The sequence below is a fragment of the Kribbella sp. NPDC056951 genome (assembly GCF_042674205.1).
GTDB classification, from domain to species: Bacteria; Actinomycetota; Actinomycetes; order Propionibacteriales; family Kribbellaceae; genus Kribbella; species Kribbella yunnanensis.
Genome location: NZ_JBHUQZ010000005.1, coordinates 230,302 through 345,129 on the forward strand (window position 1 = coordinate 230,302; position 114,828 = coordinate 345,129).

Here is a 114,828-nt window from a genome sequence, read left to right on the forward strand (position 1 = left end):
CGGTACTACCTGTGGTCCGGCTACACCGGGAACGACGGCACCGGCGGCGGCCCGGTTCTCGGCAATGACGAGCTCGGCTACGGCTGGACGACGTACCCGGAGCGGCTCGAGCAGGCCGGTGTGTCGTGGAAGGTCTACCAGGACATCGGCGACGGCCTGGACGCGGCGGGCAGCTGGGGCTGGATCGAGGACGCTTACCGCGGCAACTACGGCGACAACTCGTTGCTGTACTTCAACAACTACCGCAACGCGAAGCCCGGCGACGTTCTCTACGAGAAGGCCCGGACCGGTACGAACGCCAAGGCCGGCGAGGATTACTTCGGCCAGCTGCGTGCGGACGTGCAGGCCAACCGGCTCCCGAAGATCTCCTGGATCGCGGCCCCCGAAGCGTTCAGCGAGCACTCCAACTGGCCGACCAACTACGGCGCCTGGTACATCTCCCGCGTCCTCGACGCCCTCACCTCGAACCCGAAGGTGTGGAGCAAGACCGCGCTCTTCATCACGTACGACGAGAACGACGGCTTCTTCGACCACATCGTCCCGCCGTTCCCCCCGAAGGACGCGAACCAAGGCCTGTCCACAGTCGACGTTGCCCCGGACAACTTCCCCGGCGACAAGAAGTACACCGCCGGCCCGTACGGCCTCGGACCGCGCGTCCCGATGTTCGTCGTGTCCCCGTGGAGCACCGGCGGCTACACGTGTTCCGAGGTCTTCGACCACACCTCCGTGATCCGCTTCATGGAGAAGCGATTCGGCGTCGAAGAGCCGAACATCTCGCCGTGGCGGCGCGCGATCTGCGGTGACCTCACTTCCGCCTTCGACTTCGGTACGGCGGACAGCCGGCCGGTCCCGCTCCCCGACACCTCGGACTACGAGCCGCCGGACAACGAGCGGCACCCGTCGTACGTCCCCGCGCCACCCGCGGTCGGCGCCGTCCCCGCGCAGGAACGCGGCTCCCGCCGTACCAGGCCGTTGCCCTACGCATCGACCATCGACGGCGCTTCGGCCAACGGTCGTTACACCTTGACGTTCGCGTCCGGAGCTCACGCCGGCGCGCAGTTCCTGGTGACCGCGGCCAACCGCGCCGACGGCCCCTGGACGTACACGACCTCGGCCGGGAAATCGCTCTCTGACAGCTGGAACGCGACCGCGTACGGCGGCATCTACGACCTGACCGTGCACAGCGCGAACGGCTTCCTCCGCGGTTTCAAGGGCAAGCCGGCCACCACCCTCGAGGTCACCGGCCGCGACACCCGCACCGGCGACTTCAAGCTCACCCTCACCACCGACGTCGCCCGCAAGGTCACCATCACCAACGCCTACGGCGGCACCCCGAAGACCCTCAACCTCCAACCCGGCACGACCACTCACACCGTCACCACCACCCGCCGCTGGTACGACGTCACCGTCACCACTCCGACCGATACGTCGTACCAACGCCGCTTCGCCGGCCACGTCGAAACCGGCACCCCTGGTCTCAGCGATCCGGCCATCCGCACGGTCTGACTCGTCGCGGTTAGAGGATGGGAGCTTCCGGCGCCGGGGCAGCCTTGGCGTCGGAACGTTCCTGGTCCTCGAGTTCGTCGACCGTGATGCGGTTCGTCCAGCGGTTGTCGGGGTCGGGTTGCGGGATGGAGTCGAGCAGGAGTTTGGTGTACGGGTGGCTCGGCTCGTGCATGACTGTGGAGACCGGGCCGCGTTCGACGATCTCGCCCTTGGTGATCACCATGACTTCGCCGCCGAGGTAGTAGACGGTGGACAGGTCGTGGGTGATGAAGAGCGTGGTCATGCCGTGCTCACGCTGGAAGTCGAGCAGGATGTCCAGGAAGTGCTTGCGGACTTGGGCATCCAGCATCGACACGGGTTCGTCCGCGATGATGAACGACGGCCGGAGCATGTGTACGCGGGCCAGCATGATGCGCTGGCGCTGACCGCCGGAGAGCTGATGCGGGTAACGCCCGAGAACGTTCTCCGGCTCGAGACGCACTGCTCTCAAGGACTCCTCGATCAGCTGGAGGCCCTTGGAACGGCTCTTGGTCAGGCCGAACTTCTTCACCGCCTTCCAGAGCACGCGATCGACCCGGTAGAACGGGTTGAAGATCGCGTACGGGTCCTGGAACACCGGCTGCACGTCGCGGCGATAGGCGTCGTACTCGGCACGGCTGAGTTTGAAGATGTCCTTGCCGCCGTAGAGAACGCTTCCTGAAGTCGGTTTCTGCAGACCCAGCACGTTCCGGGCGATCGTGCTCTTCCCGCTGCCGCTCTGGCCCACCAGGCTGACGACCTGCGGAGGCTGGGCGGCGAGGGTGAAGCTCACGTCGTCGACCGCGGTGATGTATCCGGCGGCGACCCCGCGGGCGTGGAATCGTTGCTGGACATTGCGGAGCTCGAGCTCGGACTTCATTGTGCTCTCCTTCCGACCCGCGGAATCGAGTCGATGAGCTGGCGGGTGTAGGTGTCCTGCGGATCCTTGAACACCTGCCGTACGTCGCCGACCTCGACCAGCCGGCCTTCGTACATCACCGCGACCCGGTCGGCCAGTTGCGCGTGCACGCCCATGTCGTGCGAGATCACCATCAGCGTCACTCCGAAGTCGGTGCGCAGATCGGCGAGCGACTGCAGGATCACCCGCTGGATCGTCACGTCCAGAGCGGTGGTCGGTTCGTCCGCGATCACGAGATCAGGTTCCAGGGCTACCGCGATCGCCATCAGCACTCGCTGCTTCATCCCGCCGGACAACTCGTGCGGATACATCCGGGCGACACGCGGCTCCAGACCCACCTGACTCAGCAGCCGCGGGATCAGCTCACCGAGTGAATCCTTGCGCGCCGGCGCGTGTTCCAGGATCACGTCCTTGAACTGGTCCTGAACGCGCATCACCGGATTCAGCGAACTCATGGATCCCTGTGGGAGATACGAGAGAGCGCTCCATCGCAGGACCCGGAGTTCCTCGCCGTTCACCTTCAGCAGGTCGACCGGCGACCGCCCGGCCGGGTGGAACATCACCGAACCGGCCGTCACCTTGCCTGGTGGTTTGAGCAGCCGCAGCAGCGCCACGGCGAGCGTGCTCTTCCCGCTGCCCGACTCCCCCGCGATCCCGAGGATCTCGCCTCGGCGGACGGCGAGATCCAGCCCGCGAACAGCCTGCACGTCGCCGCGGTTGGTCGAGTAGGTGACGTCGAGACCCTTGATCTCCAGCACCGACCCGGAGTCGGTCGAGGTCCCCTTGTGCTTGGCGGATTCCTTCACCGATTCACTCACCGGCCACTCCCCTCAGGCGTGGGTTGTAGACCTCTTCGAGCCCGATGTTCACCATGTTCAGCGCGGCGAACAGCAAGGTCAGCAAGACGATCGGTACGACGAACATCGGCCAGGCGCCGAGGGTCAGCGCGCCGGTGTTGATCGCGTTGAAGATGATCTGGCCGAGGTCGATCACGCCACCCGGCCCGAGCCCGATGATCTCCAGACCGACCAGCCCGAAGATCGCGCCCAGCGCCGACGACGCGAACCCGACCCCGATGAACGGCAGCAGGTTCGGCAGCAGTTCGGTGGTGATGATCTCCAGGTCGCGGGCCTTGCTCACGCGGGCCAGATCGACGTACGGCCGCGACCGCAGACTGAGCACCTGGGCGCGGATCGTCTTGGCCGCGAACGGCCAGGCGAAGATCGAGATCATCACGCCGACCTGGAACAAACTCACGTTCTTCGCGTACGCAGAGAGTGCGATCAGCAACGGGAACGTCGGGATCACCAGCAGGATCCCGGTGAACGTCGAGAGGATCCCGTCGATCCAGCCGCCCTTGTACCCGGCCACGAACGCCACGATCACCCCGACCACCGTCGAGATCACGCCGGCGATCGCGCCGATCTGGAGAGACACCGAGAGAGCGCTCACCACCATCGCCAGCACGTCCCGCCCGAACTGGTCGGTGCCGAGCAGATGATCGGGCCCGGGCACCAGCCACCGCTCGTACGCCGCGAGTTCCAGCGGGTCCGTCGATCCGCCGATCCCCTTGACGATCAGCGGGCTGAGCAGCGCGATCAGCACCATCACGAACAGGATCGCCAGCCCGATCGCCAACCGCCGGCTGTTCCGGATCGTCCGCAGTACAGCTGTCAGGATTCTCATGAGCATCACTTCCAGTACTTGACGCGCGGGTCAAGCAACGGGAGGAGGAGATCGAGCAGGAGGACGGCGGTCAGGACGGAGAAGATCGCGATATCCGTGACGCCGAGAATGGTGTTGAAGTCGAGCTGCTGGATCGCGGTGACGAGGGTCGTCCCGAGACCCGGATAGTTGAACAGCTGCTCGACCAGGACGTTGCCGTTGAAGATGAAGCCGAGCGAGATGCCGAACGCGGTGACCTGCGGCAGGTAGCAGTTGCGCAGCGCGTACCGGGTCAGGATCCGCCACGGCTTCAGGCCCTTGGCCTCGGCGTACACGAGGTAGTCCTCACCGAGCACGGGCACCATCAGCATCCGCGTCGACAGGATCCAGCCGAAGGTCCCGATCAGCACGATCGACAACCCCGGCAGCAACCCGTACTTCAGCAAACTGCCGATGAAGGCCGGACTGAAGCCCGGATTGATATTGGAGTCGTACGCCGAGCGCGCCGGTAGCCAGCCCAGTGAGTACGCGAAGATGTAAACCAGGATCAGCGCCACGAAGAAGAACGGAACGTGAGAGAGCGCGATCGACAGGTTCGTCATGATCCGCGACCCGAGCTTGCCGCGCCGCCAGCCCGCGACCGCGCCGAGCGCCAGCCCGAGGACCCACGCCAGTACGGCGGAGATCCCGAGCAGGCCGATTGTCCAGGGCAACGATCGCAGGATCACGTCCTGCGCAGGCGTCGGGTAGCTGATCAGCGACGGCCCGAGATCGCCGTGCAGGATCAGCTTCTTCATGTAGACCAGGTACTGCGACAGCAGGTTCCCGTCGAGTCCGAACTCGGCGCGGTACCGGGCGATGATCTCGGCCGAGGCCTGCTGGTTGTAGATGTAGTTCTGCTGCAGGCTCTGGATCAGCGTCTGGATCGGATCACCGGGCATCAACCGGAAGAAGAAGAACGCGATGGTGAGCGCTCCCCACAGCTCCACCAGGTACAGCCCGAACCGGCGCACGGCGTACGCCGCCAGCGGGTGCCGCGACATCCAGGCCCGCACCCCCGACGCCGGGGATGCGGAGTCCTGGCTGTTGCCTGTAGCAACCGCCGGCGGGGCCTCCGCCGTCACGCCGGGCCCTTCGTACCGGTGGGCTTGATCTTGGCGAGGATGAACATGAAGTGCTGCCACCAGTTCAGCGGCACCTGGTACAGATCCTCGTCGGTCGGCCAGCCGGTCCAGAAGACGGTGTTGAAGTACGACGGGTAGCCGGTCTGGATCACCGGCAGCAACGGCAGGTCCTGGAAGTAGATCTCCAGAGCCTGGTCGAGCAGCGGCTTCGCCTCCGGAGCCGCCGGGTCCATCGCGGCGAGCTGGCGCGACAGGGTGTCGAACTTCGGGTTCCGGTAGCGCATCTTGTTCTTGCCGGCCGCGTTCTTGCCGATCGGCTGCGCCCGGGTGCTCTCCCAGTCGGCGTACAGCTGCGCGGGGTCGAACGAGATGCCGGCCCAGTTGGAGTCGATGTCGTACTCACCGCGCTCGAACTTCTCACCGTGCACGCTGCCGGACAGGCTGCGCAGCGTCGCCGGTACGCCGACCTTCGCCAGCTCGGTCTTGAGCACGTTGGCGATCGCGTACTCGCCACCGTCGACCGGTGAGGCTGTGATGATCTCGAGGTTGACCTCCTTACCCTTGTACGCGCGCTTCCCGGCGGCGTTCTTCGGGCAGATCTGGTCGAGCAGCTCGGTCGCCTTCTGCGGGTTGAACTCGAACTTGTACTTGTTCGCGATCTCGTCGTTCTTCCACTTCTCATTGGTCGGGTAGTCCGCCCACGGGTAGATCGCCGGTGGCACCTCGACCGGCCAGATCGACTTGCCGATCTTCTCCCGGTCCAGGCAGTAGTTGATCGCCCAGCGCATCTTCGGCTCCGAGATGACCCCGCGCGACGGGTCGCAGTTCAGCCACAGCACCCGCGGGTTCGGGTCGTTGAACTGGGTGGTGACCAGGTTCGGGTACCCGGTGTTGCGCAGCTGCTTGGCGTGCTGCTCGTCGATCGAGCCGACGTCGAACTCGGCCCGCTCGAACGCGAGCGCGGCCTGGTCGGCCTGTTTCGACGTGCTCTGGTAGACGACGAACTGGGGTCCGACGTCGAGCTTGCCCTTGTTCCAGTAGTTCGGATCCTTCTCCCAGACGAACATCTTCTGGTTCCGGATCGCCTGCTTGAGCTTGTACGGCCCGCTCTTGACCGGCGGGTTGTTCTTGAACTTCGTCGGGTCCTGCGACTTCCAGATGTGCTCCGGCATGATGTCGAACCCGGCGTAGATCGCGGAGATGAAGTTGTAGTGGAACCGCGGCGTCGCCTTGGTCAGCTTGATCACCGCGGTCTGCGGATCCGGGACCGCGATCTCCTTGACGAACTCCTTCAGCTCGCCGCCGCCACCGAACAGCTCCGGGCGGTCGCGCAGCAGCATCACGGTGAACTTGAAGTCGTTCGCAGTGAGCGGTTTCCCGTCGCTCCACTTCGCCGCCGGATCGAAGTTGATCGTCAGCTCGGTGTGGTCGGCGTTGTACTTGTATCCGGTGGCCAGCCAGGGAGTCAGCTCACCGGTGGCGAAACTGAGGTAGAACATGGCTTCGCGGCACATCTCGTAGCCGCCGCTGCCCGGCGCGCCGTTCGGGATCAGGTTGTTGAAGCTGTCGAAGACGGTGAACTCGACCTGGCCGACGATCAACGTCTGATCCCGCGGGACCGGGATGTTGGCCTTGCCGATCTGGACCGACTTCGTCGCCACGGGCTTGTTGTTCGCGGGCTTGTCCGAGTACGAGCCACCACCGGAGCACGCGGCCAGCAGACCGGTCAGCGCGGCCGCGGCACCTCCGCCGACCAGGCTGCGCCGGCTGAGTTGGTAGCGGACAACCTCGGCGACGTCTTCGAACTGCGGGCGCGGCCCTTCGTTGCTGGCGGGCGCGGTGTTCCTGTCAGGGACTGTGCTCATGACGAAAGTCACCTCAGTTTCCGTTGCGTTGACCGGACCATCACCGACCGAGAGGTGCCACGGACTATAAGTAGCGTTGACAACGTTGGCAAGAGTTCATTGCCACGTTGCAAAACTGAGCCCAAACCCGCAGATCAGTCGATATACCAACCTCTGACAACGATGTTTCGCTGTCCGTGACCACGTGAACGAGTGGTCACACCGTGGTTGTCACACGCCGCGTCACACGGTGACCGGTTTCTCTTGGTGCAACGGCCGCATCCCGTGGCCGGTATCGGCAACTTTGGGGGAACGACAAGTGAGCAGTACGACGATCGACTACGAGGCGATCAAGAAGAACCAGCGAGCGGGCTGGGAGACCGGTGACTACCCGCGGGTGGGCAACACATTGCAGCTGATCGCGGAGCTGCTGGCCGAGGCCGCCGATGTGCACGCCGGAGAGCGCGTTCTCGACGTCGCCTGCGGCCAAGGCAACGCGGCGCTCGCGGCAGCCCGGCGGTTCGCGGAGGCGACCGGTGTCGACTACGCGGTCAACCTGCTCGATCAGGGCCGCGAACGAGCCGTCGCCGAACACCTTCCGGTGACCTTCGTCGAGGGCGATGCCGAAGACCTTCCGCTGCCGGACGCGTCGTACGACGTAGTGCTGAGCACAGTCGGCGTGATGTTCGCGCCGAATCATCAGCAGGCTGCGGACGAACTGGTCCGGGTCACCAAACCAGGCGGCCGGATCGCGCTCTCCAGCTGGACTCCGGCCGGGATGATCGGCCAGCTCTTCAAAGCCGTGTCGAAGTGGGCCCCGCCGCCGGCCGGCGTCCGGTCCCCCACCCTGTGGGGCACCGAACAGCACCTGCACGAGCTGTTCGGCGACCGGGTCGAGTTCACCGCGATCACCAAGCGGGAGCACGTGTTCCGCTACCACTCGCCGGAGCACTTCGCGCAGTGGTTCATCGACAACTACGGTCCGATCACGCGGCTGGCCGGGACGCTCGACGATGCGGACCGATACCGGTTCGCCGCCGAACTCGCCGACGTACCGCGAGCGTTCGACTACGCAACCGACGGCACGGTCGCTGCCCGGGCCGAATATCTCGAGGTGGTGGGAATCCGCCGCTGATCCAGTACGCCGAGCCCTCGGCGGATCGGGATCTCCAGGTGACACTGGAGATCTCAGGCGAGGGGGCGAGATCTCTGGTGCGGGATGTTCCGGTCGTCGAGATCCGGTTGCTCGGTCCGCCGAGGGTGGAGCGGAACGGCGCCGCGGTCCGGCAACCGCGAGGACGGAAGGCCTGGGGGCTGCTCGGCTATCTGTTACTGGCCGAGCGGCCACCCAGCCGCCGACGACTGTCCGACCTGTTCTTCGCCGACGCCGACGATCCACTCGGCGCACTGCGCTGGTCGTTGGCCGAGCTCCGGCGCGCGATCGGCGTACCGGGCCTGCTCACCGGCGATCCGGTCCTGACCGGCGCCATGACTGCCGACGTACTGCGACTGGCCGCCGCGAGCGACGACGACCTGCTCGCGACCGGTGAATTGCTCGAGGGAATCGAGCTCGAGTCCTGCCCGGAGTTCGAGTCCTGGTTGCTCCTCGAACGTCGTCGGATCGCGAGTGAGATCGAGGCTCAGCTACGCCAGAGAGCGATCTCCCGGCTCGCGTCCGGCCAGGCCGAGGCGGCCATTCCCTTTGCTGCCAAGGCCGTTGACATCGATCCGCACAAACAGGGAAATCACGAGCTCCTCATCCGCAGCCTGGCCGCCTCCGGCGATCGGATCGCAGCCCTGCAACGGATCTCGCAGTGTGCGGAACTGTTCCGCCGCGAGCTCGGCATCGAGGTCACCTCGTCACTACACGAAGCTGCGACACTCGTCCCAGATCCCACCCCACCGCTCAGCGGCCGAGCCGCCGCCGTGAGCCAGCTCCAGGCGGGCCGGGCCGCAATCGTCGCGGGAGCCGTCGATGCCGGTCTCCAATGTCTGCGCCAAGCCGCCACCCTCGCTGTGCAGTGTCGCGACAAGACGCTCGAAGCCCGCGCACTCGCAGCACTCGGCGGTGCGCTCGTCCACGCGATCCGCGGTCATGACGAAGAAGGCGCCATCGTCCTGCACCAAGCACTTCTCGTGGCAGAAGAGGCCGGAGAGCGCTCTACGGCCGTTCTCGCCCTCCGCGAACTCGGCTTCATCGAAGTCCAGGCCGGCCGCCGCCAGACCGCCGACAACTGGCTCACGCGCGCCCAACAACTGGCCGACACCGCCGGCGAACGCGCCGCCATCCTCGGCGTCCGCGGCATGAATGCCTCCGACCGAGGCGACTACCCCACAGCCTTCGAGCAACTAGGCGAATCCGTCGAACTCGCCGCGAGCTGCGGTGATCCCCGCCAGCAAGCCTGGTCCTGGTCCCTCGTCGGGCGCGCACACCTGCTGCGCGCCGAGTACGCCTCGGCGGCTACCGCCATCCAGGGCACACTCGACCTAGTCCGGCGCGAACGCTGGATCGCCTTCCTCCCTTGGCCCCAAGCCCTGGCAGCCGAACTCGACCTGTACGCCGGAAACCTCAACGACTCCACCACCGGCTTCGAGGAAGCCTGGGCCCTCGGCTGCCAACTCAACGACCCTTGCTGGGAAGCCATGGCCGGCCGCGGCCTCGCCCTCCTACACACCGCCCGCGGCGATCACTCAACAGCCACCGAATGGCTGGATCGCGCTCTCTCACGCGCCGGCCAGGAACCCGACCGCTACCAATGGGTCCACGCCCACGTCCTAGACGCAGCCATCACCGCAGCCCTGACCCGCAACGACACCAACCGCGCCCACCCACTAGCCGCGGCCCTGTCCACCCTCGCGGCCCGCTGCGACCTCCGCGAACTCCAAGCCCGCGCCTACCTCCACCTGGCCGCCCTAGGCGACCCGCAAGCAACCACCAGAGCACGCTCTCTCGCCCCGGGCATCGACAACCCGCACCTGCACGCTCTGCTTCAGCCGGACTCCAACAGGTCGTAGCGCTCCCGGTTCGCCCGGACCTCCTCGTGATTCTCGACGGACCAGGCCGCCATCGCGAGGACGGCGCCGAGCAGGCTCCGGCCCAGCGGGGTGAGCGCGTACTCGACGCGCGGCGGGACTTCCGGGTACGACGTCCGCGTGATCAGGCCGTCTCTGGTCAGCTGGCGCAGGGTCAGGGTCAGCATCCGCTGGGAAATGCCGGGAACCGAATGCTGCAGCTCGGTGTAGCGCAGTGGGCCGTCCGAGAGCGTGGCGACGACCAGCATCGTCCACTTGTCCCCGGTCCGCTCCATGAGCTCGCGAATGAAGTCCGGGTCTCCCGGCCAGTTGGCACACGGTCCGGCAGTGGCTCGCATCGGGTCCTCCCAGGTAAGTCACGCACATGGATGTGCCTTTTGTAAGTTTCTGATTCTAACCAATCATGGTGTTACGAACAGAAGGTAAGAATCGATCTCTGCAAGGAGTTCCCATGTCACCGACCATTGCCGTCTTCGGCGCAGGCTCCGGCCTGGGCGCCGCTGTCGCCCGTCGTTTCGGGACGGCGGGCTACGCCGTCGCACTCGTTGCCCGACGCAAGGAACCGCTCGATGCCCTGGCCGCCGAACTGGCCCAGGACGGCGTCGAGGCCGCGGCCTTCGCTGCCGATCTGTCCGACTCCGCCCAGCTACCGGACCTGATCGCCGCGATCACCGGCCGCTTCGGCCGGATCGACGTGATCGAGTACGCACCGGTCGGCGAAACCCTGCCCTTCTCCCCGGCCACCGATCTCACCGCAGCCGGCTTGCGGCCGTTCGCCGAGCTCTACCTGTACACCCCGATCGAGCTGGTCAAGGCGGTTCTGCCGCAGTGGCGCGCGACCGGTTCCGGCGCCATCCTGCTCGGCCAGGGCGCGACCGCCATTCAGAGCCCGCCAGGCATGAGCGGCGTCGGCCCGGTGATGTCAGCGGCACGGCACTGGATCCACACCTTGAACGCCGAGCTTGCGGGAACCGGCATCTACGCCGGCACCCTCACGATCGCGACCGGCATCCGGAACAGCCGCACCTACGAGGACATGGTCGCCGCGAGCCCTGACTTCGCCAGTGCCCCATCCGTCGACCCGGCTGACCTCGCTGAGCTGTACTGGGAGATGCTCAGCACCCGCGACCACCCCGAGCGCATCCACCCGCCGCAGGACGAGTGGCCCGACCTGCTCACCGGCGGCAGCGAGTCAGCCGGCTAGTCGTAAGAGGCATCGACGAGGAGTTCTGAGGTTCGGTCGGGTTCGTTGAGGACGGCTCGGATGACGTGGCGGCGGTCCCAGCGGGTGCTGGCCCAGGCTAGGGCTTTGGCTAGGCCGTCGAAGGTGGCAGCGTGTGGGGCGCCGTCGGCGTCTACCCACCAGGAGACCTCGACGCCGTCGACGGTGAGTTCCTCGTGCTCCCACCACACGTGCGGGACCTCGGGGACTAGTTCGCGCACGAGCTCCGGTACGTCGGCAGGCGTCCCGGCACCGTCGATCTTGCCTTCGGCAACTTCTTGGGCGAGCGGTACGTCGAGCAGGTCGCTCAACCCGTCGGCCGCAGCGCCGGAGGCGACCACGAAACCGCCGAGATCGGCGCGCTGCAACCACATCGGGCTGTCCGCGACGACGGCAGCATCGGCCTCGACCACTTCGGTCCAGCCGTCCTCCCCCAGCACTCGGACATGCTCTGGAGCGTCACCGGGAAACAACGGCAGCGTCCCCAACTGCCGCCAGAAACGGAGGAGAGCGCTCTCTGAGATCTCCTGATCCGGATCGGCGAGGCGCTCCAGCACCAGGCTGATCCCGTCCGCGTCGAGATCGCCGACCTCACGTACCAGGCCCACCGCCGACCGGACCTCGGGATCGAGATCGCGAGTCCACTCGGGGGCCTCGTCCAGGAACGCCGCGAGAACATGGTCCGCGTCGGGATCGGCCCGGCCGGCCAAGGGCTCGCCGTCCTCGAGGAGAACGCGCTCTCTGATCCACCACGCGGAGTACGACGGCACGCCGAGCGGGCGGTCGTCGGGGCCAACCACGCGCACCTGAGTCACCAGAGCGCGGCGTAGTTCGGGAGCAGTCCCGAGGATTCCGAGAACCCGCGGCCAGGCGTCGTCCTTGATCCAGTCGAGGTCGCGGATCGCGGTGAGTTCGCCGACGGTTGCGCCGTACCGGGAACCGTCGGGCGCGACGTCGTATGCCCAGTCCTCGATCGCATCCAGGTCCTTGAGGGCTTCCGGCAACCGGTCCAGCGCGACATCCGAGGATGTGACGATCCCGAGAGTCGCGAGTACGCCGACGGCCGCCAGCGCGGGCAGTCCGTACCGCTCGACGACCGCGGGATCGATCGGTGCAACCTCCTCGTCGTCCAGCACCGCCTCGGCGTCGGACCCAGGAACCACGAGAGCGTTTGCCGGCACCAGCTCGCCGTCCACGTCACGCAGTACGAGATCGGACAGCCACCAGAGGCCTTCGGCCTGCGCCGGGTCAGTCGCAACCAGGCTCAGTACGGCGTGTGCGATCGCGTCTGGGTCGTCTGCCTCGGCGGAATGCTCGACGACGGTTCGTACGGCGCTGTCTTCGAGCAACGAGCGTGGTGATGCGGGGATCGCGCCGAGTCGCTCGAGCGCTGGGTCCACGGCGGCCGGGTGGACGACGCGAACGCCGTACTCGCCGAACTCAGCGAGGACGTCGATCGGGAGCTCCGGACCGGGAAGAAGCAATGCGCGTGCACCGCGGACGAGGCGGCCGTCGGCTAGCGGAACCGGCAACGTACCAAGGGATTCGCGCAGCAGCGCGTCCGTCACCATGCCGGAGAGAGATCCGTAGAGAGCGCTCCACCACTCCGGCGACTCGTCGGCCGCGGCGGTCCCGAGCTGGTCCACGACCTCGGCCAACTCCAACCGCCGAACCCCGAGTGCATCCAGCGCAAGCCGGTCCTGCCGGGCCGAACCGATCAGCCCCGGAACGATCGGCGCCAGCACCCGGTTGAACGCATCATCAGCACCTTCGACGACCACCGCGTCCCGTGGACGCAGCAAGCTGCCGTCCTCGACTGCACGCACGATCGCCGTCCCCGGCAGTACACCGAGAATCGCCTCCCGCAGCGCCTGATCCAGCACACCAGCCGCCAACCCCGTGGGTACCAGCGGCAACACATTCTGCTCGGGGCGCTCCGCGCGTCGGTGGAGGAGGTCGGCGTAGGCCGTGGCTGCTTCGTGGACCAGGCGGTCGGTGAGTGGGCCCTTGGCTACATGGCGGCGGGTTGGGTCGAGGGGGAAGCTCGCCAGCAGGAGCGCCGGCAGAGAGAGCGCTTCCTCGGTCGGGGTCGGCGCTTGGACGACGTTCGGCAGAGTCGTGCCGGGATCGCGTGGGAGGGCCCAGAGCACGGAGTAGTACGGGCGAGAGCGCTCTTCGATGGGGCGGTCGGCGAGCAACTGTTCGCGTTCGCCGGCGTCGAACGTTCCTGCGGTGCGGTGGATCCACCAGCGCGATTCCGCGTTCTCGAGAACGCGAGTGCCATCGTCGGTCTCGAGGACGATGCTTGAGAGGCCGGGGAGCGCTAGCAGGAGCGGATCACCAGCTTCGGCGAGCAGGCGGGCGACAAGAGCAGCCGCGGCCTCGTCGCGTAGCGGCAGGATGACCGCGGTGTCGTAGCCGGCCGGCGGTTCGCCTTCGGCGGCGAACGGCAGGCGCAAGACCGGCACCTTGCCGTCGCGCCGGCGTACCTCGGTGTCGAGGCCGGTCTCGCCGAGTGCTGCGATCGCTGCCGCGGTGTCAGCCTTGGAGAACCTGACACCGCCGGTGCGCGACAGGATCACCGGCTCGTCGGTCACCGACAGAACCGCGGAGAACCCGACCCCGAACCGTCCGACGGCCGACTCGTCCGCGTCGCGCTTGGCCGAGGCTCGCAGCGTTGCCAGGGACTCGACGCCTTCCGCGGACAACGGCGTACCGGTGTTGGCGACCACGAGCGTGTTCCCGCGGAACTCGAAGAGCACCCGGCCAGGTACTCCCGCGCGGACGGCGGCGTCCGCGGCGTTCTGGGCGAGCTCGATCACCAGGCGGTCGACGTACCCGCCGAGTGCGAGATCTTCCTCCGCGTTCGCGTCCTCCCGGAACCGCACCGGCGCGGCGGACCAGCCTGCCAGGACGCGTTCGCGGATCCCGGCCGTTCCGAACACATCGTCACTCACGCGGTGCAGTATGCCGGGGCGTGGGCCGACCGGTACGGCGAGGGTGCCCGCCGGGACATCGTGATCTGCCCCGGCGAGCGCTCTCTCACTGGAACGAACAGCCCGGGTTCGCCGCGTCCTCGGACAGCGGGGCGCCCTTCGGGTTGAAGTAGTAGACCAGCAGCACGATCGGCTTGTCGGTCAGGTTGCGCCCGATGTGGGTCTGGTGGTCGGGTTCGTGGAAGACCGAACCCTTCTTGTAGTGACCGTCGGACTTGCAGTCGCTGCCGAAGTGGTCGAGGGTGCCTTCGGCCACCCGGGCGATCAGGTTACCGTCGTGGAAGTGCCAGCCGGTCGTCCCGCCCGGCTGGATGGTGATCTTGCGGTAGACGATGTCCGTGTCGCCGACCGTCTTCTGCCACAGGATCTCGCCGGTGACGCCGGACGGCGGGGTCGCGTTCGCGGTGGCCGGTACGCCGACCAGTGTCGCGGCCGCCAGACCGGTGATCGAGAACGCGGAGAGCGCTCCCCGAGTAACTGCGCGCATGAGTGGTTCCCTTCAGGGTGTTTGGTTTCGCAGGTGAAGACCGGCGAGGTGTCTGCCTTGTGACATCGCCATCCACATTCTGGTCAGTCACAGCGCGAGAGCCATGCTGCCAGGTCGCGGTTATGGTTGGGCGGTGATCCCACCCGGCAGCCGGTACGTCGCCCTCGGAAGTTCGTTCGCAGCGGGTCCCGGAATCGACCCGATCGTGCACAAACCGGCAGGCCGTTCGGGCCACAACTACGCGCACCTCGTCGCGGCGGAGCTCGGTCTCGACCTCATCGATGTGACGTACTCCGGCGCGACCACCGCACATCTGCTCGACACCCGCCAGGACGATGCGCCGCCCCAGGTCGAGGCGGTCGGGCCGGATACCGCTCTCGTCACGATCACTGCCGGGGGCAACGATCTCGAGTACGTCGGGACGTTCCTGCGCGGGAGCGCGCTGAACACTCTGGCCAAGCCGGCGACTCTGCTCGGCCGCCGGGTCGCGAACCGGATCCGTGCGCGGGTCAGCTATCTCAAGGACGATGCCGCCTACCAAGCGGCCGCGGACTCGCTGGCGACCGTGGTCGAGAACGTCAGAGAGCGCTCCCCGAAAGCGCGCATCCTGCTCGTCGACTACCTGACGCTGGTTGGCCCGAGCACTCGCCCGCGGCTCGACGTGCCGCTGAATGAAGAGCAGTTGCCGAGCGTCGCGATAATGGCTGACGGATTGGCCACCGCATTCGCCAAGGCCGCAGCGGCCACCGGCGCGGACCTGATCGCCGCCTCCGCGGCCAGTCGCGAGCACGCCATCGGCTCCGCTGAGCCGTGGACGACCGGCTTCACCCTGCGTCCGCCCGGCATCCTCGGCGGCTTCGTGCCGTACCACCCGAACGCCGCCGGCATGCGCGCCGTCGCCGACCTCATCATCAACCACCTCCGCGGCTGAACGGCCAGCACCGCAACCTGTCGGCGCCGCAGAACTGGCGGCACCTAGAACTGCCGGCGCCTCAAACCGCCTGCGCCTGAAACTGCTGGCGGCTGAAACTGTCGGTGGCCGTTGTTACGTTGCGGGTGCAGGATCGGCGAGAGGACGAATCATGGCTGTGGTGGCACTGCGGGACGTCGAGGACGGCGATCTCGACGCCTTATTCGAGCAGATGCGGGATCCGGAGTCGGTCCGGATGGCGGCCTTCACCGCCCGGGATCCCAACGACCGCGAGGCGTTCGACGCACACATCGCGCGACTGAGATCCGATCCCGAGCTGACCTTCCTCGCCGTCACCCGCGACGGCCAGTTGGTCGGGACCGTCGGCCGCTTCGAGCTTGAGGGCAACACCGAGGTCACCTACTGGATCAACCGGTCTGTATGGGGACAAGGTATCGCCGGACAGGCACTCGCCCTGCTCCTTGAGCGCACCACCGTCCGGCCGATCCACGCCCGCGCGGCCAGTGACAACGCCGGCTCGCTCAGGGTGCTGCAGAGAGCCGGGTTCGTCATCACCGGCACCGACATCGGCTACGCCAACGCGCGCCAGGCCGAGATCGAAGAAACCATTCTCCGTCTCGACTGACGCCCGTTCTCAGTCACGCACCGGGACCCCGAGAGACCGCCGCAGGAAGTCGAGTTCGCGATACAGCAGGTTGGCGATCGTGTCCTCGTCGGCGATGCTGTGCCCTTCACCGGGGAGGACGATCAGTTCGTGCTGATTGCCTGCCGCGGACAGCGCTCCACTCAGGCGCAGGGCATGCGAACTCCAGACGTTGGTGTCCGCGAGACCTTGGATGATCAGCAACGGCCGCGTGAGCTCCGTTGCGTACGGCAACAAGGATCCGCGGCGGTAGGCCGCGGGCTCCTCGTCCGGGTGCCCGAGAAAGCGCTCTTTCCAGTAGCTGTCGTACTGGCGTTGATCAGTGACCGGCGCACCCGCGATCCCGGCATGGAACACGTCCGGCCGATGGATCACCGCAGCGGCCGCCAAGAAGCCGCTGTAGCTCCATCCGCGCATCGCGACTCGCTCCAGATCCAGATCGCCGTACCGCTCGGCGACCCCGTGCAGGGCCGCGATCTGGTCGTCCAAAGCGGGGTTCTTCACGTCGCCGTGGACAGCGCGCTCGTACGCCGGTCCGCGGCCCGGCGTACCTCGGCCGTCAGCGCTGATCACGACGAACCCTTGTTCGGCGAACCACCGCGAGACCGCATAGTACGGCGCTGGGTGCGCCATCACGAGCTGGAATCCGGGGCCGGCGTACGGGTTCAGGAGGACCGGGAGGTTCGGCATACCGGGGCGATGCCAGGAGGGCCGGAAGACGGCGGTGCGCAGCTCGTCGGGGCCGGCCTTGATCAGCTCGACGTCGAGCTCGAGGTGCGGTCGCTCCGGGCGGGACTGGATGGGGCGGCCGTTGATCGTGATCCGGCGTTCGTTCATGGTGCAGCAGTCGAGCAGCAAGGTGCCTTCGGCAACGAACCCGTCGTTGACGCCCGACTCCGTGGTGAGGGCGCGCAGGTCACCGTCATAGCAGTAGAGCTGCGTCTCAGTTGGCTCGGTCTGCGCCAAGAGAGCGATTCCCGCCGTAGAAACAGACCGGATCTCGGCAACCTGGAGGCCCGGCGGCGTGACGAAATCCGTGCCGACGACAAGCCGGTTGGTGTCACAACTGAGGTCGCGCTCGATCCACACCAGCTGACCGTCGGCGGTCCGCGTCGGCGTACCGGGCTGGACGTCGACCCACTGCTCATCGGTGACCTCGCGGACGACGGCCGTCTCCCCCGTCGCCGGATCGGCCTCGAGCAGCAGGACCCGGCGCTGATCGCGACTCTGCACCGCGAACAGCGGCTTCTCCGTCGTCCAAGCGGCCTGAACCAGGTACTCGAACTCGACGTTGTCCCACTCGACCTCCACGCGGCCGCCGTCCAAAGCGATCAGGCTGAGCGTCACCTGCGCATTGGTCGTGCCGGCCCGGGGATAGCGGATTCTCTTCGGCTGAGCATCCGGCCGGGTCGGATCGGCGAGGTGGCGCAGCTCGACCCGGCTCTCGTCGACGCGGGCGACCAGCAGCTGATCTCCGCTCGGAGACCACCAGATAGCGCTCTCTCGGCCCATCGACAGCGATGCGGCGAACTCGGGAACACCCCAGGTCACCGCCTCACCGTCCGGCTTCGCGAGGGTACGGCGCTCGCTGCCGTCGACACCGACGATTTCGAGTGCTCCACCCTGCGCGAAGGCGATCATCGTGGCGGTCGGATCGATCCGGGCCGCGTCGACGGCACCGATCGGAAGGTCGGTCCGATCGCCGGTGTCCAGGTTGGTGACCGAGACTCCTTCCGCGGTCCGCAGGCAGACGCGGGCGAGCGCCGTACTGTAGCTGTCGGCTGGGCCGAGGCGTTGTTCGCGACCGCGAGCACCATCGACCGCCCAGAGCGAGCCGCTGCGGTTGAACATCGCGTACCGGCCGGTGCTGTCGATCGCGAGACCCGTAACGGCTCCGGCGGTGAAACGTCGCGTCCGCGCGAACTGACGAGGCAGGTCCTCTGACGACCGGATCACTGCGGCGTGTGAACGTAGGGAGTCGTGGTCGTCACCGGGAGAAAGCCCAGCCGTTGCAGGATCGGCGAGCTGTCGTCCGATGCGTCGACGTGGAGATATTTGTAGCCCTGGGCAACAGCCCGGGCGGCCCGAACGGCGACGAGCGCCTTGTAGATGCCCTTGCCTCGCCACTCGGCCAGCGTCGAGCCACCCCACAGACCGGTGAACTCGGTGTCCTTCTTGTACACAGCCCACGCGGCCGAAACGACCTGACCGTCGGCCTCGGCAACGTAGATGTCGGTCAGGCCGGTGGCGTGCCGGCGCTCGAGATCGTCAGCGAGCCAGGACCAGTCGTCGTTCCAGACTGTCGACTCCATCGCCGCGATCCGCTCGAAGTCGGCGCGCTCACCGGCCAACCGAATCGACACTCCATCGACGACGTCGCGCCTGCGCAACCGGTCCACGATCTCCGCGCTCTCGGCGATCAGCACGGTCTCCTGTTCCTCCGGCTCGAAGCCGGCGGCGCGCAGACGGTCCGGCAGATCCGCCGGCAGATCGTGCCCGCGCAACTTCCACTCGACCGGCCATCCCTTGGCCGCGAAGTACTCGCGCTGCCGTGCGATCAACGCGTCCAGCTCAGCACCGTCGAGACCCTCGAGAGAGCGGTAACTCACGAACCCACGGTTCGGGTACTCGACCCGGATCACGGGCCCGTCCGTACTCGTCGGAACGTCGGCGCTCTCGCTGGTACCGCGCAGTTGATCGTCGTACGCCGACAGCAGCCGCGCGACCTGGTCGGTCTTCTGATCGTCAGTCACAGGAGGACTCTTTCACGCTTCGGTGGCCTGGAGGAGAGCACGAAGTAGGGCTTCCAGATGATCCTGGTCTGCTGACGGGAGAGCGCGCACCAGGGATTGCTCGACGTCCTGGATGTCGCCGATACCGCGCTGCCAGATATCGAGGCCGGCGGGCGTGAGGCGAGCGAGAACCTTGCGGCGGTCGTCGCGGTCGTGGTGCCGCTCGACGTACCCGCGGCGCTCCAGAGCATCAAGCCGGTTGGTCAGCGCGGCGGGTGACATCGCGAGGTGTTTGGCGAGCTCACCGGGGGTTGCCTGGTACGGCGAACCGTTGCGGCGCAGCAGATGCAGTGTCTTGAACTCCCACCACTGCATCTCGTACTTCGCCAGTACGGCGTCGCGACTGCGGTCGAGGTATTGGCCGAGTGACTGCAGCCGGACCGCGATCCCCTCGACGCGGCGATCGAAGCCGGGGATCTCGCGTTCCCACTGGTCGACGTGCCAGTCCACGAAGTCTTCCTTCACCGGTCTGATTTTTCACCGACTGAAGCTTAGTTGTCAAACATTTCGACGTCGAAGTACTTTCGGTGGACCAGTTCGGGATCGTGAGGAGACGTCACATGGTGCAGGTCGAGGTATCGGCGGTCACGGCCGCGGCGGGGCAGCTGGTGCTGGCGGGTCAGTGGGGAGTCGCGCGCACTCTCCTGGAAGCGACACAGCCGGTGGAACCAGCGGAGGTCCGGGCGGTCGCACTGGCGCTGGCCGGGGTGTCGGTGGACGAGGACTTCGCCCGGCAGACACAGACCGGGGAGCGCTCTCTGGCGGCGCTCGGCCGCGCTCTCGAAGCGTTGCCGGATGCAACGATCCGTTGGGATGCCGCGTTGCTGCAACTGCGGTCGGACTACGCGCCGGCGTTGTTCGCCGGCGCGACAGAACGCGGCGACGCGCTGGTCGCCGAGGCACTTGCGCTGCGAGACACCGCTCCCGACGACGGCCGGGCCGGGATGGCCGCGTTCTATGCCGGGGTGATCGCGGACAACCTGTTGAGCGACTCAGCTGCCGCGTTCATGCACTACACCGAGGCCCTGAAACGAGGAGAGAGCGCTCTCGATGATCTCGTGATCTCTCTGGCGCTCCGGCATCTCGGGGATCACGCGCACACGGCCGGCGATCTGAAGCTCGCGCGAGCGCTCTGGGAGCGGTCAACCGAGTTGCGGCAGAAGATCGGGCACTTGCTGGGAGCGCTCGCTCAGCAGACGTTGCTTTCCGTCCTGCTGAAGGACGAGGGCGACAGCGCCGGATCACGAGCACTGGCCACCGAAGTGAACCGGTGGGCGCAGCAAGCCGGCATCCCGTTCATCGAGCAGCAGACCGCCGAAATGATGGTTTGACTGGCAGCCCGAACTCAGCCGGTACGCCGGGGCTGTACAGCACGTGGTCGGGAGGCCCCGCGGGTTCGGGCAGGCCGACCGACGGGAACAGACCCGGCATGTGCAGCTTGGTGACCGTTGCGGCGTGAAGCTCCCAGACCGGGTGATGGTTCGGGAGATACCAGGTCCGGCCGGCCCGATGGGTGTGCAAACCCCACCGGGCCGTGAGGAAATCGGCCAACGGATCAGTGGGTACTGCCGGTCCGGTGTCGACCGTGATCAGGGCGGCCACGGCGACACCGGGCCGGCGCAACCTCGACCTGTAGGTATGCGTACTCCCCGAACCCGAACCCGAAGCCGAGCCCGAAGCCGAAGCCGTGTGGGTCATCCGAGCCCAGCGGTACGGGAGCGCGAAGACCGCGCGAGCGATCGACACCACCGCGAGCCGGTTCGCATCGAGGCTGAGGAACACGACACCCCGCCGGCCGGATTCGTCGATCGAGTAAAGCCGGATGTTGGTCTCCAGGAACGTACCGAAGTAAGGAACAGCGGGCCCATACGGGAGACCGGTGCCGACCATCCGGAACGGGACCAGCCCGACATAGGTCCGCCCCTCGAAGACATCCGGTCGCGTACCGGTCGGGAAGAACCGCGCGACCTCATCAGGATCCACCGCCCAGTGCAGGAACGTGAGATCGAGCCACTGCTGCCGCAGGATCCGCGGCCGCTGTAACTCAGGCGCCACCGGCCAGCCGACAGGATCACTCATGGCGCCGAGCGTATCCGGTAGCGGCCATCAACTGGCCGCTACCGCAATTAGCGTCGAGAACATGACAGAGAGCGCGTTCCGAGTCGAGATCCCGCAGGCCGAACTGGACGAATTGCGGCGGAGGCTCGACTCAGCCCGCTGGCCGAACCAACTCGCCGGCGCCGAGTGGTCGTACGGCGTCGAACTCACGAGGCTGCGCGAGCTCACGTCGTACTGGCATGACGAATACGACTGGCGACAGTTCGAGGACCACCTCAACGCCGTGCCGCAATACACGACCGAGATCGACGGCCAGCGCGTGCACTTCCTGCATCACCCCAACCCGGGCAAGCCGGTGCTGCTCCTGCTGCATGGCTGGCCAGGTTCCGGCGCCGACTTCCTGAACGTTATCCAAAAGCTTGCCGCCGACTTCGCCTTCGTGGTGCCGACCCTCCCCGGCTTCGGGCTCTCCGGACCGACCACAACCACCGGCTGGAATGTCGAGCGGATCGCGCAAGCCTGCCTGACGTTGATGGAAAACCTCGGCTACGACCGGTACGGCGTCCACGGCTACGACTGGGGCGCGCGAATCGGCCCCGCCATCGCCCGCGATGCGCCAGACCGCATACTCGGCCTACACCTCGACGGGTACCTCGCCTTCCCGCAGGACGAGGAACTGACCGACGCCGAGCAGGAACGCCTCAGCGGACTCGACCGCTGGGAGTCCGAACGCTCCGGCTACGCCGCGATCCAAGGCAGCCGCCCGCAGACCCTCGCCTACGCCCTCGACGACTCCCCCATCGGCCAACTGGCCTGGTTCCTCGAGTGGTACGACGACTACGGCCACCGAGTAGGTGCCATCAGCAACGACCTGATCCTGAACGCGGTCACCCTGAGCTGGTTCACCGGTACGGCGGGCTCGTCCGGCCGCATCTACCGCGAAGCCGCCGCGAACTGGGGCGCCGAGATCAAGTACTGCCCGGTGCCGACCGGCCTCGCGGTCTTCCCCGGCGACTGCACAGTGCGCCGCCTCGCGGAGCGCGAGTTCGACGTCGTCCACTACCAAGAGTTCGACCGCGGCGGCCACTTCGCCGCCCTGGAGGTCCCCGACCTGGTCGCCGGTGACCTCCAGGACTTCTTCACGAACCAGCGAGCGAACTAGGAGGAGAAGGCCGCGTCGAAGGAGGCGGTGGGCGGGTCGAAGGCGAGGGTGCGGACGAACTGCAGGGCCTCGGCGGCGCCGACCAGGCGGTCCATGCCGGCGTCTTCCCATTCGACCGAGATCGGGCCGGTGTAGCCGATCGTGTTGAGCATCCGGAAGCAGGCTTCCCACGGTACGTCGCCGTGGCCGGTCGAGACGAAGTCCCAGCCGCGGCGGGGGTCTCCCCAGGCGAGGTGAGAGCCCATGCGGCCGTTGCGGCCGTTGCCTACCTGGCGCTTCGCGTCCTTGCAGTCGACGTGGTAGATGCGGTCCTTGAAGTCCCAGAGGAAGCCGACCGGGTCGAGGTCCTGCCAGACGAAGTGTGACGGGTCCCAGTTCAGGCCGAAGGCGGGGCGGTGGCCGACCGCCTCCAAAGCCAAGGACGTAGTCCAGTAGTCGTAGGCGATCTCCGACGGGTGCACCTCGTGGGCGAAGCGGACACCTTCGGCGTCGAAGACGTCGAGGATCGGGTTCCAGCGGTCCGCGAAGTCGCGGTAGCCGGCCTCGATCATCGCCGGCGGGACCGGCGGGAACATCGCGACGGTCTTCCAGATCGACGATCCGGTGAAGCCGACCACGACGTCGACACCCAGTGCGCGAGCGGCGCGGGCGGTCGTCTCCATCTCAGCGGCGGCCCGCTGCCGAACGCCCTCCGGCGAGCCGTCGCCCCAGATGTGGGCCGGGAGGATCGCCTGGTGCCGCTGGTCGATCGGGTCGTCGCAGATCGCCTGGCCGAGCAGGTGGTTCGAGATCGTCCAGACCTTGAGGTTGTGCTTCTCCAGGATGTCCAGCCGGTCCCGCACGTACGCCGGGTCCTCGGCCGCACGCCGCACGTCGAGGTGGTCGCCCCAGCAGGCGATCTCGAGGCCCTCGTAACCCCACGACGAGGCCAGCCGGGCCACCTCCTCGAACGGCAGGTCGGCCCACTGGCCGGTGAACAGGGTGATCGGTCGCGCCATGTCCTCTCCTCGTTTCTGTGCCGGAATTCTGCGCCGAAATTCTGTGCAGGGATGGTGTCCCCGGCGACACCGGAGCGCGAGGTGGCGCCGGGGACGAGGACCGGATGGTCCCCCGCCGACCGCCGGAGAGCGCTCTACCCCGTTCCCGGGTGGGGCCGAACCACCCGGGGACGGAAACGCTCTCCGACGGAAGACGTCTTGGAGTCCCGCTGTTGCGGGACAGTTAGCGGATCTTGCTCCTCAGGTCCTGGCCGACCGCGGTCAGCAACGTGCGCGTCGGCACGTCCTTGACCGTCGCGGCCTGCTTGAGGAACAAGTCGATGGCGATCCGGGCGACCAGCGGCTGCTTGCGCTCGACGGCGCGTTCCGCCAGCCCGAGCTGCACCTTCATCACCGTGGCCGAACCGGCCGGGATCTTCCCAGCGGCGCGGAAGCGCTCTACGAGCTTCACCGCCTCCGAGTACGACGAGACAACGGTGAACGGCACCGTGGTCACCGACTTGTTGCCTGCAGCATCGAGTGCGGTAGCGGTCAGCTTGTGAGCGCCGAGGCCGAGCACAGCCCCGTCAAGCTTCCCGCCAGCTGGTACCGGCTTCCCGTCGATCTCCAGCGTGACTCCGGCCGGGCCGGAACCCGCATCGGCGGCCTTGGCACTGACCGTCGCCGTCGAAGCGACCCCGAGCGAGGCACCGGACGCGAGACCGCTCACAGTCGCGGTCGGCGCCGTACGGTCGATCTTCACCGTCACACTCGACGGTTCAGATACGTTCCCAGCCGTGTCGGACGCCCGCACCTGCAAGGTGTGGGTGCCGTCGGCGGTGAACTTCACCGGAGCCGTGTACTCGGACCAGTTGCCGTCGCCAACCTTCTGCTCCAGATACGTCTGACCACCTTGGTCGTCCGTCCCGAGAGCGGTTGCCGTGACCTCGTCGATCCACCAACCAGCCTGACCGCTCGGCGTGGATGGGTTCAGCGACAGCGCCACGGTCGGCGCGGTCGTGTCCCGAACCAGCTTGAAGTACTCGAACCGAGCCGTCTTCGAAGCCGCCTGGTCGACCCCGAACGCGTAGACCCCGAACTTCGCCCCCGTCGCCAATGCGGTGTTCGGCACCGAAGGCAACGCCGTCCAGGTCAGCCCGTCCGAGCTGTAGGAGCCAGTGAAGTTCGAGCCCTTCTTGGCCAGCCGGAACCACCAGACACCCTGGGTCGCCCCGGCCCCAGGCTGCGGCTGCTGCAGTACGTCGCCGACCTCGCTCCGCAACTCCAAACCCCGAGCGACCGGTGAACCCGCCGGGTTCGTGGTCAGGTAGTCCAGCTTCACGTAGTTCGCGTCGTCCTTGTAGACCATCAGACCGGCCTGCTGGAACGCCTCGTTGAAGGAGGAGCCGTCGACCTTCGTCTCGATCGTCCAGTCGCCGTCCGGCGCAGGCTGCAGCATCAGGTTGCGCGGGTTCGTCGCCGTCCCCTGGTAGATGTCGCCCTTGCTGGTGTCGATCTCGAGGCCGTCACCGGTGACCCGGTACGCCGCGGGATCCGGCCGGACGATTCCCGACCAGCGGCACGCGTCGAGCGTCGTACCGGTGAACTCGTCATCCGGTGCCGGCTGCTCGGCGGTGTCGTCCGGCGTCAGCTGGAAGTAGTCGAACGCGGCCGTGATCGGCAATGCCTCGGCCCGATTCGCCAGCCCGAATATTCCGATCCGCGGGTTCGAGATCCCGGCCAGCTGCTTGGTCTCCGGCATCTCGGTGAACGTCGCGCCATCGGCGGAGTACGACGCCTTCAGGTTCGCGCCGTCGGAGGTGAACCGCACCCACACGGTGTCCGGGTACGCCGCACCCAGGTTGGCCGTGTTCGATCCGGAGACCTCGTTCGGTACGCCGTTCTCCTCGCGGATGAACTGGAAGATCCGGTCGTTGGCCGACGGCGCACCGGTCGAACGGCCCTGGATCACCATCTTCGCGTAGTTGTCGTCATCGCCGTACAGGAGCAACCCGGCCTGCTGATAGGCCAGTCGCGCCGGCATGGTCAGCTTTGTGGTCGCCTGCCAGCCACCGGTCGGCAACGGCTGCAGCACGAGGTTGGGAGTGCCCGTGTTCCCCGTGCCGTAGATGTCGGTCGCGGTCAGCGGCAACTTCAAGGTGCCATCGGCAACCGACATCTCCTGGTTGCCACGGACAACCGATGACCAGCGACTCGTGTTCAGCGCGGTCCCGTCGAACCCGTCGGAACGTCCGGTCAGACAGGTCGGCAGCGCCGGCGAATCCACCGTCACGACGACCTTCGCCGTACCGACTCCACCGCGGGAGTCCGTCACGGTCGCGACCGCAGTGTGCGTCCCGGCCGTTGTGTAGGTGTGGCTGACCGAGGCTCCGGTCCCCGTCCCACCGTCGCCGAAGCTCCACGCGTACGTGAGCGGCAGATCGCCTTCCGGATCGGTCGCGGCCGCCGTGAAGTCGACCTTCAGTGGCGCCTTGCCCTGTGTGGTCGAGGCCTGGATCGTCACCGCCGGGCGCTCGTTCTCCGTGACGCCCTTGCCGATGAACTTCACCCAGTTGACGTTGAGCTGCCCGGTCGTCTTCACGAAGTACAACGGACCGCTCGTCAGCGAAGCACCACTCACCGGCGCTGTGAAGTTGCTGTACGTCTGCCAGCCACCGGTCGGCGTCACCTGGATGGTGGCGACGATCGGGCCGTCGGTCGGCGAACCCTGCCGGACCTGCACGGTCGCACCGGCATCGGGTGAGGCCGCCCGGAGCTGAATCTGACCGATGTTGGTCAGGTTCATGGTCTTCCAGCCCCACCAGTCGCCGTCCTCGATGAAGCCGATGTTCTTCCCGCCACCGGCAGTGTCACCGGTGTCCTCGGCCTGTACGCCGCCACTCGCGCCCGGACCGCCGGTTTCGTTGTAGTACTCGGCTTCACGGGTCTTCGGGTGCAGCTGAATGATCTTCTCGGTGGTGATCCGGCCGGTCCCGGGAGCGCCCTTGTCGGTGTACTTCACCTTGATCAGGCCGAAGATGTTCGCCCCGACGTGGCCTTGGTCGCCGTTGACCGGGATGACCGCCCCACAACCGCGGTATTCCTCGTAGTCGTGCGCGTGCTCGTCGTGCCCGAGCGCCGGCTTGGTGATGACGTCGTTGCAGTCGACCGTCCCGTCCTCGGGATCGGTGACAGTCACCTTGTACCGAACAGTGTCACCGAAGTCGAAGAAGCCGCCGTCCGGCGGAGCCTCGACGGTGATCGTCGGTGCGGTGTTGCCGGCCGTGATGCTCTGGTTCGAGACCGCCGTCCGGCCGTCCGAATCCGTCACGGTCAACCGCGCCGTGAACACGCCCGGAGCCGTATAGGTGTGAGACGGCTTCGGCTCGGTGCTGTCCGTCGTACCGTTGCCGTCGAAGTCCCAGGCCAGCGTGATCGGCTGACCGTCGGGATCCCGCGACCCGGTCGAGTCGAAGGCGACGACGAGCGGTGTCGGTCCGGACGTCTTGTCGGTCGAGAACTGGGCGATCGGCGCCCGATTCCCTTGGACATAGTCGATCCGGTAGAGACCGGAGTCGGCGTTGTTACCGCCGAAGCCACTTCCCCACTCGATCACGTAGAGAGCGCCATCCGGCCCGAACTGCAGCGCGTGCGGACGGATGAAGCTCTGCTTCTGCAGCATCCGGGACACGTCGCTGACACCGGTCCGCTCGTCGTTCAGCTGGACCGAGAACAGCCGGCTGTCGTTCCAGTCGGCGAACACGGCCTTGCCGTCGAAGTACGCCGGCCACTTGCGATCCGACGTACTGGCAGCGTCGAACTTGTATGCCCCCGAAGTCATCGGCGCGCCGCTGCCGCCGATCTCCGGAACACCCGTGGTCGACTTACCCATCCACAGCGCGGCCGGGATTGCCGCCGGCAACTGGGTGACGCCGGTGTTGTTCGGTGAGTTGTTGACCGGGGCGTTGCAGTTGAAGGTCGCTCCCGACGTACCGGTCGCGAAGTCGTGATCGTTGTACGGCGTATTGGCGCCGACGCAGTACGGCCAGCCGTAGAACCCGGGCTTGTCGAGGACATCCCATTCGACGCGACCGTCCGGGCCACGAGTCGGCGACACCTGGCCGGCGTCCGGACCGTAGTCGGCGACGAAGAGGTGGTTGGTGGTGGGGTCGATGCCGATCCGGAACGGGTTCCGGAAGCCCATCGCGTAGATCTCCGGCCGCGTCTTCGCCGTACCCGGCGCGAACATGTTGCCGTCCGGAATCGTGTACGACCCATCGGCCTCGGGGTGGATCCGCAGGATCTTGCCGTTCAGCACGTTGCTGTTCGCGGAGCTGCCCTGAGAGTCCCAGGCCCCGCGACCGGCGCGCTCGTCGATCGGCGAGTAGCCGTCGGAGTCGAAGGGATTGCGGTTGTCGCCGGTGGCAACGAAAAGGTTGCCGTTGCCATCGAACTCCAGCGCACCACCAGCGTGACAACACTGATCGCGCTGCGTGTCGACGCGAAGTACCTGCTTCTCGCTCGCCAGGTCAAGAGTGTCACCAGTCACCTTGAACCGGGAGACGCGGTCATGCGGATCGGCCGCGGCCGGCGAGTAGTACAGATAGAGGAAGCCGTTGGTGTCGAAGGCCGGGTCGAGCGCGATCCCGAGCAGTCCGAACTCCTGGCCTGTATAGACACTGAGCGTCCCCGCGGTCACCACGGTGCCGTCGGTCTTGACGATCTTCACCGCGCCGTTGCGGTCGATGTAGAAGACCCGGCCGTCCTTCGCGATGGTCAGTTCCATCGGGTTCGACGTGTTGTCGTCGAGCGTGACCTTCTGGTAGCCGTCGCTCAGCGAGGCACCACAGTCGGCCGGCTGCACACCGGCAGCGGTCTTGATGCCGCCCAGCAGGACCTTGCGGAACGTCGCGTCGGCGAACGACTCGATCGTGTGACCCATGCCCGTGTACCAGGCGCGACCGCCGTCGTAGTCCTGACACCACGTGATCGGGTGCTCGACGCCCATGTTGCCGCCGGTGTACGTCGATTCGTCCAGCGACTCGAGTACGTGCACGGTTCCACGCGGGTTGGTCTTGTAGTTGTACCACTCGTCCGTACGCTGCCACCTGGTCGGCGCCTCGGCGGTCGACGGGTGCGCGTGGTCCTCGGTCTTCACGGTCGCGGTCGGCGTACCGGGCGGGTGGCTGTCGAAGTAGCTACCGACGAGCTTCCCGTACCACGGCCAGTCGTACTCCGTGTCCGACGCCGCGTGAATACCGGCGTACCCACCGCCACCGCGGATGTAGCGCTCGAACGACGCCTGCTGCTCGGCGTTCAGTACGTCGCCGGTCGTGGACAGCCAGATCACGACCTCGTACTTGGCCAGCTCGGTGTCGTTGAACATCGAGGCGTCCTCGGTCGCGATGACCGTGAAGTTGTTGCCGGCGGCCAGGTCCTTGACCGCCTGGATCCCGGCCGGAATCGAATCGTGCCGGAATCCCGTTGTTTTACTGAAGATCAGGGCGTTGAAGGTCTCGTCGCCGTGCCCGGGGTGCGCCCGGGCAGGTAACGGGACCAGCAAGGCCGCGACCAGGGCGAGCACGAGGGCACAGACATACGTGCCGTGCCTGCGTAGCTGGATCATGCGGAGCTCCTCATGGGTCGGATAAGGTGCGCGCTCCTGCTATTCCCGTGCTCTGCCCGGCGCGGGACGTGGTATTGCCTTGCTACGAAGGGACTAGCGAACGCCGAGCAGGTGCTCCATCGCCAGCTGGTCCAGCTTCTCGAATCCGAGTCCGCGCTCGGCCAGCGCGTTCGGGTCGTAGGTCTGGGAACGGAGGTCGGCCAGTGACTCACCCTCGGCCAGGGTGGGTTCGGACAACTCCGCGACGCGGGCCGCGGCCAGCGCCTCGGTCACCTCCGGGTCGGCCCGGAACGCAGCGACCTTCTCCCGCAGGATCAGGTAGTTGCGCATACAGCCCCGCGCGGTCTCCCAGACTCCTTCCTCGTCCTCGGTGCGCGGCGGCTTGTAGTCGAAGTGCACGTACCCGTCGTAGCCGGGCCGGCCCTCCGAACCATTCAGTACGTCGACGGTCCAGAACGCCTCGCGGAGATTCCCGGCCCCGAACCGCAGGTCCTGGTCGAACCGCGGACCGTGCTGTCCGTTGAGGTCGATGTGGTACAGCTTCCCGTGCCACAGCGCCTGGGCGATCCCGTGCGCGTAGTTCAGGCCGGCCATCTGCTCGTGCCCGACCTCGGGGTTGATCCCGACCAGCTCCGGGTCCGCGAGATCGTTGATGAAGGCAATCGCGTGACCGATCGACGGCAGCAGGATGTCACCGCGCGGCTCGTTCGGCTTCGGCTCGAGGGCGAACCGGATGTTGTAGCCCTGCTCGCGGACGTACGCGGTCAGGATGTCCATCGACTCCTTGTACCGGTCGAGCGCGGCCCGGACGTCCTTCGAGCCGCCGGACTCGGCGCCCTCGCGACCGCCCCACAGCACGTACGTCGACGCGCCCAGCTCGGCGGCCAGGTCGACGTTGCGCAGTACCTTGGCGAGCGCGTACCGCCGTACCTGACGGTCGTTGGCGGTCAGGCCGCCGTCCTTGAAGACCGGGTGGCTGAACAGGTTCGTGGTCGCCATCTCGACCACGATGCCGGTGTCGGCCAAGGCCTTGGTGAAGCGTTCCAGCGTCTGCGTCCGGGTGCTGTCGTCGGGCACCAGGTCGTCGTCGTGGAACGATATAGCAGCGGCTCCGAGCTCGGCCAGCTTCTCCACCGCGTGGACCGGGTCCATCGCGGGACGGACCGCCGTACCGAAGACGTCGACTCCTTCCCAGCCGACGGTCCACAGACCGAACGAGAACTTGTCAGCTCGGGAGGGCGTATATGCGTTCATGAGGGAATCTCCTGCCATTGTCGGGACGCCGAACTGGCCTCGACCGCGGCCAGCACGCGCTGGACCTGCAGCCCGTCCGCGAACGACGGCGCCGGATCGGTGCCCTCGGCAATCGCGGTGACGAGATCGACGACTTGATGGGTGAATCCGTGCTCGTAGCCGAGCAGGTGGCCGGGCGGCCACCATGCTTCGACGTACGGGTGGGCGGCCTCGGTGGCGAGGATGCGACGGAAGCCGGCCGTCCGCGCATCCTCGGTCGCGTCGTAGTAGTGCAGGAGGTTCATGTCCTCGAAGTCGAAGGCAAGACTGCCCGCGCTACCGTTGATCTCGATCCGGATCGCGTTCTTCCGGCCGGTCGCGAACCTCGTAGCCTCGAAGACGCCGAGTGCTCCGGAGGCGAACTTCGCCAGGAACACGGCCGCGTCGTCGACGGTGACCGGGCCGCGCTCGGTCCCCGCCGTGCCGGACAAGCCGGTGTGTTCTGAGGCGGCGACCGGGCGCTCCTTGACGAAGGTCTCGAGCTGACCGCTCACCTCGGCGATCGCGTCGCCGGTGATGAACTGCGTCAGGTCGATGATGTGCGCGCCGATGTCACCGAGCGCGCCGGAGCCGGCCTTCTCCTTGTCGAGCCGCCACGACAGCGGCGCCTCGGGGTCGGCGATCCAGTCCTGCAGGTACTGCGCGCGGACGTGCCGGATGGTGCCGAGCTTGCCCTCAGCAACGAACTGCCGGGCGAGCGCGATCGCCGGGACCCGGCGATAGGTGAACCCGACCATCGACCGGACACCCTGCGCGGCGGCCTTCGCAGCCGCCGCGGCCATCGCCTCGGCCTCGGCGACCGTGTTGGCCAGCGGCTTCTCGCACAGCACGTGCTTCCCGGCCTCCAGCGCCGCGATCGCGATCTCGGCGTGGCTGTCCCCCGGCGTACAGACATCAATGACCTGTACGTCGTCGCGGGTGAGCAGCTTGCGCCAGTCGGTCTCGGTCTGCTGCCAGCCGAGTTTGGTCGCAGCAGCCTGTACGGCGGCTGCGTTGCGGCCGCACAGGACGTTCATCGCGGGGTTGATCGGCAGGTCGAAGAACCGTGGTGCACTTCGCCAGGCCTGCGAGTGGGCGGCGCCCATGAACGCATAGCCGATCAACCCGATACCCAAGTTAGACATCTGTCAGCTCTCGAAGGCGGTGGGCAGGTACTGGTCGACGTTGTCCTTGGTGACGACCGGTGCGTACAGCTGGACCTTGCGCGGGACCTCGACCTCCACCAGGTCGCCGAGGGCCTTCTTCTGGACCAGCAGCCGGGCCAGCCGGATGCCATCGGCACCCTGCGTCGACGGGTAGATGACGGTGGCCTTCACCAGCGACGTACCGGACTTGATGTCGCGCATCACGTTCGCCGAACCGGCGCCGCCGACCAGGAAGAAGTCCTTGCGGTTGGAGTTCTTGATCGCGGCCATCACACCGACACCCTGGTCGTCGTCGTGGTTCCAGATCGCATCGATCTTCGGGGCCGCCTGCAACAGGTTGGCGGCTGCCTTCTCACCGGACTCGACGGTGAACTCGGCCGCGACCCGGTTGTTCACCTTCAGGCCACAGTCGGCCAGCGCGTCCTTGAAGCCCTTGCTGCGGTCCTGCGTCAGCGGCAGCGCGTCGATCCCGGCGATCTCGGCGACGATCGAGTCCTTCTTGTCCTTCAGCTGGGAGCAGACATAGGCGCCGGCCGACACCCCCATGCCGTAGTTGTCACCCAGAATCGTGGTCCGGGCCGCCGCCGGGCTGTTGAACTCACGGTCGACGTTCACCACCGTGATCCCGGCCTCCATCGCCTTGGTCGCGACCGCGGTCAGCGCAGCGCCGTCGAAGGGCAGCAGCACGATCGCGTCGACCTTCTGGTTGATGAAGGTCTCCACCTGACTGATCTGCTGGCTCGGGTCGTTGGTGCCCTCGGCAACGAGCAGCTCGACGTCGGAGTACTTCTTCGCCTCGGCCTGGGTGGCCTTGGTGATCGCACCCATCCAGCCGTGGTCGGCGGCGGGCGCGGAGAAGCCGATCTTGACCTTCTTGCCGGGCTCGTCGTTCTTGCCGGCCGACACGCCCTGCGGCGCGGCCTTGTTGTCGGTCTCGGCCTTCGGGGTGTTGCTGGTACAGGCCGCCAAGGCGAGGACGCCGAGTCCGGCAATGGCGATTGTTCGGGCGGAACGGGACATCTTTGTCTCCTTGGCTATGAACTGGTGGTGCGTCTGGCGAGCCGCTGCTGGAGAAGAACCGCGATCACGATGATCACGCCCTTCGCCACCGACTGGGCGGAGATGCTCAGGTTGTTGAGGGTGAAGACGTTGTTGAGAGTGGTGAAGATCAGTACGCCGATCACAGTGCCGACGATCGTGCCCCGGCCACCGGACAGCAGCGTGCCGCCGATCACCACCGCCGCGATCGCGTCGAGTTCGTACAACTGACCGTGGGTCGAGCTCCCCGTGTTCGTGCGTGCCATCAGCATCACCGCGGCGATCCCGCAGCACAGGCCGGCCAGGACATAGAGCGCCACGGTGTGCCGCTGGACCTTGATACCGGCAAGCCGGGCGGCCTCCGCGTTACCGCCGACGGCGAAGGTACGGCGGCCGAACGTGGTGCGGTTGAGCACCACCCAGCCGGCCGCGGCGACCAGCAGGAAGATCCAGACCAGCACCGGTACGCCGATCAGCGAACCACCGAAGAAGTCCACGAACGAGTTGTCGCTGATGATCTGCGTCCGGCGGTCGGAGATGATCTCGGCCAGACCCCGCGCCGCCGCCAGCATCGCCAGCGTCGCGATGAACGGGACGATCTTGCCGTAGGCGATCAGCAGTCCGTTCACGAGTCCACAGGCGGCACCTACCAGGAGTGCCGTGGAGACCATGAAGATCCAGTGATAGTCCGTCGCCAGCTGCTGGGTCGCCAGCGTGGTCGCCCACACCGAGGACAGCGCGACCATCGCACCGACCGACAAGTCGATACCGCCACCGGTGATGACGAACGTCATGCCGATGCTGACCACCCCGATCACCGCGGCCAGCCGCAGGATCGTCAGCACGTTGGGTCCGGTCGCGAAGGTGTCGCCCGACGTCACCACTCCGACGATGCAGAGCACGACCAGGGCTACCACCAGACCGAGGTTCCGGCCGATTCCAGTGCTCAGCAGACTGCTCGATCGTTGGGCTGTCGGCGGGGCGACCGTCGCTTGCGTCGAAGCTGTTGTGTCCGAAGGTGCCTCACTCACACTGAACTTCCCTCCATCACAAGGTCGAGGACCTGGTGTTCGTCAATCTCTTGCGCGGGCCCCGTGTGGACGGCTCGCCCCTCCCGCAGTACGACGACCCGGTCGGACAGACCGAGGACTTCTTCGACCTCGCTGGAGACCAGCACGATCGCTACGCCACTGGCGGCCAACTTACGGACCAGGGCGTAAATCTCGGACCGAGCGCCGACGTCGACGCCCCGGGTGGGCTCGTCGAGCAGGAGCACTCGGCACTCTCGCAGTAGCCAGCGAGCCAGCACAACCTTTTGCTGATTGCCGCCGGACAGGTTGCGCACCGGCTGATCGACGCCGGACGGGCGGACGTCGAGCGACTCGGCGAGCTGAGTTGCGGCGGCGCGCTCGGCGTGGTTGTTCAGGAACCCGCCGCTGGCGAAGCGCTGCATGGTCGACACGGTGATGTTCTTGTAGACGGCCTCATCCAGGAGCAGCGCCTGACTCTTGCGCTCCTCCGGTGCCAGGCCGACACCCGCCTTCACGGCGGACTGCACCCAGCCGCCGCGCAACTCCGTGCCGTCGACGCGGACTGATCCGGTCGCGGGCCGGCGCGCGCCGTACACGGTCTCGAGGACTTCGGAGCGGCCGGAGCCGACGAGACCTGCGAAGCCGAGGATCTCACCGGCGCGGACGCTGAAGTTGATCCCGGCGAACTCACCCGGGCGGGACAGGTCGGTGACCTCGAGAACGACCGGGGCGGTCGTCGGGATCTCGGCGCGGGGCGGGAAGACGTATTCGATCGAGCGTCCGGTCATCAACCGGATCAGCTCCTTGGTCGGTGTCTCTCGCGCGTCGAGGCCGGTGGCGACGGTGGCGCCGTCCTTGAGAACGGTGACCCGGTCGCCGATCTCGCGGATCTCCTCCAGCCGGTGCGAGATGTAGACGACAGCCACTCCGCGAGCGGTCAGGCCGCGGATCACGCGGAACAGGTTCGAGACCTCTTCGGGATCCAGTACGGCGGAAGGCTCGTCCATCACGATCAGGCGGGCATCCCTGGAGAGCGCTCTCGCCATGCTCACGACCTGCTGACCGGCCGCCGGGAGCGCGCCGACCTCACGCCGTACCGGGATCTCGCCGTGGCCGAGACCCTGGAGGATCTCGCGAGCGCGGGCGGAGGCTTCGTGGCGGCGGCTGAAGCCGAAGCGGGCCGGCTCGTGGCCGAGGAAGATGTTCTCGGCCACGGAGAGTCCGGGGACCAGGTCGAGTTCCTGGTAGATCGCGGCGATCCCGCGCTGGATCGAGGCTGTCGGGCTGTTCAGCTGCACCTCGTCGCCGTTGATCCGGATCGTGCCGGCGTCGGGCTGGTGCGCCCCGGTCAGCACGCGGATCAGGGTGGACTTGCCGGCGCCGTTCTGACCGAGTAGGCAGTGCACCTCCCCGGCGCGCACATCCAGGTCGACCCCGTCCAGGGCCCGGACGCCCGGGAACTCCTTGACGATCCCGGTCATGGTGAGGAGAGCGCTCTCGGTGATCACGCCTCCGTTCTCTGAACTCATGGTGCGACTCCCTGTTCCGTGCGGCCGATCGTGGTGGGGTCGACGAAGACTTGGTCGAGCGCGATCTGCGCGCCGCCGCGAACGGCAGCAGCGAAACCGAGCTCGGAGCGGACCACGCGGCAACCGCCGCCGTCCGGCGCGATCACCCGATCGCGGATGGCTTGTTCGAGTGGCTCCCGCAGCCAGGGGCCGAGAGCCGCGAAGTAGCCGCCGAGCACGAGGACGTCCGGGTTCAGGATGTTCACCAGGACCGCTCCCCCGATCCCCAGCCAGGCGCCGACGTCCTTCAGCGCGGCCAGCGTGCGCTTGTCGCCCTCTTCGGCGCGCTGGGTGATCGCGGCCAGCCGCTGCTCGACATCCAGCGTCGGGTTCCGGACCGGGTCGTCGGCATCGGTTGCCTTGTGCAACAACGCGCTGAGCCCGACCACGGTCTCCCAGCAACCGGTCCGGCCGCAGCCGCAGGTCCGGCCGTCCGGCGCGACCGGCATGTGCCCGACCTCACCGCTGTAACCGCGACCGCCGCGCAGGAGGTGCCCGTTCGACACGACGCCGCCACCGACACCGACCGCGCCAGTCAGCAGAACGAGGTCCTGCACCGGCGACTCCTTGCGCAACTCCGAGTACGCCGCGAGTGCCGCGAGGTTCGCCTCGTTGTCGATCAGCAGCGAGTACGACGGTTCGCCGAGCCGGGACCGCATTTCCGCGGCGACCTCGAGCTCGCCCCAGCCCAGGTTCGGCGCGAGGCTGAGGGTGCCGGTGTCGCCGCGGACCAGACCGGGGACTGCGAGGGTGACGCCGGCGAGTTGGCCGGAGCGCGCTTCCACGGCGGCCAGCACCTCGCGAATCAGGTCGGCCAGGCGATCGAGCGTCGTACCGGGGTCGAGGTGGGCGACGTCCACGGGAACGCGACGCTCGAGAACGCTCTCTCCGGCGAGATCGAGGGCGGTGACGGCGAGGTAGTCGACGTTGATCTCGGCGCCGACGCCGCAGACGCCGCTGCCGTCGAGCTCGACCAGTTGGCCGGGGCGACCGAGGGCGCGGGTGGAGTCGGCGGAGCCTTCGCGGAGCAGGCCGCGCTCGACGAGCTCGGCGACCAAGCTGCTCACGGTCGCCTTGTTCAGGCCGGTGTCGGCGGCGATCCGGGCGCGCGACTTCGGGCCCGATTCGCGGACGTGGCGCAGGACGACCGACAGGTTGTTGCGGCGCAGGGCGACGTGGTCGGCGGCGACCGCGCGATCTCCGGGACGGCGCCCGTGCGTCAGTGTCATGCCACCACCCCCTACCCTGTGAGCCCCATCACAGACTTTGTCTGTTGAGCCAACAAACTAAGTTTCCGCCAGTTTCGCGTCAAGGGGTTGTCACGATCGATTTCTTGCAACACCCTGTTCACAATTTTCACGCACGCCCTCCGACCCCCCGCTCCCGCCCCCAGGAGACCGCCCAATGAAGCTTTCCCGTCGTACCGTGCTCGCTTCCGCCGCCGCCACTGCGGCGGCCGGATCCCTTCCACAGTTGAGTTATGCGGCCAGCCCACCCGGTGACGTCGTCGGCAAGGTGACCGTCGGATACCAGGGCTGGTTCGCTTGCCCCGGTGACGGTGCGCCGATCAACGGCTGGTGGCACTGGAGCCGCAACTGGGGCCAGCCGCCCTCCCCCAGCAACACCGCGATCGTGAGCTGGCCGGACATGCGCGACTACAGCGCGACGTACCAGACGGCGTACGCGAATCTCGGCAACGGACAGCCCGCGCGGCTGTTCTCGTCGTACGACCAGCAGACCGTGAACACGCACTTCCAGTGGATGCAGCAGAACGGCTGCGACACGGCCGCGCTGCAGCGGTTCAACCCGACCGGTGGTGAAGGACCGACCCGGGACGCGATGGCGGCGAAGGTGCGCCAGGCCGCGGAACAGTACGGGCGCAAGTTCTACATCATGTACGACGCGACCGACTGGACGAACATGCAGTCGGAGATGAAGACCGACTGGATCAACAAGATGCGTGCGTACACGTCGTCGTCGGCGTACGCCTTCCAGAACGGCAAACCGGTCGTGTGCATCTGGGGTTTCGGGTTCAACGAGGCCAACAAGGCCTGGCCGGCGTCGGTCTGCCTGGATGTCGTGAACTGGTTCAAAGGCCAGGGCTGCTATGTGATCGGCGGCGTACCGACGCACTGGCGGCCGGGTAACGAGGATTCGCGACCGGGCTACCTCGAGGTGTACCACGCGTTCAACATGCTCTCGCCCTGGATGGTCGGGCGGATCAGCGACGTCGCGGGCGCGGATCACTACTACAACAACGTGAACCAGCAGGATCAGGCCGACTGCAACGCGCACGGCATCGACTATCAGCCGTGCGTGATCCCGGGCGATCTGTCGTCGGGTCATCGGCGGCACGGCGACCTGATGTGGCGGCAGTTCTACAACCTCAAGCGGGTCGGCGTTCAGGGTCTCTACATCTCGATGTTCGACGAGTACAACGAGGGCAACCAGATCGCCAAGACCGCAGAGAGCGCTTCCTGGGTTCCTTCCGGATCTCAGATCCGGGCGCTCGACGAGGACGGTACGGCGTGCACGTCGGACTACTACCTGCGGTTGACCAACGACGGCGGGCGGATGTTCAAAGGCCAGTCCCCGTTGACGCCAACCCGTCCGACCGTGCCGTGGCCGGCCCAGGGCGGCAGCGGCGTGATCTTCTACGAACACGTGGACTATCTCGGCGTCGCCGGCGCAGTCCTTGCCAAGGGCAACTACACCCGGGCGCAACTGGTGGCCGCCGGGGTGCAGGACAACTGGGCGTCGTCGGTGAAGGTTCCGGCGGGCTGGACCGTGACGATCTACGCCGAGGACAACTTCGGCGGCCAGACCTGGGTCCGGACCGCCGATACACCGAACTTCACCACACTGTCACCGAACGCCAACGACCAGTTGACGTCGGTGCGGATCACTTAGAACAGTTCGAGGCTGTCGCCGGCCGCGGTGATGACGGGGTTCTCCAGGTAGAGGCGGCAGGCGATCGCGTGCCCGGCGCAGGTGTGCAGCGCCGGGCCCGCGGCATCGACCACGCGGTAGGCGACCGGATGCTCACAGCGCTCGACAGCGCCTTCGTTCGGCTGGTTGCAGCCGAGGATGTGGCAGCTGACGGTCTCGCCGACGTTCATCAGGGTGAGGCCGTGATCGGGACAGACACCCCAGCCCACACCACAGCTCTCGCCGTCGTTGGCAGCCAGCCTGACCAGGCTTCCGGCGGTCGCCTGAAGCTTGCCGGCCAGGGTGCGGAACGTGCTCGCAGCTTGGTCGAGCTCGCGGCGAAACTCACGCAGGGCAACGGATTCCGGCATTCCGCGGGTCGCGGCGTCGAGGTTCTCCGACAGCGCCATCGCGGCAACCGCGATCTCGTCGACACGGACCGGCGTACTGAACTCGCCCAGCGGTGGAACGTCGACCCGCCCGATCGGCCGCTCCGACCAGTGCGCTTCGGTGACCGGTACGTCGGTCTTCGCCGCGCTCGCCTTGCCGTTCGCCGCCGCGTGACCGTTGGCGTCCTTGCCGTTCTTCCCGGCGGCGTGCTCCTTCTTGCCGTTGGCCTGGTCCTTCATACCGTTGGCCTCGTCCGCCGGAACCCGGCTGTCCTGTGCTGCCCGCCCGTTCATACAGCCTCACTCGTCAAGTGCCTGGCTCGCGCCATGCCCGCCCCCTGGTAGTGCCCCGAACAGTGACCCGTGATGGGCACCGGGGCCGATCGTCCCACGTCATCGTCGCTTCAACCAGAGGAAATCGGCGGGCGTCACCCACCGCTCTTCCTCCTTTGCACACCGCAACGAAAACGGTGGCCCCAGGCCCCTGCTGGTTCCCCGTCCGCGGCGCACACAATCACAACCAGGGGATTCCTCAACGCTGCTTTAACATTTCCGCACGGAGCGTTAGTGAGACCTGTCAGTCCGGTGACTGCGCGTGTGAGATCAATCGCTCGCGGAAGAACTCGACCGTGCGGGCGCGGGCATGGAAGGCCGAGTTCGGCGGGTTCTCCTTGATCTCGCGGGTGAGCACAGAGTGCGCAGACTTGCCGTAGCCCTCCGAGTTGCCGGGGCCGGAGTCGAGCTCGATGACCTCGAAGGCATCGCCCAGCTCGGCGCCCAGCGTGGTGAACCGGTCGGCTGGCGCCATCGGGTCCTTGCTGAACCGCAGGCCGAGCACACACAACCCGTCCGTACGGGTGCGCTCCTTGACCACGTCGAGCTCACGCCGGGACAGCCCCGGGTCGCGGCGCAGTTTGGCCGTCAGCGGCAACGGGACCGACGGCTGGCTCAGCACCGGGGCCCGCACGACATCGTCGACCGCGGTGGCGAGGCCGAAGCCACCGGTGAAGCACATCCCGATGACGCCGACTCCCCGGCCGGGGGTCCGGGCCGCGAGATCGGCGGCAACCGCTCTCAGGAACTGCGTGATCGGTCGTTCCGCGTCGGCCGCGAAAGCCCGGAACTCCTTCGACACACACAGCCGGGAGAGCGTTCCGAGAACATAGAGAGCGCTCTCCGACTTTCCCGGCGTACCGAAGGGTGAGGCGATCACCACGGTGAAACCCTCGCTGACGAGATGTTCGGCGTACCCGAGGACCTCCGGAGTCAGGCCGGGGATCTCCGGGATCACCACGATTCCCGGGCCCTCACCCTTCTCGAAGCAGTCGTAGGTCTGCCCAGCTCCGGTGAACGGCGCACGCCGCCAACCGGCCGCCTCGGGACTCGTTGCCATATCCGCTCCCCTGCATCGATGTAACACCTAGGTCGAAAGGCTTGAGCTCGACACCGGAGAAGCAGTCCACTGGGATACCGACTCTGCCTCCGCCCCCGAGGAAGTGCTCATGTACCGTCCTCTCACCCTACTCACCGGTGCCGCGCTGCTACTCACCGCAGCCACCGCCGTCGGACCGGCTCAGGCCGCACCGGACGAACGGACCATCAGCTATCACGGGTACCAGGTCGCCGTACCGAAGTCGTGGCAGGTCGTCGACCTGTCCAAGGACCCGTCGGCCTGTGTCCGCTTCGACCGCCCGGCGGTCTATCTCGGCCGGCCCGCCGAACAGCAGAACTGCCCGGCCCACCTGGCCGGCCGCACCGCCGGCCTGATCCTGGAACCGCTCTCCGGCGCCGCTCCCCGCGCCGCCGCCGTGGCAACCTCAGCCAGTACGGCGGCCGCTGCGGCGCCGTCGGCCGACAACCAGATCCAGGTCGGTGTCGAGGACGCCGGTGTCCTGGTCACCGCGATCCACGGCGCTGGTGAGGAGTCCTCCGTCCGGCAGATTCTCGGCCGGGGACGGGTCACCTCCAAGGCCGACGCGACAGCCATGGTCCGCCCTCAAAAGACCGCGATGGCACCCGCCGCGTCGATTGTTGCCCCAGGCACCATGATCAACCAGCAGGCGTTCGACCAGTGCACGGCACCGTCGCTGGGCGCCATGAATGCCTGGAAGTCCTCGCCGTTCAAGGCCGTCGGCATCTACATCAGCGGCTCGTCACGCTCCTGCACCCAGGCCAACCTGACCGCCTCGTGGGTCGCGTCGAACGCCGCCAACGGCTGGTCGTTCATCCCGATCGACGTCGGTTATCAGGCCGCCTGCGGGAGCCGGAACCCGAAGATGTCCTTCGACCTGGCCACCGCCCGCTCCCAGGGCTCGAGCTCGGCGAACGTCTCGGCCGACGCGGCGAGCGCGCTCGGGATCGGCCCGGGGAGCGCTCTCTACTCGGACATCGAGGCGTACCCGACCGGCAACGTCGCCTGCCGCGACGCGATCATGTCCTACGTCACCGGCTGGACCGAGACCCTGCACGCCCGCGGCTACCTCAGCGGTGTCTACAGCAGCGCCGGTTCCGGCGGGCGTGACCTGGCCAACTCCGCCGGTGACAGCCGCTGGCTGATGCCCGACCACCTCTGGTTCGCGTGGTGGAACGGCGCCGCCGACACCAACGGCGGTCAGTACATCCCGGCCGGTCTCTGGGTGAACCACCAGCGCCTCCACCAGTACAAGGGCGACCACAACGAGACCTGGGGTGGCGTCACGATCAACATCGACAGCAACTTCCTCGATGTCGCCGGCAACCCGCCGCCCCCGATGGAGGACGGCGTCTACCGGATCAAGGCCGAGGTCGGCGGCTTCGACCTCGACGTCCAGGACTGCCAGTCCCAGAACGGCGCGAACATCCGGATGTGGGACCGCATCCTGACCAGCCCCTGCCAGCAATGGCACATCGTCCGCACCACCGGCAACACCTTCAAGATCCTCGACGGCAACACCGGTAAGGCCCTCAACGTCACCGGCTGCTCCACCGCCGACGTGACGCCGGTCGAGCTCTTCGACGACACCGGTGCCGACTGCCAGACCTGGACCATCGAACCGATCATCGGCGGCGCCTACAAGATCATCGGCACCGGCTCCGGCAAGTCCCTCGACGTGGCAGGCTGCTCCGCCGCCCGAGGCGCCGACGTCATCATCTGGCCCTTCCACGGCGGCTCCTGCCAGCGCTGGTACTTCACCGCCGTCTAGCGAGGAATGAGTTCGACACATCCACCGGCGCGGAGGCTCCGGTACCGGACGGATCAATGCGTTAGGCAATCAATCGCATTGATCCGCCCGGGCAATTCATCACCCCGAATAAATAGCAATACCGGGCCGGAATTCGAACCGCGTCACAGGCCCCAGCCGTAGCGGATCCGATCGCGTCCGGACGCATTGCGGACGGTCAGGTCGAGGTTGGTCCCGCTGCCGCTGAGGGCGAACATCGAGTACCAGTCGAACGCTCCGCCGTCGGTGCGCTTCCCGCCGAGCGCGGGCCAGTAGGTCCCGCCCATCTGGTTGTCCCGCATGACCTGCGTGATCGCACGCACGTAGCGCACGAAGTTGTCGGTGCTGCCCGCGTCGGCGTAGTTGAGTCCGTTCGACATCGGAGCGCCGTACTCGGTCAGGACGGCCCGGGAGCCGCAGTTCCCGAGCCGGGTCTGCGCGTGGTTGCGGAAGCCGTCGTACGTCATCGGGCCGTAGAAGAAGGCGTAGTAGTGGAACGACAGCAGCGTGCCGTTGAAGCGGCTGTCGTTGCAGATGTCGCGGAGGTCCTGGCTGTAGCCGGTGCCGCCGATGAGCACCCGGCTGGGCACTGCCGAGTAGTGATAGCTGAGCCAGTTGGCCGCGACGTTGCGCCAGTCCGCCGAACTGTAGCCATGCGGTTCGTTCATCGGCTCGAAGTAGACGTTGGGGTTGGCGCCATAGGTGTTGGTGACGCGGGACCACATCGTGTTCCAGGCAGCGAGGTTCGTGATCTTGCCACCGGAGGCGGCACCGTCCTCCCAGTACGCGAGGATGACCTTGAACCCGCGGGCGGTCGCGGCGTCGATGGCACCCCGGTAGTTCTCCCACCATGCGGTCCCGACTGTGTGGGTGTTGATCGGCAGCCGCACGGTGTTCACGCCGACGGCCGCCATGTCGTCGTACAGGGCGTTGGCCTTTGCGCGCACGTTCGCGTTGCTGTCGGTCTGACTCAGGCCCGCGATGACCAGCGGGTTCTTGCTGAAGTTGTCGCCCAGTACGGCCCAGTTCATGCCGCGGAACTGATTGGTGGCGGCCTGGGCGGGTGCTGAGGTGGCGGTGATGCCGGCCAAGCTGCACAGCGCCATCACTACCAGCAGGATCGGTCTTGGGAACATGTTCTCGCCTCTCTGAGCCTGGTCGAGCGCATTGTTTCCCGAAATATGATGCGCGGCGGTAAATCCTGTCCACCCGGCGATCAAAGGTGGGCACCAACGTTCAGAACCGAACATCTGCGGGACCGATGGGACCGAAACATTTTTCGAATCTCGCCTTGATAAGACCGAAGCATTGCGCACCGCGCAGCGGGAGGCGTACGGTCTGCGACTAATCGAACCGCTTCGACACCCCTCCGCCCCCGGGAGTCCTCATGGTTCATCGCACCCTGGTGCCGGCCTTCCTGCTGCGGAGCAATCCCATGCCTTCAGCACGAAGGAGAACGCATGTCCCCGCAGCCCCTATCCGTCCGGAAACTACTTCGCAGTGCGCTGGTCCTGCTCACAACCACCAGCGCACTGACCATTCCGCCCGCGATCGCCGCCGACGCTGCCGCCACTACCCTCGGCGCTGCAGCGGCGCAGTCCGGCCGCTACTTCGGCGCCGCCGTCTCCGCGGGCAAGCTCGGTGATACGCAGTACACGACGATCCTCAATCGCGAGTTCGGCTCGATCACCGCCGAGAACGAGATGAAGTGGGACGCCACCGAACCCACCCGGAACAACTTCACCTTCTCCTCGGCCGACCGGATCGCCAACCACGCGCGCTCGCAGAACAAACTGCTCCGCGGCCACACCCTGGTCTGGCACTCGCAACTGCCCGGCTGGGTCAGCGGGATCCGGGACGCGAACACCCTGCGCAGCGTGATGAACAACCACATCACCACCCTGGCAAGCCGGTACCGCGGCCAGATCCACTCCTGGGACGTCGTGAACGAGGCGTTCGCCGACGGCAACAGCGGTGAGCTCCGGTCGTCGGTGTTCCGCGACGTCCTCGGCACCGGCTTCATCGAGGAGGCGTTCCGCACCGCCCGGGCCGCGGATCCGACCGCCAAGCTCTGCTACAACGACTACAACATCGAGGACTGGAACGCGGCCAAGACCCAGGGCGTCTACCGGCTGGTCCGCGATTTCAAGTCCCGTGGCGTGCCGATCGACTGTGTCGGCCTCCAAGCGCACTTCGGAAGTGGTGGCGCGCCAGCCAACTTCCAGACCACGCTCTCCAGCCTTGCTGCGCTCGGGGTCGACGTACAACTGACCGAACTCGACATCGCCCAAGCATCGCCGAACGCGTACGCCGGCACCGTCCGGGCCTGCATGAACGTACCGCGGTGCACCGGCATCACCACCTGGGGTGTGCGTGACAGCGACTCCTGGCGAGGTAGCGAGAACCCGTTGCTGTTCGACCGAAACGGCAACAAGAAGCCGGCGTACGACGCCGTGCTGAACACTCTGAACGCCGTTCCCGGCGGTGGTCCGATCCAGGTCGGAGTCAACTACCGGCTGGTGGCGCAGCACAGCGGCAAGGCGGTAGACATCGCCAACTCGTCCAGCGCGGCCGGAGCCTTGGCGCAGCAGTGGTCGGTCTCCGGTGGGACCAATCAGCAGTTCGACTTTCTGGACGCCGGCGGTGGCTACTTCCGGATCAGGGCACGCCACAGCGGTCTCGTCCTGCAGGTCGCGGGTTCGAACACCGGCGCAGACGTTACGCAACAGGCGGACACGAACGCTACGAGTCAGCAATGGCAGCCGACCGACCACGGCAACGGGGTGGTCAGCCTGATCAACCGGCAGAGCGGCCTCGCGCTGGACGTGTGGTCGGCATCCACCGCAGACGGCGCACGTGTCTCGCAGTGGAACCCGACCGGCAACTCGAACCAGCGCTTCCAGCTCCAGCGCCTCTAGCGGAAGGAGAAACAGATGCACAGCAAGAGACGAAGTACGGCGCTCGCCCTCGCGACAGCACTGATTGCGGGCCTGCTGGCTGTGGTCGGCACGAGTCCGGCGCAAGCGGCCACTGTGGATCCGAACGCGTGGTACGTCCTGGTGAATCGCGCGAGCGGCAAGGCATTGGACATCTCCGGAGCGAGCACCGCGGACGGCGCCGGCGTTCAGCAGTGGGCGCGGCACGACGGGACCAATCAGCAGTTCCAGTTCGTGGACTCCGGTGGCGGGTACTACCGCTTGAAGGCTCGCCACTCCGGCAAGGCGCTCGACGTGTCCAACGCGTCGACCGCGGATGGCGCCGCCGTCGTCCAATGGAGTGATCACAACGGGACGAACCAGCAGTTCCGGTTGGCCGACTCCCCGGACGGCCGGGTCCGGCTGATCAACCGCAACAGCAGCAAAGCACTCGAGGTCCCGAGTGGTTCCAGCGCGGACGGGGCGCAGGTCGTGCAGCGCTCCGACGGTGGCGGGACCAATCAGCAGTGGCAGCTGGTCGCGATCGGCAGCAATCCCGGTGGATCGTTGCCGTCCACTTTCCAATGGTCGTCCAGTGGCGTGCTCGCCGGTCCGAAGGCCGACGCACAACATCCCGACCGTTACTCCGTCAAGGATTTCTCGGTGGTTCGGCACAACAACCAGTGGCTCATCTATGCCACGACTGCAGGATCGTCCGGTTGGGGTCTGGTGAACTTCAACTTCGGCGATTGGTCGCAGGCAGCCGCCGCGCCACACACCTATCTGGACACGGCCTCCGCGATCGGACCCGGTTACCGGGCCGCACCGCAGCTGTTCCACTTCGCTCCGAAGAACCTGTGGTACCTGGTCTATCAGACCGCGCCGCCGACGTACTCGACCAGCACCAACCCCGCCGATCCGCGGTCCTGGTCGGCCCCGCGCACCTTCATCGCGCAGGAGCCGGACATCGTCAAGCAGAACAAGGGCGACGGAACCTGGATCGACTTCTGGGTCATCTGCGACGCCGCGAACTGCTTCTTGTTCTTCAGTGACGACAACGGCCACATCTACCGGGCGCAGACCACATTGGCCAACTTCCCCAACGGGTTCGGCAACACCCAGATCGTGTTGTCGGACTCCAAGTTCAACTTGTTCGAGGCAACCAATGTGTACAAGGTTGCCGGGGCCAACCAATACCTGCTGATCCAGGAAGCGATCGGCAGCTCCGGCCGGCGGTACTTCCGGTCCTACGTCTCCGGCAGCCTCACCGGCAACTGGACTCCACTGGCGGCCACGGAGAACCAACCCTTTGCCGGCCGCAACAATGTCTCGTTCCCGAACGGCGCCTGGACCCAGGACATCAGCCACGGCGAGTTGGTCCGCGCGAACAACGACCAGACGCTGACCATCGATCCCTGCCGGCTGCAGTACGTCTACCAGGGCCAGGATCCGGGTGCCGGTGGCGACTATCTGAAGCTGCCTTGGCGGATGGGCCTGCTCACCCAAACGAATTCGTCCTGCTGACAGGAGGAGAACATCATGAAGAAGAACCACCTTGTACGCCGGTGGCTGGCGCCCGTCGCTGCCGCCTTGATCTTCACCGGTGCCGGTCTGTCAGCCGGCCCGGCCGAGGCCCGACCGGCGGTCCCGTCCTCGGACGCGGCGCCGCTCGCGGCGTCCCCCGGCTGCGGCAAGACGCCGACGCTGCGGAGTGGGACGTACACGATCCAGAGCAGTGGGAAGAACCGCAGTTTCATCCTGAGCGTGCCTGACAACTACACCAACACCACGCAGTACCGGCTGGTCTTCGGGTTCCACTGGCTGGGCGGCACCATGGAGCAGGTCGCCGGAGGCGGCAGCGACGGCGACGTCTATGCCCATTACGGGCTGCGCCGGCTGGCGAACAACACGGCGATCTTCGTCGCGCCGCAGGGCCTCAACAACGGCTGGGGCAACTCGGGTGGTGAGGACGTGACCTTCACCGACGACATGATCAGGCGGATCGAGAACGACCTCTGCGTCGACACGGCACAGCGCTTCGCCCTGGGCTTCAGCTACGGCGGCGCCATGAGCTACTCGCTGGCCTGTTCGCGCGCGACGACCTTCCGCGCGGTCGCGGCGATCGCCGCACCTGGCGGGATCAGCGGCTGCAGCGGTGGCACCCAACCCTTTGCCTACATGGGCATCCACGGCATCTCGGACAACATCGGCGCCGGGCGCGGACTCCGGGACAGGTTCGTCCGGAACAACGGCTGCACCGCGCAGTCCCCGCCCGAGCCCGCGGCGGGCAGCCGCACCCACATCACAACCACCTACTCGGGCTGTCGCGCCGGGTATCCGGTGGTGTGGGCCGCCTTCGACGGAGGTCACCAGCAGGGCCCCGTCGACGGCTGCGCCGGCTGCGAAAGCGGCGCCCGGAGCTGGGTGAAGAACGAGGTGTGGAAGTTCTTCACGGGAGACACGACGCCCACCCCCACGACGTACCGGCTGCGCAGTGAGGCCGCCGGTCGTTGTCTGGACGTCAACGCCGCCAACTCGGCCAACGGCACCCCGATGCTCGTCTGGGACTGCCACACCAATGCCAACCAGCAGTTCACCCGTACCGGCCAGACACTGCAGGTCCTCGGCAAATGTCTGGAGGCCCCCGGCAACGCCGTACCCGGCACTCGAACTCGCATCTGGGACTGCAACGGCGGCGCCAACCAGCAGTGGAACGTGAACGACAACGGCACTGTCAGCAACCTGCAGACCGGGCTGTGCCTCGAGGCCGCCGGCACCGCCAACGGAGGCCCGGCCAACGTCGCCACCTGCACCATCAACCCCAACCAGCGCTGGGCCAAAGACTGATGTCGCCACGACTCAGCGTGTTCGTCGTCGCGATGATCGCGGTACCCGCGCAGATGCTCACCGCGCAGGCCGCCGACACTGCCGTCGTACGGATTGTTGTTGCACCCAACGGGAACGATCGCAATGCCGGGTCTGCGGATCGTCCGGTCGCCACGCTCGCGAAAGCACAGGAGCTGGCTCGCGCTCGGGCCGGCACGAGCGATGTGGTCGTGGAGCTCGCGAGCGGCGTACACCGGCTGTCCGAACCGCTGAAACTCACCAGCGCCGACTCAGGGCGCAACGGCCACACGGTGACCTGGCAGGCCGCACCGGGCGCGTCCCTGTCGGGCGGCCAACCCGTCACCGGCTGGGCGCAGTACGACGCAGGTGCCAACATCTGGGTCGCTTCGGTTCCGCAGGGCGTCGACTCGCGGCAGCTGTACGTCGACGGGACGCTGGCGCCGCGTGCGACCATCCCTATCTCCCGCAACGACGTACGGATCACAGCGAGCGGTCTGACGATCACGAACTCCGCACTGAACTACCTTGCCACGCTGCCGCGGCAGAACCGGATCGAGGTGGAGAGCCTGAACTCGTTCACCGATCGGTACTCGCCCGTGCAGAGCATCAGCGGAACCAGCATCACCATGCAGCAGCCTGCGTGGAACAACAACAACTGGGGGTACGACACCCTCGCGCGTCCGTTCGCGGGTGGCGGTCTGACCCTGCACAACTCTTATTCGTTCCTCAAGAATGCCGGCCAGTGGTACCTGGACCCGCAGGCCGGAAAGCTCTACTACAAGACGGCCCCCGGTCAGTCACCGGCCGGACGCGACATCGTGCTGCCGCGTTTGACCTCACTGGTGCAGCTGAGTGGCACGCTCGCGAATCCGGTCCGCGACATCACCATGCGGGACATGGTCTTCGAGCACACGACCTGGCTGCAGCCGGGGAGCTCGATCGGGTACGCGAATCAGCAGAGCGGCGCTTTCATCCCGGCTGCCTACCAGATGCCCGGGGACTTCCTGACCTCGTGCCAGTCGGGCTGCCGACAGTTCGAGGCCACTCGCAACGGCTGGGGGCAGGTGCCGGCCGCCGTACAGGTCTCGGCTGCCACCGGGATCACCTTCGTCAACAACACCTTCCGCCATCTCGGGCAGATCGGACTCGGGATCGGCAACGACGCCGCTGCACACCAGTCCGGAGTGGGCCTCGGTGCTTCCAACATCACCGTGTCCCAGAACACCTTCACGAACCTGTCCGGCGGCGCGATCCTGATCGGCGGTGTCCGTCCGGACGCGCACCACCCGGCGAACCCCGCGATGGTCAACAAAGACATCACGGTCCGGAACAACCTGGTGACCGACGTCGCCAAGGACTACAAGGACATGGCCGGCATCCTGGCGACGTACGGGACCCGCGTCGTCATCGAACACAACGAGGTCTCCAACCTCGCGTACGACGGCATCGACATCGGCTGGGGTTGGGGCGCCAATGACCCCGGCGGCAGCCAGGACTACCGCAACCGCGGTCTGTACGACTACCAGCCGGTCTACACCACCCCGACGACGTTGCGCGAGACCGTCGTCCGGTACAACGTGGTCCACGGCACCAAGAAGTCACTTCACGACGGCGGAAGCCTCTACAACCTGTCCGCCAACCCCGGCGGCTCGATCGATCACAACCTCGTCTACGACAACCGCAGTACCGTCGGGCTGTATCTGGACGAGGGCTCACGCTACGTCTCGGTGACGAACAACGTGGTGATCGACAGTGGGGTTTTCGCCTTCACCAACGCCAGCAACTCCAACAACACGAACGACAACGTGTTCGCCGCCAACTGGTACAACACCGGTGCGACGAATGTGGCCACTGGGCCGCCGCACAACAACGTCGTACGCGACAACGTCCAGGTGAGCGGTGCGTGGCCGGTGGCCGCTCAACAGGTGATGGCCGAGGCCGGGATCCAACGCGCGGTGCGGCCCAGCACTGGTGACGTCCTGGCGCTGGCGGCGGGCAAGTGCCTGGAGGTCCCCAACAGCAGCACCACACCCGGCACCCAGTTGCAGATCTGGGGATGCACGGGTGGGGCGCACCGCACCTGGACCCGTACGGCGACTGGTCAGCTGACCGTCTACAGCGGCGGCAACACGCGGTGCGCAACCGCCTTGAACGGCCAGGTGGTGATCTCGCAGTGCACCGGCGGTACCAACCAGCAGTGGCAATTCAACGCGAACGGCACCATCACCGCCGTACAGTCCGGCAGCTGTCTGGACGTCAGCGGCGCCGGCACCGGCAACGGCGCCAAGGTCCAGCTGTGGACCTGCCACGGCGGCGGCAACCAGCAGTGGGCGATCTCCTGATCGAAGGCATAATGTGGCGACCCCGGTGTGAACCGGGGTCGCCACGACGATGGAGGCCCGCAGGTGGACAGCACGTCTCTTCCGGCCGGCCCCGAGGAGCGGGGCGCCTACCGGCCCGGTTACGAACTGGTGGCCGAGCAAATTCTGCAGCTCATCGCGGAACTGACGCTCCAACCAGGCGACCGGATGCCAACCGAGAACGAGCTGGCCGCCCGACTGGGCTGCAGCCGAACCGTCGTACGGGAAGCCATCAAGATCCTGTCCGCCATCGGACGCGTCCGAGCCCAGAAGGGCCGCGGACTCTACGTCGCAGACGACGACGGCATGCTGGGCCCGGCCCGGTGGCGAGGATTCTTCCTCCCCACCAACCTCGACCACGTCTACATGCTCTTCGAGTTCCGCCGCGTCCAGGAGACAGCCGCCAGCAGACTCGCGGCAACCCGCGCCACCCCCGCCGAACTGCGCGCCATCGAAGCCGCCGCCGAAACCTGCCGCCAAGGCCACCTGTCCGGCCAGGCAGACGCCTTCGCCCGCGGCGACGACGACTTCCACCTCGGCATCGCGACCGCGTCGCACAACGACTTCCTAGTCGCCTCAGTCCGCGAAGCCCGCCGCCTGCAGTACCAATCCACCACCATCGGCCTACACGGCACCGTCGGCGGCCACGCAGACGGAGCAATCCAGGAACACACCGCCATCCTCGAGGCAATCCGAGCCGGCGACCCAGAAGCAGCCGCCCAGGCCACCGCCCTCCACGTGGACAACACCCTCGAGGACTACCGCCAAGAAATTCAACGCCGCCTCTTCGGCTAGAACGACCGTCGACTTTTCCCCGCTCTGCCGGGTCTTACACCTCCGAGCCCCCCAAATTGCACGTTTTGACATCGGGATCCCAAAGCGGAGTGGACCGAAATCCTGCGATACTGCGCCCAACTGACACTCTGAGACCCTTGGGGGGGTCCCCTTGAAGTTCCGCCCTGCCCTTTTGCTGCGCGCGGCCGTGCCTGCGGCTCTTGTCGCCGGCTCCCTGGTCGTGCTGAACGGCTCGTCCGGTACGGCGGCCGAGGACCGCACGCCGTTCGAGCCGAAGTTCACGAACCGGCACACGCCGGTCGGTAAGGCGGCGTATGAACCGAACGCCGTCATCGTCAAGTTCAAGCCGAGCGCAAACGTCACGAAGCGCAAGGCCGTGCTGTCGAAGTACCGGACGACGACTGAGGACTCCGTCTCGGACTCTGCAGTCAAGATCACCGGCTCAGCGTCGGCGCCGGAGTTGCTGAAGAAGGTCAAGGCCGACCCGGCGGTCGAGCTTGCCTCGCTCAACTACATCCGCCGTGCCACGGCCGTGCCGAACGACCTGTACTACCCGATGTACGACGGTGGTGCCTGGGGTCAGGCAGATGCCATGAACACGATCCGGATCCCGCAAGCGTGGGACCTGTCGAAGACGAACGGCAGCCAGCTCGTCGCTGTTCTCGACACCGGCGTCGACGTGACTCACCCGGACCTCGTCGGTCATCTCGTGCAGGGTTTCAACGCCGTCTCGAGCACGCGTCCGACCAAGCCGTACGACGACCACGGCCACGGCACCATGACGCTAGGCATCATTGCCGCCGCCGCCAATAATCGTCAGGGCACTGCAGGCGTCACCTGGAACGGCAAGGCCATGCCGGTCAAGGTCCTGAACAACCATGGCGAAGGTCCGGACAGCCAGATCATCAGGGGCCTCGATTGGGCCGTCGAGCACGGCGCGAAGGTCGTGAACATGTCCTTCGGCAGTGACGAGGAAGGCGGCACCCTCCTGCACGACGCGATCAAGCGCGCCGTTGCGAAGGGCGTTGTCATCGTCGCTTCGGCCGGTAACGACGGCGACGGCCGGCTGCAGTACCCGGCGTCGTACCCGGAGATCATCTCGGTCGGCGCCACCGACAACTTCGGCTCATTGACCAGCTTCAGCAGCTACGGCGACTGGGTCGACATCGCTGCGCCCGGCCGGCGGATCCTGACCAGCGGGCCGGTCTCGATGGTCGATCCCGGCGACGACCCGGTCTTCTCATGCACCGGCACATCCTGCTCGGCGCCCCTCGTGACCGGGGTTGCGGCGATGGTGAAGAACAAGTGGCCGTCGTACACGCCCGCCCAGGTCGCGGCACGGCTGAAGAGCACAGCGCGCGACGCCGGACCGCGCGGTGTCGACCCGTACTACGGCGCCGGCATTCTCGACGCGTACGGCGCACTCGGTGGCAAATGGGGAGCCGACTTCGCGACTGGGGCGGCTGACGGTAACGACCAGCCCGCACGGGCGACTGAGATCACCGGTACGTCGGTCACTGGCAACGCGGCGATCGAGGGGGACGTCGACTGGTACAAGCTGGGCACTGCGTCGGCGGCACGCAACCTCAAGATCTCGTTGACGGGTCCGTTCTTCGATGAGTCGACCCGCGCGTCGAACTTCGCACCGCGCTTCGAGGTGTACGACGCCAACCTTATGGGCCTCGGCGGAGGCGCGAAGTCATACCCGACCGAGGTCGACCATCACGGCAACCCGGTATGGGGCCCGCTGAACGCAACCACCCGCGTCAGCGCGCCGGCGGGAACTGTCTACATCGCGGTACGAAACGACAACGGATCGCGGGACACCCGGGCATACTCGCTCGAGGTCACAGCCGAAGGCTCCGGCGGCCCAGCCTGGAACAAGTCCTATCCGGTACTGAACGCGACTCCGGCCGACCTATCGGCCGGAGCAGCCGTGACCACGAAACCGACAGTGACGTTCGCGCGGCCGGTCGAGGCTGCCACGGTGACTGCGGAAACGGTTCGGTTGGTGAGCGCCAAGACTGGTTCGGTCGTGGCGACTACGCAGACATATGCCGAGGACACGCGGACGGTCGAGCTGACTCCAACCGCAGCACTGCTGGATAACGCGCCGTACCGGATCGTTGTGAGCGGCGTGCAGGCAAACGGGGCTGCATTAGCTCCGTTCAGCAGTGTGTTCTCTACTGTTGATCTGGTGCCGGGTGCGTTGGAGACGTTTGACGGTAGTGGGTCGTTCCAGAAGGCGAATCTGTCGTGGAAGATTCCGGCGCTTGGGGATCTGGATCAGATCATCGTTCGGCGGAACGCCGGGGGTAAGTACCCGACGCCGACTACTGGGACGCTTGTCTACTCCGGTACTGCGTCTAGCTTCGCCAATACTGGGCTGCCTCAGTCGACGACCTACACCTACAGCGCTTGGGTGAAAGATCGGAGTGGGAAGCTGAGTGCGGGTAAGGGAACGCAGTTGCTGGGGATGAAGTCGGGGATCTCTACGACGTCCACGAAGCTGAACATTGGCGGGTCGATCACGCTCAAGGGGAGCACGCTGGGGATCGACGGGAAGGCGTACCCTGCCTTGCCGATGAGTATCTACTCTCGGCCGGCGAACGGGACGACGTTCAAGCTGCTGAAGACGCTGGGGTCGTCGTCGCGGGGGACGGTCAGCTACACGTTCAAGCCGGGGTACTCGGCGGTGTACATGCTGACGTTCGCCGGGAACGGTGACCTGATGGGGACGCGGACCAACGACATCACGGTGCTGGTCACGCCGACCATCTCGTCGACGCTGTCGCCGTCGACGGTGAAGCTGGGGTCGACCACGAAGCTCAGTGGGGTGGTGAACCCGGCGCACTCCGGCAAGTCGGTACAGTTGCAGCGACTGGTCGGGAAGACGTGGACCGCGGCTGGTTCGGCGAAGCTGAGCTCGGCGGGCGCCTACGCGTTCGGGATCAAGCCGCCGTACAAGGGGAAGATCGCCTACCGGGTCTACTTCCCGAGCGACGGCGACCACACCCTCGCCTACAGCGCGATCCGCACTCTGACGATCACCTGATCATCAGCTGACAGGTGTGCCCCGGTCGATTGCGGCCGGGGCACTCGTCTCTTCCGGGGGATGGTCTGTGCCGCGGACCAGGCTGATGATCGCGCCGACGGACTCCAGCCACTCACCAACCCACCGTGAGACGCGGTCGGAGGCTCGCCTTGAGCGTGGTGGCGCGGATGTTCGCGAGGTTGGTGAGTGTTGGCGGTCCGCCGAGCGCATCCCAAGGCCCGCCGCAGCAGCCCGAGACCGCGGCGGGGGTCACCTTGAGACTCCATCAACCATCTGACACCCGCCGGAGCGGTTGAACCGTGCCCAAGGTCGCCCGGTCAGCTCACCTTGAGCACCGATCGACCACGTTCTGGGTGGGCGATTGGCTGAACGGTGCTCAACGTCGTATCGGATCGCGCAGAGACCCCGCAACCAAGTGCGCTTGGCGTGCATCCGTCGGTGCTGGGGTCAGGGGGCGTAGTGCTGGATGGCGCCGCCGCGGGAGAGGTCGACGAGGGTGTGGGCCAGGGAACGGGCGTCGGCTAGGACTTCGGCTAGGTCGAGCTTGGTTAGTTGGCGGTTGCGGACTACTACTTGGCCGGCTACCAGGACTGTGTGGACGTCGGAGGCTCGGACGGAGTAGACGAGGGCTGCTCTGGGGTCGTGGAGGGGTTGGTTGTGGGGCGCGGCGAGGTCCAGGAGGGTTATGTCGGCTTGGCGGCCTGGTTCTAGGGCTCCGAGGGTGGCGGCCTGGTTGGCGGCTGCGGCGCTGTGGCGGGTGGCCAGGCGGAGGGTGTCGGAGAGGGGCATCCACTCGGCGTTGTTTTGCTGGTGTTTCTGGGTGAGGGCCAGGAGGCGGAGGGATTCCCAGACGTCGAGGGTGTTGTGGACGGCGGCGCCGTCGGTGCCGATGCCGGTGCGAATGCCGATCGAGTGGAGTTGCTTGATCGAGGTTCCGTTGCCCATGGCAAGTTTCAGGTAGACCTTGGGGCAGGTGGCGACGGTGGTGCGGTCGGCGTAGCGGGCGAGGATCGGGAGGTCGGTGTCGCGGATGCCGCAGCCGTGAGCGATCAGGGCGCCGGCGTCGAGGACGCCGGTGCGGTCGAGGATCTCGATCGGGGTGGCGCCGTGTTTGTCGAGGGAGGCTTGGGTTTGGTCGTCCGTCTCGGCGGCGTGCAGGTGGATGCGGAAGCCCTCGGCGCGGGCGACGTCGGCGGTACGGCGAAGGTCGTCGTCCGAGACCGTGTACGTCGCGTGCGGGCCGAGGCTGGCGGTGATGCGCGGGTGCAGGGTGGCGAGGTCGCGGGTGGTGGCGATGGCGGCGTCGACGGCTTCGGGGCCGGCGGACGAGAAGTACGTGGGGGCGAGGTCGGCGCGGATGCCGGTCTCGATGGCGGCCTGCGCGATCTGGTCGGCGTGGAAGTAGTGGTCGACGAACGTGGTCACCCCGGCGAGGAGCATCTCGGCGCAGGCCAGGCGGGCGCCGACGCGGACGCGTTCCGGGGTGAGGTTGACCTCCATCGGCCAGATGCGCTGGTTGAACCAGTCGTCGATGGAGAGGTCCTCGGCGGCGCCGCGCATCATCACCATCGGGCTGTGCGTGTGCGAGTTGATCAGACCGGGCACGGCGAGCAGCCCAGTGCCGTCGATCACCTCACCCGCTGGCGGTGCTGCGGTGGTGGGGGCTATGGCAGTGATGACGGAGTCGGTGAGGTGGATGTCCTGGGCCTGGTCTATCCGGCACTCCCCTGTCTCGGGGACGATCAGGACGTCGACGTTGCGAATCAGCGACTGCGCCATACCGGAGCCTCTCACGGTCAGGGGTGACGGCCGGCCAGGACGCAAAACTCGTTGCCCTCAGGGTCGGCGAGGACGACCCAGGTGGCGTCGGCGCCTTGCCCCACGTCGGCGGGACGGGCACCCAGGTCGAGCAGTCGGCGGACTTCTTCGGCCTGATCGCGATCGGTGGGGTTGATGTCGAGGTGGAGTCTGTTCTTGACCGTCTTGGGTTCGGGGACCTGGACGAAGGTCAGTGTGGGCGGCACCGGGCCGGGGCGGTTCCTGCCTTCGGGGACGGCTGGTGAGCCGATGGTGATGAGGTCTTCCTCGATCAATTGCACCTCGTAGTCGAGCACCGCACACCAGAAGCGGGACAGGGCGCCGGGGTCGGCGCAGTCGATCGCCAGCTCGGTCAGCTTGCTGGCCATGTCGGAACCTCCCGTTGACGGTGGAGCGGGTCAGCGGCCATCTTGCCACCGGACCCCATGGGAACAAATGTTCGAATCTAGGGTAGTGTGCTTCGTATGGGTGCTGATCTTCAGGGCTCGTTGCTGGATGCGTTCGAGGATCCGGGGTTGGGATCGCTCGACGGGATCACGCGGGCGGAGCTTGGGCAGGGCGCGTGGGTCGATGTGCTGCCGGGGTGGTTGACCGGGGCGGACCAGGTGTTCGAGCGGCTCGTGCGGGAGGTGCCGTGGTACGCGGAGAAGCGGCAGATGTACGACCGCGTGGTAGACGTGCCGCGGTTGCTGTGCTTCTACGAGGAGAGCCAGGATCTTCCACTGCCGATCCTCGACGAAGCGCGCGACGCGTTGAGCGACCACTACCGCGAGGAACTCGGCGAACCGTTCCGCACGGCCGGCTTGTGCTACTACCGCGACGGCCGGGACAGCGTCGCCTGGCACGGCGACCGGATCGGGCGCGGGAATCACGAGGACACGATGGTGGCGATCCTTTCGGTAGGTGAGCCGCGCGTGCTGGCGCTCCGGCCGCGGCCTGGTGGGTCGAGTGGACCGGTGGGTTCGGCGATCCGGTATCCACTCGGGCACGGCGACCTGATCGTGATGGGCGGTTCCTGCCAACGCACCTGGGAGCACGCCATCCCCAAAGCCAGCGGACGAGTCGGCCCCCGCATCAGCATCCAATTCAGACCCCGCGGAGTGCGCTGAAACCGTCGGTCGGCTACTGGCGAGCGAGAGCTGCCGGATCCACCTGGATCGGGTAGGGCTCATCGATCGTCGAGACCACTCCCCCGAGAGCCGTGAGCGTCCGGCGGTACTTGCCGTTGCTGAGCTCGGAAACGATCAGGTGCGGACGTTTCTCCAGCTCGAGGCGCCAGTAGAACTTGATGCCGGCCTCGGCGTAGAGCTGCGGTTTGATGATCCGGTCCTGCGGCTGTGTGTGAGGCGACACAATCTCCACGACGAGAAGCACGGAGTCGCTCGGGCAGCGCGGGACGTCGGTCGCGGTGACGGCGCGGTCGATCAGCAAGAGATCCGGGGTTGCCAGGCGGCCGCCGGGGATCTCGACGTTGATCACCGGGAGCAATTCGTAGGGGGCCTGGGCTGCCACGACCGCCGCTTCCAGCAGCTTGGCGAGCCGGTGCGACGCGCGCTGATGGACCGGTCCCATCAGCGCGGGGGTCACTGTCAGGACGCCAGGGGTGAGTATTTCGTAGCGGGTGTGATTGCCGTCGTCGGGGAGCGCTTCGACGTCCTCGATCGTCCAGGGTCCGACGTGATCCACGAATGCGATGCTCATCGCTTGATCCTCCTGCTGGCAGTACTCGGGTCAGTCTTCCACGGGTCAGGCGGCGTTCGCCTTGGCTAGTTGGGGTTGGTAGATGTGGTCGGGGGTGGCTATGTAGAAGGCTAGGAGGGGGACTTGGGCGGCTTGGCAGAGGTGGGTGGCGGCGGTGGACCATTCGTTGTCGACCTCGGGCCAGGTGGGTGGGCCGGGGCGGCCTAGGGCCAGGAGGAGGCAGGAACCGGGCTCGGAGCGGAGGGCGAGCACGAGCGGGTGCATGGCTGTTGCGCAGAGGCCGGGAGGGTCCAGGGGTAGGTCCTGTTCGGCGAATTCTGCGGGCAGGTCGATGGCTACTACGGCTCGGAGGCGGGCGTCGGGACCGCAGAGGATGGCGGTGAAGGTGCCGTTGCGGCGGTCACGGTCGCTGACCATCAGGTCGACGACATCGGCGGCGAGGGTGGGATCAGTCAGGGGCTGGTCGGTCCATTCGGGGGCTAAGTCGAGGAAGCTCATACCAAGAATGTGCCGTGGCTTCCGGCCCGGATCCGAGTTATCCACAGGGCAGTTCCGCAGCGGACAATTGGCCCACCTGACTGGAACGAAAGTGGATCTGTGGCTTGGGCCGCTGTGGTCATAGGCTCAGTGCATGATGACGAACAAGTTCTTGCCGCCCGCGGGAGCACCGCGTGATCTGGCGATGGCACAGCTGGCCAACTCGGTCGGGGACGGGGCGTTCGTCGTCACGTCGGCGTTGTTCTTCACGCGGGTGGTTGGGCTCTCGGAGGCTCAGGTCGGGCTGGGGCTGACGATCGCGTGGCTGGTGGGGTTCCTGGCGGGTGTGCCGCTGGGGCACTTGGCGGACCGGAAGGGACCGCGGGTGGTCGCCATCCTGCTGGCATTGAGTACGGCGGTCTCGGTGTCGGCGTTCTTGTTCGTCCGGAGCTTTCCGCTCTTCCTGGTGGCTGCGATCGCCTATGCGTGCAGCCAGACCGGGCTGACGGCGGCTCGGCAGGCGTTGCTCGCCGGGCTGATCGCACCGGCTGAGCGCACTCGCATTCGGGCGTTCCTGCAGGCCACGGTGAACGGTGGGCTGGCGGTCGGCGCGCTGCTCGGCGGGATCGCGCTGCGGTTCGACACGGAGGCGGCGTACCTGGTGGTCTTTGCGGTGGATGCGGTGAGTTTCTTGATCGCGGCCGCGCTGATCCGTCGGGTGCCGGCGGTCGCGGTGGCCGTGCGGGTCCAGGGTGAGCCGCGGCTCGCCGTACTGCGGGATCGTCCGTACGCCGTTCTGGCGCTGCTGAACTCGATCATGCTGCTGTTCATGCCGCTGATCAGCCTGATCGGCCCGCTGTGGATCGTCACTCGCACCGATGCGCCGAGCTGGGCGGTCGCCTCACTGATGATCGTGAACACGGTTGGCGTGATGGTCTTCCAGGTGCGGGTGGCTCGTAAGGTGCGCGATCTGCGCACTGCGACCAAGTCGGTCCGGTACGCCGGGATTGCGATGCTGGCCGCCTGTGGCGTGTTCGCCTTCACCGCGATGGACCTGCAGCCTGCAGTCGCTGCCGGAGTGCTGGTGGTGGCCGCGGCGCTGCTGACGCTGGGCGAGATGAAGCTGGCCTCGGGTGCGTGGGAGATCAGCTTCGGGTTGGCGCCGGCTGACAAGCAGGGGCAGTACCAGGGGTTCTTCGGTACCGGTCCTGCGATCGCCAGAATGCTCGGCCCGGCGCTGCTGACCACGGTGGTCCTGGGGTGGGGTCCGATCGGCTGGATCATCGTCGGAGCCCTGTTCCTTGGGACCAGTGTGGGAACTGGTCCCGCCGTAAAATGGGCAGCGCGGACGCGGGCCGTCAGTGTGGACGGTTCGGCCGTGGTCGCCTGAGGAGTCTGATGGATATCCCCGGTCTGGTCGAGGTCACGACGTACGAGGAACTGCGCGAGGTTGTGCCGCCGCCGCTGGGTGCCGCGGTCGACAAGGAGCGCAAGGAGCTGCACCCGCTGGACCGCGACTGGCTGGCAGCCTCGCCGTTCGTGCTGATGGCCACCTCGGCGGCTGACGGCACCTGTGATGTCTCGCCGAAGGGCGACCCGGCGGGGTTCACGCTGGTGCTGGACGACACCACGATCGCGATCCCGGACCGGGCCGGTAACCGGCGGGTGGACGGTTTCGAGAACATCATCAGCAATCCGCACGTCGGGCTCATCTACTTCCTGCCGGGGCGCACGGACACGCTGCGGATCAACGGGCGGGCCCGGATCGTCAAGGACGCGCCGTTCTTCGATCAGATGATCGTCAAGGGGAACCGGCCGCAGCTCGCACTGCTGGTGGAGATCGAGGAGGTCTACCACCACTGCTCTAAGGCGTTCCTGCGGTCCAAGCTGTGGAAGCCGGAGAGCTGGGACGTCGACGCGGCGCCGAGCCGGGCGAAGATCTCGCAGGCGCTGGAGCGTAAGGACGCCAGTCTGGCCGAGCTGGAGAAGTACTACGGCAAGGAGTACGAAGAGAAGATCTACGAAGTCAAATACTGAGTACTGCGCCTGGCGTACAAGCGGATACTCCGTGGCGACGATGACATCGAGGGGCGCAGCGCCGTACGGTTCCTTACTGTGACCACCACTGACCACTATCCTCAGGTACGGCGGATTCTGCTGCCGCTGGCGATGTCCGTGATCGGTGTGGTCGGGTCGTTCGGGGCGGCGAACAACGGGCAGTTCGACCGGCGACCGGCGGACTGGTTCATGGTGCTGCTGATCCTGAAGGGGTCGCTGTCGCTGTACTGGCTGCGGACCCACCTGATCCCCGTGCTGTGGGCAACGGTTGTGTCCACGCTGATCTACATGCTGATGCAGTACCCGTACGGCCCGGTGATCTTCCCGTTCATCATCGCGGTGTTCACGACCATCCGGCTCGGGCATCGACTGGTCGGGTGGTCGGCGCTGGCCGCGCTGTACATCGGGCATGTCGGCGGGCGGATGGTGCTCGGCATCAACGAGGACGGGGTCTACCAGATCCTGTTGGTCGGCTTCTTCTTCGTTCTGCTGGGCACTATCTCGGAGCTGTTCCGGGCGCACCGCGAGCGCGTGACTGCGTCAGAGCGCACGCGGCGGGAGGCGGAGCTTCGGCAGGCCAGTGAGGAGCGGCTGCGGATCGCACAGGAGCTGCACGACGTCGTTGCGCACCACATCTCACTGATCAACGTGCAGGCGTCGACTGCGCTGCACCTGGCCGACCGGCAACCCGAGCAGGCCGCACCGGCGCTCGCTGCGATCAAGGACGCCAGCAAAGAGGCACTGGTGGAGCTACGCGCGATCGTCGGCATCCTGCGGCAGGCCGACGAGTCGGCACCGCGCCAACCGGTCGCCGGGCTGGATCGACTCGACCATCTGGTCAGCCGAACCTCCATGGCGGGTCTGGAGGTGCACACCGTGATCCATGGTGAGTCACGTCCGCTGCCGACCGGGCTGGACCGCGCTGCGTTCCGCATCATCCAGGAGTCGCTGACCAACGTCGTACGGCATGCCAAGGCGACCACTGCGACCGTGCGGATCCAGTACGGCGAGGAGTCGCTCGTGGTCCAGGTCGACGACAACGGGCAGTCGCTGGCCGGCGCACCCACCGAAGGCAATGGCATTGTCGGCATGCGTGAGCGCGCGACCGCACTCGGTGGGACCCTGGCGACGACCCGCACCCCCGTTGGCGGACTGCGGGTCGTCGCGACGCTGCCGCTAGTCGGGCAAGCGAACGTGTGACGGACTGAGCTCGGCGACGCTCGAGACGCCGAGCAGCGCCATGGTGCGTCGGACCTCGCTCGTGAGGATGTCCGTCGCGCGGGCGACACCGCGCTGGCCGCCGGCCATCAGGCCGTAGAGGTACGCGCGGCCGACGAGGCAGGCGTCTGCGCCGAGGGCGACCGCGGCCACGATGTCGGCGCCGGACATGATGCCGGTGTCGAGGTAGATCTCCGCGTCCGAACCGATCGCCTTGCGGACATCCGGGAGGATGCGCAGCGGCGTCGGCGCGCGGTCGAGCTGGCGGCCGCCGTGGTTCGAGAGCACGATCGCGTCCGCGCCGGCGTCGACCACGCGGCGAGCGTCGTCGACGGTCTGGATGCCCTTGACGATCAGCGGGCCGTCCCAGATCGACCGCAGCCAATTCAGGTCGTCGATCGTCATGGTGGGATCGAAGAGCTTGTCCAGCAGCTCGGCAACCGTGCCGTCCCAGCTGGACAGGGAGGCGAACGTCAGCGGGCGAGTGGTGAGCAAGTTGGCCCACCAGGCCGGGTGCATCGACGCGTCGAGCACGGTCTTGGCGGTCAACGAGGGCGGGATGGTGAAGCCGTTGCGTACGTCGCGCAGGCGCGCACCCGCGACCGGTACGTCGACCGTCAGCATCAGCGCCTCGTAGCCGGCAGCGGCGGATCGCTTGACCAGGTCCGCACCGGAGTCGCGGTCCTTCCAGACGTACAGCTGGAACCACTTCCGCGCGTCCGGGGCGGCCGCGGCGACGTCCTCGATCGAGGTGGTGCCCATGGTCGAGAGCGCGTACGGGATACCGCTCTCTTGGGCGACCTTGACGACCGCGCTCTCCCCCTCGTGGTTCATCATCCGGGTGAACCCGGTCGGCGCGAACGCGAACGGCAACTCCGAGCGCTTGCCGAGGATCGTCGTACCGAGGTCGATCTCGGAGACATTGCGCAGGATCGACGGCTGCAGCTCCATCTCGGCGAACAGCCGTCGGGCGCGGCCGAGGCTGATCTCGGCCTCGGCGGCGCCATCGGTGTAGTCGAAGACCGAGCGCGGCGTCCGGCGCTTCGCGATCGCGCGGAGATCGGCGATGGTGAGCGCTTTCTCGAGGCGGCGCTCGGTCGGGTTCGTGGTGATCGGCTTGGCGCGCAGCAGCGGCCTGAGCTCGGACCATTTCGGCAGCTGGCGGTCGGTCATCGGGCACTCCAGGGGTGGTGTGGTCAGACCACACCCTAGCCTGTGGTCCGACCACATGGGTAGAGTCTCCGGGTGAAGAACTACGAGCTGGTGCTGCATCGGGTGGAGGCGGATCTGGCGGCCGGGCGGCTGCGGATCGGCGGACGGCTGCCCGGAGAGCGCTCTCTCGCGGAACAGCTCGGGATCAGCAGGCCGTCGGTGCGGGAGGCGGTTCGGGTGCTGGAGGCGATGGGGGTCGTGCGCACCGCGACCGGTTCCGGGCCGGAGGCGGGTGCGGTGATCGTGGCCGAGCCGGTGTCCCCGCTGACCGCCGTACTGCGGTTGCACCTGGCAACCAATCATCTGCCGATGGGTGATGTCGTGCAGACCCGGGTGCTGCTGGAGTCATGGGCGGCACGGGAGGCGGCCGGGCGGTCTCCGGAGTTGGGCCCGGTGATCGAACTGCTGGATCGGATGGATGCGCCGGGAATGGCGCCGGAGGAGTTTCACCGACTCGACGCGGAATTCCATGTGGCGTTGGCGGGACTCGCCGGCAACGTACTGATTGCGGCGGTGATGGAGTCGTTGCGGTCGGCAATCCACGGGTACGTGCTCGCCGCCGTACCGAATCTGCCGGACTGGGAGGCGACCGCGGTCGGGCTACGCAGTGAGCACCGCGCGATCGTGGCGGCGCTGGCGTCCGGGGACGCGGACAGCGCGGCCGGGTTGGTGACCGCGCATATCCAGGGGTTCTATCAGGCTGCCCGGTTGCCTTCGTAGCAACGTTCGACGGCGGAGAGCGCGGTCCGGCGCAGGCCGAGGATGACGATCGCGCCGACCAGCAGGTGGAAGGACGCGAGGCCGAGCTTGGCGCCGATGCCGATCCCGCCGGTAAGCGGGCTGCCGAGCGACATCAGGCAGGAGATCACGGCGACGATCGTCCAGGCCCTGCGGGCGCCGATGGCGAAGCGCTCCAGGATCGCCAGCAGTGCCCAGCCGGCGAACGCGAGCGCAGCCGTCGAGATCGCGATCATGGGCGCGCCGATGTGCTGCAGTACGCCGCCCTGTCGCGCATCCAGCGTGAGCCCGGCCACGGGGACGAGGACCGCCCACCACGATGCCGCCGCGATCGTGGCCACCCCGACCACCAGCAACCGGCTCCGATCGGTACGGCGGCGCGCGGCCGGCTTGGTGGTGGTGGGGACGGACGAGGTGATGGTCTGCATTTTCAGCCTCCGGGAGTGGTTGTTGCCACCAAGGTGACTGATAGCCGGCAGTTCGGGCATCGGTCCGACGGCTGTGCACCTTCTACTTTGGTCGGTGGTGGCTGGACGGACGGCGGCTTAGGGTCTGGGCATGGAAACTGAGGACTGTCCGCCGACGGGGCGGCGGTTGGCCTGGGGTCCCTGGATGGTTGTCGCCATTGGCTTCTTGACGGCGATGACGATCATCGGGCGGATGGCGGACCCGAACCATCCGCGGCGGGTGGTGCTCGATGTTGCGGTGGGTCTTGTCAGCACCGCGTTGATGGTGCTGTTGCCGCGGCACCCCGTACCCACGGCGCTCGGGATGGCGTTCCTAGTGATGTTGTCACCAGCGGGGACACCAGCCAGTACGGCGGCAACTATCGGAATCGCACTGCGGATGCCGCAGCGAACGGCAATCGCGGTGACCGCGATTCAGATCGTCGCGCATCTGGTGCAGGGAGCATGGCGGCCGGTTGCCGGATTGCCGTTCTTCTGGTTCGCGGTACTGGACGTCGCGGTGCATGCGGCCTTGCTGGGTTGGGGATTGTGGACCCAGGCGAGGCAGCAGTTGTTCGATTCGCTGCTGGATCGGGCGCGTCGGGCGGAGGCCGAGCAGGGGCGCCGAGTCGCGGAGGCGCGGACGCTTGAGCGAACCAAGATGGCTCGGGAGATGCACGACGTACTGGCGCATCGATTGTCCTTGCTGGCCACGTATGCCGGGGCGCTGGAGTACCGGCCGGACTCGTCGCCGGAGAAGTTGGCGCAGGCTGCGGGGGTGATTCGGACCGGCGTGCATCAAGCGCTGGACGAGCTGCGCGAGGTGATCAGCGTGCTGCGCGACACCGAGATCGAGGAGGGACCGGGCGGGCGGCCGCAGCCGACGTTCGGGGATGTTCAAGGGCTCGTGGAGGAATCGCGAGCGGCCGGGACGACGGTCGTGTACGACGAACAGGTGGCCGACGCCATGTCATTGCCTCCGGCAACCGGACGAACGGCGTACCGGATTGTGCAGGAAGGGCTGACCAACGCTCGCAAGCACGCGGCCGGGCATCCGGTGACCGTCACCGTGACCGGTCGGCCCGGGACCGGGTTGCGGATCGAGCTGACCAATCCCGGATCGAACGGCGTACCGCTGGCACCGGGGAGCGGGACCGGGCTGGTCGGGCTGACCGAGCGCGTGCAGCTGGCCGGCGGGACGCTCGATCATCAGCCGGAGCCCGGTGGCGGGTTCCGACTCGCTGCCTCGCTACCGTGGCCGACATGAGTGAGCCGATCATCCGGGTACTGGTGGTGGACGACGATGCCCTGGTTCGGGCGAGTCTCGAGATGATGCTGGACGGGGCCAACGGAATCTCGGTGGTCGGGCAGGCCGCCGATGGGGATGAGGTGCAGGCGGCGGTCGACGCACATTTCCCGGACCTGGTGCTGATGGATCTGCGGATGCCGCGGGTGGACGGGATCGTCGCGACCCAGCGGGTGCGGGCGCGGCCGAATCCGCCCGAGGTCGTCGTACTGACCACGTTCGACACTGACGAGAACGTGCTGCACGCGCTGCGCGCCGGGGCCAGCGGGTTCCTGCTGAAGGACACGCCGCCGGCCCAGATCGTCGACGCCGTACGACGGGTTGCGGCCGGGGACCCGATCCTCTCCCCCGCGATCACCCGGCGGCTGATGGACCGCGCCGCCACCCAGGCCGACGCGCACACGATCGCGCAGGAGTCGCTGAAACGGCTCTCACCCCGCGAGTACGACGTGATGCTGGCGGTCGCGCAGGGTAAGGCGAACGCGCAGATCGCCGCCGAGCTGTACATGAGCCTGGCGACGGTGAAAGCGCACATCTCGCACATCCTGACCAAGCTGGAGCTCGGGAACCGCACTCAGATCGCGCTGCTGGCACATGACGCCGGACTCGCCTGATCGCTATGGCCCGGCGGAAGCATTAACGTGACCGCATGATCAGGGTGTTGCTGGCGGATGACCAGGCGTTGGTGCGGGCCGGATTCCGGGCGTTGCTGAACGCCGAGGACGACATCACCGTGATCGGTGAGGTGTCCGACGGCGCCGAGGCGGTCGCCGTGGCGCGGGCCGAGAAGCCCGATGTCGTGCTGATGGACATCCGGATGCCGGGGACCGACGGGCTGGCCGCGACCCGGATGATCGGTGCGGACGAGTCGCTGGCCGACGTCCATGTCGTGATCCTGACGACGTTCGACCTGGACGAGTACGTGTTCGAGGCGCTGCGGGTCGGGGCCAGCGGGTTCCTGGTGAAGGACACCGAGCCGGTCGAACTGCTGCAGGCGGTTCGAGTTGTCGCGAGGGGGGATGCGCTGCTCTCGCCTGGGGTGACGCGGCGGCTGGTGGCGGAGTTCGCGAGCCGGAGCCGGCAACCGCATGCCAGCAATGAGCTCGACGTACTGACCGAGCGCGAGAAGGAGATCGTCGCGCTGGTCGGTGAAGGTCTGTCGAACGACGAGATCGCCGAGCGGCTCGTGCTCAGTCCGGCGACTGCGAAGACGCACGTGAGCCGGGCGATGATCAAGCTCGGGGCCCGCGATCGTGCGCAACTGGTCGTCGTGGCGTATCAGACCGGGCTCGTCCGGCCGGGGTGGCTGGGCTGACGCAGACGGGGCGGTCCGCCCTACTCCGCAGGAGGTAGGCGCGGTCACTCCCGGCAGCCGACGCGGAACAGGTGCGTCTACCGGCAGTCTCGTTGTCATGAACGAGACAGGGGTTCCACTGGTCGAGGTGATCGGCCTGACGAAGAGGTACGGCGACACGCTCGCGGTCGACGGTGTCGACCTGACGGTCCTGCCGGGTGAGGTGTACGGGTTCCTCGGGCCGAACGGCGCCGGGAAGACCACGACACTGCGGATTCTGACCGGGCTGATCGCGCCGACCACCGGGACGATCAAAGTGCTGGGTGGGCGGCCGGGGAGTCCCGACGTACTGGGCAAGACGGGGTCGATGATCGAGTCGCCCGCGTTCTATCCGTATCTGTCCGGGCTGGACAACCTGCGGTTGCTCGCCGAGTACGCCGAGGTGCCTCGGCAGCGGATCGACGAGGTGCTGGAGCTTGTCGATCTGCGGGATCGCGCCCGCGACCGGTTCTCGACGTACTCCCTGGGGATGAAGCAGCGGCTCGGGGTGGCGGCCGCCCTGCTGAAGGATCCGGAGCTGGTGATCCTGGACGAGCCGACCAACGGGCTCGACCCGGCAGGCATGCGCGACATGCGCCGGCTGATCCGTGAACTCGGATCCGACGGACGCACCGTCCTCCTGTCCAGCCATCTCCTCGGCGAGGTTCAGCAGATCTGCGACCGGGTCGGCATCATCGACTCCGGCCGGATGGTTGCCGAGCACAACGTCGAGGATCTGCTCGGCAACCAGGAACTCCTGGTTCGCGCCGAACCGCAGCCGGCCGCGTACGCCGTACTGACCAAGCTGCTCGGCACGAACGCCGTGCACCGGTACGACGAAACGCTCCGGGTGCAAGTGGATCCGGGGCGGGCGGCCGAGGTGAACCGGGTTCTCGTCGAGGCCGGGGTCGCCGTGTCCGAGTTGCACAGCACCGAACGCGCTCTCGAGGACCTGTTCTTCGAGCTGACGACCAGTGAGGAGAAGGCTGATGTTGGGTAGCTATCGCGCGGAACTGTTGAAGCTCCGCAAGCGCTCCGCGGTCTGGGTACTGTTCGGCGCCGGTCTGATCCTGAGCCTGATCTTCGGTTACCTACTCCCCTACCTGGGCTATGCGACCGGCGATCAGAATCCACAGACCACCGGCGTCCCCCGGGACGCGATCCTGGCCGGGATGCTCCCGGCACGAGTCATCGACAACACGATCGGCGGCTACCCGATCTTCGCGGGTGCGCTCGCGCTGGTCCTGGGCGCGATCGTGATCGGCGGCGAGTACACCTGGGGCACGCTGAAGACGATCTTCACCCAGCGGCCCGGGCGCGCCTCGATCCTCGGTGCCCAGTTCCTCGGGCTCGCCACGATGATCGCGCTGTGGGTGCTCGGGATCTTCACTGCCTGCGCCCTGTGCAGTATCGGAATCGCAGCGGCAGAAGGCGGATCGATGAGTTGGCCGGGCATCACAGACATCCTGCAAGGACTCGCCGGCGGTTGGCTGGTCCTGATGACCTGGTGTCTGGCCGGCGCGGCGCTGGCCGTTGCCTTCCGCAACGTTGCGCTGCCGATCGGACTCGGCGTGGTGTGGATCCTCGGCATCGAGACCTTGCTGGCCGGCGTGGTCAACAGCCTGCTGCCCGACCTCAAGTTCCTGTCCAACGCACTACCTGGGGCCAACGCCGGCTCGCTGGTCTTCGCGGTGACCGGAATGGCCACCGGCGACGCACCTCCCGGCGTACGGGATGCGGTCGACGGCGGCCGGGCCCTCGCGACCTTGCTGGCCTACTGCCTGATCTTTGCCGGAGTCGCCGCGTGGACGACGAGGCGGCGAGACGTCAGCTGATGCCGGCGTGGACGAGGGCGAGTTCGCAGAACATCGCGTTGGCCCAGGAGAACCACTCGCGGGTGAACTGGGTCGGGTCGTCGACGTCGAAACCCTCGTGCATGAGTCCGGTGCCGCCGGTGGTGTCGCGGAGGAGCTCCAGCAACTGCTGGCGTTCCTCCGCTGACGTGCTCGAAATGCCTTGCACAGCAAGGGCGATGTGCCAGATGTAGCGGGGCGGGGTGTGCGGGCTGCCGATGCCGGAGGCCGCCGTACCGGTGTAGTAGTAGGGGTTCTCCGGGCTCAGTAGGAGCTTGCGGGTCGCCAGGTACGTCGGGTCGTCGGGCGCGGCGAACCCGGAGAGCGGAGCGCTCAGCAGCGACGGCATGTTGGCGTCGTCCATCAGCAGCGACTCACCCATCCCGTCCACCTCGTAGGCGTAGACGCGCCCGTACTCCGGGTGGTCGACGGTCCCGTGCTGGGCGATCCCGTCCTCGATCGAGGCCTTGAGCTCCTTGGCGCGCGCGGCCAGCGACTCGTCGCCGAAGACCTCGGTCGCGATCTCCTGCAGGTAGCCCAGAACGACGGCAGCGAACATGTTTCCGGGCACGTTGAACCCGAGATCGGTGGCGTCGTCACTCGGCCGGAACGCGCTCCACGACATCCCGGTCGGCTGGGTGAGTCGCCCGAGGCCGCCGCGGACCAGGCTGTCGGACGGGCGGTCGTCGTGCCGCTGGAACCGGTACGGCGAACGCGCCTCGTGATCCTGCTCGACCGTCCACAGCTCGAGGATCGCCTCGGCCGCCGGGCGGAACCGCGCGTCGATCACGTCGGCACGGCCGGTGATCCGCCACAGCTTGTAGGCCAGGTCGAGCGGGAAGCACAGCGAGTCGATCTCGTACTTGCGCTCCCACACCCACGGCGACATCTCGGTCTCGTCGGTCGTGTGCCCGGCGCCGTTCGCCTCCTTGTTGAAGGCGTTCGCATACGGATCCAGTACGACGTACTCCAGTTGCCGGTGCAGTACGCCGATCAGCACGTCCTGCAGACCCGGATCGTCCTTGCACAGCAGCAGGTAGGGGCGCAGTTGCGCCGCGGAGTCGCGCAACCACATCGCCGGGATGTCGCCGGTCAGCACGAACGTCGTACCGTCCGGCAACCGCTCGGCCACGGCCGGCAGGTTCTCGGCCATCGACCGCCGGAACATCTCCGCGATCACGTCGTCCCCACTGGCCGCGCGGACCTTCTCGGTAGCACCGGCCAGCACGTCGGGATCGATCATCTTCTCCATCTACCTTTCAGCAACGAGTTCGCGTTCCGGCGAGAACGTGTGGTCCAGCACCAGGCTGCCGGCTCCGATCGCCCCGGCATCCGCGCCGAGCGCCGTACCGGTGACTTCGACCCCGTGGATCGTGCGGACCGTGAAGCGGCTCTGCACAGCGGCCCGGACCCGGTCGGTCAGCAGCGGGGCGAGCTGCTCGTAGTACGGGCCGCCGAAGACCACGCGGTCCAGGTCGAGCAGGTTCGCCACGTCCTCGACCACCTTGGCGATCCGCTCGGCCAGTGCCGTGATGATCTCGGCCGCGGCCCCGGGCCCGGCGGCGGCCAGCGTACACAGCCTGGTGAAGGCGGCGTCCACCGCCTGGCGGTCGTCGAGGTCGATGCTCTGGGCAAGTACTCCGGCCTGGACCGCTTGGTGCACGAGGTACCGCGGTCGGCTGGTCTCGCCGACGCAACCCCGGCGGCCGCAGAAGCAGAGCGGGCCGTCCGGGTCGACGATCACATGACCGATCTCGCCCGCATTGCTGGACGAGCCGCGGACCACCTCGTTGCCGAGGACCAGGCCGGCGCCGACACCGGTGCCGAGATAGAAGAAGACGAAGTTGCCTGGTCCGCTGACCCACTTCTCGGCCGCGGCGGCCGCGGTGACGTCCTTGTCGAGCAGGACTGGCATGCCGGTTCGCTCGCGCAGTTCGTCCCGCAACGGCACCAGATGCCAGGCGGACAGGTTTGGTGGGTCGACGACGACTCCGCGCTCGGCGTCGATCGGGCCGGGGGCAGCGATGCCGACGCCGATCACGCGGCTGCGTAGAGCTGCGGATTTGTCGATGACGGCTTCGACTGTGTCGGCGATGGCGGCGATCAGCACGTCCGGATCGTCGTCCTCGGGCGGGGCGAGCTGGCGGCGGGCGACGACTCCCCCGGTCAGGTCGAGCAGTACGACGGTGACGACCGCGGGGTCGAGGTGGACACCTACGGCGTACTGGCCGCCGGGTTCGAGTTCCAGCAGGGTGCGCGGTTTGCCGAGGCCGGTGCTCTTCTGGCGACCGGCTTCGCGGACCAGGCCGGCGTCGAGCAGTCGGCGGATGATGTTCGAGATGGCCTGCCCGGACAGGCCGGTGGCCGCGGCTAGCTCGACCCTGCTGAGCTGCGCGCTGCGGCGAATCGCGTCCAGGACCACTGCGTCGTTGTACCCACCGACACGATCGAGATTCGTCCCCCTGCGGATGCTCATCCTGAGATCGGGTCCACTCCCCAGGGCTGCGACCAGTCGTACTGGATCGTGCCTGCCCCACTGCGCCATTGCGTCGGGGTCGTGTTAACCAACCAGTTGGTTGGTTCGATCCCGCCGGCGTCGCCGCCGTCGAGCGCCAGCCGGATCCCGGCCCGCAGCGCCCGGTCCGTGCGCTCGGTGCGAGCTGATGGATCGATCGACAGGAACAACGCGGTACCCGACCTCGCGATCAGATCGAGGAACCGCTCATTCAGCTCCCAGGGAGTCTGCGGCGTACACGGCACGCAGTCGGCATCGACGGTGAAGAACCGTCCATGCTGCGGCAGCCGGAACGCGAGCGTGTTGACGCCCATCTTGCGGGTTCGCTCCCAGTCGCGCCCGGACGTGTCGTCGCCGGTCCGCTGCACATCGACCAGCCCGGCCGCGAGGTGGCCGACTGTGTTGCACCCAATCAGTACGACGTCCTGCGCCGCGTCGCGAATCGCGCGGTAGAACGCGAGCACGATCTCGGCCGTCGTCCGGCTCGGATCGTGCAACTGCCAACCGCTGTCGGTGAGCCGCGAGCCCATCGCGGGGCCGAACGCACCAAAGACGTCGTACGTGCTGAAGTCGTGTTTGACGAGCTCGAAACCCCAGTCCTTGAACCTCGTCAGGTCCGCGCGGACCAGGTCCAGCACGTCCGGGTACGACGGGTCGAGGGCCCGGCCGGGCTTGTCGTGCGGACCAGAACTGGCGTGGCGGCCGGGCTCGCGGACCAGGAGTGGGCGGAACCACAGTCCGGGCCGGGCGCCGATCGCCGCGATCGCGGCCGCCGTACCGGCGAGGTCGTCGAAGACGCCCGGGATGCCATGGTCCCACGGTCCGCCGGAGGCGATACCGCCCGGGTACCAACCGTCGTCGACCACGCTGAACGGTTTGACCGGATGGCCGTCGGCGAGCTCGACGATGGTGGCGGCGTCGGTGAGGACGGCCTTCTCGTCGAAGTTCTCGCCGTACGCGTAGTACCAGTTGTTGGCCCCGACCACCGGCGCGGGCTCAGGTCGCGCCGGCAGTCGGGAGCTCATGGTGGCGACCGCTGCGTGGAGGGTCTGCCAGGGGGTGCCGCCGTGTTCGAATGCTTTGACGGTAGCTGCTGTGAGGGTCCGGCCGTTAAGCCTGGTCGGACCGCCGCCATTGCGGAGGTCGAGCCAGAGGGTGAAACCGTCGGCGTCGACAGTCCAGGCGGCGAAGGCGCTCGGCTGCACCTCGACCCCGGCGCCGGTGGTGCGGCCGGTGGCTGGGTCGTGGACGAGGAAGTACCACGGGAGCAGGCGTTCGGGCTGCTGATGCCGCCACTGGAGGTCGCCGTACGAGCGCTCCCAGGCGTCGCCGAGGATCAGGGCGTCAGGTTTGAGGGGTTCACGCCAGCGGAGGGCGACGCGGGTGATCGTGTCGGCGGTGACCTCGACCGTGCCGTCGTTCCAGCCGACGTCGATACCGGCGGCCGACCAAGTGCCGTCCCGCCGGGCCTCGATCAGGTCGTCGTCGCGCTGGACGAAGACCGCGCTGGGTTCCCTCACTCGACCCCCTCGACTTTCCCCATTGACTTTAGTTAGTGCGGCCGACGAGCGTCAAGATGCCCTCGACCAGGCGGTCCACGTCGGATTGGTCCGTGTACGGCGCGAGCCCGGCGCGGACCGCGCCGTCGGTGAGCCCGAGGTGGCGGGCGGGTTCGTAGGCGTAGAACGTGCCGGCCGGGGCGTTCACTCCGGCCGCGGCGAGATGCTGGGCAACCTCGCCGGGGGTGTGACCGTCCAGGGTGAACAGCAGGGTCGGCGTACGGCGGGCTGCGTGACCGTAGAGCACCAGGCCGGGGACCGCTTGGAGCCGAGCTTCGAGGTCGTCGCGGAGGGCGTCCTCGTGGGCCTCGACCAGGGCGAGCGAATCGTTCAGCCGCTCGCGGCGGGTTGCACCGTCGCCGCCGAGGTTGGCCAAGAAGTCGACAGCGGCCGTCGTACCGGCGAGCAGTTCGTAGGGCAGGGTCCCCAGCTCGAACCGCTCCGGTACGACGTCGGTCGCGGGGAGCAGCTTGTCCGGGCGCAGCGTCTCGAGCAGCTCGGGACGCGCGGTCAGCACCCCGAGATGCGGGCCGAAGAACTTGTACGGCGAGCAGACGTAGAAGTCGGCGTACGACGTGTCGACCGGGGCGTGGGCGGTCAGGTGCACGCCGTCGACATATAGGAGGGCGCCGGCTTCGTGGACCTGCGTCGCGATGGCCTCGGTGTCTGGCCGGGTGCCGAGCAGGTTGGAGGCTCCGGTGACGGCCACCAACTTCGTGCGGTCGGACAGCAACGGCGTGAGGTCGTCGAGCTCCGAGGTCTCGCGATCGAACTCGAGCCAGCGGACCGTCGCTTGGGCAGCCTCGGCGGCCTGGACCCAGGGGCGGACGTTCGCGTCGTGGTCGAGACGGCTGACAACGATCTCATCGCCGGGGCCCCAGGCCTTGGCGAGCGTGCGGGAGAAGTCGTACGTCAGCTGGGTCATGCTGCGGCCGAACACGATGCCGTCGGCGGTGGACCCGAGCAGGTCGGCCATCGCCGTACGGGCGTCGTGGACGATGCCGTCGGCGCGACGCTCGGCAGGCGTGAGTTGACCGCGGTTCGCGAGCGCCGAGGTGAGGGTGGCCGAGACCGCGTCAGCGACCACCTGCGGGGTCTGCGAACCACCAGGGCCGTCGAAATGCGCGGCGCCCTCACTGAGTGCCGGGAACTGCTTGCGGACCGCAATGACATCGAAGGCACCCATGCACGTCATCCTCTCCCGCCGAACCGGTTCTGAGCCAGCGCGTGCCCGTGTCCGGACAAACCTGTGCCCGGATCCGGAAATCGCAGTACGAATTGTCGGTGACGTGGTGCAGGATGTCAGGAGTGAGCACCCCGACGACTACTGACAAGGTTCCGACGCGAGCCTGGCTTCCGACCATGCTGACCCTGGCCGCCATCTGGGGTTGCAGCTTCCTGTTCATCTCGGTCGGCGTCCGGGAACTGCCGCCGCTCTACCTGGCCCTCGGCCGGGTCACCGCGGGCGCGATTGTGCTGCTGGTCTTCCTGGCGATCAAGCGCGAGTCACTCCCCCGCGACCGCCGCCTGTGGGCGCATTCCTTCGTGGTCGGCGCGGTCGGCTCGGCCATCCCGTGGACCCTGTTCGGGTACGGCGAGGAGCGCATCCCGTCCCTGCTCGCCGGCATCTGGAACGGCATCACCCCGCTGGTCGTGCTGCCGATCGCCGTACTGATCTTCCGCACCGAGCTCTTCTCACTGCAGCGCGGCCTCGGCCTGGTGGTCGGCTTCGTCGGCATGCTCGTCGTCCTCGGCGCCTGGAACGTCAGCGGCGGCGCCGACCTGACCGGCCAGATCCTCTGCATGCTCGCCGCCGTGTGCTACGGCATCGCCGTCCCGTACCAGAAGCGCTTCCTCGCCGGCAGCAGCATCTCCGGAACCGCCCTCTCGGCAACCCTGCTGCTCTGCGCCATGCTCCAACTCGCGATCGTCGCCCCGTTGGTCACCCGCCAGGCCCCGCCCGCCCCCTGGTCCCTGTCCATCGAGGTCCTCGGCAGCGTCCTGGCCCTCGGCGCCCTAGGCAGCGGCATCGCCTTCGTCCTCAGCATGCGCAACATCCGCCTGATCGGCGCCAGCCGCTCCGCGATGGTCACCTACCTGATGCCGATCTTCTCCATCCTGGTCGGCGTCATCGTCCTCCGCGAACACATCACCTGGTACCAACCAGTCGGCGGCCTAGTCGTCCTCCTCGGCGTCGCCATCTCCCAAGGCGTCTTCAATTTCCGCACCAAGCCGAAGCCGGTGGTCGGCACCCCGGAGGCGGTCAGCCCCTAGCTGCGGCGGCGGAGGTTGGGGATGGCGGCTACTACGACGGCGGCGAAGGCGAGGATGGTGCCGGCGATGACTGGCAGTGTGACTGCCTTGTCGGCGGCGGGGGCGAGGAGGTCGATGGCGAGGCTGGCGACTAGTTGGCCGGCGATGGTGCCTAGGCCGAGGACGAAGACGCCTACTACGCGGACGACGGCTGCGGCGACGCTCATGAAGATGACGCCGCAGGCCCCGCCGAGGTAGAGCCAGGGGTTGCTCGGGAGGGCGTTGGGGGCGCCGCGGAGGGCTAGGTCGATGGCGAAGACGACCACCAGGGCTACGAAGCCGACGCCGAAGTTGATTGCGCCGGCCGCGACGGCGCCGTACGGGCCGCCTGCGGCGGTTTGAGCTACTCGGCCGTTGATGGCTTGCTGGACTGCGGTTGCGATACCGCCGAGGGCTGGGAGGATCGCGAGTAGGAGACCGCTCGCGTGACCGAACTGCTCGGAGACCGCGAGCACGACGGCCACCAGCGCGATGGCGGCGCCGACGATTCGCAGGGTAGTGAACTCCTGGCGGCCGGCCGGGCCGAAGCCGAGGCGGTCGACGACGAGGCTGCTGCCAGCCTGCCCGGCGATCATCGCAACGATGAAGACCGCGACACCGGTCACGTGCACGGTGATCGACTGCACCGAGACCACCCAGGCGCCGCAGAGGCCGCCGATGCACTGCCACCAGCGCAGACCGCCGGCGTTCAGTGGGTCGCGGATGGCGTGCCAGACGTTGCCGAGCGAACGGCGGATTCCCGGGACGAGGGCCGCCGCGATCGCCAGGATCACCGAGCCGCTGCCGAAGGAGATCAGCGCGGCCGGGATCCCGTCGTCGAGCAGTTCGCCCAGTCCGCCGTTCAGCCGGGACTGGATCGCGAACAACGCCCCGATGCCGAAGGCGGCGGCCAGCCCGGCTGCTTGCTGCCGACGGGCCGAGACTTCGGGGCGGTTAGCGATAACAGTCACCAGACCATCATGACCGTTCCATCTGATGCACCTGACAGCAGGTCCAGCAAGTGGGCGCTCAGCTACGGCGGATCAGCGCCAGATACATCGCGTCGGTGCCCTGCCGATGCGGCCACAGCTGTACGTCGGGACCGTCGCCGAGTTCAGGCACGTCCGGGAACAGCTCCCGAGCGTCCTCGAGAGTCGCGTCGTCCCGCTTGGCCAGGACGGCGTCGACGACTGCACGGGTCTCGTCCGGATGCGGTGAGCAGGTGACGTAAGCAACGACTCCACCCGAGCGGACCGACGTGATCGCCGAATCGAGCAGATCCTCCTGCAGCGGTCGGAGCTCCTCGACATCCTCCGGCGTACGACGCCAGCGGGCCTCCGGCCGACGGCGAAGCGCACCGAGTCCACTGCACGGTACGTCGGCCAGCACGCGGTCGAACGAACCATCCGCCCAGGTCGGCTTCGTACCGTCCCCGACCAGCACCTGGTGATCACCCGGAATCGCACGAAGATTCGCGCGAACGAGCTCGGCCCGGTGCTCGAGCGGTTCAACCGCGGTCAACGCGCCATCGCGCTTCTCGACCAGCGCCGCGAGCAACGCCGACTTCCCGCCCGGACCCGCGCACAGGTCGAGCCACTCGGTGTCGGAACCCTCGATCGGCGCGTTCGCCAACGCGAGCGCGACGAGCTGCGAGCCCTCGTCCTGAACACCGGCCCGACCGGTCGCCACGGCCGCGATCCGGCCGGGATCACCGCCGCTTTGCAGAACAGCGGCGTACGGCGACCATTTCGCGCGGCTGGCGCCGGCCTCGATCAGTTCGTCGACCGTGGACAGCCCGGGTCGCGCGACCAGGGTGACGCGCGGCGGCTCGTTGTCGGCGTCGAGCAGATCTTCCAGCTCGTCGTCACCCAGCAGTCGCGCGAACGCCTCGACCTCCCAGGTCGGATGCGCCTTCGCGACCGCAAGATGCAGAAGCCGGTTCTCCTCGATGGACGGCGCGACCGCGTCGATCCACTGGTCGAACGTGCGCTGACTGATCTTGCGCAGTACGGCGTTCACCAGGCCGCTGCGCTTGTGCCCGATCATGACCCGGGTCAGCGTGACCATCTCGTCGACGGCGGCGTACGAGTCGACGCGCATTCGCAGCAGCTGGTGGGTGCCGAGGGTGAGGATGTCGAGCAGCTCCGGGTCCAGCTCGTTCAGCGGACGATCGACGCAGCGCGCCAGGAAGGCGTCGTACGTGCCCTGCCAGCGCAGCGTGCCGTGCACGAGCTCGGTGCAGAACGCCGCGTCGCGACCGGCAAGTCGAGCGTCGCGAAGCGCCTTGTTCAGCACGAGATTCGCGTAGCCGCCCTCGGAGGTGACCTGGCGGACCACCTTGTAGGCAACCTGCCGCACCTTGTCCGCCTTCTTCTGCGGATCCCGATTGCGCGGCGTACGGTCACTCACCGAGTTTGTCCTCTTCAGTCAGACGGATCCCGCGGGCCCAGTCGGCGGCGGCCATCGGCTTCTTGCCCTGCGGCTGGACGGTCAGCAACTCGACCGCCTTGCTGCCGGTACCAATGCGGACGCTCGACTTCGTTGCGTTGATCTCCCCCGGCTTCAGCTCCTCATCGGTCAACGAAACCGCGAGCACCTTGAGCCGCTCACCGCGGAAGGTCGTCCATGCACCCGGCGCCGGGTTGCAGCCGCGGACCAGCCGGTCCACGCGCAGCGCGGGCGCGGTCAGGTCCAGCTCGGCGTCCTCGACGTTGATCTTCGGCGCCAGCGAGACACCGTCGGCCGGCTGCTCCTGCGCCTGAAGGATCCCGTCCTCGATCCCGTCCAGCGTGTCCACGAGCAGCTTCGACCCCGACTCGGCCAGCCGTGCCAACAGGTCGCCTGACGTGTCCGTCGGCCCGATCGGCTCAGTCAGTACGCCGAACACCGGGCCGGCGTCGAGTGCCTTCACGATGCGGAACGTGCTGGCCCCGGTCACGTCGTCCCCGGCGATGATCGAGTGCTGCACCGGCGCGGCACCACGCCAGGCCGGCAGAACCGAGAAATGCAGGTTCACCCAGCCGTGCTCCGGGATGTCCAACGCTGCCTGCGGCAACAAACCGCCGTACGCGACGACCGGGCAACAATCCGGCGCGATCTCGGCGAGCCGGGCCAGGAACTCCGGGTCGCTGGGCTTCACCGGCTTCAGGATCTCGATCCCACCGAGCTCCTCGGCGTACTGCGCGACCGGCGACGCGACCAGTTTGCGCCCGCGCCCGGCCGGCGCGTCCGGACGGGTGACCACGGCAACGAGTTCGTGGCGGCTGGCAACGATCGCGCGCAAAGCGGTCACGGCGGGTTCCGGCGTACCGGCGAAGACGACTCTCACAGGGCAAATCCGTTCGCGGAGCTCACAGGCCGAAGCCGTTCGTGGGGTGGGGGGAGATCTTGATCTGCGGTGGGCCGGAGAGGCCGGACCATTCGGCTTCGCGGATCGCCTTCATCGCCTGCTTGCGGGTTGCGGTGTCGAGGCGGTCGACGAAGAGGATGCCATCCAGGTGGTCGGTCTCGTGCTGGATCGCGCGGGCCAGGTATTCGGAGCCCTCGATCACCACGGGATCGCCGTACATGTTGAAGCCGCGGGCGATCACGGACTGCGCGCGCCGGCAGTCGAAATACAGGCCTGGGATGGACAGGCAGCCCTCGGGGCCGAACTGTTCGTCGTCGGACAGGGTGAGCTCGGGGTTCACCAGGTGACCCAGCTCGCCGTCGACGTGGTAGGTGAAGACGCGCAGTCCGACGCCGATCTGCGGCGCGGCCAGGCCGGAACCGGGCGCTGCCTGCATGGTGTCCGCGAGGTCCGCGACCAGGCGGCGCAGTTCGGCGTCGAAGTCGACGACCGGTACCGCCTTGGTGGTCAGGACGGGGTCGCCGAACAGGCGGATGGGTTGGACCGACACAGACTCTCCACAACGTTCACTGACCAGGACTGAGCAAGTCTAGTGCGCCTGGCCTCGAGGCCAGGGCCCGGAGGGGGCTCCCGTTAGTTGCCTCAAACACGTACTGTGGTCCCAGGCGTACCTACAGTCACTGTCGTCCCACGCCTAACGGGAGACACAATGCGCACAGCAGCACGGGGGGCCACTCTGATCGTCCTGGGTGCACTTCTGACCCAGGCGCCACTGAACGCTTCCGCCTATCAGCCCCGCGACCCGGAGCTGGCCCGACCTGCTCCCACAAGTACGCCGACGATCCTGCCGACCGTTTCACCGCCTGGACCGGAGCCAGCCAGTACGACGGTTGCGACGCCCCCGGCCGCGGAGTCGTGGAGCGAGCTGAGCGAGCAGGTGGTCGAGACGTCACCGGACGATCTGCAGGCCTCGGACACCTCGACGCAGGCCGCATCGATGCTGCGGTGTTTCAAGCTCGAGGAGGAGAACTACTGCCTCGGGCTCGGGTTCGTGGACCAACTGCCGACCGGCGCGCAGGTCGAGGAGACGGTGACCGCGCCCGATGTCTCGGCGAACGCCGACGACGGCGTTGAGCAGGACATCGACACTGGCGACCAGACACCGCAGTCCTTTGTGGCGGAGCGGGCGGCGTTGCCTCGGAGCGAGCGGGTGGATGCCGAGCTCGACGAGATGAAGGCCGCGTGGGAAGGCCGGGAGAAGGCGCGTGCACTTCGGCTGCTCGACGCCTCCGCGGACGAGCGCACGGCTTCCGATGCCACCCCGACACCGACACCGACTCCCACGCCGACCGCGACACCGACGCGAACCACGCCAACGGTGCCGGTGCCGACCCCGGGTCCGCAGCCGCCGGTGCAGGTGGTGAAGCTGCCGAAGTCGGCGTACATCATGAGGGGTTTCCAGACCTCGCAGGAGAAGGGGTTCTGGTGCGGTCCGGCGACGTTCCAGTCGATCGACTGGGCCGACGACCGGCAGAAGGACACCCAGAAGTCATGGGCCAAGGACCTCGGGTCGACCAGCTCCGGGACCGGGATCACCGCGATGGTGAAGCAGACCAACCTGAAGACCGACTGGGATGTTGCCGCCGGCACCTACATCGTGCAGAACGTCTCGCACTGGAACACGCAGAAGTTCTTCACCGTGCACCAGAAGCACCTCGGTGACGACAAGCCGGCGCCGGTGATCGAGCACGTGCAGCTGCTCAAGCGGTACTTCCCGTACCTCGCCTTCAACCACAGCGGGCACTACCAGGTCGGCCGTGGGTACGACCGGGCCAAGGGCACCATCGCGATCTTCGAGGTGTTCAACGAGCGCCGCTTCAACAGTCGCGGCAACGTCACCGACGGACCGAAGAACATCCCGGCCTCGGCCCTGTTCAACGCGACGCTGGCCAACTCCTTCCAGAACATCGGACTGTGACCTGAATGCGTCGTACCACCGTTGCCGTCGGCGTCTTGCTTCTGTTGGGTGTGGCCGGTTGCTCGTCCTCCGACAACACGTCCGGGAAGCCGCCGGTCGGCACTCCCCCGCCGCCGCCCAGCTCGGCGACGCCGCCGGCCCAGACCAACACCGCCGTACCGGTCTGGGCGAAGGTGCTGCGGCAGCCGGTCGACGGGCAGCACCTCGTCACCCAGCAGCGCAAGTACGTCGTGACGCGCGGCAGCGACGAGGCCGGCACCACCACGATTGCCGACAAGTCGCGGAAGAAGGTGATCGTGCGGCACGTCCCCGCCAAGGGCTTCGTCGCACAGTCGCCGGTCGTGATCGACGACAACTGGGCGCTGATCGAGGACATCCGGTCGGAGGGATCCGACCCGGAGATCAGAGTCGTCCGGTATGACCTGGGCACCGGTCGCGTCGGTGGGATCGGCAAGCTCCCGCGCGTCTCGGAACCGGAGATCGGCGCGTACGACGGAACGTTCGCCTACAGCTCGACTGATGCGAAGAACCGGTCGTGCCTGGTCGTCGCATCGCTGGCCGAGTTGTCGTCCCGGACGGTGGCGTGCGTGGCCGCGCCCGGGTACATCGCCGATCCGGTGGTGTCGGCGGACTCGGTGACGTTCAGCGAGATCACCGCGCCGGAGACGGCCGGCCGGTGCAAGCGGGTGCTCATCGCGTCGTTGTCTGGCGGTCCGGCTCGGCCGGTGCCAGCGGCAACCAAGTGCATCCAGTGGAGTGGCGCTTCGGTGGGCGGCGCGACGATCTGGTCCGAGGTGGCTGCGTCGGATCCGGATCAGTACCAGAGCAAGGCCTATCTGCGGGAGTCCGCGGACGCCCCGGCCCGCGCGCTCGGCGCGGTGGCGACCGACACGATCCTTGCCTGCGGCAACTGGATTCTGTGGGAGACGCGGACGGTCGGTGCGAGCGGCGAGGAGTCGTTCCAGATCAACCGGTGGACGGCCGGGCTGGCCAAACCGCAGCGGATTTACACCGGGAAACCCGGGATCGCGCTCACACCGATGACCTGCCAGGACAACACGGTGTACGTCGAAGCCGCCGATCTGTCCGCGAGTCCGACGTACACCGAAGCCATCTCCGCTCCTGCGAGCTGAGCGTCAGACCGCTAGGCCGAGGTTCCGGAGGTGTACGCGGAGATCGGCGGCGCCGGTGAAGCGTTCCGAGATCATCCCGACCGCGCGGGCGCCGTCGACGTTGTGCTGCATGTCGTCGGTGTAGAAGGTTCGCGCCGGGTCGAGCTTGTAGCGCTCCAGCAGGATCCGGTAGATCTTCTCGCCCGGCTTGACGGTCTGCTCGGTCCCGGAGACGACCTCGCCGTCGAACGTGGTCAGAATCGGGAACGCCTCCTGCGCCACCTCCCACTTCTCGTGCGAGAAGTTGGTCAGCGCGTACGTCGGTAGGCCGAGCGAGCGGATCTCGGTCAGCAGCTCGGCCGTGTCCTCGTAGACGCCCTTGACCATCTTGAGCCAGCCGGTGTCGTACGCCTCGATCCACTCGGCGTGCTCCGGGTGCTGGCCGGCCAGCTCGGCGACCGCCTCGGCCCAGGTCCGGCCCGCGTCCTGCTGCGCGTTCCACGTCCGGGTCGCGACGTTGGTCAGGAAGTGCGTCCGCTGCTGCTCATCCGGGATCAGGTCGGCGTACAGGTAGTCCGGACTCCAGTCCAGCAACACCCCACCGATGTCGAACACCACCGCGTCGATCGTCCGCTCAGTCATGCTCGCAACCCTACGTGGCACTCGCGGGAGCGGCTGACTTCACTGTTCGCAGGACGGGCACGGTTTCGAGGGCGGTGATGGGTTCGATCGCGCCGACGCGTTCGGTCAGGTAGGTGTGGAGCGCGTCGGGGCTCGGGCAGAGAGCGTGGGCCACGAGGTTCGTCCGGCCGGTGGTGGCGGCGACGAAGGCGAGTTCGTCGTGCTTGGCGAGTGCTCGGGCTACTGCGTCGGCATGCGCGGGCGGGACGGACAGCCAGAGCATGGCGGCGGTAGTTGCGCCGAAGGCGTTCGGGTCGACGTCCACGTCGAAGAAGATCGCGCCACTCGCCTCGAGGTCGGCGAGGCGCCGGGTGACCGTGGCCGGTGCCCAGCCAGTCTGGTTGGCGAGATCGGCGATGGTGGCGCGGCCGTCGGCGCCGAGGGCGGTCAGCAGTTTCCGATCGGTCGGGAGAACCTCGGCTGTGCTGCCTGGGAACGGGTGAGAAAGCGCTCTCTCCTGATCTTGGGTGAGCGTCGTTGCCCGAGCGCCCCACGCGGTCGGACCGCCGACGTACAGGTGCAGGAGGTAGTGGGCGGAGACCGAGGTGATGCCCGCGGTCCGCGGGATGTCGTGCAGCAGGAGGGTGTTACCGTCGGCCGGCGTGGTGTGGACGATGGCCACGATCTCGGTACCGCCGGACGCCAGCTTGATCCAACTGGTGTCGGAACGGCGAGAGAGCGCGCTCGCGAGATCTTGCGCGGCGCGCGGTGTCGCGGTCAGGCGGACGAGCCACTGGGAGCGGCCGGCCCGATGCGGGTCAGGCAGCCCGATCACGCGCAGGCCGGCCTCGGCGCGCAGCCGCTGGTAGCGCCGCGCGACGGTCTGCGTCGATACCCCGAGCACCGCGCCGATGCGGCTGTACGGCGCTCGGCCGGCGAGCTGCAGCGCGTGGATCAAGGCGCGATCGATCTCGTCCAGCATGGAAAGATCATCACGCAGAGCGCTCTCCGAGGGAAGATCTCTGCACATTCATCTGCCTGACTGGAACGGATGATGAGTGAACCGCGACCGTGCTGCTACCGACATCTGGGAGGCAGCAATGCGGAAATGGGTGGGACTGGTCGCCCTACTGGTGGCCGAAGCGATGAATCTGCTCGACGCCACGATCGTCCAGGTCGCCGCTCCGGTGATCCACACCGACCTTGGCGGGCGGACGGCCGACATCCAGTGGTTCAGCGCGGCGTACACCTTGCCGTTCGCGGCGCTGCTGATCACCGGTGGGCGGCTGGGCGACATCTACGGACGGCGGCGGCTGTTCCGGCTCGGGGTCGTCGGCTTCGTGCTCGCGTCGACCGCGTGTGCGCTGGCGACCCAGTCCGGCGTACTGATCGGTGCTCGGGCCGTCCAAGGCCTGACCGCGGCGGCGATCATCCCGCAGACGATCGGGCTGATCCGATCGTCGTTCTCGGGTCCGGAGCTGCCGAAGGCACTCGGGCTCATTGGGCCTGTGATGGGACTGGCCGGGATCTCGGGACCGCTCCTCGGCGGAGTCATCACCGAGGCGACCTCGTGGCGGGTCGTGTTTCTGGTGAACGTGCCGCTCGGGATCGCCGTGCTCGTGCTCGCGCGGCTGCTGCCCGAGTCGCGTTCTCCGGAACGGCCGTCGCTCGATCTGGCCGGAACGGCCTTGCTGATCACAGGGAGCGCTCTCCTGGTGTTCCCGATCCTGCAGTCGCAGGACTGGATCCTGTTGCCGCTCGGGATTGCCGTTCTCGGCGGTTGCGTCCTGCAGCAGCGCCGCAGCGGAAGCCGGTTGCTCGAGCTGAGTCTGTTCAGGAGAAGCGGCTTCGGGGCGGCGCTCGGGACGTCGGCGTTGTTCTTCGCGGTGATGAGCGGCCTGACGCTGGTCGTCGTCCTGCATCAGCAGCTCACGCTGCACCACAGCGTCATGCGCGCAAGTCTCGTACTACTCCCCTGGTCGGCGGTCTCCGGGATCGCGTCCTGGTGCGCCGGACAGTGGCTGATCCAGCGCTTCGGCTCACGCCTCATGTACGTCGGCCTCGCCGTACTGCTGATCGGTTTGCTCGCAACGCGGCTCTGGATCGCACCCGGGTTAGGAATCTGCGGCGCCGGCGTCGGGCTGTTCACGACAGCGTTCTTCACCGAGGCGCTCCATCGTGTGCAACCGCAGGAGACCGGATCGGCAGCGGGCCTGCTGAACGCGGTTCAGCAGTTCGGCGGCACGCTGGGCGTCGCCGTACTGGGCACGATTTTTCTGCACCACCCGGCGACCCCGCAGCGGGCGTTCCTGGTCGCGACCGCGGTCATCGTCGTCACGGTCGCAACCGCTCACCTCATGCGGTCGCCGCGTTCTCGGCAGTCCGAGCGTGGATCGCGGGAGAGAGCGCGTACTGCGCGATGAAGATGACCACGCCGAGCAGGGCGACGCCGATCCAGGTCATCGTCGGACCGAGATGCTGGAGCGCGTTAGGCCCGGCCAGCGGTCCGATCACCGAGCCGAACCCGAACGACATCCCGAAGATCCCCATGTAGCCGCCGCGCAGGTCGGTCGGGGCGATATCGGCGAAGACCGCCCCGATCACCGCGGCGAAACCGATCTCCCCGATCGACCACACCACCACCGACAATGCGTAACCCCACCAGTTGTGCACGACCGCGCCGAGCCCGAACCCGAGTCCGACGATCAGCATCGACACTCCCACCAGCTTCGGCCGGTCGAAGGTCGCCAGCCGCTTCACCAGCAGTGGTTGCAGGATCACGATCACGACCCCGTTCAGCCCGATCACCGTCCCGTAGAGCGACGACGGCAGACCGTCGCGAGCCATTGCCAGCGGCAACGTCGAGTAACCCTGGAAATAGATGGTCGCGTACCCGATCTGGATCAGCACCATCCCGATGAAGATCCGGTCCCGCAGCACGACCGGCAGCAGTGGCCGGCGGCTCGTACCTTCCTCGAGCTTCGGCCGGGTCTCCGGCACCATCGTCCAGATCACGATGCCCGCGACCACCGAGGTCCCCGCGTTCAGCCAGAACAGCAGTCCGTAGCCGAGCGACGCCAGCACACCTGCGCTCACGGTCGAGACCGAGAACCCGAGGTTGATCGCCCAGAACAGCAGCCCGTACGCGCGAACGCGCTCTCCCGGTTCCAGGAGATCGGCCACCGTCGCCGAGACCGCCGCCCGGAACAGATCGCCGAGCAGCCCGACCGCGAACGCGGTCGCCCAGATCATCGGCATCGACCGGGCCGAACCCAGCAGGACCAGCGCCACCGCGGTCCCGAAGAAACAGATCAGCATCGTCGCGCGGCGACCGACTCGGTCCGACAGCCAGCCGCCGACGAACTGCGACACCACGCTGCCGGCGCCGACCGCGGCCGCCACGGCACCCGCCGTACCGGCGGACAGGTGCCGGTCCTGGGTGAGGTAGAGGACGAGGAACGGTTGGACGAAACTGCCGAGCCGGTTGACCAGCTGGCAGACCCAGAGTGCCCAGAACGCCCGCGGCAGGGTTCGGGACGCGCTGGGTTCGGTGATCGGGGCTGCACTCATGAGACAACTGTCCGAACTTCGAGGGTCACTGTCGACGATTAGCCTCAGAACTAATCCTCTGCGGTGGACCCAACCGATTTTACGATGGCTGGGTGATCACACTCAGGCTGAATGCGGGTGACGTCGGCCGGATCCGGTTCGCGCTCTCCCCGATCTGGGAGGCGGTCACCAGTGTCCGGGCGTTGAGCAACAACACGGCACGCAGTGTGCACGGACCGTGGCTGCAGAAGGTCCGGCCGACCATCGAGGGCCCGGACCTGACGTTGCTCAGGGCACTCATTCCGCCGGTCGGCTACATCCCGGACTTCATCACGCCGGCACCCCCGCGCCGCTCGACCAGCCTCGAGTCCGGACTGGCCGCGATCGCCGGGACGCCACCCGACCTGGTGGTACGCGAGCTCCAGAAGCTGTACGACGAGAACCCGGATCCGCTGGTACCGGCGCTGATCGCGGATCCGCAGAGAGCGCTCTCGGAGATCACGGCCGCGATCTCGTCGTACTTCCGGCGCGCGATCGAACCGGATTGGCGACGGATGCGCTCCCTGCTGCAGGAAGACCTCGCGTATCGGCTGGACGAGCTGGCGAGCGGTGGGATCGAGCGGCTGTTCCGCAACCTGCACCCGTCGGTGCGGTTCCACGGCGGCCTGATCGAGATCGACCGGCCGTTCTGCTGTCACGGCGAACCGCAGACCGGGCAGGGCGTGCTGCTGGTCCCGTGCGTCTTCACCTGGCCGGCCGCGCTGCCGGTCACCGGCGCACCGCACGTTCCGACCATCACCTACCCACCCCGCGGCCTCGGCCGCCTGTGGGAGGACCGCCAGGACACCACCGACTCCCCGCTGGCCGACCTGGTCGGCCGCACCCGGGCCGCCATCGTCAGCCACCTGGACCTGCCGATGTCGACCACCCACCTGGCCCACCAGCTAGGTGTCTCCGCCCCCACGCTCAGCGTCCACCTGAGCATCCTCCGCAACGCCGGCCTGGTCGACTCCCGCCGCGACGGCCGAGCAGTCCTCTACCACCGCACCAGCCTGGGCACGCAACTGCTGACCGCCTCCACTCCCCTGGCCAACACCGCCTGACGAGCCGCTGTCGGTTGAGGTTGCCCCAGGGGCAGACCTGATACTGGTTGCGCTCAGACCGAGGAGGCCAGGATGGAGTTACTCGAACCGCCCCGCATCGTCGAGCGGCCGCAGCAGGACTATCTCGGCATCCGCGTGATCACGCCGTTCCGCGGCATGTTGAGCGTCCGGAACGAGTTGATCGATGAGCTCGACACCTGGCTGCGTGCCCGGGGCATCGATGACACCGGACTGTTCTTCCTCCGGCTGCATGTGATCGACATGAGCGGCCCGATGGACCTGGAGGTCGGCGTGGTCACGCCGGGCCCGACGGACGGGGATGAGCGCGTGCGGCCCGCCGTACTGCCGGCTGGTCGCTATGCGACGCTGACCTACCGCAACCATTCGCTCCGCGCGAACCGGGCCCTCATCGACTGGGCCGCCGAGCAAGGCATCGCCTTCGATCGGCACGATGTCGCCGAGGGCGACCTGTTCGCGTGTCGGTACGAGGCGTTCCGCACCGATCCACGGACTGAACCGCGAAAGACGAAATGGGTGGTCGAGCTCAACTTCGCCATCACTGAGAACTAGCCGAAGCCGGGTGGGTCCACCTGGATGCGGACCGAGCCGGGGTTCTTCTTGGTGGTTCGCGCCGCTTGGGCTTCTTTGAGAGCGCGGACCAGTTGGGTGCCTGCGGCTCGCGGGGTGCGGACAACGGCTTTGACGGTTTCGTCGTCGACATCGACCGGGCCCAGGACTTCGAGGCCGGCCTCGGGTGGGAGGAGAGCGCGGAGTCGTTCGATCAGGTCGGCGACTGCGGCGGAAGGGCCGGTCAATTCGGCGAGTTTGGCAGCGGGGGCGAGGCGGGCGGTACGGCGTTCTTCCACTTCGCGAGTCGCCCATCCCTCCGGGCTCCAGCGCACAACCGCCTGCAGGGGAAGGGCCGATGGGTCGCCGACGAGGATGACCATGCCGCCGTCGCGCGCCGGGCGAACGAGGGCGGCCGCGTTGAGCCAGCGGCGGACGGCTTCTTCGGGAGCCCGAAGGTCGGGGCGCGAGAGCATCAGCCAGGTGTCGAGCAGGAGGGCCGCGGTGTAGCCACCGTCGGCGACTGGTTCCGAGCCCGGTGTGGTCACGATCAGCGCCGGTTGGTCGGACACGCGATCGAGCATGTGCTCGCCGCCCGAGGTCCGCACGACGATGCCGGGAAACGCCCGCCCCAACTCCTCCGCCGTACGGCGTGCTCCCACGACGGCGGCGCGCATCCTCGGGTCACCACATTCGGGGCAGCGGTGGTCGGCGGCCGGCCGGCCACAGATGCTGCAGCTCGCCGGTCCGGATCGACCCATCAGCCGCAAGGTCCCTGAGCAGGTTGCGCACCGCGATGGCGCCCGGCAGGTCTGGCAGACCAGGCTCGGCAGGTAGCCGGCCCGCGGATTCTGAACCAGGACCGGTCCCGAAAGCAGCCCCTCGCGGGCGATCTCGAAAGCGCGGTGCGGTAGTCGAGCCGCGCGCGCGGCCGGGTCGCGGGCCAGGTCGGTGTCCGATTCGCCGGTGATGTGCACCGAAGGCGCGGCTGCGCGGATCGCCGTTCGGTCGGCGATGAGCTCGCCCGCGAAGCCTGACTCGATCACCGCGGCCGCCTCGGCCGACCGTGCGAACCCGCCGAGCAGCGCGGCACAGTTTTGCTTGAACGCGCGCAGCAGCAGGACTTCACGGGCATGCGGGTACGGCGCGCGCGCTTCGGCGTACGAGTCGTCGCCGTCGTCCCACATAGCCACGAGACCGAGGTTCGCGACCGGGGCGAATGCGGCTGCGCGGGTGCCGATGACTACGCGCGCGTTGCCACGCAGTGCCGCGAGGAACGCTCGGTACCGCGCGGTCGGGCCGAGGTCGGCCGACAAGGTGACGAAGCCGGAGTCGCCGAGCACCGCCGTACAAGCGTCTTCGAGTCGTTTGAGGTCACGTGCGTCCGGGGCCAGCAGCAACGTACCGCGGCCCGCCGCCGAACACACCGCGGCCGCCTGGGCGAAGGCGAGCGGCCAATCGGCACCCGGTACGGCGGTCCAGATCGCACGCGGCGTCTCCGAACGGGCGATCGCGTCAAGGAACCCCGGCGGGTACGGCGACCAGGCCGATCGCGAGGTGGAGAGCGGCGGAGGCGGCGGCTGGTCGCAGCGCAACGGCTCGGCCTCGACCTTGGCGTGGCGAGGTGGGACGGCCAGGCGGGTGACGTCGGGCAGGACCCCCGCGTACCGGTCGGCGACCGCGCGACACAGGTCGGCGATCTCCGGCGTCAGCACCTGCTCGGGCGACACGACCTTGCGGATCCGGGCGAGTTTGCCGTCGTGATCGGACTCGGCCAGCCGCTCAAGCACGAACCCGTCCAGGTCCTTGCCGGCGAACCGCACCTTCACCCGGGCACCCGGCTGCGCGGCATCCGCCAGGTCGTCGGGGACGAGGTAGTCGAACGGCCGGTCCAGGTGCGGCAACGAGACATCGACCGCGATCCGGGCCACCGGCAACGAGGACGTGATCCCGGCCGGCTCCTTGGTCCGGGATTTGCGCACAGTGTCCCGCAGCAGCGTCAGTTGCTCCGGCGGATCCGATGTCACCGGGAAAGGTTAGTCGCCCCGGCCGACACTTCGTCGCAGGCGGCCCGCAGCCTGTGGATAACGCGCCGCGGACCCAGGGGCCATCACAACTGCAGTCCACGAAGAGCCGCACACGGGGAGCCGGCGACGGCGGCCATTTGTGATGGCTTGTAGGTCCGCAGGACAAGGCGACGGCCCGGCCGCCGAGGGGCAGCCGGGCCGGGAGTACGCCGTGCTTACTTGTTGACTGCGGCCTTCAGCGCCTCGACGCGGTCGGTGCGCTCCCAGGTGAAGTCCGCGCCGGTGCGGCCGAAGTGGCCGTTGGCGGCGGTCTGGGTGTAGATCGGGCGGAGCAGGTCGAGGTCGCGGATGATCGCGGCCGGGCGGAGGTCGAAGACCTCGGCGACGGCGTCGGCGATCTGGGCGACCGGGATCTTCTCGGTCCCGAACGTGTCGACGTAGAAACCGACCGGGGCGGCCTTGCCGATCGCGTAGGCGACCTGGCACTCGACACGGTCGGCCAGGCCGGCGGCGACGATGTTCTTCGCCACCCAGCGCATCGCGTACGCCGCGGACCGGTCCACCTTCGACGGGTCCTTGCCGGAGAACGCGCCACCACCGTGCCGCGCCATGCCGCCGTACGTGTCGATGATGATCTTGCGGCCGGTCAGGCCGGCGTCGCCCATCGGGCCGCCGATCTCGAAGCGGCCGGTCGGGTTGACCAGCAGCTTGTAGTCGGCCGAGTCGATGTCGAACTGTTCCAGCACCGGGTCGACGACGTGCTTCTTGATGTCCGGCGCCAGCATCGACTCGAGGTTGATGTCCGCCGCGTGCTGGCTGGACACGACCACGGTGTCGATCCGGACCGCCTTGTCACCGTCGTACTCGACCGTGACCTGGGTCTTGCCGTCCGGGCGCAGGTAGGCCAGCGTGCCGTCCTTGCGGACCTCGGACAGCCGCGCCGACAGCCGGTGCGCGATCGTGATCGGCAGCGGCATCAGCTCCGGCGTCTCGTTGGACGCGTAGCCGAACATGAGCCCCTGGTCGCCTGCCCCCTGCAGGTCCAGCTCGTCCTTCGACGCGTCCGAACGCGTCTCGTACGCCGTGTCGACGCCCTGCGCGATATCGGCCGACTGGCTGCCGATCGCGATCGACACCCCACAGGACGCGCCGTCGAACCCCTTCAGCGACGAGTCGTACCCGATCTCCAGGATGCGCTTGCGCACGATCCCGGGAATGTCGACGTACGCCGAGGTGGTGACCTCACCGGCCACCACGACCAGGCCGGTCGTGACGAGCGTCTCGACCGCCACGCGGCTCTTCGGGTCCGCCGTCAGCAGCGCGTCGAGAATGGAATCGCTGATCTGGTCAGCGATCTTGTCCGGGTGACCCTCGGTCACGGACTCGGACGTGAAAAGGCGCCTGCCCACAATTCTCCCTCGGATTCCTCTTTGTGCCGCGTGATCGACCCCACGACCACGCGATCCCCCCATGCACCGGCGGTTGACGATGCATCTTCGGCGAGTATGCCAGCGTTTCCGGGCAGAGTCCCGGGGACGCACCGATTCCGTCCGGATCCCGGGATCGTTGTCCAGATTCTAGACAGTTACCTGATCCTCAGGCGTGCGGACCTACCGTGATCTCGCCCACTGTTAGGGTACCCTTAGTGCTTTGAATTGTCGCCACACGGTCCACCGCGGCGGCCAGTGCGGCCTGCTGCCGGCGGTTCAGCCGGACCAGCGGCTCGACGGTCACCTGAAGGTTGCGGCCGCTCTTCTTCTGGTGCCAGACCCCGGCCACGGAACCGTCGATCAGCAACAACGGGTAGTTACCGGCCTGACCACGGTTCGTGGCGCGCTCGAGCGCCTTCCCCGGGAACACGAGCTCACGCGGGAAGCAGCCGACGCCGTACGCATCGAAGTACGGCAGCAGGTGCACGCCCTCCACCGGCTCGTCGGTGAACTCCTCGTCGCCCGGCGCCACGAAGCCGAACTCGGTCTCCGGGAGACCCTCGAAGTACGGCCTGACGACGGTGACCGTGGACTTGATCCAGCGCGCGAACTGCTGCGGGGTCGCGGGTCCGTACGCGTACAGGTAGCTGTGGAGCAACGCGGGGAGCGCTCTCTCCGGATCCATCGGCGCGAAAGCTCCCCGCCGCTGCGGAGTCGTGTACGTCGTGACTCGGCCGCGGTTCGCGCCATAACAGAGCACGCCCGCGTTGGCCGCGTCGGGAATGACCTGCCGCCAGCGCGGCCACCAGGTCTGGAACGCGGGCATCACCAGGTCGCCTGCCCAGGGACCGGTACGGCGGACCACCTCGTCCGAGAGTTCGTCGACGGTGAGCTCCGCGTCAGAGAGCGCTTCCCCGATGGCCGCGATCACCTCGGCCTTCTGATCAGCCGTCATCCGCATGGCCTCGGGCGGCGGCGGACCTCCGAGCAACGCGGAGAGCGCTCCCGTCCACATCGGCAGATCCTCGAGCGGGAGCAGATGCACGGTTCCGCGCGGGCCGAAGGTCTTCACCAGGCCTTCGTCGTTCTGGACCGTCTCGCGGGTCGCGCCCTCGACCCGCAGCGCCACGGACGTCTCCCCCGCGGTGAGGACCTGAGCATGCGCTCCACACATCGCCCGTACGGCGTCGACCGGGCTCACCGCGGGTTCGGTCAGGTAATGCCGGCGCATCCGCCGTGCCACGACCGCCTGCCAAGAGATCTCCATGACCACGACCCTAGGTGGAGTAGCGGTCAGGAACTGTCCTCACTCCCAGTGGGCGGCGACCAGGTTCCAGATCACGCCGGCCAGGGCGTCCTTGCTACCGGACGGAACCGGGAGAGCGCTCCCCGAGCGATCCAGGATGACGGCCTCGTTGTTGTCGCTGCCGAACACCTTGCCGCCGGACACGTCGTTCACGACCAGCAGGTCGCAGCCCTTGCGCTCGAGCTTGGCCCGGCCGAGGTCGAGCACCGAGTGCTCCGCGTCCCCGGTCTCGGCGGCGAAGCCGACGATCACCTGACCGGTACGGCGGCGGTCGTGCGAAACGGTCTGCAGAATGTCCGGGTTCTGCACGAGATTGACCGCCGGGACCGAACCGTCGGCGGTCTTCTTGATCTTGTGCTCGGCGACATCGGCCGGCCGGAAGTCAGCCGGGGCGGCCGCCATCACGATCGCGTCCGCATCCGCGGCACGGCCGGTGATCTCGTCGTACAGGTCGCGGGTGCTGGTGACCGGGACGACCTGTACGCCGGCTGGGTCGGGGAGCTCGGAGTTCGCCGCGACCAGGGTGACCTTGGCGCCGCGGGCGGCCGCGATCCGGGCCAGTGCGTAGCCCTGCTTACCCGACGAGGAGTTGCCGAGGTAGCGGACCGGGTCGAGGTGCTCGCGCGTGCCGCCTGCGCTGACCAGGACATGCTTGCCGGTCAGGTCGGCGACCGACTGGCCGGCCGCGCGAGCCGCCTCGTCGGCGAGCATCAGCTGGCTGATCGCGAAGATCTCCGAGGGTTCGGGCAAGCGTCCGCGGCCGGTGTCGGTGCCGGTCAGCCGGCCGACGGCAGGCTCCAGCACGGTGATCCCGCGCGAACGCAGGGTCGCCACGTTGGCCTGGGTCGCGGGGTGTTCCCACATCTCGGTGTGCATGGCGGCCGCGAACAGGATCGGGCAGCGGGCCGTCAGCAGCGTGTTGGTGAGCAGGTCGTCGGCCAGGCCGTGCGCGGCCTTGGCGATCAGGTTGGCCGTGGCGGGCGCGACGACGACCAGCTCGGCCGCCTTGCCGATCCGCACATGCGGCACTTCCTGCACGTTGTCGAACGGATCCGAAGTGACGGCCTGACCGGACAACGCCGCCCAGGTCGCGGCACCGACGAACTCCAGCGCCGCCGCGGTCGGCACCACCCGCACGCTGTGGCCGGACTCGGTCAGCCGCCGCAGCAGATCACAAACCTTGTACGCCGCGATGCCGCCACCCACGCCGAGAACGACATTCGGCCGAGGCTTGGTCGCAGGCGACTGTGATGAGGGGGAAGCAGAGCTCACGGGAGCCTCCGAGCCGTGGTCGAGGTCGGGTCGGGAACGCCCGAAACCCCCGGGGCGGTTGCCTCGCCGGGGGTGGAACCGGACACGGACACCCTGAGGCGCCGATCACCGGTGGTCATCGCGGGGTAGTTAGGCGGTCTTCTCCGCGGCCGCGGCTTCCGCCTCGGCCTCGGGGTCGATGTCCGTGCAGGTCAGGACGCCCTCGTTGATCTCGCGCATCGCGATCGAGAGCGGCTTCTCCTGGACGTGGGTCTCGACCAGCGGACCGACGTACTCCAGCAGGCCCTCGCCGAGCTGGGAGTAGTAGGCGTTGATCTGCCGCGCACGCTTGGCCGAGTACAGGACGAGCTTGTACTTGGAATCAGTGTGGGTGAGCAGGTCGTCGATCGGCGGAGAGGTGATACCGATGGCGACAGGCTGGTTGCCAGACAAGTTCAGCTCTTTCCAGAGATATGGGGTGATCGGATCAACTTTACCAACTGATCGGCCGCCTCCCGAACCGAGGCGTTCACGATCGTCACGTCGAACTCCTTCTCGGCGGCCAGTTCGAGGGTCGCGGTCTCCAGCCGGCGCTCGCGCTCCTCGGCCGTTTCGGTCCCGCGGCCGACGAGGCGCCGTACCAGCTCGTCCCACGACGGCGGGGCCAGGAACACGAAATGTGCCTCCGGCATCGTCTCGCGCACCTGCCGGGCACCCTGCAGGTCGATCTCCAGCAGCGCCGGGCGGCCCTCGGCCAGCTTGTCCAGCACCGGCTGCTTGGGCGTCCCGTACCGCGCGGCCTTGTGCACGACCGCCCACTCCAGCAGCTCACCGGCCGCGATCATCCGGTCGAACTCCGCGTCGGAGACGAACAAGTAGTGCACGCCGTGCACCTCGGTCGGCCGCGGCTTGCGCGTGGTCGCCGAGACCGAGATCCAGATGTCGGGGAACCGCTCGCGGATATCGGCCGCGACCGTGCCCTTGCCGACCGCGGTCGGTCCGGCCAGCACGGTCAGCCGCGCCGGGCCACCGGCATCGGGGACCGGAGTCTCTGGATCGTGGCTCATGTTCTCGGGGTGCGTGGTCATCGTCACACCAGTGTCCAACGAGCCGGCCAGGGTTTCGGTGCGGCTCACTCGGCGAATTCGCGCATCAGCGCGGCGATCTGGTTGGACCCGAGGCCGCGGACCCGCCGCGTCTCGGAGATTCCGGCCCGCTCCATGATCTGCTGGGCGCGCACCTTGCCCACGCCGGGGATGCACTGCAGCAGGGCGCTGACCCGCATCTTGCCGATCACGTCGTTGGTCTGCCCCTCGTGGAGCACCTCCGTCGGAGACGCTCCCGAGTGCCGGATCCGGTTCTTGATCTCGGCTCGCTCGCGCCGCGCCGCCGCGGCCTTGTCCAGAGCCGCCGCTCGCTGCTCCGGGGTCAAAGAAGGAAGTGGCACCGTTTCACCTGTCCCGTTGTATGGCTTCGCAAGGGAACCTAACACGGCTCCGGCCACCCGCAGGACCCTGTCGGGGCAAGCCCTCAGTTCAGCGCCGGGACGTCGACCTTGCAGGCGTCCTTCGCGTGCGTGGTGATCGCCTTGTACGCCGTCAGCACGGTGCCGGTCTCCTTGCTCAGCCGGGCCAGCTCGACGCGGTCCGAACCCGCCTTCTGCGCCTGCTCGGCGAACTTCACGACAACCGCCCAGTCGTCCTTCACGGCGGCCGGCGCGGACTCCTGGAGTTTCTTCGCGTCGTCCAGGATCTTCACGTACTCGGCGGGCTTCGTCGGGTCGACCCCGGTGGCGTTGGCGGCGTAGCCGGCCAGATCCACGCAGTAGGCCTGCTCCTCGGTGCACGAGGTCAGCAGGCCGGTCGTTGCGAGCAGCGTCACGGCTGCGGCGATGGTTCGCATGTCAGTACGCTACCGGCCGTCATCAAACGATCCGAAACGGATACTTTCCGAGACCGGGCCCGCCGCGAGGCGGCGGGCCGGCCACTCGATCACGGGTTCTCGAGGTCGATCTTGCAGGTGTCCTTGGCGTGCTTGGCGATCGCGCCGGAGGCCTCGCCCATCTTCGCGCCCTCGGACTTGCCGAGCTCGGCGAGCTTGGTGGTGTCGCCCTTGGCGTCCTGCGCCTTCTTGGCGTACGAGATCAGCGTCGCCCAGTCGTCCTTCAGCTCCGACGGCGCCGACTTCGACACCTTCTCGGCGTCCTTGAGCGCCTTGCCGACCTGCTCGGTGTTCTTGGCGTCGAGGTTCTTCGCCGACGTCGCGTAGGCCTTCAGCTCGCCGCAGTAGTCGCCACCCGAACAGGCCGTCAGGGCGACAGCACTCATCGTCACCGCCGCCGCCAGGGCTCCCAGCTTCCGCATCGCAATCCTTACCTTCCACCGCGGGCAACCCATCGTTCCCCGTCACCGACACCCTCCCGAACCACAGGGTCATCTGGTCTGTCCGGCACGCCGTGAAGAACCTCGCACCCCGCGACTGGAACCGGTCCGTGATGTGGCGCGTCGGCCTGCCTCGACGGCGACACAGTTCGCGGCGACGATGACGCCGATGGCGACCCAGTCCGGTACGGCGAGGTGCTGCCGCAGGACGACGTACCCGACGAGCGCCGCGAGCACCGGGTTGATGCTCATGAACACCCCGAAGAACTGGGCGGGTACTCGGCGCAATGCGAGCAGGTCGAGCAGGAACGGGACGGCCGAGGACAGGACGCCGGCGGTTAACGCGTAGGCGATGGCCGCGGTGGTCGGCGGGTGGTGATGCAGTACGACGATTCCGACCGGGATGTAGGCGATTCCGGAGACTGTCGCGGCGGCTGCTGCTCCGGTCGCTCCTGGCAGTTCGCGGCCGACTGTGCGGTTGAGGAGGATGTAGGACGCCCAGCAGGCTGCGGCGAGTAGCCCGGCCGCTACACCGAAGTAGTCGGTGGTCGCTTGTGGACGTGTCAGAACCAGTACGGCGGGTGCTGCGGCGAGCGCGCAGATGAGGTCGATCAACCGTCGCGAGCCGAGTAGTGCGACCGCTAGTGGGCCGAGGAACTCGAGTGTGACGGCTAGGCCGAGTCCTACGCGGTCGATTGCTGTGTAGAGCGAAACGTTCATCACTGCGAAGACGAGGGCTAGTCCCAGCACCGGACGCCACTGTCGTGCGGTCAGTTTGTGGAGGCGTGGTCGCCCGATGGCGAACAGCACCACCGCCGCCATCCACTGCCTGACAGCCACCACACCAACCGGTCCGATGACCGGAAACGCCTGCGCAGCCACCGACGCACCGACCTGACTGGAGAGTCCGCTGGCCACCATGAGAAGTACCCCACCCAACCTCCGATCGCCGGTGTGGTTGTCGCGGGGAGAGGGTGCGATCGCCAGCCCCGCATCGGCGGCTGGGGCACCCGGGGCGCCGGCGGCCGAGCCCAGCGCCGGGGCGGGCAGGCGGGCGTCGCCTAGGGCACCCGGGCCTGGGGCGCATGGGTGGATGGCGGCGGAGGCGCCCAGCGCCGAGGCAGCGGTGGGGGTGGGAGCGGGCGGGGTGCTCATGGGGGCAGCGTGCGCTTGGTGGGTGGCTGGGCAAAATGCATCGCTGCGGTGATCTATACGCTGGGGTTATGGATGTGGAGCTTCGGCAGTTGCGGTGTTTGGTGGCTGTGGCGGAGACGGGGACGTTTACTGATGCGGGGATCGAGCTGGGGGTCAGCCAGGCGGCGGTGTCTCGGAACGTGCTGGCGTTGGAGGGGCGGCTGGGAGTGCGGCTGTTGCACCGGACTAGTCGGTCGGTGACGCCGACTAGTGCGGGGGTTCGGGTGTTGGCGCGGGCCCGGCAGGTGCTGACTGATGTCGAGGAGCTGGTGCGGGAGGCGACCAGTGGGCATACGCGGTTGCGGTTGGGGCATGCGTGGTCGGCGTTGGGGCGGCACACGGCTGAGTTCCAGCGGCGGTGGGCCGCGGAGCATCCCGGCATCGAACTGCAACTCGTGCGCACGAACACGACGACTGGTGGGCTGGCTGAGGGGTTGTGCGATCTCGCAGTGGTCCGGACGCAGCTTGATCTGCGGCGGTTCGCGCACATCACGATCGCGCAGGAGGACCGGTACGCCGCTCTGCCCGCCGACGACCCGCTGGTTCGCAAGCGCACGGTCACCCTCGCGGAGCTGCGGGACCGCGTGCTGAGCATTGATCGCCGTACCGGCAGCACGACGATCGACCTGTGGCCGGCGGACGCTAGGCCGCGGATCGAGTTCAACCAGGATGTGGACGACTGGCTCACCGCCATCGCGTCCGGCCGCTGCGTCGGCGTCACCGCGCAGGCGACCACCACGCAGTACCGACGCGACGGCATCACCTACCGCCGCCTCCGCGACGCTCCCCCGGTCGACGTCCACCTCATCTGGCACCGCCACGACCCACACCCCGCCACCCAAGCCGCAGTAGACCTCCTCACCGCCCTCTACTCGACCTAAGAGAAGAAGGTCGCGATCGTACGGCGGTCGGCGGGTTTCCAGAGGACGGTGCGGAGGCGGTCGATGCCGCCGACGGGCCAGCGGTCGGCGATGGCGCGGACGGTTGGGTCGGTGATCGCGGCGGAGAGGGCGCCGGGGAAGTCGCCCCAGACGACTTTGAACGGGCGGCCCCACATCTGCTCGATGCCGAGCTCGACCGGTGCGGTGATGCCGAGCCGGTTGTGCACACCGGCGACCGCCTCGTAGGCGGCCATCAGTGCCTTCTCGCGGTCTTGCCAGCCGTCGGCGCGGAGGACGGTGTGCAGGATCGGTTCCAGTTCGGGACCGCAGGTGAGCCGGGCGAACGCCGTACCGAACCATTTCGAGTACGGCGCGTACTGCCGCTCCATCAGGAAACACAGCCGCATCAGATCCTCGACGAGCTGTGCGCCGATCAATGCCGATCCGAGTTCGTCACCGACATAACCGGCGCGGCCGGCCAGATTCAGCTCGGGATGAACGCGCCACCAGGCCGAAATCAGCAAATAACGCCAGACGTCATCGGGGTAATACGCCAACCGATCCCGCACGGCCTGCAAACCGAGGTCGTCGTGGAAGACCTCCCCGGCCGTGAGCATCCGCAACGACTGCTCCGGCAGGGTGAACCAGTCCTCGACCCGCAGCCCGGCCGACGGATCGAACCCGAGTTGCTCGGTGAAGAATCCGCTCAGCGTCTGCACCTCGAGCAGTGTCGCCCGCCCGAGAAACTCCCCCGGCACCTCGGGCGGCGTCCACGAGGCATCCTCGACGAACAGCACAACCCGGGCCTCGCAGTTGTGATCCGCCGACATCGCGTCGTCGAACCCGAGCACCTCCGAACCCCGCCCGATCAGCGCCGCACTGTGCGGAACGGTCAGCTGCGGACCCACCACCCCGGCGTAGAACCGCCGGCACAATTCGATCCCCGAAATCCCCATGCCGACGAAGATCGCATACCGGCAACGCGGAATTCAACAGAAATCAGAAAATGGCGCGGAATTCCTCCGCGCCATTTGCCGATTCATATTCTACCGGTAATTCCGGGTGGTTGTCAGTAGCCGAGGGCCGTTCGGTACGCGTCGTTCGCCCGATCGGCCGCCTCCTGCAGACCGGCCGCAGCCGGCCCGGCGCCCAGGATCTCGCGCGAACTCGACGGTACGACGTTCCGCGCCGCCGCCTCGCCGAACACGGCCCGCAGCGCCTCGGCCGTTCCGCCCTGAGCCCCGAGTCCCGGGGCCAGCAGCGGACCGCGGATGTCCAGGTCCTCGTCGGTCCGCGAGATCGTCGCACCGACGACCGCACCGAACGATCCGAACTCAGCGCCGTCCGCGTCGTTGAGCGCACGCAACCCATCCAGTACGGCGCCCGCGACCGTCGGACCGTCGGTGGTCCGTGCGGACTGGAACTGCGGTCCCTCCGGATTCGAGGTGAGCGCCAGCACGAACAGTCCGGCGCCAGCGGTCCGCGCCTCGTCGATCGCCGGCTGCAGTGAGCCGAACCCGAGATAGGGGCTGACCGTCAGCGCATCACACGCCAGCGGGCCCTTCTCCGACAGGTACGCCGACGCGTAGCCGGCCATCGTCGTACCGATGTCACCGCGTTTCGCGTCGATGATCACCAGCGCACCAGCTTCCCGCAGCCGGATCGTCGCCTGCTCCAGTACGGCGACGCCCGCCGAGCCGAACCGCTCGAAGAACGCGGACTGCGGCTTGAACACACCAACCCGGTCGGCCAGTGCGTCGACCACCGTGTAGGTGAAGGACGCCATGCCCTCCGCGGTGTCCGGCAGGCCCCACTGGTCCAGCAGGTGCTGGTGCGGGTCGATGCCGACACACAACGGACCACGCGCTTCCATGACAGCCCGAAGCCGGGTGCCGAAGGGTTCGTGCTTCATGTCAGCCTCCTGTTGATGCTCCGGATCAGACCGGGCCCGCGATAGATCAGACCGGAGTACACCTGCACCAGACTGGCCCCGGCATCCAGCAGCCGTACGGCGTCGTCCGGGTCGAGGATCCCGCCAACCCCGATCACGGGAAGCGCTCCCCCGGTCTCCGCATGAATGTGCGCAACCGTCTTGGCCGCGATCTCGGTCAAAGGCCGCCCCGACAACCCACCGGCTTCGGACGCGAGCGGATGGTTCTCCACACCCACCCGACCGATCGTGGTGTTCGTCGCGATGATCCCCGCAACGCCGACGTCCGTGCACACACCCAGCAGTTCGTCGATCGCCGAGGGAGTCAGGTCAGGTGCGATCTTCACGAGAATTGGTTTCGAACTTCCATTGCCTAGGACAACCGCTTCCAGGTGCAGCGCGGTGAGCAGTTCCCTCAGGTGGCCGGCATCCTGGAGCGCCCTTAGCCCCGGCGTGTTCGGCGACGAGACGTTGACGGCGAAGTAGTCGCCGTACTGGTAGAGCCTCCGCAGCGAGATCACGTAGTCGTCGACGGCCTTGTCGAGCGGGGTCACCTTCGACTTGCCGATCGAGACACCAAGCGGGTAGCCGAGCGGTCCGTACCCCTCCAGCCGCTCGGCCAGGGCGGCCGAACCCAGGTTGTTGAAGCCCATCCGGTTGATCACGGCCTCGTCCTCGACGAGCCGGAACAACCGCGGCTTCTCGTTCCCCGGCTGCGGTTGCGCGGTCACCGTGCCGACCTCGACGAAGCCGAAGCCGAGCGCTCGCCAAGCCGGCAACGCGATCCCGTTCTTGTCCATCCCCGCGGCCAACCCGACCGGACCCGGGAAACGGATCCCGAAGACCGTCCGCGCCGCGCCTGCCGGGATCGCGCCGTAAGAACGCGAGAGAGCGCTCACCGCGCCGGGAACGCGCCCGAGCCGACGCAACCCGTGCAGCGTCTGCTCGTGCGCGATCTCCGCGTCACCCTTGCCCAGCCGGTACAAAACAGGCCGGACAAACCGCCTATACACCGAGGATCCTCGGCACCCAGTCCTGCAAGGACCGCACGCCGATCCCGCCGCTCTGCTGCGCCTCGATCCCCTGTACGGCGGCCGCCAGCCCCTGCACCGTCGTAATACAAGGGATGTTCCGGGCCACAGCCGCCGACCGGATCTCGTACCCGTCCAGTCGCGGTGAGCCGCCCTGCGTGATCCCGATCGGCGTGTTGACGATCAGGTTGAGCTCACCGTCCTGGACCATCTGCACGATCGTCGGCTCGCCGTTCGGGCCCGGGCCCTGGCTGCTCTTGCGAACAGTCACCGCCTCGACCCCGTTGCGCCGCAGCACATCCGCCGTACCTTCGGTCGCATAAATCTGGAAGCCCAGATCCGCCAGCCGCTTGACCGGGAAGATCATGTGCCGCTTGTCCCGGTTCGCCACCGACACGAACACCTTGCCCGACCCAGGCAGCGGCTGCGACGCCCCGGCCTGCGACTTCGCGAACGCGATCCCGAACGTGTCGTCGAAGCCCATCACCTCACCGGTCGACCGCATCTCCGGCCCGAGCACCGTGTCGACCGACCGCCCGTCAACAGTCCGGAACCGGTTGAACGGCATCACGGCTTCCTTCACCGCGATCGGCGCGGTCGGCGGCAGCGTCCCGCCATCGCCGACGGCCGGCAGCATGCCCTCCGCACGCAACGAGGCGATCGAAGCACCGAGCATCACCCGGGCCGCGGCCTTGGCCAACGGGGTCGCCGTCGCCTTCGACACGAACGGCACCGTCCGCGACGCCCGCGGGTTCGCCTCGAGCACGTACAGAACATCCCCAGCAAGCGCGTACTGCACGTTCAGCAGACCCCGTACGCCGACGCCGCGCGCGATCGCCTCGGTCGACTGCCGGATCTTCTCGATGTCGGCGTTCCCGAGCGTGATCGGCGGCAGCGCACACGACGAGTCGCCCGAGTGCACCCCGGCCTCCTCGATGTGCTCCATCACGCCACCGAGGAACAGTTCGTCCCCGTCGAAGAGCCCGTCGACATCGATCTCGACCGCGTCATCCAGGAAGCGGTCGATCAGCACCGGGTGCTCGAACGCCTCGCCGCCGCCCAGCCGCTCCAGCGCGGCCGAAAGCTCGTCGGCGCTGTAGACGATCTCCATCCCGCGACCACCGAGAACGTACGACGGCCGCACCAGCACCGGGAACCCGATCTCCTCGGCAACCCCGTGGGCTTCCGACGGAGAGAGCGCTGTCCCGTGCTTCGGCGCGGGCAACCCCGCGTCCGCGAGCACCTTGCCGAACGCACCCCGCTCCTCGGCCAGGTGGATCGCGGCCGGCGACGTCCCGACGATCGGTACGCCGGCATCCGCGAGCCGCTGCGCCAGTCCGAGCGGGGTCTGGCCGCCGAGCTGCACGATCACTCCGGCCACCGGGCCGGCCTGCATCTCGGCGTACACGATCTCGAGGACGTCCTCGCAGGTGAGCGGCTCGAAGTAGAGCCGGTCGGAGGTGTCGTAGTCGGTCGAGACCGTCTCCGGGTTGCAGTTGACCATGATCGTGCAGTAGCCGGCGTCGCGCAGTGCCATCGACGCGTGCACACACGAGTAGTCGAACTCGATGCCCTGCCCGATCCGGTTCGGCCCCGAGCCGAGGATCAGTACGGCGGGCTCGGTGCGGGTCGCGACTTCGCTCTCCTCGTCGTACGACGAGTAGTGGTACGGCGTCTCGGCCGCGAACTCGGCCGCGCACGTGTCGACGGTCTTGTAGACCGGCCGGATCCCGAGCGCCTGGCGGACCCCGCGGACCACGTCCTCGGTCAGCGACCGGATCTCGGCCAGCTGCAGATCCGAGAACCCGTGCCGCTTGGCCAACCGCAGCACCTCCGGTGTGAGCCGCGGCGCGGCAGCAACCTGGAGAGCGGTCTCGTGGATCAGATACAGCTGGTCCACGAACCACGGATCGATCTTCGTCGCATCGAAGATCTGCTCCGGCGTCGCACCGGCGCGGATCGCGTCCATGATGATCCGCAGCCGCCCGTCCTGCGGCGTCTTGATTGCCTCCAGCAACGACTCCAGATCGGTGGAGGGTTCGCCGGCCCAGGAGAACCGGGCCTCCGGCTTCTCCAGCGACCGCAGTGCCTTCTGCAGCGCCTCGGTGTAGTTGCGGCCGATCGCCATCGCCTCACCGACGCTCTTCATGTGCGTGGTCAGCGTGGCGTCCGCGGCCGGGAACTTCTCGAACGCGAACCGCGGCACCTTCACCACGACGTAGTCGAGCACCGGCTCGAAGCTGGCCGGGGTCTGCTTCGTGATGTCGTTCGGGATCTCGTCGAGCGTGTAGCCGATGGCAACCTTCGCCGCGATCTTCGCGATCGGGAAACCGGTCGCCTTCGATGCCAGCGCGGACGAGCGGGAGACCCGCGGGTTCATCTCGATCACGATCAGCCGGCCGTCGACCGGGTTCACCGCGAACTGGATGTTGCAGCCGCCGGTGTCGACGCCGACCTCGCGGATGATGCCGATCGAGAGGTCCCGCATGATCTGGTACTCGCGGTCGGTCAGCGTCATCGCCGGTGCGACCGTGACCGAGTCACCGGTGTGCACGCCCATCGGGTCGACGTTCTCGATCGAGCAGATGATCACGACGTTGTCGGCCTTGTCGCGCATCACCTCCAGCTCGTATTCCTTCCACCCGAGGATCGATTCCTCGATCAGCACCTCGGTGGTCGGCGAAGCGTGCAGTCCGGCCCCCGCGATCCGGGTCAGATCGGCCTCGTCGTACGCCATCCCGGAGCCGACGCCGCCCATCGTGAACGACGGCCGCACCACCAGCGGGTAGCCCAGCTTCGCGGCCGCACCGAGAACGTCCTCGATCGTGTGACAGATGACCGACCGCGCGACCTCGGCGCCGAGACCCTCGACGATCTGCTTGAACGACTCGCGGTTCTCACCGCGCTGGATCGCGTCGACCGAAGCGCCGATCAGCTCGACGCCGTACTTCTCCAGTACGCCGGAGTCGTGGAGAGCGATTGCTGCGTTCAGAGCGGTCTGGCCGCCGAGCGTCGCGAGGAGCGCGTTCGGGCGTTCCTTCTCGATGACCTTCTCGACGTACTCGGGGGTGATCGGCTCAACGTAGGTGGCGTCGGCGAACTCCGGGTCCGTCATGATCGTGGCCGGGTTGGAGTTGACCAGGACGACCCGGAACCCCTCCTCGCGCAGCACCCGGCAGGCCTGCGTACCGGAGTAGTCGAACTCGCAGGCCTGACCGATCACGATCGGGCCGGAGCCGATGACGAGGACCGACTCGATATCTGTACGACGTGGCATCAGGCCCGCCCCTCCATCAGCTCGACGAAGCGATCGAACAGGTACGCCGAATCGTGCGGCCCTGCTGCGGCTTCGGGGTGGTACTGCACAGAGAACGCGAGCACCCGGCCGTCGTGGCCGGTCAGCTTGAGTCCTTCGACGACGTTGTCGTTCAGCGAGACGTGCGAGACCTCAGCAGTCCCGTACGGCGTCTCGATCGTCCCCTCAAGGGGTGCGTCAACCGCGAAGCCGTGGTTCTGCGCGGTGATCTCGACCTTGCCGGTAGCGCGATCGAGCACCGGCTGGTTGATCCCCCGGTGCCCGTACTTGAGCTTGAAGGTCCCCAGCCCGAGCGCCCGCCCGAACACCTGGTTGCCGAAGCAGATCCCGAAGTACGGCTTGCCGCGCTGGAGCAGTTCCTTGAGCAGCGTCGTCGGGTGCTCGGTGGTCTCCGGGTCGCCCGGGCCGTTGCTCATGAAGATGCCGTCCGGGTTCACGGCCAGCACCTCGTCGAGGGTCGCGGTGGCGGGCAGCACGTGTACCTCGATACCGCGCTCGGCCATCCGCTTCGGCGTCATCGCCTTGATCCCGAGGTCGAGGGCGACCACGGTGAACCGCTTCTCCCCCTCGGCCGGGACGACGTACGCCTCTGCGGCCGTCACCTCTGACGCCAGATCGGCGCCAGCCATCGCGGGCTGCTCGAGCACCTTGGCCAGCAGCTCGGCCGGGTCGAGGACGTCGGTCGAGATCCCGGCGCGCATCGCGCCGCGTTCGCGCAGGTGCCGAGTCAGGGCGCGGGTGTCGATCCCCGAGATCCCGACGATGCCCTGCGACTTCAGCTGGTCGTCGAGCGAACGGGTGGCGCGCCAGTTCGACGGGACGCGGGCAGGGTCGCGGACGACGTACCCGGAGACCCAGATCTTCTGCGACTCGTCGTCCTCGTCGTTGATCCCGGTGTTGCCGATGTGCGGCGCCGTCTGGGTGACGATCTGACGGTGGTACGACGGGTCGGTCAGCGTCTCCTGGTAGCCGGTCATCCCGGTGGTGAACACCGCCTCGCCGAAGGTCTCGCCGGTGGCCCCGTACGACGTGCCGGCGAACGACCGGCCGTCCTCCAGGACCAGCAAAGCAGGCTGACTCATGATTGCTCGGCTCCGATCAATGTTGCGATGGATGCGGTCAGGGGTTCGGTGTCGGCCTTGCGACGGGGCCGGAAGCCGGTGTCCAGCTCCCGCCCGTCGTGGCTCCAGGTGACCACCACGAGGCCGGACTTCTCCGCGGTCACCTTGCCGGCGATGCCACGGTCGGTCCGGACGCCGGTCAGCTGGTCCGCGGGGATGAAGACATCCGCCGCTCCCTGCCGGTGGAAGATCAGGCCGGCCTCACTGACGGCCAGGTCCGCGGTACTGCGGACGCCCAGTTCGTGCACGGCGATCCGGTCCATCCAGTCGCCGGCGGAGGTGGTGGCGACGTACACGCCCTCCACCCCGCGGGTCGTGTCGGCCGGCACCTCGGGCAGCGGTGCCAGCGCGGACTGCCGGGCCTGGCGATTGCGCCAGCCCCGGAACATGCCGTAGTACGCCGCGGCGATCACCACGAGCGTGCCGGTAATGCCTAGGAAAGCCTTCACTTGGCGGCCTTGCCGTCCAGCACGGTCGGTTCGCCGCGCAGGAAGGTCGCAACCACCTTGCCAGGCAGCGTCATCCCGTCGAACGGCGTGTTCCGCGACAGCGACGCCGACTCAGCCGAGACGATCACCCGCTGCGCAGCCGGATCGACCAGTACGACGTTCGCCGGGGCACCGGCCACCAACGGCTGACCGTGGTCGCTGATCTGGCCGATCGCGGCCGGGCGGTAGCTCATCCGGTCGGCGACGTCGGCCCAGGTCAGCAACTTGGTGTCGACCATCGCGTGCTGAACGACCGAGAGAGCGGTCTCCAGGCCGAGCATGCCGAACGCGGCCGCGCTCCACTCGCAATCCTTGTCCTCGACCGGGTGCGGCGCGTGGTCGGTGGCGACGATGTCGATCGTGCCGTCGGCCAGGCCCTCGCGGACCGCCTCGACATCCTCCTTGGTCCGCAGCGGCGGGTTCACCTTGAAGACCGGGTTGTAGGAGCTCGCCAGGTCCTCGGTCAGCAGCAGGTGATGCGGCGTTACCTCGGCGGTCACCTCCAGCCCGCGCTTCTTGGCAGCCCGGACGATGTCGACCGAACCCTTCGTGGACAGGTGACAGATGTGCAGCTTGGAGCCGACGTGGTGGTTCAGCAGGATGTCGCGAGCGATGATCGCCTCTTCCGCGACACTCGGCCAGCCGGTCAGTCCGAGAACGCCGGAGAGCGCTCCCTCGTTCATCTGCGCGCCCTTGGTCAGACGCGGCTCCTGGGCGTGCTGGGCGATCGTGCCGCCGAAGGCCTTCACGTACTCGAGCGCGCGCCGCATCAACGCCGCGTCCCAGACACAGTCGCCGTCGTCGGAGAAGACCCGCACCCGGGCCGCCGAGTCCGCCATCGCACCGAGCTCGGCGAGCTGCGTGCCCTGGCGGCCGACCGTGACCGCGCCGATCGGGAACACGTCGGCGTACCCGGCCTCCCGACCGAGCCGCCACACCTGCTCGACGACACCCGCGGTGTCGGCAACCGGGTCGGTGTTGGCCATCGCGAACACCGCGGTGAACCCGCCAAGCGCGGCGGCCCTGGTCCCAGTGAGAACCGTCTCCGCGTCCTCCCGACCCGGCTCACGCAAGTGGGTGTGCAGGTCGACGAGCCCGGGAAGCGCGATCAAGCCGGTCGCGTCGATGGTCGTCACGTCGGCCGGCCCGCCGGTTGCCGCTCCGCCCGATCCGTCGCCGGCTCCGCCGCGGCCCGCCGCCGTGAGGCCGGTGCCGACGGCAACGATCTCCCCGTTGTCGATCAGCAGATCCGCCACCTCACCGCCGACGATCCTGGCTCCGGTGATCAAGTACGCGGTCATGCAGTCTGCTCCTCGTTCGTTTCGTTGCTACCTGACAACAGCAGATACAGGACGGCCATCCGGATGGCCACGCCGTTGGTGACCTGTTCGACGATCACCGAGCGGGTCGAGTCGGCAACCTCGGCGCTGATCTCCATGCCGCGGTTCATCGGGCCGGGGTGCAGCACGATCGCCTCGTCGGACAGTTGCGCCATCCGATGCACGTCCAGGCCGTAGCGGCGGGTGTACTCGCGCGCACTCGGGAAGTACGCGTCGCCCATCCGCTCGCGCTGGACGCGCAGCATCATCACCGCGTCACTCTTGGGCAGCACCGAGTCGAAGTCGTACGACGTCGTACAGGGCCAGCGCGACATGTCGACCGGCAGCAGCGTCGGCGGAGCGACCACTGTGACCTCGGCGCCGAGGGTGGACAGCAGCAGCACGTTGGACCGTGCGACCCGCGAGTGCAGGACGTCGCCGACGATGGTGATCCGGCGGCCGTCCAGCGAGCCGAGGTGGCGGCGCATGGTGAAGGCATCCAGCAGGGCCTGCGTCGGGTGCTCGTGGGTACCGTCACCGGCGTTCACGACCGCACCGGTCATCCAGCCGGAGGTGGCCAGCAGGTGCGGCGCACCGGATGAGCCGTGCCGGCAGACGACACCGTCGGCGCCCATCGCCTGCAGGGTCAGCGCGGTGTCCTTCAGACTCTCGCCCTTGCTCACACTGGAGCCCTTGGCGGAGAAGTTGATCACATCGGCCGACAGCCGCTTGGCCGCCGCCTCGAACGAGATCCGGGTCCGGGTGGAGTCCTCGAAGAACAGGTTCACCACGGTCCGGCCGCGCAGAGCCGGCAGCTTCTTGATCGGGCGGTCGGCCAGCGACCGCATCTCTTCGGCGGTGTCCAGGATCAGAGTGGCCTCGTCCTGGCTCAGGTCGCCGGCACTCAACAGATGGCGCATCAGACCGTCGCTCCCGTCTTGTCGGCGATCAGTACGGCGTCGGCGCCGTCGTACTCGGTGAGATGGACGGTGACGCGCTCGAGCAGTGAGGTGGGCAGGTTCTTGCCGACGTAGTCGGCACGGATCGGCAGTTCGCGGTGGCCGCGGTCGACCAGGACCGCCAGCTGGACCGCCTTCGGCCGGCCGATGTCGCCGATCGCGTCGAGCGCGGCGCGGATGGTGCGGCCGGAGAACAGCACGTCGTCCACCAGGACCACGACCTTGCCGTCGATCCCGCCCGGCGGGATGTCGGTGTGCTCGAGCGCGCGGGCCGGTTTCAGCCCGATGTCGTCGCGGTACATCGTCACATCGAGTGACCCTGTGGGCACGCTCTGCCCTTCGACGGCCGCGATCCGCTCGGAGATACGGGCGGCCAGTCCCACCCCGCGGGTGGGAATGCCGAGGAGTACGACGGGGTCGGCACCCCGGTTGCGCTCGAGGATCTCGTGCGCGATCCGGGTCAGTGCCCGGGAAATGTCGGAAGCATCCAGCACTGTGCGCGGTACGGGTACCGGGGCAGGGCTCATCGCTACCGTTCCTCCTTTCCTGCCTCTCGGGACAGGTCTTTAAAGGACGTTCGGACCGCTTGACATGGTATCGGATGTGACACGCCGTCTTGACTCTGGCCTCTGGCCCGGAATATTGTTACTCTGTGTAACCGAGGGGGGTTTCACCATCCGGGTTCCGTTCCGGCGGTCCGGACCATAAGAAACTAGTCGGAGGGAAGAACCAGAGTGCCGAGCGAATACGCGAAGACACTGGGTGGCAAGCTACGCGCCATCCGCCAGCAGCAAGGGCTGTCGCTGCATGGCGTGGAAGAGAAGTCCAAGGGTCGCTGGAAGGCGGTAGTGGTCGGCTCGTACGAGCGGGGCGACCGTGCTGTCACCGTCCAGAAGCTTGCCGAGCTCGCCGATTTCTACGGCGTCCCGGTCGGCGAACTGCTCCCGGGTTCGGCCAAGGCGGCAGCTGCCGCGGCGGCTCCGCCCCGGTTGATCCTCGACCTGGAGGCCCTGCACCACCTGGACGCCGGCGAGGCGGGTCCGCTGACCCGTTACGCAGCCACCATCCAGGCGCAGCGGGGCGACTACAACGGCAAGGTGCTGTCGATCCGTCAGGACGACATGCGCACCCTGGCGGTCATCTACGACGAGTCGCCGACGACTCTGACCGAGCGCTTCATCTCCTGGGGAGTTCTGAACCCCGAGGCGAAGGGTGACGTCGAAGACGCAGCCGAGGCTGCCGGCGCCTGAGCGGCGTAGTGTCGGTCGGGGCTCGTAGCAGCTTGCCCGCGGCCGCCCGCTCCGCTCAACCGCAGTAACCCCGAAACACCGCAGTACCAGCACCATCAATCGGCAGGATCTCCACCTCACCTGCCGACCGAGGCCGGGGCCGTTCCCCCCGCGCCATCAGAACGGGGACGCAAGCGCCGGCCCGGGACCGTACCGAGACGGTCACCGGGCCACCGAAGAAGGAGTGTCAGAGGGCTCGCCCCCCTCATCCCTTCACATTCTTGGCTGAGCTCAGATGCCCAGCGTCGGCTTGAGCTGCAGCAGCCGGGCCAGCAGCCCGTTCACGAAGGCCGGGGACTCGTCGGTCGACAGATCCCGGGCCAGCGCCACCGCCTCGCTCACCGCGACCACGTCCGGCACCTGGTCGTCGTACAGCAGCTCGTAGGCGCCGATCCGCAGGATGTTGCGGTCCACGGCCGGCATCCGGTCCAGCGTCCAGCCCACCGAGTGCGCCGACAGCAGGTCGTCGATCGCACCGATGTTCTTCGCGACGCCCTCGACCAGTGCGACGGTGAACTCGTTCACCGGCGGGTCGTTGTCCTCGATCCGGTCAGGCAGGGTGCCGCCGACCGGCAGCCCCCTGACCTCGGACTCGAACAGGACGTCCAGTGCCCGTTTCCGGGCCTTGCTCCGGGCCGACATCGCCGCGGATCAGGACGTGACGCGGCCGAGGTAGTCGCCCGTCCGGGTGTCCACCTTGACCTTCTCGCCGGTGGTCAGGAACAGCGGCACGTTGATCGTGTACCCGGTCTCCAGCTTGGCCGGCTTGGTGCCGCCGGTCGAGCGGTCGCCCTGCAGGCCGGGCTCGGTGTACTCGACCGTCAGCTCGACCGAGGCCGGGAGCTCGACGTACAGCGGGAGGTCCTCGTGGACGGCCACGATCGCGTCCTGGTTCTCGAGCAGGAAGTGCGAGGCGTCGCCGACGACCTCGGGGGTGATGTGCACCTGCTCGTAGGTGGAGCTGTCCATGAAGACGTAGGAGCCGCCGTCGTTGTACAGGTACGTCATGTCGCGCTTGTCGACGTTGGCCACCTCGACCTTGACGTCGGCGTTGAAGGTCTTGTCGACGACCTTGCCGCTCAGCACGTTCTTGAGCTTGGTGCGCATGACCGCACCGCCCTTACCGGGCTTGTGGTGCTGGAACCAGACGACAGACCACAGCTGCCCATCCAGGTTGAGCACCATGCCGTTCTTGAGGTCGTTCGTCGAAGCCACGCGGGTATACCCTTCGAAATCGATCAGCGGTAACACCGGATTGTAGCGGTCGCGGACCGTATCTTCCGACTTGCGCCACTCGCAGCGCTTACGCTGAGGTCCGGGACCTTGACCACCGGGAGGCCGGGCGTGGAATTCGCGATCTTCGTCGTGATCATGATCGTCGTCGCGATCGTGAGCGCCGCCAAGAAGCAGCGGGGGCCGGACGGCGCTCCGAGCCCGCGCGTGCAGAAGCTGATCGAGCGCATCCAGGCCCAGCAGGGCGGGAACCAGCCGATCCAGTTCCAGGGCCAGTTCACCCAGCCGCAGGGCCAGCCCGGACATGTGCAGAGCCCGCCGCCGGGGCAGATCCCCGGACAGGTGCAAGGCAGCCAGCAGGTCGCTGCCGCACTGCAGGCGCTGATGCAGGCCGGGCGGCAGCCCGCACGTCCGGGCGAGTGGTCGTCCCCCGGCCAGCCTCAGCAGTACCAGCCGCAGGCCTACCAGCCGGGTCCGTACCAGCCGACTTATCAGCCGCCTGCGACCTGGCAGCCGTCGTACCAGCAGCCGTCGTACCAGCAGCGCGGTCCGACGCCGAAGCCGAACCTCGACGCCCGGGTGCGCGAGCTGATGCAGGCCGGCAACGAGGTGGGCGCGGTCCGGCTGCTGTCTGACGAGCGGGACCTCGGTCTGCTCGAAGCCCAGCAGTACGCGCGCAGCCTGGTCACACCGGCCACCGACGTCAAGCCCACCGAGGCTGATGCCACGCCTTCTGAGGACGAGTCGCGGTACGTCGGCTCGGCCGCGTTCGCGGAGTCGATCTTCAACCTGGACCCGGAGGAGGACACCTGGGCCAGCGGCTGGGTGGACACTCCGGAGCCGGAGGACCGCACCGACATCGACGAGCTCTGGCAGACCGTCAGGAACCCGCCCCGGCCAACCGGCGCACCGTAAAGATGTGATGCCGCCGGACCAGATGGAATCCCGGCGGCACCTCAGCACCGACCCGATGCGCCTGCACCGACAACGCAGCGCCCTGCCACACAGCCAACTCCGGTACGTCGTCCTCCGGGTGCGCGCCGACGCCCTGCATGTTCACGAACCCGCACATCACGGCAGACGAGCTCTCCAGATGTCCACCGACCTCTTCGAACGCTATGGCTCGCGTCTGCCTTCCCAACTGCAGCGGTACGACGATGCGCCCGCCCGGCCGCAGTTGGTCGACCCAGGCCGGCGGAATGTCCCAGGCGGTCGCTGTCACGACAATCCGGTCGTACGGCGCGTTGCCGGGTGCGCCGAATTCGCCGTCCGCCTGGATGACGTGGACGTCGTCGTACCCGGCTCGTAGTAGTCCTTCGCGAGCCCGCCCGACCACATCCGGGTCGATGTCGACTGTGGTCACCCGTCCGGTCGGTCCGGTCAGCTCACGCAGCAGTGCGGCGTTGTAGCCGCCAGAACCGATCTCCAGGACGTGATCGCCCGGCCGGATCGCGGCCTGCTCGAGCATGACCGCGATGATGCTCGGCTGCGACACCGAGCTGATGACCATGCCTTCGGCGTCGCGTTTCATCAGCACCACGTCGTCGGCGTACGCGATCCGGAGCGGTACGCGCGGGACGAACAGATGTCGTGGGACTGCCCGGAAGGCGTCGGCCACCCGTTGGTCCCGGATGGCGCCCTCGGCGATCAGGTGCCGAGTGAGCCGCGCGCGCAGCGAGACAGCCCGTCCTGGGGTGTCCCTGCGCGCAGTCATGGTCAGTCCGTTCTGTCGCCGAGCGCTTCGAGCAGCGTCCGCAGAGTGTCCGCCAACTGCTCGCGCTCGGCTTTGGAGAGTGCGGCGAGCAGAGTCTCTTCGGTCTGCAGATGTCCCGGCAGGACATCGTCGATCAGTCGGAGTCCCTCGGCGGTGAGTGTCACCTGCACCCCGCGCCCGTCGGTCTCACTGGGCGTGCGGGTGACCAGACCGCGCGCCTCCAGCCGATCCAGCCGCTGGGTGATCGCCCCGGAGGTAACCATCGATGACCGCATCAGACCGGCCGGTGTGAGGCGGTGCTCGGAGTTGCTCCGGCGCAGGGTCGCCAGCACGTCGAACGATGCCGAGTCCAAGTCGTGCCGGGCGAAGTTCCGCCGGAGCTCGGTGTCGGCCACCTGGGCCAGTCGCTTGAGCCGGCCGACCACGGCCATCGGTGAGGCGTCCAGGTCCGGGCGCTGCTCACCCCACTGCTCGAGGAACAGGTCGACGTGATCGGGCATGGCTCCAGAGTAGTCCAGATTGCTTAGCGCTGAGCTATTGAATCTACCTTAGCGCTGAGCTACTTTATCTTAGTGCTAAACAATCGACTGGCTCTCCTTCTCGTCACAGCGATCACGCCGATCCTGTGGGGTACGACGTACTTGGTCACGACGGAGCTGCTTCCGCCCCACCGCCCGCTGCTCGCCGCCGTCATCCGCGCGTTGCCGGCCGGTCTGCTGCTCATCGCGATCACCCGGACGCTGCCCCGCGGCAACTGGTGGTGGCGCTCACTCGTGCTGGGCACGCTGAACATCGGCGCCTTCTTCGCCCTGCTGTTCGTCGGCGCCTACCGCCTCCCCGGCGGCGTCGCCGCCACGGTCGGTGCGATTCAGCCGCTCGTGGTGATGATGCTGTCGACCGGTCTGCTCAAAGAGCGGCTCTCAACGCGGAAGGTGTTGGCTGCGATCGCCGGTGTATTCGGAGTGAGCCTGCTGGTGCTGCGAGCGGATGCGCGGCTCGACACCTGGGGCGTGCTCGCTGCGCTCGGTGGTGCGGTCGTGATGGCGTTCGGCGTCGTACTGAGCAAGCGCTGGGCTTCTTATTCGCCCTCCCCCTCGCCCCCTCCCCTACTGGCCACAACCGGCTGGCAGCTCGTAGCCGGCGGCCTGGTCCTGCTCCCGGTCGCCTACCTGGTCGAAGGCGCACCCCCGGCCCACCTGACCCTCGCAAACGTCGGCGGCTACGCCTACCTGACCATCATCGGCTCCGCACTGGCCTACGCCCTCTGGTTCCGCGGACTGCGCGCCCTGGGCCCGACCGACGCGACCTTCCTCGGTCTACTCAGCCCAGTGGTCGCGACACTGCTCGGCTGGCTCGTACTGGACCAGCGCCTCTCCACTGCCCAGCTGATCGGCGGCCTGATCGTCCTGGTCGCTCTGACCACCGCCCAGCTCCGCAAGCGCGAGCGCCCGGTTCCGGCCAGCACTCCGGTGCTCCTAGCGACTTCTGGAAGGTGCTGACCATGCGCATCCTCGTCTTCGGCGCCACGGGCGCAGTCGGCAGCCGCGTCACCCACGAAGCCGCTGACCGCGGACATCAGGTCACCGCAGTGAGCCGCACGACACCCGGCACTTTCCCATCCACCGTTCACACGCGACGCGGCGACGCGTCTGACGCCGCCGCCGTGGCAGAGCTTGCCCAGGGCCACGACGTGGTCATCAGCGCGACCAGGCCCCGAGCCGGCCACGAAGCCGAGCTGGCGCATGCCACCAAGGGCCTCCTGGACGGACTGCGATCCGGCGGCCCCCGTCTCATCGTGGTGGGCGGCGCCGCCAGTCTGACTGTCCCCGGAACCGGCCGGACGCTGGTCGAGCAGCCGGACTTCCCAGCGGCGTACCGTCCGATTGCGGACGCCTGCCTTGAGCAGTTCGACCTGGTCCGGGCCTCCACCGACGTGGACTGGACTTACGTCAGTCCCCCGGACCTCCTTGAACCAGGCGCCCGGACCGGCAACTATCGACTGGGTACCGACGAGCTCGTGGTCGCTGCGGACGGCACTTCCTCCATCTCGCTGGAGGACTTCGCCATCTCACTCGTCGACGAGGCAGAGCGGGCGCAGCACCGTGGTCGGCGCTTCACGGTGGGCTACTAGGGCCATTCGGGCTGCCCGATTGGCTGCACTGCGGCTCGCTGCGCTGGGACGCGTCTGACTCGATCCTTGATGGGTGTCTACTTCAGCGCGGTTGGATGTTGCGGAACTCGTCGTGGTGCCAGGTGTGGCGGCTCAGTGCCGGGTCACGGTGGCCAACCGCGGCTCTGTGGTCGAGGCCTACACGCTGACGCCGGTCGGGGATCTGGCCGCGTACGCGGTGATCGAACCCGCCGTGCTGTCGCTGTACCCGGACGCCGAGGGCAGCGCCACGGTGACGATCACGGTCCCCCAGGAGGCCGTCGTACAGGCCGGTGACGTGCCGTTCGGCGTACTGGTCGAGCCGAAGGAGCACCCGGCCGACACTGCGGTGCCGGAGGCCATGGTTCATGTGGAGCCGTTCAGTGACCTGTCCGCGGAGCTGACACCGCGGACGTCGCACGGCTCGCGCGTCGGACGGCACACGGTGTCGATCGACAACCGCGGCAACCAGCCGGTGACGGTCGAGCTGACCGGCAAGGACCCGGACGCCGTGATGGACATCCGCTTCTCCCCCAGCACGATCGAGGTGCAGCCCGGTGCTGCGGCGTTCGCCAAGGTGAAGGCGCGTCCGCTGGACCGGATCTGGCGCGGTACGCCGAAGACGCGGCAATTCAGCATCGTCGTCACCCAGGTGGCGCGTGGCAATCGGCCCGGCGCGACCATCACCAAGGTCGAAGGCATGATGGTCCAGGACCCGATCCTGCCATCGTGGACTGGTAAGGCGATCGTCGGCGCACTGGCCGCCGCTGCGTTGCTGACCGGCCTGTGGTTCGCCGTACTGCGGCCGTCGGTGGAGTCCGCCGCGCAGAACGCGATCGAGAAGCCGCTGGCGGCGGTGAAGAAGGAGACTGCCGTTGCGAAGGAGGTGGCGGTCAAGGCCGAGGAGAAGGCCCAGGTCGCGCAGCAGCAGTCCAACAACACCCAGAACGGCCAGAACAACCAGAACAAGGCCCAGACCGAGCGCGACAAGCAGCTGGCCGCTCAAGCCGCCGCAGCCGTCGGTACGCCGTTCGCCCAGCGCTGGCCGCTGAGTGCGAAAGCGGGCGGGTCCGATCAGGCGACGTACATCGTCCCCAAGGGCAAGATCCTGCGGATCACCGACGTGAACTTCGAGTCCCAGGGCAGCACCGGCTACCTCGACCTGCGCAAGAACAAGGAGTCGCTGGGCGGCGTCGCTCCGCAGTACTTCCGCAACATCCAGGACTACCGCTACATCGCGCCGCTGGCGATCCTGCAGCCCGGCGACAAGGTCGTCGTCCACCTGAAGTGCGACGCACCGGCGCCGGGCGCAACCATCTGCGAGAACGCGATCATGGTCGGCGGCAACCTGGTCGCCGTACCGCCGGCCAAGCCCGCCGCCACCAGCTGACCCCACTCCCCACCAGAAGCCCGGTCCTCCTCGTCGAGGGCCGGGCT

At 67.6% G+C, this 114,828-nt stretch carries 101 protein-coding genes (1 of these 101 only partly in view); 38 read left to right on the forward strand and 63 right to left on the reverse strand.

Translation table 11 applies throughout. The features are described 5' to 3' along the window. On the forward strand, window positions 1-1,506 hold the 3' portion of the coding sequence (locus ACFTSF_RS21845) for a phosphocholine-specific phospholipase C (RefSeq protein ID WP_380155521.1). The gene continues 528 nt to the left of window position 1, outside the view; only the last 1,506 of its 2,034 coding nucleotides appear in the window; its start codon lies beyond the left edge, outside the window; it ends in the stop codon at window positions 1,504-1,506. 10 nt (window positions 1,507-1,516) lie between these two features. On the opposite strand, the gene ACFTSF_RS21850 is transcribed toward ACFTSF_RS21845, so the two are convergent. Genes ACFTSF_RS21850 through ACFTSF_RS21870 form a run of 5 tightly spaced genes read right to left on the reverse strand, consistent with a single transcriptional unit; the run spans window position 1,517 to window position 7,097 of the window. Then, on the reverse strand, window positions 1,517-2,404 hold the full coding sequence (locus tag ACFTSF_RS21850; protein WP_380155522.1) for an ABC transporter ATP-binding protein: 888 nt from the start codon (window positions 2,402-2,404) through the stop codon (window positions 1,517-1,519). Beyond that, a complete protein-coding gene (locus ACFTSF_RS21855; protein ID WP_380155523.1) occupies window positions 2,401-3,261 on the reverse strand; it encodes an ABC transporter ATP-binding protein in 861 nt (286 codons plus the stop codon). The genes ACFTSF_RS21850 and ACFTSF_RS21855 overlap by 4 nt, the downstream gene beginning before the upstream one ends. Next, window positions 3,254-4,129, reverse strand: a complete 876-nt coding sequence (locus ACFTSF_RS21860; RefSeq protein WP_344145979.1) for an ABC transporter permease — start codon at window positions 4,127-4,129, stop codon at window positions 3,254-3,256. The genes ACFTSF_RS21855 and ACFTSF_RS21860 overlap by 8 nt, the downstream gene beginning before the upstream one ends. 5 nt (window positions 4,130-4,134) lie before the next feature. Continuing rightward, window positions 4,135-5,232: an ABC transporter permease gene (locus ACFTSF_RS21865; RefSeq protein WP_380155525.1), complete on the reverse strand. Its 1,098-nt coding sequence runs from the start codon at window positions 5,230-5,232 to the stop codon at window positions 4,135-4,137. Further along, complete coding sequence (locus ACFTSF_RS21870; RefSeq protein WP_380155527.1) at window positions 5,229-7,097, reverse strand: ABC transporter substrate-binding protein; 1,869 nt, start codon at window positions 7,095-7,097, stop codon at window positions 5,229-5,231. The genes ACFTSF_RS21865 and ACFTSF_RS21870 overlap by 4 nt, the downstream gene beginning before the upstream one ends. Before the next feature lie 298 nt (window positions 7,098-7,395). Here ACFTSF_RS21870 and ACFTSF_RS21875 point away from each other — a divergent pair, with 298 nt between their 5' ends. Continuing rightward, window positions 7,396-8,211: a class I SAM-dependent methyltransferase gene (locus ACFTSF_RS21875; RefSeq protein ID WP_380155529.1), complete on the forward strand. Its 816-nt coding sequence runs from the start codon at window positions 7,396-7,398 to the stop codon at window positions 8,209-8,211. Between the two features lie 38 nt (window positions 8,212-8,249). Next, window positions 8,250-10,091 (forward strand): BTAD domain-containing putative transcriptional regulator, encoded by a 1,842-nt coding sequence (locus ACFTSF_RS21880; protein ID WP_380155531.1) that lies wholly within the window; start codon window positions 8,250-8,252, stop codon window positions 10,089-10,091. Here the strand turns inward: ACFTSF_RS21880 and ACFTSF_RS21885 are convergent. Next, a complete protein-coding gene (locus ACFTSF_RS21885) occupies window positions 10,067-10,447 on the reverse strand; it encodes a winged helix-turn-helix transcriptional regulator (protein ID WP_380155532.1) in 381 nt (126 codons plus the stop codon). The two genes, ACFTSF_RS21880 and ACFTSF_RS21885, sit on opposite strands and share 25 nt — an antisense overlap. A 113-nt stretch (window positions 10,448-10,560) precedes the next feature. Here ACFTSF_RS21885 and ACFTSF_RS21890 point away from each other — a divergent pair, with 113 nt between their 5' ends. Further along, window positions 10,561-11,313 (forward strand): SDR family NAD(P)-dependent oxidoreductase, encoded by a 753-nt coding sequence (locus ACFTSF_RS21890; protein WP_380155534.1) that lies wholly within the window; start codon window positions 10,561-10,563, stop codon window positions 11,311-11,313. Here the strand turns inward: ACFTSF_RS21890 and ACFTSF_RS21895 are convergent. Together ACFTSF_RS21895 and ACFTSF_RS21900 are read right to left on the reverse strand one after the other, a co-directional pair. Further along, on the reverse strand, window positions 11,310-14,288 hold the full coding sequence (locus ACFTSF_RS21895) for a sacsin N-terminal ATP-binding-like domain-containing protein (RefSeq protein WP_380155535.1): 2,979 nt from the start codon (window positions 14,286-14,288) through the stop codon (window positions 11,310-11,312). The genes ACFTSF_RS21890 and ACFTSF_RS21895 overlap by 4 nt on opposite strands. A gap of 85 nt (window positions 14,289-14,373) precedes the next feature. Further along, window positions 14,374-14,814, reverse strand: a complete 441-nt coding sequence (locus ACFTSF_RS21900) for a cupin domain-containing protein (RefSeq protein WP_344146000.1) — start codon at window positions 14,812-14,814, stop codon at window positions 14,374-14,376. Window positions 14,815-14,947: 133 nt separating this feature from the next. Here ACFTSF_RS21900 and ACFTSF_RS21905 point away from each other — a divergent pair, with 133 nt between their 5' ends. Both ACFTSF_RS21905 and ACFTSF_RS21910 read left to right on the forward strand, forming a co-directional pair. Further along, window positions 14,948-15,745: an SGNH/GDSL hydrolase family protein gene (locus ACFTSF_RS21905; protein ID WP_380155536.1), complete on the forward strand. Its 798-nt coding sequence runs from the start codon at window positions 14,948-14,950 to the stop codon at window positions 15,743-15,745. Window positions 15,746-15,896: 151 nt separating this feature from the next. Further along, entirely contained in the window at window positions 15,897-16,370 is a 474-nt protein-coding gene (locus tag ACFTSF_RS21910; RefSeq protein WP_380155537.1) for a GNAT family N-acetyltransferase, read from the forward strand. A 9-nt stretch (window positions 16,371-16,379) separates the two neighbouring features. Here ACFTSF_RS21910 and ACFTSF_RS21915 read toward each other — a convergent pair whose 3' ends face one another. The 3 genes from ACFTSF_RS21915 to ACFTSF_RS21925 are packed head-to-tail and all read right to left on the reverse strand — an operon-like array spanning window position 16,380 to window position 19,645. Further along, the gene (locus tag ACFTSF_RS21915) at window positions 16,380-18,344 is read right to left on the reverse strand and encodes a prolyl oligopeptidase family serine peptidase (RefSeq protein WP_380155538.1); all 1,965 of its coding nucleotides are present in this window, start codon (window positions 18,342-18,344) and stop codon (window positions 16,380-16,382) included. Continuing rightward, the gene (locus ACFTSF_RS21920) at window positions 18,341-19,141 is read right to left on the reverse strand and encodes a GNAT family N-acetyltransferase (protein WP_380155539.1); all 801 of its coding nucleotides are present in this window, start codon (window positions 19,139-19,141) and stop codon (window positions 18,341-18,343) included. Before ACFTSF_RS21920 ends, ACFTSF_RS21915 begins: the two co-directional genes overlap by 4 nt. A gap of 12 nt (window positions 19,142-19,153) precedes the next feature. Then, the gene (locus ACFTSF_RS21925) at window positions 19,154-19,645 is read right to left on the reverse strand and encodes a MarR family winged helix-turn-helix transcriptional regulator (RefSeq protein WP_380155540.1); all 492 of its coding nucleotides are present in this window, start codon (window positions 19,643-19,645) and stop codon (window positions 19,154-19,156) included. 95 nt (window positions 19,646-19,740) lie between these two features. Between ACFTSF_RS21925 and ACFTSF_RS21930 the strand changes: the two genes are divergently transcribed. After that, a complete protein-coding gene (locus ACFTSF_RS21930; RefSeq protein WP_380155541.1) occupies window positions 19,741-20,511 on the forward strand; it encodes a hypothetical protein in 771 nt (256 codons plus the stop codon). Here ACFTSF_RS21930 and ACFTSF_RS21935 read toward each other — a convergent pair. After that, window positions 20,477-21,259 carry a YqjF family protein gene (locus tag ACFTSF_RS21935; RefSeq protein WP_380155542.1) on the reverse strand — a complete coding sequence of 261 codons (783 nt, stop codon included), beginning with the start codon at window positions 21,257-21,259 and terminating at the stop codon, window positions 20,477-20,479. The genes ACFTSF_RS21930 and ACFTSF_RS21935 overlap by 35 nt on opposite strands. A 61-nt stretch (window positions 21,260-21,320) precedes the next feature. Between ACFTSF_RS21935 and ACFTSF_RS21940 the strand changes: the two genes are divergently transcribed. Beyond that, window positions 21,321-22,400 carry an epoxide hydrolase family protein gene (locus ACFTSF_RS21940; protein WP_380155543.1) on the forward strand — a complete coding sequence of 360 codons (1,080 nt, stop codon included), beginning with the start codon at window positions 21,321-21,323 and terminating at the stop codon, window positions 22,398-22,400. On the opposite strand, the gene ACFTSF_RS21945 is transcribed toward ACFTSF_RS21940, so the two are convergent. The 8 genes from ACFTSF_RS21945 to ACFTSF_RS21980 all read right to left on the reverse strand — a co-directional run bounded on the left by ACFTSF_RS21945 (window position 22,397) and on the right by ACFTSF_RS21980 (window position 36,307). Beyond that, window positions 22,397-23,398, reverse strand: a complete 1,002-nt coding sequence (locus ACFTSF_RS21945; RefSeq protein WP_380155544.1) for a sugar phosphate isomerase/epimerase family protein — start codon at window positions 23,396-23,398, stop codon at window positions 22,397-22,399. The two genes, ACFTSF_RS21940 and ACFTSF_RS21945, sit on opposite strands and share 4 nt — an antisense overlap. Before the next feature lie 223 nt (window positions 23,399-23,621). Continuing rightward, window positions 23,622-29,003, reverse strand: a complete 5,382-nt coding sequence (locus ACFTSF_RS21950) for a ThuA domain-containing protein (protein ID WP_380155545.1) — start codon at window positions 29,001-29,003, stop codon at window positions 23,622-23,624. A gap of 93 nt (window positions 29,004-29,096) precedes the next feature. Beyond that, window positions 29,097-30,257, reverse strand: coding sequence for a xylose isomerase (gene xylA / locus ACFTSF_RS21955; RefSeq protein ID WP_380155546.1), 1,161 nt, complete (start codon window positions 30,255-30,257; stop codon window positions 29,097-29,099). Continuing rightward, window positions 30,254-31,420, reverse strand: coding sequence for a Gfo/Idh/MocA family protein (locus ACFTSF_RS21960; RefSeq protein ID WP_380155547.1), 1,167 nt, complete (start codon window positions 31,418-31,420; stop codon window positions 30,254-30,256). Before ACFTSF_RS21960 ends, xylA begins: the two co-directional genes overlap by 4 nt. Before the next feature lie 3 nt (window positions 31,421-31,423). Further along, window positions 31,424-32,461, reverse strand: a complete 1,038-nt coding sequence (locus ACFTSF_RS21965; protein ID WP_380155548.1) for a substrate-binding domain-containing protein — start codon at window positions 32,459-32,461, stop codon at window positions 31,424-31,426. 14 nt (window positions 32,462-32,475) lie between these two features. Then, window positions 32,476-33,510: an ABC transporter permease gene (locus tag ACFTSF_RS21970; RefSeq protein ID WP_380155550.1), complete on the reverse strand. Its 1,035-nt coding sequence runs from the start codon at window positions 33,508-33,510 to the stop codon at window positions 32,476-32,478. Beyond that, complete coding sequence (locus tag ACFTSF_RS21975) at window positions 33,507-35,039, reverse strand: sugar ABC transporter ATP-binding protein (protein ID WP_380155552.1); 1,533 nt, start codon at window positions 35,037-35,039, stop codon at window positions 33,507-33,509. Before ACFTSF_RS21975 ends, ACFTSF_RS21970 begins: the two co-directional genes overlap by 4 nt. After that, window positions 35,036-36,307, reverse strand: a complete 1,272-nt coding sequence (locus ACFTSF_RS21980; RefSeq protein WP_380155554.1) for an ROK family protein — start codon at window positions 36,305-36,307, stop codon at window positions 35,036-35,038. Before ACFTSF_RS21980 ends, ACFTSF_RS21975 begins: the two co-directional genes overlap by 4 nt. Window positions 36,308-36,482: 175 nt before the next feature. Between ACFTSF_RS21980 and ACFTSF_RS21985 the strand changes: the two genes are divergently transcribed. Further along, window positions 36,483-37,988: a glycoside hydrolase family 71/99-like protein gene (locus ACFTSF_RS21985; RefSeq protein ID WP_380155555.1), complete on the forward strand. Its 1,506-nt coding sequence runs from the start codon at window positions 36,483-36,485 to the stop codon at window positions 37,986-37,988. Here ACFTSF_RS21985 and ACFTSF_RS21990 read toward each other — a convergent pair. Both ACFTSF_RS21990 and ACFTSF_RS21995 read right to left on the reverse strand, forming a co-directional pair. Further along, window positions 37,985-38,689: a hypothetical protein gene (locus tag ACFTSF_RS21990; RefSeq protein WP_380155556.1), complete on the reverse strand. Its 705-nt coding sequence runs from the start codon at window positions 38,687-38,689 to the stop codon at window positions 37,985-37,987. The two genes, ACFTSF_RS21985 and ACFTSF_RS21990, sit on opposite strands and share 4 nt — an antisense overlap. A 283-nt stretch (window positions 38,690-38,972) precedes the next feature. Further along, window positions 38,973-39,788: a dienelactone hydrolase family protein gene (locus tag ACFTSF_RS21995; RefSeq protein ID WP_380155558.1), complete on the reverse strand. Its 816-nt coding sequence runs from the start codon at window positions 39,786-39,788 to the stop codon at window positions 38,973-38,975. Between the two features lie 109 nt (window positions 39,789-39,897). Here ACFTSF_RS21995 and ACFTSF_RS22000 point away from each other — a divergent pair, with 109 nt between their 5' ends. Beyond that, a complete protein-coding gene (locus tag ACFTSF_RS22000) occupies window positions 39,898-41,577 on the forward strand; it encodes a glycoside hydrolase domain-containing protein (RefSeq protein ID WP_380155560.1) in 1,680 nt (559 codons plus the stop codon). A gap of 143 nt (window positions 41,578-41,720) precedes the next feature. On the opposite strand, the gene ACFTSF_RS22005 is transcribed toward ACFTSF_RS22000, so the two are convergent. Beyond that, complete coding sequence (locus ACFTSF_RS22005) at window positions 41,721-42,731, reverse strand: glycoside hydrolase family 5 protein (RefSeq protein ID WP_380155561.1); 1,011 nt, start codon at window positions 42,729-42,731, stop codon at window positions 41,721-41,723. 324 nt (window positions 42,732-43,055) lie between these two features. Between ACFTSF_RS22005 and ACFTSF_RS22010 the strand changes: the two genes are divergently transcribed. From ACFTSF_RS22010 to ACFTSF_RS22035, 6 genes are all read left to right on the forward strand, one after another. Next, on the forward strand, window positions 43,056-44,513 hold the full coding sequence (locus tag ACFTSF_RS22010; protein ID WP_380155562.1) for an endo-1,4-beta-xylanase: 1,458 nt from the start codon (window positions 43,056-43,058) through the stop codon (window positions 44,511-44,513). 15 nt (window positions 44,514-44,528) lie between these two features. Beyond that, a complete protein-coding gene (locus ACFTSF_RS22015) occupies window positions 44,529-46,034 on the forward strand; it encodes a non-reducing end alpha-L-arabinofuranosidase family hydrolase (protein WP_380155564.1) in 1,506 nt (501 codons plus the stop codon). Window positions 46,035-46,049: 15 nt separating this feature from the next. Continuing rightward, a complete protein-coding gene (locus ACFTSF_RS22020; protein WP_380155565.1) occupies window positions 46,050-47,357 on the forward strand; it encodes a ricin-type beta-trefoil lectin domain protein in 1,308 nt (435 codons plus the stop codon). Then, on the forward strand, window positions 47,357-49,699 hold the full coding sequence (locus ACFTSF_RS22025) for a ricin-type beta-trefoil lectin domain protein (RefSeq protein WP_380155567.1): 2,343 nt from the start codon (window positions 47,357-47,359) through the stop codon (window positions 49,697-49,699). The genes ACFTSF_RS22020 and ACFTSF_RS22025 overlap by 1 nt, the downstream gene beginning before the upstream one ends. A gap of 63 nt (window positions 49,700-49,762) precedes the next feature. Beyond that, window positions 49,763-50,512: a FadR/GntR family transcriptional regulator gene (locus tag ACFTSF_RS22030; protein WP_380155568.1), complete on the forward strand. Its 750-nt coding sequence runs from the start codon at window positions 49,763-49,765 to the stop codon at window positions 50,510-50,512. A gap of 151 nt (window positions 50,513-50,663) precedes the next feature. Then, complete coding sequence (locus tag ACFTSF_RS22035) at window positions 50,664-53,567, forward strand: S8 family serine peptidase (protein ID WP_380155569.1); 2,904 nt, start codon at window positions 50,664-50,666, stop codon at window positions 53,565-53,567. 447 nt (window positions 53,568-54,014) lie between these two features. Here ACFTSF_RS22035 and ACFTSF_RS22040 read toward each other — a convergent pair whose 3' ends face one another. Continuing rightward, window positions 54,015-55,346, reverse strand: coding sequence for an amidohydrolase (locus ACFTSF_RS22040; RefSeq protein ID WP_380155571.1), 1,332 nt, complete (start codon window positions 55,344-55,346; stop codon window positions 54,015-54,017). Window positions 55,347-55,363: 17 nt separating this feature from the next. After that, window positions 55,364-55,753: a VOC family protein gene (locus tag ACFTSF_RS22045; RefSeq protein ID WP_380155572.1), complete on the reverse strand. Its 390-nt coding sequence runs from the start codon at window positions 55,751-55,753 to the stop codon at window positions 55,364-55,366. A gap of 96 nt (window positions 55,754-55,849) precedes the next feature. Here ACFTSF_RS22045 and ACFTSF_RS22050 point away from each other — a divergent pair, with 96 nt between their 5' ends. Next, window positions 55,850-56,494 (forward strand): alpha-ketoglutarate-dependent dioxygenase AlkB, encoded by a 645-nt coding sequence (locus ACFTSF_RS22050; protein ID WP_380155573.1) that lies wholly within the window; start codon window positions 55,850-55,852, stop codon window positions 56,492-56,494. Window positions 56,495-56,507: 13 nt separating this feature from the next. On the opposite strand, the gene ACFTSF_RS22055 is transcribed toward ACFTSF_RS22050, so the two are convergent. Next, window positions 56,508-57,086: a Uma2 family endonuclease gene (locus ACFTSF_RS22055; protein ID WP_380155575.1), complete on the reverse strand. Its 579-nt coding sequence runs from the start codon at window positions 57,084-57,086 to the stop codon at window positions 56,508-56,510. A gap of 45 nt (window positions 57,087-57,131) precedes the next feature. Beyond that, the gene (locus tag ACFTSF_RS22060) at window positions 57,132-57,584 is read right to left on the reverse strand and encodes a hypothetical protein (protein WP_380155576.1); all 453 of its coding nucleotides are present in this window, start codon (window positions 57,582-57,584) and stop codon (window positions 57,132-57,134) included. 133 nt (window positions 57,585-57,717) lie between these two features. Here ACFTSF_RS22060 and ACFTSF_RS22065 point away from each other — a divergent pair, with 133 nt between their 5' ends. From ACFTSF_RS22065 to ACFTSF_RS22075, 3 genes are all read left to right on the forward strand, one after another. Continuing rightward, complete coding sequence (locus ACFTSF_RS22065; RefSeq protein ID WP_380155578.1) at window positions 57,718-58,953, forward strand: MFS transporter; 1,236 nt, start codon at window positions 57,718-57,720, stop codon at window positions 58,951-58,953. Between the two features lie 8 nt (window positions 58,954-58,961). Then, on the forward strand, window positions 58,962-59,600 hold the full coding sequence (locus ACFTSF_RS22070) for a pyridoxamine 5'-phosphate oxidase family protein (RefSeq protein WP_380155579.1): 639 nt from the start codon (window positions 58,962-58,964) through the stop codon (window positions 59,598-59,600). Between the two features lie 78 nt (window positions 59,601-59,678). Next, window positions 59,679-60,821, forward strand: a complete 1,143-nt coding sequence (locus ACFTSF_RS22075) for a sensor histidine kinase (RefSeq protein WP_380155580.1) — start codon at window positions 59,679-59,681, stop codon at window positions 60,819-60,821. Here the strand turns inward: ACFTSF_RS22075 and ACFTSF_RS22080 are convergent. Continuing rightward, complete coding sequence (locus ACFTSF_RS22080) at window positions 60,798-62,012, reverse strand: alpha-hydroxy-acid oxidizing protein (RefSeq protein ID WP_380155581.1); 1,215 nt, start codon at window positions 62,010-62,012, stop codon at window positions 60,798-60,800. The two genes, ACFTSF_RS22075 and ACFTSF_RS22080, sit on opposite strands and share 24 nt — an antisense overlap. A gap of 72 nt (window positions 62,013-62,084) precedes the next feature. Between ACFTSF_RS22080 and ACFTSF_RS22085 the strand changes: the two genes are divergently transcribed. Beyond that, entirely contained in the window at window positions 62,085-62,771 is a 687-nt protein-coding gene (locus tag ACFTSF_RS22085; protein WP_380155582.1) for a FadR/GntR family transcriptional regulator, read from the forward strand. On the opposite strand, the gene ACFTSF_RS22090 is transcribed toward ACFTSF_RS22085, so the two are convergent. After that, window positions 62,747-63,217 (reverse strand): DUF6069 family protein, encoded by a 471-nt coding sequence (locus ACFTSF_RS22090; protein WP_380155583.1) that lies wholly within the window; start codon window positions 63,215-63,217, stop codon window positions 62,747-62,749. The genes ACFTSF_RS22085 and ACFTSF_RS22090 overlap by 25 nt on opposite strands. 130 nt (window positions 63,218-63,347) lie before the next feature. Between ACFTSF_RS22090 and ACFTSF_RS22095 the strand changes: the two genes are divergently transcribed. The 5 genes from ACFTSF_RS22095 to ACFTSF_RS22115 all read left to right on the forward strand — a co-directional run bounded on the left by ACFTSF_RS22095 (window position 63,348) and on the right by ACFTSF_RS22115 (window position 67,709). Continuing rightward, complete coding sequence (locus tag ACFTSF_RS22095) at window positions 63,348-64,502, forward strand: sensor histidine kinase (RefSeq protein ID WP_380155584.1); 1,155 nt, start codon at window positions 63,348-63,350, stop codon at window positions 64,500-64,502. Further along, entirely contained in the window at window positions 64,499-65,155 is a 657-nt protein-coding gene (locus ACFTSF_RS22100) for a response regulator (protein WP_380155585.1), read from the forward strand. The genes ACFTSF_RS22095 and ACFTSF_RS22100 overlap by 4 nt, the downstream gene beginning before the upstream one ends. A gap of 35 nt (window positions 65,156-65,190) precedes the next feature. After that, window positions 65,191-65,856 (forward strand): response regulator transcription factor, encoded by a 666-nt coding sequence (locus tag ACFTSF_RS22105; protein WP_344146124.1) that lies wholly within the window; start codon window positions 65,191-65,193, stop codon window positions 65,854-65,856. A 97-nt stretch (window positions 65,857-65,953) separates the two neighbouring features. After that, window positions 65,954-66,874, forward strand: a complete 921-nt coding sequence (locus tag ACFTSF_RS22110) for an ABC transporter ATP-binding protein (RefSeq protein ID WP_344146127.1) — start codon at window positions 65,954-65,956, stop codon at window positions 66,872-66,874. Then, the gene (locus tag ACFTSF_RS22115) at window positions 66,864-67,709 is read left to right on the forward strand and encodes an ABC transporter permease subunit (protein ID WP_380155586.1); all 846 of its coding nucleotides are present in this window, start codon (window positions 66,864-66,866) and stop codon (window positions 67,707-67,709) included. Before ACFTSF_RS22110 ends, ACFTSF_RS22115 begins: the two co-directional genes overlap by 11 nt. Here ACFTSF_RS22115 and ACFTSF_RS22120 read toward each other — a convergent pair. Genes ACFTSF_RS22120 through ACFTSF_RS22135 form a run of 4 tightly spaced genes read right to left on the reverse strand, consistent with a single transcriptional unit; the run spans window position 67,702 to window position 72,987 of the window. Beyond that, window positions 67,702-68,970, reverse strand: a complete 1,269-nt coding sequence (locus ACFTSF_RS22120; RefSeq protein WP_380155587.1) for a glycoside hydrolase family 125 protein — start codon at window positions 68,968-68,970, stop codon at window positions 67,702-67,704. The two genes, ACFTSF_RS22115 and ACFTSF_RS22120, sit on opposite strands and share 8 nt — an antisense overlap. A 9-nt stretch (window positions 68,971-68,979) precedes the next feature. Continuing rightward, window positions 68,980-70,203, reverse strand: a complete 1,224-nt coding sequence (locus ACFTSF_RS22125; protein WP_380155588.1) for an ROK family transcriptional regulator — start codon at window positions 70,201-70,203, stop codon at window positions 68,980-68,982. Further along, window positions 70,200-71,762 (reverse strand): hypothetical protein, encoded by a 1,563-nt coding sequence (locus ACFTSF_RS22130; RefSeq protein ID WP_380155589.1) that lies wholly within the window; start codon window positions 71,760-71,762, stop codon window positions 70,200-70,202. The genes ACFTSF_RS22125 and ACFTSF_RS22130 overlap by 4 nt, the downstream gene beginning before the upstream one ends. A 28-nt stretch (window positions 71,763-71,790) precedes the next feature. After that, window positions 71,791-72,987 carry a cysteine desulfurase-like protein gene (locus ACFTSF_RS22135; protein WP_380155590.1) on the reverse strand — a complete coding sequence of 399 codons (1,197 nt, stop codon included), beginning with the start codon at window positions 72,985-72,987 and terminating at the stop codon, window positions 71,791-71,793. Between the two features lie 122 nt (window positions 72,988-73,109). Between ACFTSF_RS22135 and ACFTSF_RS22140 the strand changes: the two genes are divergently transcribed. Then, window positions 73,110-74,075, forward strand: a complete 966-nt coding sequence (locus tag ACFTSF_RS22140; RefSeq protein WP_380155591.1) for a DMT family transporter — start codon at window positions 73,110-73,112, stop codon at window positions 74,073-74,075. On the opposite strand, the gene ACFTSF_RS22145 is transcribed toward ACFTSF_RS22140, so the two are convergent. The 4 genes from ACFTSF_RS22145 to def are packed head-to-tail and all read right to left on the reverse strand — an operon-like array spanning window position 74,072 to window position 77,992. After that, complete coding sequence (locus tag ACFTSF_RS22145) at window positions 74,072-75,064, reverse strand: DMT family transporter (RefSeq protein ID WP_380155592.1); 993 nt, start codon at window positions 75,062-75,064, stop codon at window positions 74,072-74,074. The genes ACFTSF_RS22140 and ACFTSF_RS22145 overlap by 4 nt on opposite strands. A 58-nt stretch (window positions 75,065-75,122) precedes the next feature. After that, a complete protein-coding gene (locus tag ACFTSF_RS22150; RefSeq protein WP_380155593.1) occupies window positions 75,123-76,502 on the reverse strand; it encodes an RsmB/NOP family class I SAM-dependent RNA methyltransferase in 1,380 nt (459 codons plus the stop codon). After that, the gene (gene fmt / locus ACFTSF_RS22155) at window positions 76,495-77,421 is read right to left on the reverse strand and encodes a methionyl-tRNA formyltransferase (RefSeq protein ID WP_380155594.1); all 927 of its coding nucleotides are present in this window, start codon (window positions 77,419-77,421) and stop codon (window positions 76,495-76,497) included. The genes ACFTSF_RS22150 and fmt overlap by 8 nt, the downstream gene beginning before the upstream one ends. Before the next feature lie 22 nt (window positions 77,422-77,443). Next, entirely contained in the window at window positions 77,444-77,992 is a 549-nt protein-coding gene (gene def, locus ACFTSF_RS22160; protein ID WP_344146160.1) for a peptide deformylase, read from the reverse strand. Between the two features lie 159 nt (window positions 77,993-78,151). Here def and ACFTSF_RS22165 point away from each other — a divergent pair, with 159 nt between their 5' ends. Together ACFTSF_RS22165 and ACFTSF_RS22170 are read left to right on the forward strand one after the other, a co-directional pair. Continuing rightward, window positions 78,152-79,420: a C39 family peptidase gene (locus ACFTSF_RS22165; protein WP_380155595.1), complete on the forward strand. Its 1,269-nt coding sequence runs from the start codon at window positions 78,152-78,154 to the stop codon at window positions 79,418-79,420. A gap of 5 nt (window positions 79,421-79,425) precedes the next feature. Next, on the forward strand, window positions 79,426-80,553 hold the full coding sequence (locus tag ACFTSF_RS22170) for a hypothetical protein (protein ID WP_380155596.1): 1,128 nt from the start codon (window positions 79,426-79,428) through the stop codon (window positions 80,551-80,553). Between the two features lie 3 nt (window positions 80,554-80,556). Here ACFTSF_RS22170 and ACFTSF_RS22175 read toward each other — a convergent pair whose 3' ends face one another. Next, window positions 80,557-81,174: an HAD family hydrolase gene (locus tag ACFTSF_RS22175; protein ID WP_380155597.1), complete on the reverse strand. Its 618-nt coding sequence runs from the start codon at window positions 81,172-81,174 to the stop codon at window positions 80,557-80,559. A 10-nt stretch (window positions 81,175-81,184) separates the two neighbouring features. Further along, window positions 81,185-82,135, reverse strand: a complete 951-nt coding sequence (locus ACFTSF_RS22180; RefSeq protein ID WP_380155598.1) for an Lrp/AsnC family transcriptional regulator — start codon at window positions 82,133-82,135, stop codon at window positions 81,185-81,187. 118 nt (window positions 82,136-82,253) lie between these two features. Between ACFTSF_RS22180 and ACFTSF_RS22185 the strand changes: the two genes are divergently transcribed. Next, window positions 82,254-83,576, forward strand: coding sequence for an MFS transporter (locus tag ACFTSF_RS22185; protein ID WP_380155599.1), 1,323 nt, complete (start codon window positions 82,254-82,256; stop codon window positions 83,574-83,576). On the opposite strand, the gene ACFTSF_RS22190 is transcribed toward ACFTSF_RS22185, so the two are convergent. Next, window positions 83,509-84,723, reverse strand: coding sequence for an MDR family MFS transporter (locus tag ACFTSF_RS22190; protein ID WP_380155600.1), 1,215 nt, complete (start codon window positions 84,721-84,723; stop codon window positions 83,509-83,511). The two genes, ACFTSF_RS22185 and ACFTSF_RS22190, sit on opposite strands and share 68 nt — an antisense overlap. A gap of 92 nt (window positions 84,724-84,815) precedes the next feature. On the opposite strand from ACFTSF_RS22190, the gene ACFTSF_RS22195 reads away from it, so the two are divergent. Both ACFTSF_RS22195 and ACFTSF_RS22200 read left to right on the forward strand, forming a co-directional pair. Continuing rightward, window positions 84,816-85,805 (forward strand): winged helix-turn-helix domain-containing protein, encoded by a 990-nt coding sequence (locus tag ACFTSF_RS22195; RefSeq protein ID WP_344146181.1) that lies wholly within the window; start codon window positions 84,816-84,818, stop codon window positions 85,803-85,805. 72 nt (window positions 85,806-85,877) lie between these two features. Then, window positions 85,878-86,375: a GyrI-like domain-containing protein gene (locus tag ACFTSF_RS22200; RefSeq protein WP_380155601.1), complete on the forward strand. Its 498-nt coding sequence runs from the start codon at window positions 85,878-85,880 to the stop codon at window positions 86,373-86,375. On the opposite strand, the gene ACFTSF_RS22205 is transcribed toward ACFTSF_RS22200, so the two are convergent. The 10 genes from ACFTSF_RS22205 to ACFTSF_RS22250 all read right to left on the reverse strand — a co-directional run bounded on the left by ACFTSF_RS22205 (window position 86,372) and on the right by ACFTSF_RS22250 (window position 95,922). Continuing rightward, window positions 86,372-88,399: a primosomal protein N' gene (locus ACFTSF_RS22205; protein ID WP_380155602.1), complete on the reverse strand. Its 2,028-nt coding sequence runs from the start codon at window positions 88,397-88,399 to the stop codon at window positions 86,372-86,374. The genes ACFTSF_RS22200 and ACFTSF_RS22205 overlap by 4 nt on opposite strands. Before the next feature lie 215 nt (window positions 88,400-88,614). Beyond that, window positions 88,615-89,808 (reverse strand): methionine adenosyltransferase, encoded by a 1,194-nt coding sequence (gene metK / locus ACFTSF_RS22210; protein WP_344146187.1) that lies wholly within the window; start codon window positions 89,806-89,808, stop codon window positions 88,615-88,617. Window positions 89,809-89,995: 187 nt separating this feature from the next. After that, complete coding sequence (locus tag ACFTSF_RS22215) at window positions 89,996-91,096, reverse strand: winged helix DNA-binding domain-containing protein (RefSeq protein ID WP_380155603.1); 1,101 nt, start codon at window positions 91,094-91,096, stop codon at window positions 89,996-89,998. Between the two features lie 39 nt (window positions 91,097-91,135). Next, a complete protein-coding gene (gene coaBC, locus ACFTSF_RS22220; protein WP_380155604.1) occupies window positions 91,136-92,407 on the reverse strand; it encodes a bifunctional phosphopantothenoylcysteine decarboxylase/phosphopantothenate--cysteine ligase CoaBC in 1,272 nt (423 codons plus the stop codon). A gap of 129 nt (window positions 92,408-92,536) precedes the next feature. Next, window positions 92,537-92,839, reverse strand: coding sequence for a DNA-directed RNA polymerase subunit omega (gene rpoZ, locus ACFTSF_RS22225; RefSeq protein WP_132166639.1), 303 nt, complete (start codon window positions 92,837-92,839; stop codon window positions 92,537-92,539). 2 nt (window positions 92,840-92,841) lie between these two features. Further along, window positions 92,842-93,453, reverse strand: a complete 612-nt coding sequence (gene gmk, locus ACFTSF_RS22230; protein ID WP_380155763.1) for a guanylate kinase — start codon at window positions 93,451-93,453, stop codon at window positions 92,842-92,844. A gap of 65 nt (window positions 93,454-93,518) precedes the next feature. Continuing rightward, the gene (mihF, locus tag ACFTSF_RS22235) at window positions 93,519-93,833 is read right to left on the reverse strand and encodes an integration host factor, actinobacterial type (RefSeq protein ID WP_171678710.1); all 315 of its coding nucleotides are present in this window, start codon (window positions 93,831-93,833) and stop codon (window positions 93,519-93,521) included. A gap of 83 nt (window positions 93,834-93,916) precedes the next feature. Beyond that, window positions 93,917-94,288 (reverse strand): hypothetical protein, encoded by a 372-nt coding sequence (locus tag ACFTSF_RS22240; protein ID WP_380155605.1) that lies wholly within the window; start codon window positions 94,286-94,288, stop codon window positions 93,917-93,919. A gap of 89 nt (window positions 94,289-94,377) precedes the next feature. Next, window positions 94,378-94,749 carry a hypothetical protein gene (locus ACFTSF_RS22245; RefSeq protein WP_380155606.1) on the reverse strand — a complete coding sequence of 124 codons (372 nt, stop codon included), beginning with the start codon at window positions 94,747-94,749 and terminating at the stop codon, window positions 94,378-94,380. 69 nt (window positions 94,750-94,818) lie between these two features. Next, complete coding sequence (locus ACFTSF_RS22250; RefSeq protein WP_380155607.1) at window positions 94,819-95,922, reverse strand: DMT family transporter; 1,104 nt, start codon at window positions 95,920-95,922, stop codon at window positions 94,819-94,821. Window positions 95,923-95,990: 68 nt separating this feature from the next. On the opposite strand from ACFTSF_RS22250, the gene ACFTSF_RS22255 reads away from it, so the two are divergent. Then, on the forward strand, window positions 95,991-96,842 hold the full coding sequence (locus ACFTSF_RS22255; protein WP_380155608.1) for a LysR family transcriptional regulator: 852 nt from the start codon (window positions 95,991-95,993) through the stop codon (window positions 96,840-96,842). Here ACFTSF_RS22255 and ACFTSF_RS22260 read toward each other — a convergent pair. The 9 genes from ACFTSF_RS22260 to pyrR all read right to left on the reverse strand — a co-directional run bounded on the left by ACFTSF_RS22260 (window position 96,839) and on the right by pyrR (window position 107,533). Then, complete coding sequence (locus ACFTSF_RS22260) at window positions 96,839-97,798, reverse strand: DUF4037 domain-containing protein (protein WP_380155609.1); 960 nt, start codon at window positions 97,796-97,798, stop codon at window positions 96,839-96,841. The two genes, ACFTSF_RS22255 and ACFTSF_RS22260, sit on opposite strands and share 4 nt — an antisense overlap. 113 nt (window positions 97,799-97,911) lie before the next feature. Next, window positions 97,912-98,754 carry an orotidine-5'-phosphate decarboxylase gene (gene pyrF / locus ACFTSF_RS22265; protein ID WP_380155610.1) on the reverse strand — a complete coding sequence of 281 codons (843 nt, stop codon included), beginning with the start codon at window positions 98,752-98,754 and terminating at the stop codon, window positions 97,912-97,914. Further along, on the reverse strand, window positions 98,751-99,785 hold the full coding sequence (locus ACFTSF_RS22270) for a quinone-dependent dihydroorotate dehydrogenase (protein ID WP_380155611.1): 1,035 nt from the start codon (window positions 99,783-99,785) through the stop codon (window positions 98,751-98,753). The genes pyrF and ACFTSF_RS22270 overlap by 4 nt, the downstream gene beginning before the upstream one ends. Continuing rightward, the gene (gene carB, locus ACFTSF_RS22275; protein WP_380155612.1) at window positions 99,778-103,080 is read right to left on the reverse strand and encodes a carbamoyl-phosphate synthase large subunit; all 3,303 of its coding nucleotides are present in this window, start codon (window positions 103,078-103,080) and stop codon (window positions 99,778-99,780) included. Before carB ends, ACFTSF_RS22270 begins: the two co-directional genes overlap by 8 nt. Then, on the reverse strand, window positions 103,080-104,201 hold the full coding sequence (gene carA, locus ACFTSF_RS22280) for a glutamine-hydrolyzing carbamoyl-phosphate synthase small subunit (RefSeq protein ID WP_380155613.1): 1,122 nt from the start codon (window positions 104,199-104,201) through the stop codon (window positions 103,080-103,082). The genes carB and carA overlap by 1 nt, the downstream gene beginning before the upstream one ends. After that, a complete protein-coding gene (locus tag ACFTSF_RS22285) occupies window positions 104,198-104,689 on the reverse strand; it encodes a hypothetical protein (protein WP_380155614.1) in 492 nt (163 codons plus the stop codon). Before ACFTSF_RS22285 ends, carA begins: the two co-directional genes overlap by 4 nt. Then, complete coding sequence (locus tag ACFTSF_RS22290; protein WP_380155615.1) at window positions 104,686-106,029, reverse strand: dihydroorotase; 1,344 nt, start codon at window positions 106,027-106,029, stop codon at window positions 104,686-104,688. The genes ACFTSF_RS22285 and ACFTSF_RS22290 overlap by 4 nt, the downstream gene beginning before the upstream one ends. After that, complete coding sequence (locus ACFTSF_RS22295; RefSeq protein ID WP_344146231.1) at window positions 106,026-106,967, reverse strand: aspartate carbamoyltransferase catalytic subunit; 942 nt, start codon at window positions 106,965-106,967, stop codon at window positions 106,026-106,028. The genes ACFTSF_RS22290 and ACFTSF_RS22295 overlap by 4 nt, the downstream gene beginning before the upstream one ends. Then, entirely contained in the window at window positions 106,967-107,533 is a 567-nt protein-coding gene (gene pyrR, locus ACFTSF_RS22300; protein ID WP_344146234.1) for a bifunctional pyr operon transcriptional regulator/uracil phosphoribosyltransferase PyrR, read from the reverse strand. Before pyrR ends, ACFTSF_RS22295 begins: the two co-directional genes overlap by 1 nt. 207 nt (window positions 107,534-107,740) lie before the next feature. Between pyrR and ACFTSF_RS22305 the strand changes: the two genes are divergently transcribed. Next, window positions 107,741-108,256, forward strand: a complete 516-nt coding sequence (locus ACFTSF_RS22305; RefSeq protein WP_132412303.1) for a transcriptional regulator — start codon at window positions 107,741-107,743, stop codon at window positions 108,254-108,256. Between the two features lie 270 nt (window positions 108,257-108,526). On the opposite strand, the gene nusB is transcribed toward ACFTSF_RS22305, so the two are convergent. Both nusB and efp read right to left on the reverse strand, forming a co-directional pair. Beyond that, entirely contained in the window at window positions 108,527-108,937 is a 411-nt protein-coding gene (gene nusB, locus ACFTSF_RS22310) for a transcription antitermination factor NusB (RefSeq protein ID WP_344146240.1), read from the reverse strand. A gap of 9 nt (window positions 108,938-108,946) precedes the next feature. Beyond that, complete coding sequence (gene efp, locus ACFTSF_RS22315; protein ID WP_344146243.1) at window positions 108,947-109,510, reverse strand: elongation factor P; 564 nt, start codon at window positions 109,508-109,510, stop codon at window positions 108,947-108,949. Between the two features lie 129 nt (window positions 109,511-109,639). Here efp and ACFTSF_RS22320 point away from each other — a divergent pair, with 129 nt between their 5' ends. After that, complete coding sequence (locus tag ACFTSF_RS22320; protein WP_380155616.1) at window positions 109,640-110,443, forward strand: hypothetical protein; 804 nt, start codon at window positions 109,640-109,642, stop codon at window positions 110,441-110,443. Here the strand turns inward: ACFTSF_RS22320 and fxlM are convergent. Beyond that, complete coding sequence (fxlM, locus tag ACFTSF_RS22325) at window positions 110,409-111,242, reverse strand: methyltransferase, FxLD system (protein WP_380155617.1); 834 nt, start codon at window positions 111,240-111,242, stop codon at window positions 110,409-110,411. The genes ACFTSF_RS22320 and fxlM overlap by 35 nt on opposite strands. Window positions 111,243-111,244: 2 nt before the next feature. After that, window positions 111,245-111,742 carry a MarR family winged helix-turn-helix transcriptional regulator gene (locus ACFTSF_RS22330; protein ID WP_380155618.1) on the reverse strand — a complete coding sequence of 166 codons (498 nt, stop codon included), beginning with the start codon at window positions 111,740-111,742 and terminating at the stop codon, window positions 111,245-111,247. Between the two features lie 72 nt (window positions 111,743-111,814). Between ACFTSF_RS22330 and ACFTSF_RS22335 the strand changes: the two genes are divergently transcribed. The 3 genes from ACFTSF_RS22335 (at window position 111,815) to ACFTSF_RS22345 (ending at window position 114,781) form a co-directional block, all read left to right on the forward strand. Continuing rightward, window positions 111,815-112,741, forward strand: coding sequence for an EamA family transporter (locus ACFTSF_RS22335; protein WP_380155619.1), 927 nt, complete (start codon window positions 111,815-111,817; stop codon window positions 112,739-112,741). A gap of 2 nt (window positions 112,742-112,743) precedes the next feature. Continuing rightward, window positions 112,744-113,373, forward strand: a complete 630-nt coding sequence (locus ACFTSF_RS22340) for an NAD(P)-dependent oxidoreductase (protein WP_380155620.1) — start codon at window positions 112,744-112,746, stop codon at window positions 113,371-113,373. Between the two features lie 73 nt (window positions 113,374-113,446). Beyond that, on the forward strand, window positions 113,447-114,781 hold the full coding sequence (locus tag ACFTSF_RS22345) for a hypothetical protein (RefSeq protein WP_380155621.1): 1,335 nt from the start codon (window positions 113,447-113,449) through the stop codon (window positions 114,779-114,781). Window positions 114,782-114,828 lie beyond the last annotated feature (47 nt).

Excerpts from the sequence above, each read along its gene's own strand:
- ACFTSF_RS22025 (WP_380155567.1), top strand. The coding sequence starts at position 47,357 with ATGTCGCCACGACTCAGCGTGTTCGTCGTCGCGATGATCGCGGTACCC.
- ACFTSF_RS21870 (WP_380155527.1), bottom strand. The coding sequence starts at position 7,097 with ATGAGCACAGTCCCTGACAGGAACACCGCGCCCGCCAGCAACGAAGGG.
- ACFTSF_RS21960 (WP_380155547.1), bottom strand. The coding sequence starts at position 31,420 with ATGTCTAACTTGGGTATCGGGTTGATCGGCTATGCGTTCATGGGCGCC.
- pyrF (WP_380155610.1), bottom strand. The coding sequence starts at position 98,754 with ATGAAGCACGAACCCTTCGGCACCCGGCTTCGGGCTGTCATGGAAGCG.
- ACFTSF_RS22190 (WP_380155600.1), bottom strand. The coding sequence starts at position 84,723 with ATGAGTGCAGCCCCGATCACCGAACCCAGCGCGTCCCGAACCCTGCCG.
- ACFTSF_RS21980 (WP_380155554.1), bottom strand. The coding sequence starts at position 36,307 with ATGACACTGACGCACGGGCGCCGTCCCGGAGATCGCGCGGTCGCCGCC.
- ACFTSF_RS22060 (WP_380155576.1), bottom strand. The coding sequence starts at position 57,584 with ATGAGCTTCCTCGACTTAGCCCCCGAATGGACCGACCAGCCCCTGACT.
- ACFTSF_RS22165 (WP_380155595.1), top strand. The coding sequence starts at position 78,152 with ATGCGCACAGCAGCACGGGGGGCCACTCTGATCGTCCTGGGTGCACTT.
- ACFTSF_RS22055 (WP_380155575.1), bottom strand. The coding sequence starts at position 57,086 with ATGAGCATCGCATTCGTGGATCACGTCGGACCCTGGACGATCGAGGAC.
- ACFTSF_RS22260 (WP_380155609.1), bottom strand. The coding sequence starts at position 97,798 with ATGGGGATTTCGGGGATCGAATTGTGCCGGCGGTTCTACGCCGGGGTG.
- ACFTSF_RS21990 (WP_380155556.1), bottom strand. The coding sequence starts at position 38,689 with ATGAACGGGCGGGCAGCACAGGACAGCCGGGTTCCGGCGGACGAGGCC.
- ACFTSF_RS21860 (WP_344145979.1), bottom strand. The coding sequence starts at position 4,129 with ATGAGAATCCTGACAGCTGTACTGCGGACGATCCGGAACAGCCGGCGG.
- ACFTSF_RS22340 (WP_380155620.1), top strand. The coding sequence starts at position 112,744 with ATGCGCATCCTCGTCTTCGGCGCCACGGGCGCAGTCGGCAGCCGCGTC.
- ACFTSF_RS22040 (WP_380155571.1), bottom strand. The coding sequence starts at position 55,346 with ATGGCGCAGTCGCTGATTCGCAACGTCGACGTCCTGATCGTCCCCGAG.
- carA (WP_380155613.1), bottom strand. The coding sequence starts at position 104,201 with ATGAGTCAGCCTGCTTTGCTGGTCCTGGAGGACGGCCGGTCGTTCGCC.
- ACFTSF_RS22010 (WP_380155562.1), top strand. The coding sequence starts at position 43,056 with ATGTCCCCGCAGCCCCTATCCGTCCGGAAACTACTTCGCAGTGCGCTG.
- ACFTSF_RS22015 (WP_380155564.1), top strand. The coding sequence starts at position 44,529 with ATGCACAGCAAGAGACGAAGTACGGCGCTCGCCCTCGCGACAGCACTG.
- ACFTSF_RS22090 (WP_380155583.1), bottom strand. The coding sequence starts at position 63,217 with ATGCAGACCATCACCTCGTCCGTCCCCACCACCACCAAGCCGGCCGCG.
- ACFTSF_RS22065 (WP_380155578.1), top strand. The coding sequence starts at position 57,718 with ATGATGACGAACAAGTTCTTGCCGCCCGCGGGAGCACCGCGTGATCTG.
- ACFTSF_RS22095 (WP_380155584.1), top strand. The coding sequence starts at position 63,348 with ATGGAAACTGAGGACTGTCCGCCGACGGGGCGGCGGTTGGCCTGGGGT.
- ACFTSF_RS22180 (WP_380155598.1), bottom strand. The coding sequence starts at position 82,135 with ATGCTGGACGAGATCGATCGCGCCTTGATCCACGCGCTGCAGCTCGCC.
- ACFTSF_RS22005 (WP_380155561.1), bottom strand. The coding sequence starts at position 42,731 with ATGTTCCCAAGACCGATCCTGCTGGTAGTGATGGCGCTGTGCAGCTTG.
- ACFTSF_RS21910 (WP_380155537.1), top strand. The coding sequence starts at position 15,897 with ATGGCTGTGGTGGCACTGCGGGACGTCGAGGACGGCGATCTCGACGCC.
- ACFTSF_RS21900 (WP_344146000.1), bottom strand. The coding sequence starts at position 14,814 with ATGCGCGCAGTTACTCGGGGAGCGCTCTCCGCGTTCTCGATCACCGGT.
- ACFTSF_RS22050 (WP_380155573.1), top strand. The coding sequence starts at position 55,850 with ATGGGTGCTGATCTTCAGGGCTCGTTGCTGGATGCGTTCGAGGATCCG.
- carB (WP_380155612.1), bottom strand. The coding sequence starts at position 103,080 with ATGCCACGTCGTACAGATATCGAGTCGGTCCTCGTCATCGGCTCCGGC.
- nusB (WP_344146240.1), bottom strand. The coding sequence starts at position 108,937 with ATGTCGGCCCGGAGCAAGGCCCGGAAACGGGCACTGGACGTCCTGTTC.
- fxlM (WP_380155617.1), bottom strand. The coding sequence starts at position 111,242 with ATGACTGCGCGCAGGGACACCCCAGGACGGGCTGTCTCGCTGCGCGCG.
- ACFTSF_RS22080 (WP_380155581.1), bottom strand. The coding sequence starts at position 62,012 with ATGACCGACCGCCAGCTGCCGAAATGGTCCGAGCTCAGGCCGCTGCTG.
- ACFTSF_RS21885 (WP_380155532.1), bottom strand. The coding sequence starts at position 10,447 with ATGCGAGCCACTGCCGGACCGTGTGCCAACTGGCCGGGAGACCCGGAC.
- ACFTSF_RS22185 (WP_380155599.1), top strand. The coding sequence starts at position 82,254 with ATGCGGAAATGGGTGGGACTGGTCGCCCTACTGGTGGCCGAAGCGATG.
- ACFTSF_RS22290 (WP_380155615.1), bottom strand. The coding sequence starts at position 106,029 with ATGACCGCGTACTTGATCACCGGAGCCAGGATCGTCGGCGGTGAGGTG.
- ACFTSF_RS21930 (WP_380155541.1), top strand. The coding sequence starts at position 19,741 with ATGGTGCAGGTCGAGGTATCGGCGGTCACGGCCGCGGCGGGGCAGCTG.
- ACFTSF_RS22115 (WP_380155586.1), top strand. The coding sequence starts at position 66,864 with ATGTTGGGTAGCTATCGCGCGGAACTGTTGAAGCTCCGCAAGCGCTCC.
- ACFTSF_RS22105 (WP_344146124.1), top strand. The coding sequence starts at position 65,191 with ATGATCAGGGTGTTGCTGGCGGATGACCAGGCGTTGGTGCGGGCCGGA.
- ACFTSF_RS21940 (WP_380155543.1), top strand. The coding sequence starts at position 21,321 with ATGACAGAGAGCGCGTTCCGAGTCGAGATCCCGCAGGCCGAACTGGAC.
- ACFTSF_RS22295 (WP_344146231.1), bottom strand. The coding sequence starts at position 106,967 with ATGCGCCATCTGTTGAGTGCCGGCGACCTGAGCCAGGACGAGGCCACT.
- ACFTSF_RS22100 (WP_380155585.1), top strand. The coding sequence starts at position 64,499 with ATGAGTGAGCCGATCATCCGGGTACTGGTGGTGGACGACGATGCCCTG.
- ACFTSF_RS22175 (WP_380155597.1), bottom strand. The coding sequence starts at position 81,174 with ATGACTGAGCGGACGATCGACGCGGTGGTGTTCGACATCGGTGGGGTG.
- ACFTSF_RS22240 (WP_380155605.1), bottom strand. The coding sequence starts at position 94,288 with ATGCGAACCATCGCCGCAGCCGTGACGCTGCTCGCAACGACCGGCCTG.
- ACFTSF_RS22070 (WP_380155579.1), top strand. The coding sequence starts at position 58,962 with ATGGATATCCCCGGTCTGGTCGAGGTCACGACGTACGAGGAACTGCGC.
- ACFTSF_RS21975 (WP_380155552.1), bottom strand. The coding sequence starts at position 35,039 with ATGAGTTCAGAGAACGGAGGCGTGATCACCGAGAGCGCTCTCCTCACC.
- ACFTSF_RS22135 (WP_380155590.1), bottom strand. The coding sequence starts at position 72,987 with ATGGGTGCCTTCGATGTCATTGCGGTCCGCAAGCAGTTCCCGGCACTC.
- ACFTSF_RS22215 (WP_380155603.1), bottom strand. The coding sequence starts at position 91,096 with ATGGAGATCTCTTGGCAGGCGGTCGTGGCACGGCGGATGCGCCGGCAT.
- ACFTSF_RS21985 (WP_380155555.1), top strand. The coding sequence starts at position 36,483 with ATGAAGCTTTCCCGTCGTACCGTGCTCGCTTCCGCCGCCGCCACTGCG.
- pyrR (WP_344146234.1), bottom strand. The coding sequence starts at position 107,533 with ATGAGCCCTGCCCCGGTACCCGTACCGCGCACAGTGCTGGATGCTTCC.
- ACFTSF_RS21965 (WP_380155548.1), bottom strand. The coding sequence starts at position 32,461 with ATGTCCCGTTCCGCCCGAACAATCGCCATTGCCGGACTCGGCGTCCTC.
- ACFTSF_RS22110 (WP_344146127.1), top strand. The coding sequence starts at position 65,954 with ATGAACGAGACAGGGGTTCCACTGGTCGAGGTGATCGGCCTGACGAAG.
- ACFTSF_RS22245 (WP_380155606.1), bottom strand. The coding sequence starts at position 94,749 with ATGCGGAAGCTGGGAGCCCTGGCGGCGGCGGTGACGATGAGTGCTGTC.
- ACFTSF_RS22045 (WP_380155572.1), bottom strand. The coding sequence starts at position 55,753 with ATGGCCAGCAAGCTGACCGAGCTGGCGATCGACTGCGCCGACCCCGGC.
- ACFTSF_RS22125 (WP_380155588.1), bottom strand. The coding sequence starts at position 70,203 with ATGAGCATCCGCAGGGGGACGAATCTCGATCGTGTCGGTGGGTACAAC.
- ACFTSF_RS21945 (WP_380155544.1), bottom strand. The coding sequence starts at position 23,398 with ATGGCGCGACCGATCACCCTGTTCACCGGCCAGTGGGCCGACCTGCCG.
- ACFTSF_RS22000 (WP_380155560.1), top strand. The coding sequence starts at position 39,898 with ATGTACCGTCCTCTCACCCTACTCACCGGTGCCGCGCTGCTACTCACC.
- gmk (WP_380155763.1), bottom strand. The coding sequence starts at position 93,453 with ATGAGCCACGATCCAGAGACTCCGGTCCCCGATGCCGGTGGCCCGGCG.
- ACFTSF_RS21995 (WP_380155558.1), bottom strand. The coding sequence starts at position 39,788 with ATGGCAACGAGTCCCGAGGCGGCCGGTTGGCGGCGTGCGCCGTTCACC.
- ACFTSF_RS21850 (WP_380155522.1), bottom strand. The coding sequence starts at position 2,404 with ATGAAGTCCGAGCTCGAGCTCCGCAATGTCCAGCAACGATTCCACGCC.
- ACFTSF_RS22330 (WP_380155618.1), bottom strand. The coding sequence starts at position 111,742 with ATGCCCGATCACGTCGACCTGTTCCTCGAGCAGTGGGGTGAGCAGCGC.
- ACFTSF_RS21950 (WP_380155545.1), bottom strand. The coding sequence starts at position 29,003 with ATGATCCAGCTACGCAGGCACGGCACGTATGTCTGTGCCCTCGTGCTC.
- xylA (WP_380155546.1), bottom strand. The coding sequence starts at position 30,257 with ATGAACGCATATACGCCCTCCCGAGCTGACAAGTTCTCGTTCGGTCTG.
- ACFTSF_RS22120 (WP_380155587.1), bottom strand. The coding sequence starts at position 68,970 with ATGATCGATCCCGACGTGCTGGCCGGTGCTACCGAGAAGGTCCGCGCG.
- ACFTSF_RS21935 (WP_380155542.1), bottom strand. The coding sequence starts at position 21,259 with ATGAGTGATCCTGTCGGCTGGCCGGTGGCGCCTGAGTTACAGCGGCCG.
- ACFTSF_RS22200 (WP_380155601.1), top strand. The coding sequence starts at position 85,878 with ATGGAGTTACTCGAACCGCCCCGCATCGTCGAGCGGCCGCAGCAGGAC.
- ACFTSF_RS22250 (WP_380155607.1), bottom strand. The coding sequence starts at position 95,922 with ATGAGCACCCCGCCCGCTCCCACCCCCACCGCTGCCTCGGCGCTGGGC.
- ACFTSF_RS21890 (WP_380155534.1), top strand. The coding sequence starts at position 10,561 with ATGTCACCGACCATTGCCGTCTTCGGCGCAGGCTCCGGCCTGGGCGCC.
- ACFTSF_RS22255 (WP_380155608.1), top strand. The coding sequence starts at position 95,991 with ATGGATGTGGAGCTTCGGCAGTTGCGGTGTTTGGTGGCTGTGGCGGAG.
- ACFTSF_RS22020 (WP_380155565.1), top strand. The coding sequence starts at position 46,050 with ATGAAGAAGAACCACCTTGTACGCCGGTGGCTGGCGCCCGTCGCTGCC.
- ACFTSF_RS22170 (WP_380155596.1), top strand. The coding sequence starts at position 79,426 with ATGCGTCGTACCACCGTTGCCGTCGGCGTCTTGCTTCTGTTGGGTGTG.